This is a genomic window from Bradyrhizobium sp. MI1.11, assembly GCF_055811255.1.
The window spans coordinates 1-112,457 of record NZ_JBVVPM010000008.1 but is presented as its reverse complement, the minus strand read 5'-3'; the positions used below and the strand labels follow the sequence as shown (position 1 = coordinate 112,457).

The window sequence follows — 112,457 nt, the reverse complement described above, 5'->3', positions numbered from 1 at the left end:
TGGACTGCCCCTTGATCATGCGCGCGATGCGGCCGTCGATGCCGTCGAGCGCCGCCGCGAACACGATGGCGTAGACCGCGAGCGACATCCGCCCCTCGATCGAGAGCCGGATCGAGGTCAGGCCGGCGCAGATCGCCAGCAGCGTGATGACGTTGGGCACCAGCATGCGCACCGGGATCGGGCGGAACCGCCGGCGGCGCACATCAGGATCTCTAGAGTCGTAGGGCGTCATGGCTCGTCCTCACCTTGGGGCGAGATATAGCAAGCCGCGTTCCCCTCCGCCATTGCGGCGGAAGACCCTTCGGGCCGACTTATTGGTTAATTGGAGCGGTAGGCGCGGCTCGGGTCGTCTCCGGCGAGATCGGCCAGAATCGTCTCGCCGGCGATCGCGGTCTGGCCTTCCGAGACCAGCGCCCTGGTGCCCAGCGGCAGATAGACGTCGAGCCGCGAGCCGAAGCGGATCAGACCGAAGCGCTCACCGGCGCCGATTGCCTGCCCCTCTTTGACGAAGCAGACGATGCGCTTGGCGACGAGCCCTGCGATCTGGACCACGCCGATCCGCGCCGTCGGCGTCGTGATCGCCAGCGAGTTGCGCTCATTGTCCTCGCTCGCCTTGTCCAGCTCGGCATTGATGAACAGGCCGGGACGGTAGGCGATACGGTCCACCCGGCCCGTGATCGGGCTGCGGTTCACATGGCAGTTGAACACGCTCATGAACACCGAGATGCGCGGCAGTGGCCGGTCGCCGAGCCCGAGCTCGGCCGGCGGCAGCGCCATGGTGATCATCGAGACGCGGCCGTCGGCCGGCGACACCACGAGCCCCTCGCGCACAGGAGTCACACGCACGGGGTCGCGGAAGAACAGCGCGCACCACACGGTCAGGATGGTGCCGATCCACCCCAAAGGCGACCACAGCCAGAACAGGACGAGGCTTGCCAGCGCAAAGCCGCCGATGAAGGGATAACCCTCCTTGTGGATCGGCGGGATCTGACGCTGGATCGAATCGAGAATGGACATCGCTATCTGCCGCTCAGGGTTGATGGCGCAGGTCGTCCCGCGCGGTGGTGTTGTTTAGGCCAGAGTTGGGACCTGAGACAAGCTCACTCCGCCGCCGCAGGCGTCGTCAGGACATCGGCGACCGGCGGTGGCTCCCGGTTGGGCGCCTCGTCAGGGTCGGCCATCCTGGCCAGTTTCTCGCGCGCCGCCTCGGCCTCGCGCTGCCTGTTCCACATGCTGGCGTAAAGCCCCTCCTCCGCGAGCAGTTTCGCGTGGGTGCCGCGCTCGGCGATGCGGCCCTGGTCCAGCACGATGATCTCGTCGGCGCCGACGATGGTCGAGAGCCGATGGGCGATCACCAGCGAGGTGCGGTTCTTGGCCACGCGCTCGAGTGCGCCCTGGATCTCGTGCTCGGTGTGGGTGTCCAGTGCGGAGGTCGCCTCGTCCAGCACCAGGATCGGCGGCGCCTTCAACACGGTGCGCGCGATCGCGACCCGTTGTTTTTCACCACCTGACAGTTTCAGGCCGCGCTCGCCGACCTGGGTCTCGTAGCCTTTCGGCGCCATGCGGATGAAATGATCGATCTGCGCCAGCTGCGCTGCCTGCTCGACCTCGGCATCGCTGGCGTCCCAACGGCCGTAGCGGATGTTGTAGCGGATGGTGTCGTTGAACAGCACGGTGTCCTGCGGCACCATGCCGATGGACGCGCGCAAGCTCGCCTGCGTGACTTCGCGAATGTCCTGGCCGTCGATCAGGATCTTGCCGCCGGAAATGTCATAGAGGCGAAACAAAAGCCGCGAGATGGTTGACTTGCCCGCACCTGACGGGCCGACGATCGCGACCGTCTTGCCGGCCGGCACCTCGAAGCTGATGCCCTTGAGGATCGGACGGGACGGCTCATAGGCAAAGCGCACGTCCTCGAAACGCACATTGCCCGCGGAGACCACCAGCGGCTTCGCGCCCGGCGCGTCCTTGATCTCGGCCTCGCGTCCAAGCACGTTGAACATCTTCTCGATGTCGATGATCGCCTGCTTGATCTCGCGATAGACCATGCCCATGAAATTCAAGGGCTGGTAGAGCTGGATCATCATGGCGTTGACCAGCACGAAATCGCCGACCGTGTTGGTGCCGTTGCGCACGCCGATCGCGCACATCAGCATGGTCGCGGTCAGCCCCAGCGTGAAGATCACGGCTTGTCCGGTGTTGAGCACGGCAAGCGAAGTGTAAGCCTGGACGCTCGACTCCTCGTAACGCGCGACCGATCGGTCGTAGCGCTGCGCCTCACGGGTCTCGGCGCTGAAATATTTGACGGTCTCGTAGTTGAGCAGCGAGTCGATCGCCTTGGTGTTCGCCTCGGTGTCGGCATCGTTCATCTTGCGGCGGATGCCGATCCGCCACTCGGTCGCGATGTAGGTGTAGTACATGTAGACCGCGACAGTGACGAGGGTCGCGAGCACGTAGCGCCAATCGAACTGCCACAGCAGCACGGCCATCAGCAGCGAGACCTCGACGATGGTCGGGATCAGCTGCAGGATCACCATGCGCACGATGACCTCGATGCCCTCGCGGCCGCGCTCGAGCACGCGCGTCAAGCCGCCGGTCTTGCGCTCCAGGTGGAAGCGCAGCGACAGCTCGTGCATGTGGATGAAGGTGATGGTGGCGAGCTTGCGCACCGCATGCATGGCAACGCGCGCGAAAATACCGTCGCGCCATTGCGTGAGCACCGCCATCACGATGCGCATCACGCCATAGCTGGCGGTCAGCAGCAGCGGCGAGGCGATCACCCAGAGGTGCCAATTGTCGGCCTGAACCGGCGCGGTGTTGGCGCCGGTCAGCGCGTCGGTCGCCCATTTGAAGCTGAAAGGAACCGTCAGCGTGATCAGCTTGGCGGCGAGCAGCAGCACCATCGACCAGACCACGCGCATCTTCAGGTCGAAGCGGTCGCCCGGCCAGATATAGGGCCACAGATGCGCCAGCGTGCCCATCAGCGTGGCCCGCTCCAGCGGCCCCCCGGCGGGATCAGGAACGTTGGGGCCGGCGGGCAATTGAGCTTGGTCCATCAAGAAGCCTGAAAAAGCCCGTCGGATGCGGGCTGCGTTGCTATTAAGGATTTTCGATTGTCATATAGAGCCTTACCGATGCCCATGCACCCCGCCAGATGGCGAATCTTCGATTGTTCGCCGTCGTTTACCGGTAGATTTCCGGAAGTCCCGAATCACCGATTGGGCTTGACGCCTCTCCGCTGCAATGCATCATGGCACCAATGAGCACGATCAAAACCGTCTGTGTCTATTGCGGCTCCGGCCCAGGAACCAATCCCCGTTTCACCGAAGGCGCCAAGGCGTTCGGCAAGGCGCTCGCCGAGAACAACATCCGCCTCGTCTACGGCGGCGGCTCGCTCGGCCTGATGGGCTCGGTCGCGACCTCCGTGCTCGATCACGGCGGCACTGTCACCGGCATCATCCCCGATTTCCTGCGGATGCGCGAAAACGCGCTGACGCGCGTGCAGGAGATGATCGTCACCCCCGATATGCACGAGCGCAAGCGGCTGATGTTCGAACGCTCCGACGCCTTCGTGGCGCTGCCGGGCGGCGTCGGCACGCTGGAGGAACTGGTCGAGCAATTGACCTGGAAGCAGCTCGGACGTCACGCCAAGCCGGTGCTGCTGGCCAACATCGATAATTTCTGGGAGCCGCTGTTCTCGCTGCTGTCGCACATGCGCCAGACGGAATTCATCCGCGCCGGGCTTTCGGTCGACATCCTCAAGGCCGATCGGATCGAAGAGATTTTGCCGAAGCTGAAATCGGCGGCAGCGCAGATCGAAGATGCGGAAAAGCAGATCGCCCCGGAAATGGCGCGCAAGCTCTAGTCCGCAGGAAACGTCACCGCCTCGATCCGGTTACCATCGGGGTCGAGGACGAAGGCTGCGTAATAACGCACGCGATCGTGCGGGCGGATACCCGGCGAGCCGTCGGACACACCGGCGGACAGCGCCGCGGCGTGAAATGCATCGACCTCGGCGGTCGTCTTGGCCCGCAGGCAGATATGCACGCCGCTCTCCGGCGGCACGTGCGGCATGCCCTCGCGCAGATTGATCCAGAATTCGGGATAGGCCTTGCCAAAGCCGATCGTCCGCGGCCGCGTGACGATGCGCGTGAGCCCAAGGGCCCCGAGCGTTGCTTCGTAAAATGTCGCCGAACGTTCGAGATCGCTGACGCCGACGGAGATGTGATCAATCATGGGTCGCGCTCCCCTCTCTCCTCGTCATTGCGAGCGAAGCGAAGCAATCCAGACTGGCCCCGCGGACGCAGTCTGGATTGCTTCGTCGCTTCGCTCCTCGCAATGACGGCGTTTGTGGCGCCGCCATGGCTCACGGTCACTATCCCCTACGCTGGCGCGCCCGACTTCACCAGCTTGTAGATCACCGAATCCATCAGCGCCTGGAACGAGGCGTCGATAATGTTGGGGGACACGCCGACCGTGGTCCAGCTGTCGCCGTTCTCGTCCTCGCTCTCGATCAGGACGCGCGTGACCGCGCCGGTGCCGCCGTTGAGGATACGCACGCGATAGTCGATCAGCGTCAGGCCTTCGATATATTTCTGGTACTTGCCGAGATCCTTGCGCAGCGCGACGTCGAGCGCGTTGACGGGACCGTTGCCTTCGGCCGCCGAGATCAGATGCTCGCCGGCGACGTTGACCTTGACCACCGCCAGCGCCACGGTGACGCGCTCGCCATGCGAATTGTAACGCTGCTCGACATTGACGTCGAACTGCTCGACCTCGAAATAATGCGGCACCTTGCCGAGCGTGCGCCGCGCCAACAGCTCGAACGAGGCGTTGGCGGATTCATAGGCGTAGCCTTGCGCCTCCCGCTCCTTCAACTCCTCGACCAGCCGCGACAGTTTCGGATCGCTCTTCTCGTAGGCGATGCCGGCGCGGTCGAGCTCGGCGATGACATTGGAGCGTCCGGCCTGGTCGGACACCAGCACCTTGCGGTGATTGCCGACCAGTTCCGGCAGGACGTGTTCGTAGGTCTGCGGATCCTTCAGCACGGCGGAGGCATGGATGCCGGTCTTGGTGACGAACGCGCTCTCGCCGACATAGGCTGCATGCCGGTTCGGCACGCGGTTGAGCATGTCGTCAAGCGTGCGCGACACTTTGACCAGGGTCGCGAGCTTCTCCGCTGTCACGCCGATCTCGAAGGCGTCGGCAAACTCGGCCTTCAGCTTCAAGGTGGGGATCAGCGAGCAGAGATTGGCGTTGCCGCAGCGCTCGCCGAGGCCGTTCAGCGTGCCCTGGATCTGCCGCGCGCCGGCGCGCACCGCGGCGAGCGAATTCGCCACCGCCTGCTCGGTGTCGTTATGGGCGTGAATGCCGAGATGATCGCCGGGGATGTGCTTCGTCACCTCGGCAACGATCGCTTCGATCTCGTTGGGCATGGTGCCGCCGTTGGTGTCGCACAGCACCACCCAGCGCGCGCCGGCGTCATAGGCAGCTTTCGCGCAGGCGAGCGCGAAACCGGAATCCTCCTTGTAACCGTCGAAGAAATGCTCGCAGTCGAGCATCACCTCGCGGCCGGCGGCCTTCGCCGCCGCAACGCTGTCGCGGATCGACGCGAGGTTCTCCTCCTTCGTCGTCTCCAGCGCAACGCGCACCTGATAGGCCGACGACTTCGCCACGAAGCAGATCACGTCGGCTTTTGCCTCAAGCAGCCCGGCCACGCCGGGATCGTTGGAGACCGAGCGCCCCGCCCGACGTGTCATGCCGAACGCAGTGAAGCGCGCATGCGAAAACTTCGGCTTGGTGCCGAAGAACTCGGTGTCGGTCGGATTGGCGCCGGGATAGCCGCCCTCGACATAGTCGATGCCGAGTTCATCGAGCATCTGGGCAATGATTTGCTTGTCGGTCAATGTGAAATCGACCCCATTGGTCTGCGCACCGTCACGCAGCGTGGTGTCGAACAGATAGAGACGCTCCTTGCTCATTGCAGCGCTCCCGACGCGGGGCCGCTGCCGAGCGTCTTTTGCATAGTGGTGTTGGCCAGCCACTCGTCGTTGACGGTGATGCTGTTGCGCTGCATGGCGACATAGCCGCGCTTGGCGAAAAAGCCCTGCGCGTTATCGCTGGCGTCGACCGTCAGCTTGTCGGCGCCGCGGCCGCCCGCAAGCTTTTCCAGCGCATCGACGAGCATCGTCGCCAGGCCCTGCCCGGCCACGGCCGGATGCACATAGAGCATGCGGATATGGTCCTTGCCCCGCAGCGACGCAAAGCCCACCGGTGATCCCTCCAGCGTTGCGATCAGCGTCAGGTCGGAGGCGAGCCCCTTGCCGAACTCTTCGTCCTCCACCGACGCCATCCAGGCCTGCTGCTGCGCTTCGCTATAATCGTCGCCGGTCAGCTCTTCGATGCTGGCCGTGAAGATCGCGGCGAGAACCGGCACGTCCTCCGGCAGGAAGGGCCGCAAGCCGGGCTTTGGGAGTGCTTGTGCCATCGTCTTTACCACATCCCATAGAGTTTCAGTGCCAGCGCCACGGCGGCGCCGAGCAGCAGGATTTTCAGCGCGATGTAATAGAACCAGTGCCGCGGAAAAGGCGTGTCGGGCCGCTTCATCGTGCGACCTCCCACGTCGTGCCTTCCTTGGAGTCCTTGATCGCAACGCCCATCGCGGCAAGCAGATCGCGGATACGATCGGATTCCGCAAAGTCTTTGCGCGCACGCGCCGCCGTCCGCTCCGAGATCAGCCGCTCGACTTCCTTGGCATCGACGCCGCTCGCCTGCTGCTTGCGCCCTTCCCACTGTGCGGCGCTCTCGGAGAGAAAGCCGAGCAGCCGCAACGAACCCGCGAGGGCACCAACGTCGCTGCCGCGCAGGCCATGCAGCGCCGCGATGGCCAGCGGCGTGTTGAGGTCGTCGAGCAGCGGCTCGATCACCGACGGGGCGGGCTTGCCGGGTACGACGTCAGCCGCAACCCGATACCAGTCGTCGAGCGTCCTGGCGCTCTCCTCCAGCGACTTCGTCGTCCAGTCGATCGGCGAGCGGTAATGCGTCTTGAGCATATTCAGGCGCAGCACTTCGCCCGGCCATTCCGCGAGCAGCTCGTGAATCGTGACGAAGTTGCCGAGCGACTTCGACATCTTCTCGCTCTCGACCTGCAGGAAGCCGTTGTGCATCCAGTAGTTCGCCATGCGCTCCCGGTGGAAGGCGCAGCAGGTCTGCGCGACCTCGTTCTCGTGATGCGGAAATACGAGATCGATGCCGCCGCCATGGATGTCGAAGTGCTCGCCGAGATGCTTCCAGGCCATGGCCGAGCACTCGACGTGCCAGCCCGGCCGCCCCTGCGCGGCGATGCCGGCGGGTGACGGCCATGACGGCTCGCCGGGCTTGGAGGGCTTCCACAGCACGAAGTCGGTATTGCCCTTCTTGTAGGGCGCGACATCGACGCGCGCGCCGGCAACCATCTCGTCCAGTGAGCGATTGGACAGCGCGCCATAGCGCGGCAGCCCGGAATCGACCGCGTTCATCGCCTGCGGCGAGAACAGCGCGTGATCCTCGGCAACATAGGCAAAGCCGCCGGCGACCAGCCGTTCGATGATCTCGCGCATCTCGCCGATATGCTCGGTGGCGCGCGGCTCCACGCTCGGCCGCAGCGCACCGAGTGCGTCAACGTCGGCGTGAAACTGTTTGCCGGTCTGCTCCGTGACTTTCCGGATCGCCTCGTTCAGCGGCAGGCCGGGGAAATCCCGCGCCGCGCGGTCGTTGATCTTGTCGTCGACGTCGGTGATGTTGCGGACATATTTGACGTGCGCCTCACCGTAGAGATGGCGCAGCAGCCGGAACAGCACGTCGAACACGATCACCGGCCGGGCGTTGCCGATATGGGCGAAGTCATAGACGGTCGGTCCGCAGACATACATGCGGACGTCCTTGGCATCGAGCGGCACGAAGGTGCGCTTTTCCCGGCTCAGCGTATCGTAAAGGCGCAATTCCATAAGGATACCCGTCGGCTGTTGGCCGGGCGTCCACTGCTCTCAATGGTTTTGAGAAAAGACGGCTCCAGCCAGCGAATCGCTAGCTCGTAATCTCGCGGCAAATGGCGCAAATGACGAGGAGACCGTTCATGACGGAACATATGGGCTATGAGGCGGCCCCGCGTCAAGAGAGCCGCGAAAATGCCGCTTTATCTCCGCAATGCGCAGCCGCCGCGCATAGATGGTTCATATCCTTAACCATTTGAGCCCATTCTGGAACTGGCAGTTCCTATTTTTTGCCCTCCGGTGTTTTCATGCGATCATTGCTCGCGCTCATTTCTTGCGCCTCCATGCTTGTCGTTTCCAGCGCTCTCGCCGAGACCCGCGTCTTCATCATCCCCAACCAGGCGGACGGCTACGGCGTCGATCAGTGCCTGGCCAAGAGCGACAAATGCGGCGCGCAGGTCGCCAGCACCTACTGCCAGTCACGCGATTTTGCCCAGGCTTCGGCCTATCGCCGGGTCGATCCCGACGAAATTACCGGCTCTGTCCCCAAATCCGGCGCAAACTGCTCCCATGGCCATTGCGACGAATATGTCGCAATCACCTGCCAGCGCTGAATTCGCTCGGAACTGGCGTACCTTAGGCCCAATCGCTGGCCTCTGAAACGACGTGACGATGCCGCAGGAAGCGGCTATGGGAGGGCGCGCTTCGGCCCCCCACATCACGCGTGGCCGTGACCTCGCTAGAATGGCGGATATGCCTGAATTTTTGTCTCTCTCCCGTGCTCGCTCGATCCTTGCCTGCGCCGTGCTCTTGAGCACGGTCGTGCTCGCCAATGGTGCCTCCGCACAGGCCGGCCCGCCGGGACCGCCGCCTCAGCCCGGCCAGAACGGGCTCGGACCCAACCCGATGTGCGCGCGCCTGGAAGGCCAGCTCGCCGGTCTCGATCGTGGCAACGGCGGTGATCCCGCGCGCGAAGACCAGATCCGCCGCTATCAGGAATCGCAGAGCAAGCAGCAGGCCGAGCTCGACCGCGTCACCATGCAGGCCAAGCGCATGGGTTGCGATTCCTCCGGCTTCTTCTCGCTGTTCAGCGGCCAGTCCGCGCAATGCGGTCCGGTCAACACCCAGATCCAGCAGATGCGCGCCAATCTGGACCAGATCACCGGCAATCTCGAACGCCTGCGCGGCGGCGCCGGCGGCTTCAGCCCCGAGCGCGACAACCAGCGCCGCTCGGTGCTGGCAGCACTGGCGCAGAACAATTGCGGCCCGCAATATGCCAACGCCGCGCAGTCGCAAGGCGGCGGCAACTTCCTGAGCAATCTGTTCGGCGGCAACAACCCCAACAATCCGCAAAGTGTGCCGCCGTCCGATCTCGGCCCGCAATCAGGCACCTATCGCACCGTGTGCGTGCGCACCTGCGACGGCGCGTATTTCCCGGTCTCGTTTGCGACCGTGCCGGCGCGCTTCCCCGACGACGAGAAGACCTGCAAGGCGCTGTGCCCTGCCGCCGAAGCCGTGCTCTACACCCATCGCAATCCCGGCGAGGACATGAACTCCGCGGTCTCCACCAGCGGCCAGCCCTATACGGCGCTGCCGACCGCGTTCAAATTCCGCAGCGAGTTCAACCCGTCCTGCTCCTGCAAGGCCGCGGGCCAGACCTGGGCCGACGCGCTCAAATCGGCAGACGACAAAGCATCGGCCGAGCAGCAGGGTGACATCATCGTCACCGAGGAGAGCGCCAAGAAGATGCAGCAGCGGCAGCTCAACAAGGGCACGCCTGCGAATGCCAAGAAGGGCGCGGCGCCAGCGCCGACGACGGCTGGCGCGCCGGCAGCAACGCCGCCGGCGGAAACCGGCACCCCTGCGACCTCGTCCGAGAACAAGCCGATCCGTTCGGTCGGCCCGAGCTTCCTGCCGCAACAGCAGAAGTAGGCGGCCACAAATTCAACTGTCATGCCCGCGAAGGCGGGCATCCAGTCCTCCGAGGCGGCAGTTGGGTTTCGACAACGTCCGCCGCGGCGTACTGGATCATCCGCCTTCGCGGATGATGACAGCGTCGTACGTGACGACACCGTCCATCCCACGACCTTCGGCCAGCCTCACCCCTCGAACGCGTCGATCGAGGCTTTGCTCCCACGCGACACCAGCGTCTCGTCCGGGGCGGCGAGCTGCTCGCCTTTGTCGCGAAAGCGGTTGGTGATGGGATAACGGCGGTCGCGGCCAAAATTCCTGGCTGTGACCTTGACGCCGGGCGCGGCTTGGCGGCGCTTGTATTCGGCGACGTTGAGGAGATGATCGATGCGGGTGACCGTCTCGCGATCGAAGCCGGCGGCGATGATTGTGTCGAGCGGCTCTTCGCGCTCGATGAGACGCTCCAGGATTGCGTCGAGCACGTCGTAAGCCGGCAACGAATCCTGGTCGGTCTGGTTCTCGCGCAACTCCGCCGTCGGCGGCCGCGTGATGATGTCGGGCGGGATCACCTCGCCGTCCGGCCCCAGCGCCCCCTCGGGCTTCCACGAATTGCGCAAGCTTGCCAACCGAAACACCTGCGTCTTGTAGATGTCCTTGATCGGATTGAAGCCGCCATTCATGTCGCCGTAGAGCGTGGCGTAGCCGACCGACATCTCCGACTTGTTGCCGGTGGTCACCACCATCAGACCGGTCTTGTTGGAGATCGCCATCAGCAGCGTACCGCGGGTCCGGGCCTGGAGATTCTCCTCGGTGACATCGGGCGGCAGACTCTTGAAGATGCCGGACAGGATGGTCTCGAACCCATTCACCGCTTCCGCGATCGGCAGGACCTCGTAGCGGATACCGAGATGGCCGGCGAGCTCGCCGGCGTCCGCAATCGAGCTTGCCGCAGTGTAGCGATAAGGCAGCATCACGCCATGCACCTGATCCGCACCCAGCGCATCGACCGCAATCGCTGCGCACAGCGCGGAATCGATGCCGCCGGAAATGCCGAGCAGCACACCAGGGAAGCCATTCTTGGCGACGTAGTCGCGCAAGCCCAGCACGCAAGCCGCGTAGTCGGCGTGGTCGCCCTCGGGCTGCGCGGCGATCGGACCGGTGCAGCGCCAATCGTCGCCGCTTCTCGTGAAGTGCAGTGTGGTGATGCTCTCCGCGAACGCCGGCAATTGCGCCGCGAGCGAAAGGTCGCCGTTGAGCGCGAAGGAAGCACCGTCGAACACCAGCTCGTCCTGGCCGCAAACCTGGTTGAGATAGACCAGCGGCAGGCCGCTCTCGGTGACGCGCGCGACCGCGACCGACAAACGCACGTCAGCCTTGTTGCGGGCGTAAGGCGAGCCGTTCGGCACAAGGATGATCTCGGCGCCGGTCTCGGCCAGCGTCTCGACCACGTTCTCGTAGTCCTCGGACTCCTCCAGCCAGATGTCCTCGCAGATCGGCACACCGATGCGCACGCCGCGCACGGTGACGGGGCCGGCCGCAGGGCCGCGCGAAAACAGCCGTTTCTCGTCGAACACGCCGTAATTCGGCAGATTGCATTTGAAGCGCAGGCCAGCGATACGGCCGCCATCGAGCAGCGCACAGGCATTGTAGAGCCTGCCCTCCTCGACCCACGGCGTGCCGATCAGCATCGCCGGCCCGCCATCGGCGGTCTCGCGCGCCAGCGCTTCGATCGCAGCGCGGCAGGCGGCCTGAAACGAAGGCTTCTGCACCAGATCTTCCGGCGGGTAACCGGCGATGAACAATTCCGGAAACAGCAGGAGATCGGCGCCGTCGGCGGCTGCCTGCACGCGCGCCGCGCGCGCTTTGGCGGCATTTCCGTCGATGTCGCCCATGGTGGGATTGAGCTGGGCGAGCGTGACCGCGAATGCATTGAGACGTTCGGTCATGGCCACCGCGCTCCGATCAGAGCATGATCCGGAAAAGTGTGAAGCGGTTTTCCGAAAAGATCATGCTCAAAACAACAACCTAAAGCGCGATTAGCGCTTTAGAGGAATCCCAATCGCTCGATCGCGGCGATGATCCAGAACGCGCCGGCCATCAGCAGCGCGACGCCGACGGCGGCCGAGCCCATGTCCTTGACCCGCCCGATCTGCTTGTCGTGATCCATGGTCAGCCGATCGGCAAGCTTCTCGATCGCGGTATTGAGCAGCTCGACCGTCAGCACGAACGCAACCGAGCAGACCAGCTCGACCGCCCGCATCGCGGTCGCGCCGATGAACCAGGCCAGCGGCAGCGACAGCAGGAGCGCAAAGATCTCCTCGCGGACGGCCTGTTCCGAGCGGAACGCAAAGGCCAGACCGTTACGGGAATTGATCGTGGCCTTCCAGATCCGCAGCAAGATCCTAGAGCCCCGCTGCGGCCGGGATCGGCTTGACCTTGCCGGCGCGCTCCTGCTTGAGCAGCTCGGCGACCAGGAAGGCCATATCGATGGATTGCTCGGCGTTGAGCCTGGGATCGCAGACCGTGTGGTAGCGGTCGTTGAGGTCCTCATCGGTGATGGCGCGGGCGCCGCCGAGACACTCGGTGACGTCCTGACCGGTCATCTCCAGATGGACGCCGCCGGCATGGGTGCCCTCGGCGGCGTGGATCGCGAAGAACGACTTCACCTCGGACAGGATGCGGTCGAACGGCCGCGTCTTGTAACCTGACGTCGATGTGATGGTGTTGCCGTGCATGGGATCGCACGACCAGACCACCACTTTGCCCTCGCGCTTCACGGCGCGGATCATGTTCGGGAGGTGCTCGCCGATCTTGTCGGAGCCGAAGCGGCCGATCAGCGTCAGCCGGCCCGGTTCGTTGTCGGGATTGAGCACGTCGATCAGCTTCAGCAGTTCGTCGGGCTTGAGCGACGGGCCGCATTTGAGCCCGATCGGATTCTTGATGCCGCGGAAATATTCGATATGGCCGTGGTCGAGTTGGCGGGTGCGGTCGCCGATCCAGATCATGTGACCCGAGGTCGCGTACCAGTCGCCGGTAGTGGAATCGACGCGGGTCATGGCCTGCTCGTAGCCGAGCAGCAGGGCCTCGTGGCTGGTGTAGAAATCGGTGGCGCGCAGCTCGGGGTGGGCCTCGAGATCGAGGCCGCAGGCGCGCATGAAGTTGAGCGCATCGGAGATGCGGTCGGCCAATTCCTTGTAGCGGCGGGACTGCGGCGAGTCCTTGAGGAAGCCGAGCATCCACTGATGCACGCTGCCGAGATTGGCGTAGCCGCCGGTCGCGAACGCGCGCAACAGGTTCAGCGTCGCGGCCGACTGGCGATAGGCCATCAGCTGGCGCTGCGGATCAGGGATGCGCGCTTGCTTGGTGAAGGCGATGTCGTTGACGATGTCGCCGCGATAGCTCGGCAGCTCGACACCGTCGATCTTCTCCATCGGCGAGGAGCGCGGTTTTGCGAACTGGCCGGCGACGCGCCCGACCTTCACCACCGGGACGGCGCCGGCATAGGTCAGCACCACCGCCATCTGGAGCAGCACACGAAAGAAGTCGCGGATGTTGTTGGCACCGTGCTCGGCAAAGCTCTCGGCGCAGTCGCCGCCCTGCAGCAGGAAGGCCTCACCGGCCGCGACCCGCGCTAAGGCCTTCTTCAGATTGCGCGCCTCGCCCGCGAATACCAGCGGCGGAAAGGTCGCAAGCTGCGCCTCGACGTCGGCCAGGGCCTTGGCGTCGGGATAATCGGGCACCTGTAGCACCGGCTTGCTGCGCCAGGATTCGGGCGTCCACCGCTCGGACATCGCAATCTCTCCGTGAAGCAAAAAGCACAACCTGATCTGTGGGTTGCGAGGGTCGCCTTATACACAGGCTGGCCACCGGCCGCCAGTTGTAAATCCAATTGGCACTGCAAAGCCTTGCGGGGAAAGCCAAATTCGCATTTGCTGGGAAACGGCGAGGAAACCGGCAGGATACCTTCTGCCCATGGGCGTGGCACTGGACGACGTTTTCATCGACGAGATCAGCTTCCCGGCGACCGACGGGTATGCGCTGGCCGGCACGCTATTTCTGCCGCGCGGCACCAAACGCCATGCCGTGCTGGTGAATTCGGCGACTGCCGTCCCGCGAAAAATCTATCGCGGCTTTGCCTCCTATCTCGCCCATCGCGGCTGCGCGGTCCTGACCTACGACTATCGCGGCATCGGCGACTCCCGGCTGCCGGCGATGGTCGGCTACAACCAGCCGAAATCGCTGGTCGGCTTCAAGGCCTCGATGTCGGACTGGGCCGCGCTCGATGTCACCGCCGCAGTGCACTGGATGCGGGAGCGCTACAACACCCTGCCCTTAGCCTATGTCGGTCACTCCTTTGGCGGCCAGGCGCTCGGGCTGATCGCCAACAACGCGGACATCTCGCGCGCCGCGTTCGTGGCCTCGCAGGCGGCGACCTGGCGGCTGATGACATCGCCGGAAAAATACCGCGTCTTCGCTTTCATGAATCTTGTCGGTGTGCCGCTCGTCCACGCGCTCGGTTACGCGCCGGGCTGGGCCGGCATCGGTGAGGATTTACCCAAGGGCGTCTTCCTGCAATGGGCCGAGTGGGTTTCGAGCCCCCGTTATCTCTTCGATTCAAAGCTGCCGGCGCTGGAGAATTTCGCCAGATTCAAGGGCGAGCTGCGCACACTCTGCTTCTCCGACGATCCCTGGGCAACGCAGCCCGCGGTCGAGTTGCTTGCGAGCGGATTCACCGCGATCAAGCCGGAGGTGCTCAACGTGAAGCCGTCCGACGTCGGCGCCAAGGCGATCGGCCATTTCGGCTTCTTCCGCCCCGACCATCGCGACACGCTGTGGCGTGGCGTCGCGGAATGGATCCAGGGGGAATGAGAATACAGCATGAAAGGCGTGGACCGACACATGCTCCTTCCCTGAGTGAAGCAGACCTGAGCACGATGATCCGGCATTCCGTCTTGTGACCCCGGACGAACGTCGGTGCTAGCCGAAAGCAGCTCTGCGTGCTTTGATGCGCAGGGCCAAATATCTTATTTTAGAGGCCATTTTGTTAGAGGCAATTTTGACCGGCGAGCGCGTGGAACGACGACTTGTAGCGGTATTGGCTGCCGATGTCGCCGGTTACAGCCGTCTCATGGGCGCCGACGAGGAAGGCACGCTGGCCCGGCTGAAGGCGGCTCGAAGGATCGTTGTCGACCCCACGATCGCTGCGCATCGCGGCCGCATCGTCAAGACCACCGGCGACGGCATGCTGGTCGAGTTTGCGAGTGCGGTGGACGCCGCGCGCAGTGCGGTCGAAGTCCAGCGCAGAATGGCGGCGCAGAACGCCGACGTCTCCGCGGCAATGAGGATCGATTTCCGGATCGGCATCCACATCGGCGACATCATCATCGATGACAACGACATCTTCGGCGATGGCGTCAACATTGCCGCGCGCCTTGAAGGAATAGCCGACCCCGGCGGCATCTGTATCTCCGACGATGCTCGTCGGCAGATTCGCGGCAAGATAGACGTCGTCTATAACGATATGGGTCTGCAAGCACTCAAGAATATCGCCGAACCGATGCATGCATGGCGCCTCCTTGTCGATGCGAATTCCTCTGCAGCATCAAAGCCAGCACAAGCGCCTGAAATTGCGCGACCGCTGGCGCTCCCGGACAAGCCGTCCATCGCGGTGCTGCCGTTCCAGAACATGAGTCCCGATCCGGACCAGGAGTTCTTCGCGGACGGAATCGCGGAGGACGTCATCACGGCATTGTCGCGATATTCCTCACTGTTCGTCATCGCCCGCAATTCGTCATTTTCCTTCAAGGGACGCGCGGTAGACGTAAAACAAGTCGACCGCGAACTGGGCGTTCGCTATGTGCTTGAGGGCGGCCTGCGAAAATCCGGCAACCGCGTCCGAGTCACCGCACAGCTTGTCGAAGCAGAGACAGGCAATCATGTCTGGGCGGAACGCTACGACCGCGATATAGCCGACATCTTCTCCGTACAGGATGACATCGCGCAGTCCACGACCATCGCCATTGCGCCGGTCATTGCCGGCGCCGAGCAACAGCGGGCAATGCGCAAGCCACCCGCAAGTCTTGATGCCTGGGGTGCCTACCAGCGTGGGATGTGGCATCTCGGCAAAGCGAGTACCGAGGATGATGCGCTTGCCGGAGAATTCTTTCAGCGGGCCATCGATCTCGATCCGATGTTCGCGTCCGGATATATCGGGCTCTCCACCGTGCTCAGTCGGTCGAAAGGAACACAAGTCGAAGAAGAAGAATTGGCGCGACGCGCGGTCGCTCTGGATCGCGGCAACGCAGACGCCCACTCACGCCTGGGGCTGGCGCTCAACGCTCGGGGCGATCACGGCGGAGCACGTGCGCAGGCCGAGCGTGCGCTGGCACTCTGCCCGAATCTCGCACCGGCTCACGGAGCGCTGGGCGTCATTCTCGCGTATTCTGGCTGTCCCAAAGAGGGCCTCGTCGCCCTCGAGACGTGCATTCGGCTGGACCCTCGTGACCCATCGCTGGTGAATCGCTTGAACCAGGTCGCGTTGGCTCACTATTTTTGCCGGGACTACACGGCCACAGTCGAGGCGGCGGAGCGCGCGATCCGAACATTTCCCGATTTTCCCTCCCCCTACCGCTGGCTTACCGCAGCTCTCGGCCAACTCGGTCGAACCGCTGAAGCCGACGATGCGCTGCAGAAAGCAATCGCAATTTCATCAGCATCCTTCGAGTTTCAGGTCCGTCAACGGCCACCGTGGTTTCGGCCAGAAGATCACGCCCTCATGTTGGACGGTCTTCGTAAAGCCGGTTGGGAGGATTGAAGAGGCAGTTGACCGATTTCCATTCACGGCCCGTCGTGTCGGTGATGTAGCGCGGGGTCCGACGCAAGCGGCAAGCCGCCGGCCTGGGCGCGAACCGCCGCGGTTGCAGTCGGAACGACGAGTATGCGTCCTAGCGAATGATTGTCGTCAGCGACGAATAGCGCTTGTTCGGCTTGGCTTCGCCGGGCGCGAATTGCGCAAAGGCGTCGCTGACGCGGACGGCCGGCGGCGTATCGCCGGCGAAACGAAACTCCTTTGGCCGCGGCGCGTAGAAGCTGGCGCTGTAATAAGCATCGTCGAAGCGCGCCTCGCCGATCCCGAACATTGCGTCGCACGCGAACAGAAGTGCGTAGACTCCCGCGACCGCGACGACGACCTCCCTGAGAACTGACATTGCTGATGCCCCACCCTGTTGCAGGCAGGATGCACGCCGGTTCCAAAGCCGGGGTTTATGGCCGTATAGTTCTTTTCCGCAGGGTTTGCCGCCGCTGAGCGGAATGCAGACAATTTTACCGATCTCGAAAAAAGAGCCCGCCGGACCGGGTGATCAGGCGGGCTCAAGGCTTGGCCGCTCGGGAGGTTTCAAACGGCCAGACTCATCCAGACAGCCTTGGGCTCGGTGAAATTGTCGAGCGCGGCGGTGCCGTGCTCGCGGCCGAGGCCGGAGTCGCGCTCGCCGCCCCAGGGCAGGCGCACGTCGGTGTAGCCATAGGTGTTCATCCAGACCGTGCCCGCGCGCGCCCGCTTGGCGAAGCGCTGCAGCTTGCCGATGTCGCGGCTCCAGACGCCGGCGGCGAGGCTGTAAGCCGTGCCGTTGGCAATCCGCAAAGCGTCGGCCTCGTCCTTGAACTTGATGACGCTGACGACGGGGCCAAAGATCTCTTCCTGTGAGATCCGCATCTCATGCGCGACATTCGCGAACACCGCGGGGCTGATGAAGTAGCCGCGATCGCCTACCTTCTCGCCACCGGTGACGAGGGTCGCGCCCTCCTTCCGGCCGATATCAACATAATCGAGGACCGATTTCATCTGCTTCTCGGATATGACGGGGCCGAGCGTCGTCTTGCGGTCGAGCGGGTCGCCGATCCTGAGCGACTTTGCGCGCGCTGCCAGTCGCTCGACGACCTCGTCATGGGCCTTCTCCTGCACCAGCACGCGGGAGCCTGCCGAGCAGACCTGGCCTGCATTGAAGAAGATGCCGGAAGCCGCAGCTTTCGATGCGGATTCGAGATCCGCATCGTCGAAAATGACGTTGGCCGACTTGCCGCCCAGCTCGAGCGAGACGCGCTTGAAGTTGCTTGCGGCGCCCTTCATGATTCCCCGCCCGACACCGGGAGAGCCGGTGAAGGTGACCTTGTCGACGTCGGGGTGATTGACCAGCGCGTCGCCGACGACGCGGCCGGGGCCAGTGACGACGTTGAAGACGCCCGCCGGCAGGCCGGCTTCAAGCGCGAGCTCGGCGATGCGTAGCGCCGACAACGAGGTCAGCTCGGCCGGCTTCATCACGATGGTGCAGCCGCAGGCCAGCGCCGGCGCAAGCTTCCACATCCCGATCATCAGCGGGAAATTCCAGGGCACGATCGCCGCGACCACGCCGACCGGCTCGCGCACGGTGTAGGTCAGGGCATCATCGCGCACGGGCACGACGTCGCCGCTGATCTTGTCGGCCCAACCGGCGTAGTAGATCAGCGTGTCGACGGCGGCCGGAAAATCCTGCCGCGATGTCGCGGAGATCGGCTTGCCGGCGTCGATCGATTCGAGTTCGATGATCTCCTCGGCGTGGGCCTTGAGCAGGTCAGCCCAGCGCAGCAGTATCTGGCCGCGTTCGGACGCCCGCATCGTGCGCCAGGAGCCTTCGAAAGCCCGGCGCGCGGCGGCGACCGCATGCTCGACATCGGCCTCGTTGCCTTCGGCGACGACGGCGATGACCTGCCCGGTGGCCGGATTGAGCGACTTGAAGGTGCGACCGGAGCTTGCGGGGACGCGGCGGCCGTCGATCAGCAGATGCTGTGGCCGGGACATGAACTCGGTGGCCGGCGAATGTGCAAAGTCATATGCAACAGACATCATATTTCCTCCAGTTCTGGTATGCCAGACTAGATGTCTGTAGAGCGGAGTAAATATGATATGGTTTGCAAATGGACGCTCCTGATATGAAGTCCAGTTCATAAAGAGGACCAATGCTTCAGATCGAGATCGAGGCCGTATGGCGGTTTCGCCGCGAGGGCAATCCGCGCACAGCCATCATCATGCTCGGCGTCCTCAACGAAATCCGGAGGACCGGGAAGATCACCAGCGCGGCCAAGGACGCCCACCTCTCCTATCGCCATGTCTGGAATCTGATCGAGCAATGGTCGGAGTTCTTCGGCACGCCGCTGGTCGAGACCCAGCGCGGCAAGGGCTCAAAGCTCACACCGTTCGGCGAGCGGCTGGTGTGGGCGGGCGAGCGCATGCAGGCCCGGCTCGGACCTCAGCTTGAAAACCTCGCGCAGGAATTGGCGAGCGAGATCAAGCCGTTCCTCGAGCAGCGCCCGTCGGTGATCCGCGTGCATGCCAGCCACGGCTTTGCGGTGGCAAAACTGCGCGAATTCCTCGACCGCGAACCGGGCATCGGCGTCGATCTGCGCTATGTCAGCAACCAGCATTCGCTGGTCTCGCTGGCGCAGGGCGCCTGCGATCTCTCGGGCCTGCATCTGCCGCACGGCGCGCTGCGCGCCCAGGGCATCAAGGCTGCGCGCGAATGGCTCGATCCACGCGAGGATCGCATCGTCAGCTTCGTCACACGCGAAATGGGATTGATGGTCGCGCGCGGCAATCCGCTGCGCATCGCTTCGCTCGACGATCTCACCGGACCAAAAGTCCGCTTCGTCAATCGCGACCACGATTCCGGCACGCGGCTCCTGTTCGACCAACTGCTCGCGGCAAGCGGAATTGACGAGAGCCGTATCAACGGCGCGCAGCAGATCGAGTTCACCCACGCCGCGGTCGCAGCCTATGTCGCGAGCGGCATGGCCGATGCGAGTTTCGGCGTCGAGGCCGCCGCCCGGCATTTCGGCCTCGATTTCATCCGGCTCCTGACCGAGGATTATTTCTTCGTCTGCAAGCGCGCGTTCCTGGACACCGGGCCGATGCAGCGCATCCTGGAGATCATCCGCAGCGCCAATTTTCGCGCGGCTGTCGCTACGCTACCCGGCTATGTGCCGTCGGACACGGGCACCGTCACCGGTGTGAAGGCGTTTCTGGAGATGCACGCCGTGCGATAATGCCGAAGGATGCCGTCGCCTTGTCCGCGCCGGTCAGATCGCCGGCTCGTCCTTCAGCGCCGACAGGACCCGCTCGCCCTGCGCGGTCAGCCGGTACGTCACCAGCGGACGGCTCGACGGTGGTTTGCGCGCGAGCTCGACGATGTAGCCGCGCACCATCAGGGCTTCGAAGCTGCCGTAATAGCCGAACATGCTGATCTGGTTCTGCCTGAGCAGCTTGAACTCGCGCAAGAGACGGATCTCGTTGCCCGACAGCAGCGACCGGCGCACGCGCTGAACGAACCGCGCGCGCTGCTCGAACCAGTTTTGGTCCGGCAGTTCGTGCAAGGCCGGTGCCGGGGCCCGTTCGCAGGGACGCGCGTCCTGCGCAATCTCGACCGTCACCTGCGGCAGGCACGGCATGCTACTGCTGACAACCGCGTCCTTCGCGACGTCGAGCAACGCGAGCGGCCAGCGCCGCTTGTTGTCCACCATGACCGGCGCTGGCATGACGCTGTCGCGCACCAGCTGCTCGAAGCGTCCGGCGGTGACGCCGACATAGGCCGCCGCGCGACGGCGATCGACCAGACGCGTATCCGGCGCGACCTCGCAAACAATGTTCTCGTCCACCCCGGATCCCCTGGCGCCTCGTTGCGCATGGCATGACGGTCCGGCGGGACCGGCCAAGCCGGGCGCGAACCTAGGTGGGAGGAGCGTGCTCGAAAAGCACAGAATTTCGTACATATTGATGCCGTTTCGGCAACAGCTATAGTGGGCCGGGGATCCCATGCGCTTTCACTCACCGGCCATCCAGTACTTCCACGCCGTCCGCCGCACCGGTTCGATTCGGGCCGCGGCGCGCCTGCTGAACGTTGCCTCGTCGGCCGTAAGCCGCCAGATTCTCAAGCTCGAACAGGAGGTTGGGTCACCGTTGTTCGAGCGCAATGCGCGCGGCCTGACGCTGACGACGGTCGGCGAGATGTTGGCCCGGCACGTCATGAACGTGCTCCAGGACCTCGACCGCTTCCGCTCGGACGTCGCGTCCCTGTCGGGGACCTGGCACGGCACCGTCAGCATTGCCTGCATCGAGTCGCTCACGGAATCGGTGCTGCCGGACCTGATCGCCTCACATCGCGGCCGCGCCCGGCGCGTCAGCTTCACCACCGAGGTGAAGGGATCGTCGGATGTGCTGGAGGCCCTGAGCCGCGGCGAGGCCGACATCGGCATCGCCATGGCGCTGCGCCATCCGCCGGACCTGCGCCAGGTCGCCTTGAAACGGTTTCGCCTCGGCGCCGTCGTCGCGCGCGAGCATCCACTGGCGCGCCGCAAGACGGTCACCCTAACCCAATGTCTCGCCTTTCCCGTCATCCACGCGCTGCCGGAGCTGTCGATCTATCATCTGCTCCAGCCGCTGATCGCGCAGCTGTCCGAGACGCCGGAGCCTGCCATCCAGGCCAACTCGATCGACCTGATGCGCGAGCTCGCCGCGCGCGGCGTCGGCGTCGCCTTCCAGACCCAGCTCGGCATCGACAGGCTGTCGCGCGACAGCCGGCTCGTCTTCCTGCCACTCGACAATGCCGGCAGTCCGGTGTGGTCAGATCTCGGCATCTACGTTCGCGCCGAGCGCACCCTGCCCGCCCACACGGAATCCTTCCTCCAGGAGCTGGTGCGCGAGCTGGGCGAGCGCGAGCGGCGGGAAAACGCGGCCTATCCGCAGGTTGCGTGATGAAGCGTCGCAGTAGTTTCCCGGGATAGGGCCGACGGTCGACCATCTGATACCGTTTGTATTTTGCGGCTCATCCCTCGCGCCAGGATCCCGAAATGCCGCTAGCTCGGCTGAAGCCTTCGCGAATCCTCGGCATCGAGCGCTTCTCGGATTTCGCCGAGTTTCGCGCCAACGAGGTGCTCGGCCTCGGCATCAGCACGCCGCTCCGCCCGCGCGAATTCTCGCTGTCTCGCGCCATCCTGCCGCTCCAGGATGGGTTGTTCGTGCTCCAGCGCTCCTTTGCACGGCGATTTGAGGCCGAGATCGGCACGGACAATGGTGTCGGCCTCGTCGTCCCCCTCACGTTTCACTCCACCTCCAACGGCCGCGAGGTCGACAATTCAACGATTGCGATCATGCGCGGCAAAACCCCCGTCGACGCGATCGAGCATCATCCCAACACTTACCTGATGCTGCGCTTCAACTCGGACATGCGCCATCGCGGCTGGACGGATTTCGACACCGGCCTCGCATATGTTCGCGCGCAGGACCATCCGATGGCGCGCCTACGTGCCGCTATCCTGGAGATGTTCTCACTCGCCTCGGCGTGCAACGATCCCCGGCAATTCGAGGCGCTCAACCGACCCATCCAGGAGACGCTGCTCGCCTGTCTCGACGATGCCATGGCGCCGGCCGGCGGGCTGACCGCGCGACGCGGATCGTTCGCCAAGCACCGCAAGCTGATCGCGCGCCTCGACGAAATGGTCATGTGGTCCGGCAGCAAGGCACTCTACAGTGACGACCTCGCCTCTGCGCTCGGCGTATCGGTGCGTACGCTGCAGACCGCCGCACATGCGGTGCACGGCGTGAGCCTGCACCACTATCTGCGCCTCAAGCGGCTGTGGTCCGCCCGCATCCAGCTCATGGTCGGAGGCGGCGGCATGAGCGTCAAGGCCGCAGCGCTCGGCAACGGCTTCTGGCATCTTGGTGAGTTCTCGCGCGGCTACAGATTGGCGTTCGGCGAGGCACCCTCCGAGACGCTGGCGCGGAGCCGACGTTCCTGAGCGCAGCCTTCGGTCTTTGAGCGGCCGTCTGTCACACTCAGCCGTGACCAGCTCCCTTGCGCTGGCCGCTATCGCTGAGGCGGTCGACCCAGGCGATGCCGATCGCGGAGATGATGAAGGTCAGATGGATCAACACCTGCCACATCACGCCGCTCTCGGTGAAATTGCTCCGCGTCGTGCCGAGATTGCCGGCCTCGATGAAGGTCCTGAGCAGCGAGATCGAGGAGATGCCGATGATCGCCATCGCAAGCTTGATCTTGAGCACGCTGGCGTTGACGTGGCTCAGCCATTCCGGCTCGTCCGGATGACCGCTGAGGTTCAGGCGCGAGACGAAGGTCTCGTAACCGCCGACGATCACCATCACCAGCAGGTTCGAAATCATCACGACGTCGATCAGCCCGAGCACGACCAGCATGATCTGCTGCTCGCTGGCGTCGAACGAGTGGACGACCAGGTGCCAGAGCTCCTTCAGAAACAGCAGCACATAGACGGCCTGCGCGACGATCAGGCCGACATACAGCGGAACTTGCAGCCAGCGCGAGCCAAAGATGAGTTGGGCAAACGGGCCGATTTGCGGCGCCGACACGGTATCCACCGAAGGTGCTTTGGATTCGGACGTCATTGATCACTCCGGATGATGGACAGGCGCGCTGCCTCAGAGACTCGCGATCACAGGCGCGAGCTCGAGCGATCCGCGATAGATCATCTCGAAGGCGACGTAAACGATGATAGCGAGGCCGACATAACCGATCCAGCGCTGCTTCTGGAGTACGCGGCCGAGCAAATCGGCGGCGACGCCCATCAGCGCGACCGACAACAGCAGGCCGAAGGCGAGGATGTAGGGATGCTCACGGGCAGCACCCGCAACCGCGAGCACGTTATCGAGCGACATCGAGACGTCGGCGGCAACGATCTGCACGGCCGCCTGCCTGAAGGTCTTTCGGGAGGCAGGAGCAGCGCCGCTGCCACCATGGCTGAACGCGAGCTCGTTCGCATGCGCGGACTGCTCGCGCAGCTCCCGCCACATCTTCCAGCACACCCAGAGCAGCAGCACGCCGCCGGCGAGCAACAGCCCGATCACTTGCAGAAGCTGGGTCGCGACGCCGGCAAAGACGATGCGCAGGGCGGTCGCGGCGATGATGCCGACGACGATGGCGCGCCGGCGCTGCTCGGCCGGCAGGCCGGCTGCGGCAAGGCCGATGACGACGGCGTTGTCGCCGGCGAGCACGAGGTCGATCAAGACGACCTGAAGCAGCGCGGTCAACGCTTCGGTGGTGATGAATTCAGTCATGATTGGTCATTTTTCGGTGCGGCAGGATCGAGCCATTGCGGCTTCTTCCGCTCGACCCAATCCAAAACCTTGCTGCGCGAGGATCGCAGCGCGGGCACGTCTTCCGCGAGCAAAGCGAGGCCGAGCGGCAGCATCCAGACGCCGAGCACCGGCAGGAACGAGAGCACGCCGCCGACAATCAGCAGCGCGCCCGAAGGGATTCTCACCCAGCGGCTGGACGGCTTGAGCAGATAGGTGACGGTTTCGCCCATGCGCGGCGGCAGGCGATGGACAAGCTTGTCGAGGCGCGGGTCGCCGCCGGCCATCTGGCCGGTAGCGCCAGCAGTCCCTGTCTTATCCTCGTCCGAAACTGCGCTCATGCTTACTCCTCGGCGGCGATGCGCTGTTCGGCGCGCACTGCACGGGGCGCCACCTGCTTTGCACGAGGCAGCACCAGCGTCAGCAGGCGCAACAGCTTGATCGCCTGCACTTCGTGGGGATGCACGTCCTCGTCCGCGGCCGCGACGCGCTCCGACAGCTCCATCAAATGAGCCGACAGCGGCAGGTCCGAAACCGGACGCAAGTTCTCGATCACCACATTGGCGAAATCCGGTTCCTCGAGCCGTTCGGCAAGCTCGTCGAACATGGCGTAGAGCCGGTCCTCGGATATGTGCGGTGCCAGCTTGCGATCCCGGATGAAACGGACGACTTCGTCGCGTTCGACCGGCGAAACTTGGCGGTCGGCAACCGCAACCAGCGCGCCGACGATCACCAGCGCCACCGCAGCCTGCTCGTTCAGGCTGGACGGCTCCGTGATCTCGATTTCGATCGGATTTGAATGCTTGGCGTCAGACATCGTTGCTCCCGTATCTTGCGAAATATCCGCACGGAGCTGCGATGGGGACGATTGAGTCGGAGAGGCTCTCAAGAAGGCCCGACGATCGGCCGATCCATCGCATTCGCGCGGGACAGGTCATCCGACATCACGAGGTTTTGCCGACAGCGTCGGCGTCCTCGCCAGAGGGGCCCGGATTCTTGTTCCTTCCACACATAAAGATGGGCCTGTCGGAATCAAGGCGACGCGGCTGCGACCAGCCGCCGCATCGGGTTCCGTGTTGCGACCGAGCCCGTGTTACCCCACCCGCTCGACAAGATGCGCCCGCGAGGGCGACGGCTCGAACCCGTCGCCGAAATACTGCGTCTCGTGCGCCACGAGGCCGTCGCGGAATTCCATGATGCTCACGACGTAGGACGGCACGCCGTCATAGGTCAGCACGAATTCGCTTACCCAGAGATCGTTACCGCCGACGATGCGCCGAACCGTGAAGCGCTTCTTGTTCGGTTGTACGAACCGGCTCTGCTGGATGTTGCTGCGACCGCGGATCCGCTCGCCGGATTGCGGATAGTCGAGCACCGCGTCCTCGCGGTAGATGTCGTGCTCGGCCTCGAAATCGTTCGCGTCCGAAGCGTCCCAATGGCGCTGGAGCGCGGCCAGCTTACCCTGATCATCCATCGTGATCTCCCGTTTGACTGTGTTCTCGTTATGCCATCTGAGATTGGCCTCAAGGCCGCCGGTGGCAAGGCTTGCTCGCAACGTCTAACAACGACTAACGAGCCAAAAACCCCATCCGAATGCAAGGATGACGGCAGAACCGCGCAGTCAGATCGGGAACACGCAATGGCAAATCTGCTTTCGGTCAATGTCGGCCTGCCGCGCGACGTCGCCTGGCAGGGTCGGACCGTCCACACCGGCATCTGGAAGGCGCAGGTCGCAGGCCCGCGCAGGGTGCGCCGGCTCAACATCGATGGCGACGGCCAGGGCGATACGGCCGGTCATGGCGGCGAACATCGTGCCGTATTCGTCTATCAGGAGGAATCCTATCGGTACTGGCAGGAGCATCTGGGTCGATCGAACCTCGTTCATGGCCAGTTCGGCGAGAACTTTACGGTCGAGGGCCTCGCCGACACCAACGTGTGCATCGGAGACCGCTACAGGATCGGCTCCGCGGTGTTCGAAGTGACCCAGCCGCGCGTCACCTGCTACCGGCTCGGTATTCGCATGGAGGAGCCGGACATGGCCGCGCTGCTCGTCAGGCACGGGCGGCCGGGATTCTATTTTCGTGTGATCGAGGAAGGCGACGTCGAGGCCGGTGACGAGATCACGCAGATCGCCGTGGGACCCGAGCGCATGAGCGTGTCCGAGATCAATGCGTTGCTTTACCTGCCGCCGCATCCGCACGAACGCCTCGAGCGCGCGCTGCGGATTCCCGCGCTGAGCCGCGGCTGGCACCGTTCATTCGAGGCGCTGCTCGAGCAGCAGAAGGAAAACAAGACCGCGGGAAACGCCGGGCTTGGGCCGGCGGCGAGCGCTCCTCCGGCCTGGCGCGGATTCCGTTCCTTTCGCGTGGCGCGCAAGATCGCCGAAAGCGACAACGTGACGTCGCTGATCCTCGAACCCGTCGACGGACATCCCGTGGCGGCCGCCCTGCCCGGTCAGTTCGTCGTCATCAGGCTCGAGCCTTCCCGTGCGCAGCCGATGACGCGCAGCTATTCGCTGTCGAGCGGCTCCGATGCCGCGTCCTATCGCATCAGCATCAAGCGCGAAGTTCACGGCGCCGCCAGCCGTTACATCGCCGACGAGCTGGTGGACGGCGCTGCCGTGCAGCTCGGTGCGCCACGCGGCAGTTTCACGCTACGACCGGGCACCGGGCCCGTCGTCCTGCTGAGCGCCGGTATCGGCGTCACCCCGGTGCTCGCGATGCTCCACGCCCTCGCCGCTGAAGCGACGACGCGGGACGTGTGGTGGCTGCACGGCACCCGCAACGGCCGCGAACATGCGTTCGCCGCCGAGGCGCGCGAATTGCTAGGTGGGCTCTCTCGTCACCATAGCCACGTCTGCTACAGCGCGCCTGACCCGGGCGATCGTCTCAATGTCGCGTTCGATACAGCCGGACATCTCGACGCACGCCTGCTCCAGAGCCTGAGCGTGCCGCGTGACGGCGATTTCTATCTGTGCGGACCGACAGCTTTCATGAGCGATCTGAAAGCTGGCCTCACCACGTTGGGCATCGCACCGGATCGCATCCACACCGAATTGTTCGGCGCCGGACCATCCTTGACGCCCGGCATAGCATCCTCTCCGCAGAAGCGAGCGCACCCGCCGGTCGGCGCTCCTGGCCCCGGCCCGATGGTTTCGTTCGCCCGCAGCGGCCTCAATGTCCGCTGGGGACCGGCCTATGCCAGCCTGCTGGAATTGGCCGAAGCCTGCGACGTTCCCGTGCGCTGGTCGTGCCGGACCGGCGTGTGCCACAATTGCGAGAGCGGATTGATCGCAGGGACGGTCGACTATGCGCCGGATCCGCTCGATCCGCCGGCGGACGGCAATGTCCTGATCTGCTGCGCACGGCCCCGAAACGACGTCGTGATTGATCTGTAAAACTGGGAGAGCGTAATGCGACCTGACATCATGCCGGGAGTAACCTTCCCGGATTACGAGCTCAGCGACCACACCGGCAAGCACCGAAAGCTCTCCGAACTGCAGGCGGGCGCTCCCATGGTGCTCGTGCTAGGCCGCGGCGGATACTGTCCGAAGGATCGCCGCCAGGCCGAAGGCTTGCTCCAGCTCCATCGCGAGATGGAGGTGGGCTATTGCCGGATGGTCACGATCACGACCGACAACATCACCCAGACCAGCGAATATCGCAGCGGCGTCGGAGCGCACTGGCCCTTCCTCTCGGATTCGCGGCGCCTCGTTCAGAAGGATCTCGACATCGCCGAATACACCGACCCCGTCCACAATCCGATGATTCCGCACGTGATCGTGCTCGAGCCCGGCCTCGTCATTCACAAGATCTACAACGGCTATTGGTTCTTCGGCCGTCCAACCGTCGAAGAGCTCCGCCAGGACCTCAGGGCAGTCGGCATGAAGTGCCGGCCGGATTGGGACATCACGACGCCCGGCCTTAGGGCACTGTGGGACCAGGGCCGCAAGGAGCATTTTCATCCCTACGGCAAGGCTTACGTCGAAACTCTCGGCGAACGGGATTAGAACCACATTCCGACATCGTCCGCTCGGGCGAATGCCGGCTTGGAATGTGGATGACCCAGATGAAGACCAATCCCGCGCCCCGTGCCGACCGCATGGGCGCGCGCCAGATCTACGAGGCCTTGAGAGATCAGATCCTGGCGCGGGTGTACGGGATCGACGGTTTGCTGCCGTCCTCCCGCGCGCTGGCCGGCGAGATGGGCGTGGCACGCTCGACCGTGACGATCGCCTACGAACAGCTCGCCGCCGAAGGCTTCATCGAGACACGCCATGGCGCGCGGCCGCGTGTGGCTCGCGCCGTCGTGGAGCGAGGACACGCGCGCGTAGTGTCGCGACCGTCGGCGCGGAAGGTGCGGCTGTCGGCTTTCGGGGACCGGTTGCTTCAAGACCCGCCGCGCTGGACCGAGCCGCCGCGCGGGCTCGTCGCCAACTTCCGCTATGGCGAGCTCGCGCCGTCGGATTTCCCGGTAGTGGCATGGAAGAAGGCCGTGACTGCTGCGATGGCACGCAAGCCCGAGCGGCTGGCCTATGATGACCCCTGCGGCGCGCTGCGGCTGCGGACCGCGCTCCAAGGCTATCTGTGGCGGTCGCGCAGCGTCCGCTGCGAGGTCGATCAGATCGTCGTCGTCAACGGCTCGCAGCAAGGCCTCGACATCTGCGCGCGCCTGCTGCTCGATGCCGGCGACCGCTTCGTGATGGAGGATCCCGGCTACCAGATGGCGCGGCATACTTTTGCGGCGACGGGCGCCAAGACGATCCCGATTCCCGTCGACGCGAATGGATTGGAGACCACGCGGCTCGAGGGCGTCGAAGCCCGCCTCGCCTATGTCACGCCGTCGCATCAATATCCGCTCGGCGGCGTCATGCCGATCGGACGCCGGCACCAATTGCTCGCCTGGGCCAGGGCAAACGACGCCTACGTGATCGAGGACGATTACGACAGCGAGTATCGCTACGACACCAAGCCGATCCCGCCGCTGCATGCGCTGGAAGGCGGCGGCAACGTGATCTATCTCGGCACCGTCTCCAAGACGCTGTCGCCGACCTTGCGGATTGGATATCTGGTGGTGCCCAGCGCCCTGCGATCCCTGTTCGCCGCCGCCAAGCAGATCATGGACCGGCACACGCCGCTGATCGAACAGGACGCACTCGCGTCGATGCTGGAAAGCGGCGCCTATGACGGCCACATCAGACGCGTGCGCCGGCGCAACGCCGAACGCCAGCGCACGCTGCTCGACGCGCTTCGCCGCCGGTTCGGGGATCGCGTCCGGATCGAGGGCACGGCCGCCGGCCTGCACATCGTGGCGTGGTTCGACAACCTGCCACAGAAGCGAGAGGACGCGTTGATCAAGGCGGCCCATGCAAAGGGCGTCGGCATCTATCCCGTCTCGGCACTGTTCGTCGGACCTCGCCGACCGCGGAAGACAGTCGGCCTCGTCATGGGCTATTCGGCACTGGAGGTGTCACAGATCGAGCGCGGCTGCAGGCTTCTCGCACAGGCCGTCGCCGAACTGGACTGATTAAATAGGCGATAACTGGCAGTTTATTATAGGCCAGATTCCGGCTATCTCCAGACCAACACCGGAGATAGACCATGTACATCCCTCCCGCCTTCAAGGACGATATCGAGAGCATCCGGGCGACCATTCGCGGCGCCCGCCTCGCCAGTCTGGTCACGGCCACCACCGAAGGCCCGGTCGCCACACCGCTGCCGCTCTTTCTCGATGAGAGCGAAGGCGAGCATGGCGTGCTGTACGGACATGTGGCGAAAGCCAATCCGCAATGGAAACTGCCGCCGATCGGAGATGCGCTGGCGATCTTCAGCGGTCCCGACGCCTATGTGACGCCGTCCTGGTACGCGACCAAGCAGGAGACCGAAAAGGTCGTGCCGACCTGGAACTACGTCGCGGTGCATGCCTACGGCCCGGTCGAATTCTTCCAGGAGCCCGAGCGCCTGCTCGACGCCGTGACGCGGCTCACGAACAGGCACGAAGGATCGCGTGCAAAGCCGTGGGCCGTGACGGATGCCCCTGCGGATTTCATCGCCGCGCAATTGCGTGGAATTGTCGGCGTGCGCATTCCCGTCGTGCGGTTCGAAGGCAAGCGCAAGATGAGCCAGAACCGTCCCGAGGCCGACCGCGTCGGCGTCGCACAAGGTCTCGCAGCTAGCGAGAACGCGCTGGATCGCGAGGTTGCTCCATTGATTCCGGTGCCGGTGTAGTGACCACTTGGTTCCCGACACTCGCTGTCGGGAACCATCCTCCTGTCAGGTTCGTTGATACATTTCAGCAAGCATCTCCTGACAGGATTCCCATGTGTCGCTGGATCGCATACCGTGGCGAGACCACGTCTTTCGAGCCCTATGTCACCGAGCCCGAGCATTCGCTGATCGCGCAAAGCATCCGCTCGCTCCAGTCGACGGCCGGCTCGAATGGCGACGGTTTTGGTCTCGGCTGGTACGGCGAGCATCCGGAGCCTGGACTTTATCGTGAAACACGCCCGGCCTGGTCGGACGAAAATCTCCGCTATCTCTGCCGGCATCTGCGCTCGCATCTGTTCTTCGCCCATGTGCGCGCCGCCACCGGCACGGCGGTGACACGGCAGAACTGTCATCCCTTTGCCTGCGGCCACTGGATGTTCATGCATAACGGTTTCGTCGGCAGCTGGAATCGCCTGCGGCGCAAGGTCGAGGCGCTGATCCCCGACGCCTACTATCCTTCGCGGACAGGCACGACCGATTCGGAAGCCGTATTTCTCGCCATGATGGGCGCGGGTCTCGACGCCGATCCGCTCGGCGCAACGCATCGCGTGCTGCGATCCCTTGTCGGCCTCGTCAACGAAGGCGAGCTTCGGGAGCGGCTACGCTTCACCAGCGCCATCGCCAACGGCCGGGATCTCTATGCCTTCCGGGTTGCGGTCAACGATGCCGCCAACACACTGTATTTTCGTGAGGCTGGCGGCCAGGTCATCGTCGTGTCCGAGCCTTTCGACAAGGAAACGGACTGGACGGAAGTGCCCGCGAATCACGCGCTGGTCGCACGTGCGTCCGAAAGCGCGAAAATTGTTCCGTTCGACCTTGCAATTTCCGGTGGGCTCGACGCGGAACCCGCCCCCGTCAGAAGGATTAACGCCCGCAGGTAAATACCTTGGCCGGGTGGCACAATGACATTTGCATCAGACGTTTTAAAACTGCTGCGGCTCGATTCCTCGGAAGACAAGCAGCACCTCGTCATTCGCTCGGCCGGCGGACGCGGCAAGGCTGCGGAATATTCGTTCGGCATCGAGGAGGAATACTTCCTCGCCGATCGCCGCAGCCTGGAGGTCGCGATTCAGACCCCCAATGAGCTTTTCGAATCTGCAAACTGGTCGACAGGCGGCCAGGCGATGCGGGAGATGTTGCAGTCCCAGCTCGAGGTCGCCACCAACGTTCATGTCGACGTCGCCGACGCGCGCGAAGAGCTTCGCTTCCTGCGGCGCGAAGTCGCGAACGTCGCGGCACAATACGGCTTCGTGATCATGGCCTGCGGCACGCATCCGACCGCGGTCTGGCGCATGTCGCAGCCGAGCCCCAAGCCGCGCTACGAGGAGATGATCGAGGATCTGCGCAGCATCGGCCACCGCAACCTGATGTGCTGCATGCATGTGCACGTCCAGCTGCCCGATCCCGAAAAGCGCACGGCGGTGATGCGAGCGATGCTGCCGCATTTGCCGTTGTTCATCGCCCTGTCGGCCTCCTCTCCGTTCTGGAATTCACACAAGACCGGTCTGAAGGGCTACCGGCTCGCCGCTTATTCCGAGCTGCCGCGCACAGGCCTGCCCGAATTGTTCGAGAGCAGGCAAGATTACGACGAATATGTCGGCGCCTTGCAACGCTCCGGCGTGATCCCCGATGAAAGCCACATCTGGTGGGCCATGCGCCCATCCATGAAGCACCCGACCCTCGAGTTGCGTGCGCCCGATACCTGCACCTTCGTCGACGACGCCGTTGCCATTGCCTCGCTCTATCGCTGCCTGACGCGCTATCTCTACCTGCGACCTCATCTGTCGAAAGAGGTCACCGCGGTCGAACGCGCGATTGCGGTGGAGAACAAATGGCGTGCCCAGCGCTACGGCACCGATTGCATCTTTGCCTCCAGGGAGGGGCCGGTCGAGATCTCCGAACTGCTCTCCCGCGTGATCGAGGACGTCGCCGGGGACGCGGCCACGCTGAACTGCGCCACCGAGGTCGAACACTGCCGCACCATCGTCGAGCGTGGCAGCTCGGCTGAATTCCAGCTTCGTGCCTTCCGCGACAATGCGGAGGACATCGCCGCCGTGTCGCGCTGGATCGCAGACGCGACGATCTCGGGGACGAGCGCCGCGCCGGCAAGCGTCCCTACGCCCTCATAGCGCCCGCGCAAGCTTCGGGAGCAACAATGTCGCTCCTGAATTCGGAAGCTCGCGGGGAGAACCATGAATCGCGTCAAATGTTGTGCCGGCTGCGGCCATGGCCTCATTCCGATGCTCTCGGCCAAAGGTCGTGCGGAGCTCAGCTGCCTCTGGTGCGAGCTGATCGAGGCGCGTGCAGCAGACATGGCGAAGTGGGCTGACAGCCCGTACGGAAAGCGCGAGCGGACGGTGCGTCGATCTTTCGAATGAACGGCTTCAGACCCCCGGCCGCCAACTTCTCCTGATCGGCGCGGCTGCACGTCCGCGCCAGAATGCCGACAAATTAGACAAGACACGTCTCGTCGCCAGGCTTGCAGACTGGGCGAACATGGCCATGCAGGCTGGCGAAGCGTGTCATCTAACCTCAGGTGCAACCTTGATTTTTCTTCGAGTGGCGGCGGGTCGCAAAGCCTCCGTGCCGCGCGGCGCCGAGACTGGCCCAAAATTCGCAAGGCAGCATCAGGCCTGATCCCCTGCTCTCCTGATTGCAGCAGCAAGATGCGTGCGCCGAGAGAGACCGGGTGAGCGGCCTAGAATCGGAGACTGCCATGAACGTGCATGCCGCCGGCGATCTCAAAATCACCGGCCTGACCCGCCCGGACGGCGCCCCCCTTCGCCTCAACGACCGGGATTTCGTGGCGATCGACCGCGACCGGAATGCGAAGTTCGAGGCGACGTACCGGCCGCAGGCCCTCTACAATCGCGCCAACGAGGGCTTTCACGCCAACAACGAAACTTTCCTGCTGCACGAGGTCGCGACCAATCTGCCGATCTATCTGCCCGACACCGGACCGACAGATTTCCATCTTCATCTGCCACCGGGCGGCTTTCAGCTCGTGCTGGTCACCTCGGGCGCGTTCACCTTCGACTATGACGGGCGCTTCTACAATGTCGGCCCCGGCGCGGTGATGCTGCAAAGCGCGATCGTGCACCGCCAGCTGTTCTACACCTGGTCGGGACTGTCGACCGAAGAGAATTTGAAGACACCACAAACAGTGGCGCCGGACCCGATTTCCATGGGCTATTCCGGCAAATTCCTCGAAGCCTTCATCACCGATCCGACGACCTTTCCAAACCCGACCATTGTCGGCCCGGATCAGATCAACGAAGACGAGACGCCACGGGTGGCATGGAGCCACTCTCTGCATGATCGCCCGGCCGATGCAGGCTTCTGGCTTCAAGACCCTTTGGCGCTCGACGCGCTGTTCAAGCCGCTCACCGACAGCCCGGTCAAATCGGCCATGCCGGTTTACGTGCGCGACATCGGCATTGAAGTGCCGAGCGGCCGTCTCGTCACCGGCCACATCATCGCAACCGACCCACGCGGCCAATCGCTGCTGCCCAAGAGCACGTCGGCAGCAGCGGACACCACATGTTTCGCCAAGGGCGAGGTCGTGATCTACCGCGTCATCCGCGGCACGGCCGAATTCAAGAACAAGACTGGCGAGACCTTTGAGCTCACGGCCGGCGATGTGGTGACGGCAGGCAAGAACGCCACAAGCCTCATCGGTGTCGGTGAGAACACGCAGGTCCTTCGGCTCGGCCTTCTCAAAGGCATGAACGACCTCCGCAGCTGGACGCCGACGCAACGCGACGAAATCGACGGCCTCGCCGGTCAGATCATCACGCAGAGGGACATCCGTCCCCTGCGGACCGAGGGCAAGCCGGTCGGATATTTGTACGGCTGAGCGGAGTTTACTCCGCCGCCTGGCGCACGTGGCGTGCGGTCGGGGTGCGCATGGTGACGAGTTCTTCGGCCGCGGTCGGATGCAGCGCGATCGTCGCATCGAAATCGGCCTTGGTCGCCTTCATCTTCACGGCAATCGCGACTGCCTGCGTGATCTCGGCCGCGGCATCGCCGACGATGTGACAGCCGAGCACGCGGTCGGAGGCGCCGTCGACGACGAGCTTCATCAGCACGCGGGTATCGCGGCCCGACATTGTCGCCTTGATGGGGCGGAACGTGGTCTTGTAAATGTCGACATGGCCAAATTGCGCGCGCGCCTCGGTCTCAGTGAGGCCGACGGTGCCGACCTCCGGCTGCGAGAACACGGCGGTCGGGATGTTGGCGTGATCCACCTGCACCTCGCGCTTGCCGAATACGGTGTCGGCGAACGCATGGCCCTCGCGGATCGCGACCGGCGTCAGGTTGAAGCGATGGGTGACGTCGCCGATCGCATAGATGCTGTCGACCGAACTCTTCGAGAAATGGTCGACCGCAATGCCGCCGTTCCGCGGGTTGATGGCGACGCCGGCCTTCTCCAGGCCGAGATTGGCCACCGCCGGATGGCGGCCGATCGCGAACATCACCTGGTCGGAAGCGAGGCTCGATCCGTTCGACAGATGCGTGGTGAATTCCTCGCCGTGCCGATCGACCTTCGTCACAGTGCAGCCGGTGAGAATGGTGATCCCCTGCTTCTCCATCTCGGCGCGGACATGGGCGCGAACATCCTCGTCGAACCCGCGAAGAATGTTGTCGCCGCGATAGATGACTGTGACGTCGGAGCCGAAGCCGGCGAAGATGCCGGCGAATTCCAGCGCGATGTAGCCTCCACCCTGGATCACGATCCGCTTCGGCAGCCTGGTCAGGTGAAACGCTTCGTTGGAGGAGATCACGTGCTCGATGCCGGGAATCGGAGCACCGTGATTGGGCGCGCCGCCGGTGGCGATCAAAATGTATTTTGCGGTGATCTTCTTGTCGTTCTCGAGCAGGCGGACGGTGTGTTTGTCCTCGATCACCGCGCGGCTCTTGACGATCTGCGCGCCCGACTTCTCGACATTGGCGGTGTAAGCCGCCTCCAGACGCGCGATCTCCTTGTCCTTGTTGGCAATCAGCGTCGGCCAGTCGAAGGTCGCAGGCGGAACGGTCCAGCCAAAGCCGGCGGCGTCCTCGATCTCGTGACGGAAATGCGAGCCGATGACGAACAGCTTCTTCGGCACACAGCCGCGGATCACGCAGGTCCCGCCCATGCGGTACTCTTCCGCGATCATGACGCGGGCGCCGTAGCCGGCCGCGATGCGGGCGGCACGCACGCCGCCCGAACCGCCACCGATGACAAAGAGGTCGACGTCGAATTCAGCCATTGTCCACTCCGACCTCTTTCAGAACATGATCCGGATTCTGATCAGATAGGAACTGTCAGATCTCCTTGCCACGCTTGCGCATCTCGGCGCGGAAGTTGCCCATCACGGTCTCGGAGAAGTTCTGGGCCCAGGAGTTCATGAAGGCCATGCTCAGCCCGATCGCGCGCGGCTCGGCCTCGATCAGCTTCTTGCCCAGCGGCGACTTGTAGAAAGTCACGAGATCCTTCAGCTCCTGCTCGGTGAACTCGCTGGCATAGACCTGCGCCATGCCATCGCCGATTTCGCTCTCGCGGCCTTTGAGCTGCTGGGCGACGATCTGGGCGACTTCGGTGAGGTCCTTCTGGTAGTTCAGGTTCTGCTGGATCAGCGCGATCTTGGTCTTCTCGACCAGGCCGGGCACGGCATTGGCGTACATCGCACTGGCGTTCTTGATCGCCAGGATCTCCTTGGCCGCCGCGACGGCGGCCGGCGACGATTTCGGCGGGGCGGCCTGCTGGGCCCCGGCCGGGGCGACCGAGAAGGCCAGTCCCACAGCGAGGGTCGCGACCGGCAACAATTTCAAAACGCTCTTCATTCCTAGTCTCCTTTCGGCTTTCGCCGTTCAATCACGCGAATTCCTTCGCCACCCGCCAAAACAGCCGAGCTGGCCAAGCCGATGAACAAACCATGCTCGACAACGCCGGGGATCGCGCTCAACGCCGTGGCAAGGCGGGCGGGATCCTCAATCTTTTCGAGCTGGGCATCGACGATCCAGTGGCCGCCATCGGTGACGAAAACGTGGCCGTCCTTGCCGTTGCGGACCGCCATCTCCCCGGAAACGCCGCATTCCGCAAACGCCTTCTCGATCGCGCGTCGCGTTGCCCCAAGCCCGAACGGGATGACTTCGACCGGCAGCGGAAAGCGGCCAAGTGTCGGGACCCATTTGGTGTCGTCGGCAATCACGATCATGCGATCCGAGGCGGCCGCCACGATTTTCTCGCGCAACAGCGCGCCGCCGCCGCCCTTGATCAGATTGAGTTCGGGATCGATCTCGTCGGCGCCGTCGACGGTGATGTCGAGATGGTCGATCTCGTCCAGCGTGGTCAGCGGCACGCCGCAGCGGATTGCATCGAGGCGCGTCGCCTCGGAGGTCGGCACGCCGATCACTTTGAGTCCAGCGCGGACCCGCTCGCCGAGCAGCTCGACGAAATGTTTTGCGGTCGAGCCGGTGCCGAGCCCGAGCTGCATGCCGTCACGGACGTCCTCGAGGGCGCGCGCCGCAGCCTGCCGCTTCAACTGGTCCATATTCACGTTTGCGCCGTCCCTGAATTACGAGTGTCGTGCCTTATAGGCTCGCGGCGGCCTGTGTAGCCTCGTTTTCCCTCGGAGAACAGGGTCTGGGGAACAGGCCTCCCGCCCCACCTTATAAGGTGATCTTATGGCTTCCGCCCTTGCGCGGGCGGGGCCGGGCCGGTAGCGCTGGACCATGACCTCCCCCCACACCATCGTCTTCGATCTCGACGGCACGCTTGTGGATACGGCGCCCGACCTGATCACCGCGCTCAATTACGTGCTCGACCGCGAAGGGCTGCCGCCCGTGCCGATGGCCTCGGCCCGCAACATGATCGGCGCCGGCGCCCGCAAGCTGATCGAGCGGGGGCTGGAGGCCGAGGGCCGCAGCGTCACGGTTGCCGACATGGACCGGATGACGGCCGATTTCATCGCTTATTACGCTGACAATATCGCCGTCGAATCCCGGCCCTTCGAGGGACTGGAGGCCGCACTCGACCATTTTGCGGCCCAGGGCCATCGTCTCGCGGTCTGCACCAACAAGCTGGAATGGCTGTCGAAGCGCCTGCTGGACCAGCTCGACCTGAGCCGACGCTTCGCCGCGATCTGCGGCGCCGACACTTTTGGCGTCCAAAAGCCCGATCCGACCATTTTCCGCGAAACGGTGGCGCGGGCCGGCGGCGAGGTCAAAGCCAGCATCATGGTCGGCGACGCCGGACCCGATGTCGGCGTGGCCCGGCGCGCCGGAGTTCCCGTGATCGGGGTCAGCTTCGGCTATACGGACGTCCCGATCGCCGAGCTGAAGCCGGACCGGCTGATCCATCACATGCGCGACCTGCCGGCAGCCGCCAGCAGCCTGATGACTGCGCAGGCAGATCTCAAATAGCTGAGATAGCTTGATTATTCCGCAGAAATCCCGCGTTAACCATCTATTAACTATGCGAGGCCCGCCGGTTGCTCGCTCGGAACGACACTCCTAAGTTTGTCCGGGGTGTGGCGGTTCGCCGCACTAGGTGAATGTCATGCGTCGTGTCATCTCGTTTTCATTAGCTGGAGTGAGCGTCCTTCGGGGCAACGAGCCTTGCCGGCTGCTCCTCGATGTCTTCAACTTCCTGGAACATGTTCAAATCGGCCCCGCCGACCGTCCAGGTCCGGCTCGAATCCAATCCTGCGGGTGCTGACGCCACGACCTCGCTCGGACAGGGCTGCAAGACCCCCTGCTCCGTCTCGGTTCCCGCCCCGGACGTCCCCTTCACGGTCGCTTTCGCGCTGCCAAAATACCAGCCGGTAAGCGTGCCGGTGAACGTCATCAAGAATCCCGGCGACTTCACGACGCCCGCCTCGGTCACCACCGACCCCAACCCGGTTTTCGCGGAGCTCCAGCCGGCCATTCCACCGAAACCGGTCCGCAAGCCGCACCGGCCGAAGAAACCGAAACCGGCGGCGCCCGCGGCTGCCCCGGCGGCTGCTGCCGCGCCGGCCGCGGACTCGCCGTTCCCCGATCCGAACACGGGCAAGCGCTGACCTCCGCTAACGCCCCAATTGTCTCTGACGCGTTCGATGCTTAGATTGCTTCCAGGACACCGCTGAAGCAAAACTGCTCGCGTTGCCGCAAGTGACAAGGCATTTGGTATGAACGGACTTTCCGCGAGCCCCCGCGCCGCGCTGTCGAGCGCGATGACCGATCCGTTCGGACGGACCATTTCGTATTTGCGCGTCTCCGTCACCGACCGCTGCGACCTGCGCTGCTTCTACTGCATGTCGGAAGACATGACGTTCCTGCCCAAGGCGGACCTGCTGACGCTGGAGGAACTCGACCGGCTCTGCTCGGCCTTCATTGCCAAGGGCGTGAAGAAGCTGCGGCTCACCGGCGGCGAACCGCTGGTCCGCCGCAACGTGATGACATTGGTGCGCTCGCTGTCGCGGCATCTCAAGAGCGGCGCGTTGAGCGAGCTGACGCTGACCACCAACGGCACCCAGCTTGCGAAATACGCGAGCGAACTCGCCGATTGCGGCGTCCGCCGCATCAACGTCTCGCTCGACACGCTCGACCCACAAAAGTTTCGCGAGATCACCCGGTGGGGCGAGATCGACAAGGTGCTGGAAGGCATCGAGGCGGCACGCGCTGCGGGCCTCGCGGTCAAGATCAATGCCGTTGCGCTGAAGAACCTCAACGAGGACGAGCTTCCCGACCTGATGCGCTGGGCCCACGGCAAGGGCATGGGGCTGACGCTGATCGAGGTCATGCCAATGGGCGAGATCGGATCGGGACGTATTGACCAGTACCTGCCCCTGTCGCTGGTGCGCGCGCGCCTCGCCCAGCACTTCACGCTGACGGATCTGGCCGAGAGCACCGGCGGCCCGGCGCGCTATGTCAGCGTCGCCGAGACCGGCGGCAAGCTCGGCTTCATCACCCCGATGACCCATAATTTCTGCGAATCCTGCAATCGGGTGCGCGTCACCTGCACGGGAACGTTGCACACCTGCCTCGGCCACGAGGATGCCTCCGATTTGCGCAAACCTCTGCGTGCATCGGACGACGATTCGCTGCTTGCGGATGCAATCGACCGCGCCATTGGGCTGAAGCCCAAGGGCCACGACTTCATCATCGACCGCCGCCACGACCGCCCCAGCGTCAGCAGGCACATGAGCGTCACCGGCGGCTAGCATCGGCTGCCGGGCCGCGGCTTATTCCCCTTAACTATCAACAAACTTCCGATTGACTGGCGGCAAACTCGCTGGTTTGGTGCGGCTGCCTCATGCCTGCGCGGCGAGACAAGCCAACGCGCCACTCGGCGCAGTCAAGACGGCCGGGGCAAATCGGGGAGGACCAATCTTGCAAGCGCTCCTGAAGCTGAGCAATGGAATTGACGCGTTCACACGTTGGACCGGCAAGCGTCTGGCTTGGCTGATCCTGGTCGCCGTCGTCATCTCGGCGGTGAATGCGATCATTCGGAAGACGTTGGACACGTCCTCCAACTCGTGGCTCGAGCTGCAATGGGTGCTTTTCAGCATCGTGTTCCTGCTGTGCGCGTCATGGACGCTGCTCGACAACGAGCACATCCGGATCGACATCTTCAACAGCATGATGCCGAAGCGGACTCGCAACATCATCGACATCATCGGGCACATCTTCTTCCTGATCCCGCTCACCGTTGTCATGATCGTGACCGGGATACCGTTCTTCCTGCGCTCGCTTCAGATCAACGAGCAATCCGGTAATGCGGGCGGCCTGCCGCAATGGCCGGCCAAGTCGCTCATCATGATCGGCTTCGCGTTCCTGCTTGTTCAAGGCGTCTCCGAACTGATCAAACGGATCGCCGTCATGCGTGGCATGATTCCGGATCCCCACGAGTCGCAGATTTCGGCGCTGGAGGCCGAAGTCGAGCACCTCGTTGAAGCGATCGAACAGAAGTGATCGCCAAGCGGCATCGTAGGGGGATTCAATGACCGCGTTTATCGTCGCCAATATGGCGCCAATCATGTTCGCGACGCTGGTGATCGTGCTGCTGCTCGGCTATCCGGCGGCATTTTCGCTTGGCGCCGTCGGCCTGTTCTTCGCCATCATCGGCGTCGAGCTCGGACAATTCCACCCGGACTTTCTCCAGGCCCTGCCCGAGCGCGTTTACGGGGTCATGAACAACGACACGCTGCTCGCCATTCCCTTCTTCACCTTCATGGGGCTGGTGCTCGAGCGCTCCGGCATGGCCGAGGATCTGCTCGACACCATCGGCCAGTTGTTCGGCACCATTCGGGGCGGCCTCGCCTACGCGGTGGTGTTCGTCGGCGCCCTGCTCGCGGCGACGACCGGCGTCGTGGCGGCCTCGGTGATCTCGATGGGCCTGATCTCGCTGCCGATCATGCTGCGCTACGGCTACGATCGCCGCGTGGCGACCGGCATCATCGCGGCCTCCGGCACGCTGGCGCAGATCATTCCGCCGTCGCTCGTCCTGATCGTGATGGCCGACCAGCTCGGCAAGTCGGTCGGCGACATGTACGAGGGTGCGTTCATTCCGGGCCTGGTGCTCGCCGGCCTCTATGCGAGTTACGCGTTCCTCGTGACCATGATTTTCCCGAAGGCCGCCCCGGGCCTGCCGAAGGAAGCCATCGGTTTCCGCGAGGAGAGCGGCGACCGCGGCCTGAGGTCGCTCGGCGTGCTGTTCCTGGCGAGCTGCGTGTTCGGCTGGTTCATGATGCGGAATTCGGAGACACACGGCGCCGACTTCGTCGTGCTCAGCATGTTCTTCGGCATCCTCTTCGCGTTCTTCGTCGCCGTCGCGAACTGGGTCCTCGACAAGCTGACGGGCTTCCGTTTCCTCTCGAAGATGGCGCAACAGACCACCTTCGTCATGGTGCCGCCGCTGTTCCTGATCTTCCTGGTGCTGGGTACGATCTTCATCGGTGTCGCGACGCCCACCGAAGGCGGCGCCATGGGTGCAGCCGGCGCCCTCATTCTCGGAGCCGCGAAGCGGCGCCTGACCTGGGACCTCGTTCGTCAGGCCACCGAATCGACGGCGAAGTTGTCCGCCTTCGTCGTCTTCATCCTGGTCGGCGCGCGCGTGTTCTCGCTCACCTTCTACGGCGTCAGCGGCCACGTCTGGGTCGAGCACCTGCTGACCTCGCTGCCCGGTGGCCAGATCGGCTTCCTGATCTTCGTGAACGCCTTCGTGTTCGTGCTGGCGTTCTTCCTCGACTTCTTCGAACTCGCCTTCATCGTGATCCCGCTGCTCGGGCCGGCTGCCGAGCATCTCGGCATCGACCTGATCTGGTTCGGCGTCATCCTCGGCGTCAACATGCAGACGTCGTTCATGCATCCGCCGTTCGGATTTGCGCTGTTCTATTTGCGCTCGGTCGCGCCGAAGGAGCGCTATACCGACCGCGTCACCGGCAAACGCATGGAGCCGGTCACGACGGGACAGATCTATTGGGGTGCGGTGCCGTTCGTCGTGATTCAGATGATCATGGTGCTGCTCGTGATCATGTTCCCGTCGATGGTGATGCACTACAAGGGCGTGCAGTCCACCGTCGATCCCAACAGCATCAAGATCGACATTCCCCAGATCGATCTGCCGCCGCTCGACTTCGGCCAGCCGAAGCAATAGCGCCCGGCCCACCCGCAAAAAAAGAACCCGGAGCTTTTGCTCCGGGTTTTTTCGTTTGGGCCGATCGGGCGCCCTGCGATCAGCTCTGCGAGTTGCGCGCCATGAAGTTGTCATAGCCGACTTCGGCGACCTGGAACCACTGATATCCGTTGTTCGAGAACGCGGTCAGGGATTCATAGACTTTCTTGAAGTCCGGGTTGGTGGCCGAGACTTCGGTGTGCAGCTCCTTTGATGCCTTGAAGCAGGCTTGCATGATCTCGGGCGAGAACGGATGCAGCTTGGCGCCGGCCGCGAGCAGGCGCCGCAACGCCGGCGGATTGGACTGGTCGTACTTCGCCATCATCCAGTTGTTGGCGTAGTGCCCCGCCTGTTCGAGAATGCTCTGGTAGTGCTTCGGCAGCGCATTCCACTTGTCCTGGTTGACGAAGGCGAGAAGCATCGGCCCGCCTTCCCACCAGCCCGGGAAGTAATAATGCGGCGCGACTTTCACGAAGCCGAGCTTCTCGTCGTCATACGGTCCGACCCATTCGGCAGCGTCGATGGTGCCCTTCTCCAGCGCCGGATAAATGTCGCCTCCGGCGATCTGCTGCGGCACCGCGCCGAGTTTGGCCATCACTTTTCCGGCGAAGCCGCCGATGCGGAATTTCAACCCGCTGAAGTCCTGAGGCGTCTTGACCTCCTTGCGGAACCAGCCACCCATCTGACAGCCGGTGTTGCCGGCAAGCAGCGAGACGACGTTGTACTTCTTGTAGAACTCGTTGAGGATGTCCCTGCCGCCGCCGAGTGTGTACCATGCCTGATTGATGCGCATGTTCGGTCCGAACGGCACCGCCGAGCCGAAGGTGAAGGTCGGGTCCTTGCCAAAATAATAGTAGGACGCGGTATGGCCGATCTCGCAGGTGCCGTTCTGCACGGCATCGAGCACCTGGAGGCCCGGCACGATCTCGCCGCCGGCAAATGTCTGAATCTGGAATTTGTTGTCGGTCGCTTCCGCGACCATCTTGGCCATCATCTCGGCACCGCCATAGAGCGTGTCGAGTGATTTCGGCCAGCTCGTCGGCATGCGCCATTTGATCTCGGGCGTCGTCTGCGCGATCGCTGGAGCGGCGAGCGTGGCGACACCCGCCGCACCAAGCCCGGTGACCTTGATAAAATCTCGTCTTTTCATGATTTCCTACCCTGATGGATTGTGACGGTGGGCCTTCTTGCCGAGGCTTGGAGGCCAGCATGGAACAAGTGTCGTCCGATTTCCATCCCTCACGATGTGAGGGACAAAAATGCTCAGCTCCCACGCCATCCGATCCTACGACTTTAGGCTTAGGCGGCCGGCGCCCTGGCCCTTCCCATCACGTCCGCCTCGGCCGGGCATGCCGGGTGCCCCGGGCGCGTGACAAGCGCCGGAAACACGGGCATACCGCGCCATCCCCCAACCTAGGGCCGCCACGCATGTCTCGATCCCACCCTGCTCCATCGCTCGTTGCTCCGTTGATCGCGTCGCTCTGGCTGGCATGTGCGGCAATGCCGGCGCATGCGGAGCCCAGTGCGAATGTCGTGGCCGACGTCCATGCGCTGGCGCAAAAGGAGCAGCAGCCGCTGCTCGACACGCTGCGCGATCTCGTCAGCATCGAATCCGGCAGCAAGGATGTCGAAGGCTTGAATCAGATCGCCGAGCGCGTTGCCGGCCAGCTCAAGCAGCTCGGCGGCACGGTGGAGATCCTGCAGCCCACCGACGTCTATCGCCTCGACGACACACCCGAGAAGATCGGCCCGGCCGTACACGCCGTATTCAAGGGCACAGGCAGCAAGAAGATCATGCTGATCGCCCACATGGACACCGTGTACCTGAAGGGCATGCTGAAGGATCAACCGTTCCGCATCGACGGCGACAAGGCCTACGGCCTCGGCATTGCCGACGACAAGCAGGGCGTCGCGCTCATTCTTCACACCGTAGCGTTGCTGCAGAAGCTGAGCTTCCGGGATTACGGCACGCTCACGGTGCTTACCAATGGCGACGAGGAGATCTCGTCGCCCGGCTGGCGCAGCACCATCACCAGGTTCGCCGCGGATCAGGATGTGGTGTTCTCGTTTGAAGGCGGCGGCACCGACGGCACGCTGCGGCTGGCCACCAGCGGCATCGGCTCGGCGTATCTCACGGTACAGGGCAAGTCGTCGCATGCAGGCTCGCGGCCCGAGGGCGGCGTCAATGCACTGTACGAACTCTCCCATCAGCTGCTGCAGATGAAGGACCTGTCCAAGCCGGAGCAGGGCCTGAAACTGAACTGGACGGTCTCCAAGGCCGGCACCAACCGCAACGTCATCCCCGCGGAGGCCACGGCCCAGGCCGATGCGCGCGCGCTCAAGGTCGCCGATTTCGACGAGCTGGAGAAGGCGCTGCAGGACAAGATCAAGAATCACCTGCTGCCCGACTCCAAGGTCGCGCTCAAATTCGAGGTGCGCCGTCCGCCGCTGGAGGCCAACGACGCCTCGCGCCGCGTGGCGGCCTACGGCAAGACCATCTATGGGGAGATCGGACTGCCCCTCAAGGTCGACGAGAAGGCGACCGGCGGCGGCACCGACGCCGCGTTTGCCACGCTCAAGACCAGCGGAGCCGTGGTGGAAGGCATGGGCCTGTCGGGCTTCGGCGCGCATTCCAACGACGCCGAATATGTCAAACTCGACAGCATCGTGCCGCGCCTTTATCTGACCACGCGCATGATCATGGATCTGTCCACCGGCAAGCTGAAATAGCGCTCTCTTCCTTCTCCCCTTGTGGGAGAAGGTGGCGCGAAGCGCCCGATGAGGGGTTGCCTCCGCGCATTCAACTCGCAGTCGGACTCGCGGAGAGAGACCCCTCACCCGGCTCGCCGCTGTCGCGGCGAGCCACCCTCTCCCACAAGGGGCGAGGGTGCAGCGTCAGTGCCGCACTGCGTTCAAATCAACGTCGCCCCGCTTCTCCGCCAGCCTGAACCGCAGCGTGAACTGCGCGCCGCCGCCCGGAAGATTCTCCACCGCGACCGTCGCCGCGTGATCATCCGCCACCGCGCGCACGATCGAGAGCCCGAGGCCGGCGCCGTCGCTGCGCTGGCGGTCGGCGCGCCAGAAGCGGTGGAAGATCAATTCACGCTCGGCTTCCGCAATTCCCGGTCCGCAATCGCGCACGCGCACCGCACCGTTCTCGCTCACATCGACATCGACCGACGTATCCTTTGCCGTGAACTTGATGGCGTTTTCGGCAAGGTTGAAGATCGCGCGCTGGAGCATCACCGAATTGCCGTGGATCAGCACCGGCGCCTCGCTGCCCCTAAGCGCGATATCCTTGTGCTGCGCGATCGCGAGCGGCGCGATCGAACCGACCACCTCGGCGCAGACCGCGCGCAAATCCGCGGTCTCGCCGGGATCGAGCACCAGCGTGTCGAGCTCGGCGATCTCCAGCAGCTGCGCGACGATGCGGCTCATGCCCTCGATGTCGGCATGCAGCGCCTGCCTTGCGGCGCCGTCGCCGAGCGTCTCGATGCGCGTGCGCAATATCGCGAGCGGCGTACGCAATTGGTGCGCGGCGTCGGCGGTGAACTGCCGCTGCACCCGAAAGCCGTCCTCGAGGCGGTCGAGCGCCTGGTTGACGGCGGTGACGAGCGGCATGATCTCGCGCGGAATCTGCTCCGTCGGCAGGCGGATGTCGGTGCGCGCCGGGCCGATATTGCTTGCCTCCTCGGAGGCCTTCCACAGCGGCGCGACGGCGCGGCGAAAGATGATGATGTCGATGGCGAGCAGGACCAGCAGGATTGGAATCGTGATCCACCCGACCCGCCGGAAGAAGTTCGAGACAATGTCATCGATGATGACGTCGCGGTGCGCGAGGTCCTCCGCGACGCGAATGCGCATCACCTTGCCGTCGATGATGCGAGTGACGCCGGCGCCGGAAATCGTTTCGGAGAGCGGCGGAGGCGCGGCCGTGGCAGTGCCGGTCTTGCGCCGCGACGAGAACAGCAGATTCCCCTCGGCATCGCGAATGTCGTACTGGTAGCGGCCATAGGCTTCCGAATAAAGGCCCTTGAGACTGTCCGGCAGGTTGAACGTCAACAGCCCGTCGGGCTGGGCGACGATGCGCTCGGCCAACACCTCGGCCTGCGCGCGCATGGCATCGCGATGCAACTGGTCGATCTCGGAATTGAGCAGCCAGAACAGCACCAGCGGCAGGAAGATCGCGACCACCGCGACCGCCACGATGTGCAGGAACACGATGCGCCAGATTAGCGATTTGAACGTTGGCGACCTCGCATGGATTCCGGCGCGGAATCCGGCGTGAGATCCGATCCGGGCCACGCTATTTCTCCTCGGCCATAAGATAGCCGACGCCACGGATGGTGTGGATCACGACCTTGGCGCCGTGCTCGGCGAGCTGCTTGCGCAACCGCGAGACGTAGACCTCGACCGCATTGGAGGCGACTTCGCCGTCGAGACCGAAGATGTGGTCCTCGACGTTCTTCTTCGGCACCACCCTGCCCTGCCGGCGCAGCAGGATCTCAAGCACCGAGGTCTCGCGCGCGGAGATGATGCGCGGCTGGTCGTCCACGAAGATCTGGCGGCTTTCGGTGTCATAGACGAGGTTGGCGAGGCGCAGCGATCGGCCGAGCAACTGGCCCGGACGGCGCAGGATCGCCTCCAGCCGCGCCACCAGCTCCTCCATCGCGAACGGTTTGGCGAGATAGTCGTCGGCGCCGCTGCGCAGGCCGCTGACGCGGTCCTGCAAGCCGCCGCGCGCGGTCAGCACCAGCACCGGCAAGGGCTCCATCTGCCGGCGCAGCTCGCGCAGCACCGACAGGCCATCGCCGTCGGGCAGTCCGAGGTCGAGGATCATCGCGGCATAGCTGACGCTGCTGACCGCCTCGCGCGCTTCGGCCGCGCTGCCGACGATGTCGCTCTCATAGCCGGCCGCCGACAGCCCGCCGGCAACGAGCCGTGACAGCTCGGCATTGTCCTCGACGATTAGAAGGCGCATCGCATTTTCCCGCGGGATGTTCCGCTGTCACCGCACGGCTTCCGCCGCATCTTCGCTGTCATCCATCATCCGGGGCATCTCGGCCAGCGAAAAAGCAGCCGGCGGGCCGGCCGCTCCCTTCCGTCAGGTTCCTGTAAGCCAATCAGGGCACCTGCGGATGAGGTCGCGGATGGCGCGGACGTTTGCCCCCTTGGGCCCCGCCGCCGGCGCCGCATCGATCCTGCCAAGGAACGAACACCCCGGCGAACCGTTCAACTCAGCTGCAACATTTCTCATTTGATGGGGCGTCGTGCAGACCACCTAGGTAATGCACATGCGCCTTGCACGACGAACACGTTCCAGCTCCCTTCTATCCGATTGCCTGGCCGCCATCACGCGACATCCGGGCGCCGCCGCGTTTGCTGCCGCAGGTACCTTCATCGCGGCTAGCGCAATCATAAACCGGCGGCTCGCGAACAAAGCGCAACGCGATAATCCTCCGCAGGGTCGGTTCATCGATATCGATGGCGTTCGCCTGCACTATTTGGAACGCGGCAGGGGCAAGCCGCTGGTTTTGTTTCACGGCAATGGCAGCCTGGTCCAGGATTTCGACGCGAGTGGATTGATCGATCTCGCAGCCGAAAACTACAGGGTCATCGTGTTCGATCGTCCCGGATTTGGGCATAGCTCGCGGCCGAGGCACGTCGTCTGGACCCCGGATGCCCAGGCGGACCTGTTCAAGAAGGCGCTCGATCAGCTCGGCGTCTCTCAAGCGATTGTCCTTGGCCATTCCTGGGGCGCGTCGGTTGCGGTTGCGCTGGCGACAAGACATCCTTCGGTCGTGCAGGCTCTCGTGCTGGCCTCGGGCTATTATTTCCCGACGCCCCGCTCGGACAGCGCCGCGTCAGTGCTGTCCGCCCTACCGGTGCTCGGGGACCTCATCAGCTCCACGATTTCGCCGCTAGCCGGTCGGATGATGTGGCCCGCGACGTTGCGCAAGTTGTTTGGGCCCCGGCCGGTCCCGAACAAGTTCACGGGCTTTCCGAAAGAAATGGCGCTCCGCCCATCACAGATGCGGGCCACAGCCGCTGAAGCGACGATGTTGATCCCCGCCGCATTCTCAGGTTCGAAGACTTATGCAGAACTCAAGATGCCCACGATCATTATCGCGGGCCAGGGCGATCGTATGATCGATATCAAGCAGTCGGTCAGGCTGCATGGCGAGATCAAGCAGAGCAAATTGCGCCGGATCGACGGCGCGGGACACATGATTCATCATTCCGCAACCGCTCAGGTAATGGCGGCCATCGACGAAGCTGCTGCCGAGGCCGTATTGACCCATGGGAGTGAAGGTCCGGGCGTACAGCAGCCCCGGGAGAACTCCGGCGCCTGACGGGCAGAGACCGGCTCAAAATTGCTGAATGAAAGTTCGCGGAGCAATGCGTCGTCGCCGACGAACAACGCCGTTGATAGCAGCCGGCGAACCTCATGGCTGGTTTTCTGAGGGTCGCTTCTGAGCCAACTCGGGCGCGGGACCACACTTCAACCCGCCCTCTCAACCGAACCGAGACCTTTTCGACCGGGTATGGTATCTGTCGATCGCCCGTCGGCAGGGGCGCCGATTTGGTCGGACAAGCGGGAAAGCAAAGCGCAATGTTTCCTAGCCAGGTGACGATGCCCTTGTGGCACGAAAAGCACCTCCGGGCTGCCACTCGCGCCGCCGGTGTCGCTCTATGGTCCTGGAACGTTGATACCGACGCCATCACCATGGATGAACCCGCGTACGACCTTTGGGAGGTGCCCAAGGGCGAGCAGAATATTACGTTCGAGATACTGTCCAAAAACATCCACCCCGCAGATCTCGAGAGGGTGAGATCGGCATTTGCCGCTACTCGCGCCGTCGTCGGCTCTTACGAGATCGATTTTCGTATTCTCACCGGAAGCGATATCCGCTGGATTTCCGCTCGGGGCCAGGGCGACGATGCCGACATCGCAGATCGAACCATGTTCGGTATTTTCCTGGACGTAACCCAACGCAAGCAAGCCGAAGAAGCGAACGAGCTGCTGGCGGGCGAGATGAGCCACCGCCTGAAAAACCTTCTAACCATCGCAACGGCGCTGACTCAAATGAGCTCGCGCTCGGCAGCATCAAAAGAAGATATGGCCCAGGAGCTGACCAGTCGCCTGATCGCCCTTGGGCGTGCTCAGGACCTTGTTCGTCCGGTACCAGGACGAAATCGAGAGGGGACGCTTCTTGGAGACCTCATCTCTGTTCTGCTTGCTCCGTACGATGAAAAGGGAGCCAGCGTTCGTATTCGCGTCTCGGTCCCCAAGATGAACGTGGGAGAGACTTCCAGCACAGCGCTCGCCTTGGTAATGCATGAACTGGCAACCAACTCTGCGAAATACGGTGCGCTGTCGCTTTCAAGTGGTACCCTGGACGTGTCGTGCAACGCCCACGAGGACGAGGTCGTGGTCAAGTGGACGGAACGGGGCGGTCCTCCCGTTGTCGCTCCAACAAAGCTCGAAGGCTTTGGAAGCAAGTTGGTGCACCGAAGTATGGCCGCCCAGCTTGGCGGGGCTATAACTTTTGACTGGTCGGATGAGGGTGTGGTGGTCATCCTGCGCATGAGCAAAGACCGTCTTGCGAATTGATGTTCAGCTGATTTCCCGCGCACAGTCCTGTCATCCGTCTGCGATTGGCCCCATGTCCCGTTGACGAGGCTGCGACCCGGCAGCTAAATTGGGCGCGTCGGAAAAGGCAGACTTGGTCTGGTAAGCCCAAGTCCTTTCGGTGACGAAAGCTCTGGTCTTTGGCCTCATGGCTGAGATCCCCACGACGAACACGGTCGCTGTTCAGGCGATCACACGTTCGTCCGTGAGGTCCTCAGCTCTGGGAAACGCTCCGGTCGAACATCGACAGTCGATCATCGACAACGGAGCATTTTATGCAGTCCCCCGACACCATCCTCTATGACGTCATCATCGCCGGCGCCGGTCCCGTCGGCCTCTTTCTGGCTTGCGAGCTTCGGCTGGCCGACTGTTCGGTGCTGGTGCTGGAAAAGGCGCAAGACCAGCACTCGCCGCTGAAGAGCCTCCCGTTTGGCTTGCGCGGCCTGTCGGTGCCGACCATCGAGAGCCTTGACCGCCGCGGCCTTCTGGATAGCTTGAAAGCTCGCGCGACGAGCCGCGACACGCCGGCGGCTGCGCACTGGATGCAGCAGCAGCGTCGCCCTGGCGGTCATTTTGCCGGCATCCAGTTCTTCCACGACCAGATTGACGCTACGCAATGGCCATACCGCCTGCCCGGCCCGATCGGGAGCATGGCGGCCGACATCGCGAGCATCGAGGCCGTGCTTGCGATCCGAGCCGAGACGTTGGGTGCAGAGATCCGGCGCGGCTGCGGTGTCGAGGCTCTCCGGCAATCCGCGGACAGCGTTGCGGTGGACGTAGCTGGCGAAGCCGTCCATGGGCGCTGGCTCGTCGGCTGCGACGGCGGGCGCAGCAGCGTGCGAAAGGCGGCCGGTATCGGCTTCACCGGGACCGATCCGGAGTTCACCGGCTATTCTGTACAGGTCGAACTGGCCGATCCAATCTTGCTCAAGCCGGGTCGCCACTACACCCCTTCGGGCATGTACACATATGCGGCGCCGGGGACGATCGCGATGGTCGATTTCGACGGCGGCGCCGCCCACCGCAGCGAGCTGGAGCGTGACCATGTCGAGGCGGTGTTGCGCAGGGTCTCGGGCATCGACGTGACCGTGACGGCCCTGCTCCTCGCCACCACCTGGACCGACCGCGCCTATCAGGCAACCGACTATCGCATGGACCGCGTATTGCTGGCGGGTGACGCCGCACACGTCCATTCGCCGCTGGGCGGCCAGGGCCTGAATCTCGGCCTCGGCGATGCCATGAATCTCGGATGGAAGCTCGCGGCGACCATTCGTGGCGATGCGCCGTCCGGCCTGCTCGACAGCTATTCGACCGAACGACATCCCGTAGGAGCACAAATCCTCGACTGGTCGCGCGCACAGGTCGGGCTGATGCGCCCCAGCAAGAGTTCGCGCGCGCTCGAAGCCATCGTTCGCGATCTCATCGGCACGCGCGACGGCACCACCTACTTCGCCGAGCGCGTGTGGGGCGTTTCGCTCCGTTACGATCTCGGCGGTCGGCATCCTCTGGTGGGCCGAAGCGCGCCGGACTTCAAGTTCGCCGACGGGACAAGACTGAACGAGCACCTCCGAACGGGACAAGGGCTGCTGCTGGATTTTGGCGCACGGCCATCGCTCCAAGCGCTTGCGAGCCGCTGGCGCGGCCGGATCACCTATGTCGCAAACGACGCCGAGGATGGACTGGGCGTGGCTGCTTTGCTCGTGCGCCCCGACGGCGTGGTGAGCTGGGCCAGCGAAGAGGCTCCTGACAATGATGAAGTGTCTCAAGCTGCAGCGCGATGGTTTGGTGAGCCCGATACGGGCTAGACACGTTCGCGTTGTCGATGCCGGCGTTACTTCGTCTCAGGGCGTTTACTCAAGGCCCGATCAGCCTGCGCGGAGGAGAGTCATGTCCGTTCACCCTTTAAGACCGGACATGGCCAATTCGCCCCAGCTAGTCCGCTAGGGGCCAAGAGGCGACCTTTCTAGAACTGCCGGCGAGAGCTAAATCCTATTGTCTGTTTCCCTGCTCAACAAAATCGCCCCACTCCTCCCTGAGAACCGCACGATAGCTTCCGGGAGGAAGCACTTCCTCTATGACTTCCGCATTCCGGGAGGCGTTTGGATCTAAGAACAACCCGACCAAGGGCATGCACGCCTTCATGGCGTAGCGCGCGGCGTCGTCGGATGTCCGAACCCCCGCCGCTTGAGCATCAGGTGCGTGCGACCGAACACAAGCTCGGAAGCGAGAAACGGACGGCAGCTCTCCATGACGCGTCTGAGCGGATAGCTGAGGCGATAATGTCAGAAGCGAGATCAAAATAGCTGCTCTCAATGGACGCTCCAAGACATTGAAATGGACTAACGTTGAACTTCGCTATTGGGACCGAAATAAGGGCGGCCAAGTCTGCAATGGGTCACAATGCGAAGAACTCAACGTGAGCAAATCTGGTCCGCCATGCCTCGGTGAGCGGACCTCGTGGAACGCCGCCGCCACTTCGCTGATGGGCCAATTCCGGACGTCACGTCATCGTTGGTTTTCCTGCTCGGCGATTTCCCGCCCCATCGAGGAAAATTCCTCCTCATGCGCAGCAATGGCCTCGTCAACAGTTGCGAACCATCGACTGCGTTCTACCGGCTCGACTTCGATAAAAAGCTCGACAAATTGGCGATCGAACTCGAGGCGGGCGCGCCACTTCGCTTCCAGATAGAGAGCTCTCGATACATCCGCATCCACCGACTAGCCAACAATGATCGCGCAATAGGTTTTCCCATCGTGCTGCCCAGCTCTGGCGTATAGCACAAGGCGTCAAGTCGGCTCTGGGTCAATCGTGCCGGTTTGGCGCTCGGTTGCAAACTTCCGGTTCGCTCCTGTGAACCGACGTTTGGCTACGCCGCGCCAACGGAAGCGATGGGCCAAAGGCTGCCCTCGGCACCTAATATGACCTTGGTCAGCTCACCTCTCGGAAGCGGACCTGCCTGCGCGCGGGGCAGAGGTCAGCCACGAGCCGACATCATTTCGTACGAAAAGGCCGTCACCTGAGGCGGCCTCAGTCCTTCCAGATGCGTTCGCCGCATTCGCATTCGAACAGGTGGATGAGGTTCCCGGTTTCCACGTTCAGGATCGCGCGAACTAGCACCAGCTGCTTGTCGCAGACACGACATCTCCGGTCCGAACTACTTTCGATTACTGCGATCTTCTCTGCGCGGAGCAGATCCATATTAAAGTCCCCCCTCAAAGCAGGCGCGATACTACTCGATGGGCTCCGCAATTTGATCATACAGAGGTATACTTGCCGGTGCTTCGCCACCACCAAGGGGGGCCGATGTTCTCGGTCAAAAGCTGCCTTGGGTAGCTCGAATTCCGCGCATCAGCTTGCCTCCCAAAAAGCAGACCTCCCGGCACGCAGAGCTAAGGTCAGCTACGGGTCACAAGCGGTCCTGCACTGGCTGCTCGCGGCAGGTCAGCTATGGGGCCAAGAGGCGACATGGCGGACGGATCATCAGGTGCGCGGTCCGACTGCCCCGAACGCTACTCGCTCGAAATCGATGCCAAACGTGCTCTATCCATATGAGAAGCCCTCCAGCTTATGAATGTGGCCATCCCGAAGCCAGAGCAGAAATCCCATCCCATGCTCAAGCCCGACAATAGTCGCTCCGACATCGCCCAGTGGCGAGGCAACATCTTTGATTGGCGAACGATGTCAGACGTCGAGCGTGGTATAGAACCCGGTTCCCGTGTTCTCGCGGGCAGTGACGCGCACTTTCCCCTGCTGGGCAGCGAGCGCATCAGCGACTTCAGGTGCCTGAAGCGCAATAGCGTTGAGCACGGCCTGCTCTAGGCACGACAAAACTTCCATGGGTCGCAACTCGTGGAGGCGAGCACGCACTGTGGTGCCACTGCGATCAAAGTCGATTTCGGGGTGCTCGGCGAACGTTTCTTCCGCTCGGGAGATGGCTCCAGCCTCGTTCGCCGCGTGAAGGACCGCCACGAAGAGCTTTTCGCCGTCGCGCTCCCAGACGACTTCGTACATCTTCATGCCGGCCTGAAACTTGAAAATCATGAGGCCCTCACAGGCAGACTATATCAAGGCCAATAGTCAATCACACTAACGTCACGCAGTCTGCTCAGGGTCACAAGCGGCCTTTCGGCATTCCGGTTGTGAGGTCTGAGATGCGGCCAGAAGCGGTCGTAAGACTTCCGAAACCTGCAAGGCTCATTGCGCGAAAACGATCGAATCGACCAAGTAATGCGCGAGTACCACCGGCCATAGCGCACCTGACCGCCGCAGCATTAGCATGAGGAAAATGCCAATTGTTGTGGCGAGAAGAATATTGCCGAGCCCGGCCCACCAATGATACGCGCCGAACAGAACTGACGTGGTGAGCAGGACGAAGATGCCGTTACCAAGATAAGGCTGAATTGCTCGCCGGATGTATTGGCGAAATATGATTTCTTCGCTGGCGGCGACCAGCGCCAAGCCAAAAACAAGATCGAATGCGTTTAGCCATCCGGTCGGGTGTGGATATACGCCGAGAACCGTTGCCGGGAATGCTGCATTGATGAGATGTCGCGGCCACTGGCCAAAACTGCCCAACAAGCAAATTCCAACAATCCATAAGACAATCTCAAAAAGGGAGATTTGCCGTTTGCTTATTCGAAAGGCCGCGACACGAGCAGAAGGTAACGCCGCCAAAGCGGCGAGAGCAGCAATCCGACCCGCATAGTCCCAGAGAAGCCAGCTTGCGGCTTGCTGCTGATGCAATCGCATTACCTGAGACGCAACTAGCGCCATAAGAGTTAGGAGAAACGACCAAATTAACGGACGAGCAATGGAGCGATTGTTCTCGCACTTTTTAGAAACGCCGGAGGAGTGTTCTTCCATGCTCGCCCGTAAACTACCTGTCGCTTGAACCTAGGACAGTTGGAACGGAGCGTCCATGTCGGTCTCGTTGCTGTCCGCCTCTGATGACCGCTTAGGATCGCAATCGGTCTTCGACCGGCTGCGCGCCGCAGGTCAGCTAAGGGCCAGAACCCGACTCTCTCCCGCTATAGTAGGGGTTACCGACGGAGAGAGCACGAGCGTGCGCGAAATCATTCGACGAGCGATCGAAATTGGTGAACGAGACAGCACGATTGGATTCGATGAATTAAATCAATTGTGTGCTGGTGCAATACTGGAACCCGAAGACATCGAAAGCATTCTCAGCGCTCTGAGCGAAGCAGGAATCTGGATTGAAGAAGATCGAACGTAGCGCGGGCCTAGCGATATAGGTCTGCAATATGAGTCTAGGATCGGGCCCATGGCCATAGACAAACAATCTTCTCGCCTCTGGCGCGGTCAGATCAGGGATGTTCTGAACCAGCAATGGGATCCGATTGGCGAGTGCCCGGCCGACGAATACGATGCCTATGTTGGTGCTGTGGCTGCCATGCTGCGCGACCACGCGACCGATGAGGCGCTTATGAAGTATTTCGAATGGGCCGAGGCTGTGCACATGGGTCTCGATCGGTTTGAGCACGAGCGCGCCAGCAGGGTCGTAGCATCGTTAAGAGCACTTGGTGTGCCGTAGCTGGTCCCGCCGAATTTCCGCTGTGGGTCAGAGGCTGCCCTCGGATGCCAGCGTAACCGCAGTCAGCTCACCTCCCGGGAAGGGACGTCGTGTCGCTCTGAACTAAGGTCAGCGAAGGGCCAGAAGGCGAGGTTGGATCGGACCTTGAGTTCAGAAGACGCACCTAATTTGAAAAGTCGCCTCCCGCAGCGCGCTTTGAACCTCATCGGGATCGAAGCTCATCATCAACCCAGGCCAGCCGCCGAGGCGCTAATTTCGGATTTTGCGATAATACCTTTATGCCACTGTTTTGCCCGACGAGTCAAACGGTCTCGCTGAAGCACTCGCTTAGTGCGCCTCCCGCTTTCGCTCCCAAAATGCGAAGTTCCCATCGACCGCGTGATGCTCGGGCCTTCCTGCCAATTAGCTCCATCGCATCAAGCGCTTGGCTGCACGCGCAACGCCTTGTCCTCTCACCCCTCGTCTACTGTGCATGGGGTTGTTTTTCAGATTTTTTGTTGGAGGCCCCGCCCGTCCCCCGGCGACACCGCCGCTCGGCGGCTTCCGCCTCGCCTATTCCGATCGCGTCGTCCCAAAGAAAAAGCCCGGCCTCGCGAACGAGACCGGGCGTGTCGTCTTGCGGCTTATTCGAAGATCAGCCGCGGGTGCGCGAGCGGATCATGAAGCTGTCGTAGGTGTATTCGGCAACCTGCCACCACAGATATTCGTCGGAGCGGTAGGCCTGCATGGCGTCGATCGACTTCTTGAAGTCGGGATTCTTGGCCGAGATCTCGCCCCACAATTCGTTGGTCGCCTTGAGACAGGCTTCCAGAACTTCATTGGTGAACGGGCGAAGCTGCGTTCCGCCGGCGACCAGACGCTTCAGGGCGCCGGGGTTCACCATGTCGTAGCGCGCGGCCATCCAGGTGTTGGTGTTGACGGTCGCGTTGGTGAGGATCGCCTGATAGTTCTTCGGCAGCTCGTTCCACTTGTCGATATTGGCGAAGGCGTGAACGGTCGGACCGCCTTCCCAGAAGCCCGGGTAGTAGTAGTACTTGGCGACCTTGGCGAAGCCGAGCTTCTCGTCATCGTAGGGGCCGACCCATTCGGCCGCGTCGATGGTGCCCTTCTCGAGCGACGGATAGATGTCGCCGCCGGCGAGCTGCTGCGGCACCACACCGACCTTCTGGAGCACCTGGCCGGCAATGCCGCCGATGCGCATCTTGAGGCCCGAGAGGTCGGCAACGGTCTTGATCTCCTTGCGGAACCAGCCGCCCATCTGGGTGCCGGTGTTGCCGCAGGGGAAGCCCATCACGTTCGACTTCTTGAAGAACTCGTTGGCGAGTTCGTTGCCGCCGCCTTGGTACAGCCAGGAATTCTGCTGGCGTGCGTTCAGGCCGAAAGGCACCGATGCGAAGATCGCGAAGGTCGGGTCCTTGCCGACGTAATAATACGACACCGTGTGGCACATCTCGACGGTGCCCTTCTGCGTCGCATCGAGCGCCTGCAGGCCCGGAACGATTTCACCCGCCTGGAAGACCTGGATCTGAAACTTGTTGTCGGTCATCTCGGCGACGTACTTCGCCATCTGCTCGGCACCGCCATAGATGGTGTCGAGCGACTTCGGGAAGCTTGACGTCAGGCGCCACTTGATCTCGGGCGAGGACTGCGCGATCGCCGGCGAGGCCACCGCGGCGGTCGCCGCCGCGCCGGCTGCCGACACTTTCAGAAAATCACGACGCTTCATCTTCAGTCTCTCCTTGTTGGGGCGTTTCCCCTAACTTCCTCTTTGCTGCCGCTCATTCCGGCGACGCGTTCTTGGGCCGCGTCGAACCGAAGGGGCTTGACTGCCGTGGGCCTTTAACACGGAAGCCCCGCTTTCGAAACGCGACATTGGCATGACAGGGCTCTACGAAAGTCGCATGTCCCCAGAGTATTGGTTTGAAGGGGTTGGCTTGAAGGTATTGCCTTGGATCCGCTCAGGCCGCGGCGACGACGCCCTTGAGCTGGTCCCGCACCTGTCCCGCAATGGCGCGGTAGATCGCCGCATGGGGACCGTCCGGCTCGCTGTCGACCACGGGCGTGCCGGCATCGGAGGTGGCGCGAATCGCCATGTGCAGGGGGACCTCGCCCAGGAACGGTACCCCGAGCTTCTCGGCCTCGTGACGCGCGCCGCCATGGCCGAAAATGTCGGATTTGGTGCCGCATTGCGGGCACTGGAAATAGCTCATGTTCTCGACGATGCCGAGTACGGGCACGTTGACCTTCTTGAACATCGCAAGCCCCCGCCTTGCGTCGATCAGCGACAGGTCCTGCGGGGTCGAGACGATCACGGCGCCTTTCAAAGGGACGTTCTGCGCCAGCGTGAGCTGGGCATCGCCGGTCCCTGGCGGCATGTCGACGACGAGGACGTCGAGCTGCCCCCATGCGACGTCGCGCAGCATCTGCGTCACCGCCGACATCACCATCGGCCCGCGCCAGATCATCGCCGTCTCTTCCTCCACCAGGAAGCCGATCGACATGATGGCCAGGCCAAAGCGCCTGAGCGGAATCATCTTGCGGTCGCCATCCAGCTCCGGCTTCTCATGCAGGCCCGTCAGCCGCGGCACCGAGGGGCCGTAGATGTCGGCATCGAGCAGCCCGACCTTGAGGCCCAGATCGCGCAGGCCCAGCGCAAGATTGAGAGCAGTGGTGGACTTGCCGACGCCGCCCTTGCCCGAGGCAACCGCGATCACGGCCGCGACGCCCGGAATCTCGGACTGCCGCGCCATCGGCGATTGGGCGCCGCCCTGCGGCGGCGGCTTGTGGGCATGGACCGGCTGCACGCCTGGCGTACCGCGGCTGGGAGTTGGCGGCGGTGGCGGCGCCGTGCCGGCCTTGCGCTCGGCGGTCAGCGCCACCATGACGGTGGTGACGCCGGGAATGGCCCGCACCGCGGCCTCGGCCTCGGCCCGGACGGATTCCCAGGCGCGCGCCTCGGCGGCATCGACATTGATCGAGAAGAACACCTTGCCGTCGGCCGCGCTGATCGCGCTCAGCACATTGGCATTGGTGAGCGCGACCCCGCGCGGCGACTTGATCCTGGCGAGGCTGTCGAGAACCTGTTGCTGCGTCACGCTCAAAGCGCATCTCCTAGAATTCAAGATGCCCCATTAGAGCGGAAACGCCCAAAAGGCTACTGCCTGCCGATATCGTCAGCCATCTCGGCGGGCGCGGCGCCCTGCTCCAGGGCCGCTTCGTAGTTCAGCTCGATCATGACCCCGTTCGGGTCATGGACGAAGATCTGCCAGAGTTCGCCGCCGGGCACCTGGCGGGAGTCGAACTTCATCCCCTTTGAGGCCAGCCGCTGTTTCATGCCGTCAAAGCCGCGGCTGGCGAAGGCGACGTGGTGGACAACGCCGGAATCCGGCTTTTGTGGCTCGGCAGTCGGAGAAATATCGACCAGGTGCACCACCGGTTTACCCTCGCTGTACATCCAGGCGCCGGGGAAGGCGAAATTCGGCCGGGGGCCTTTTTCCAGGCCCAGCACGTCCTCGTAGAAGCGGGCGGTCTCGGCCAGATTCCGGGTCCGGATGTTGAAATGATCGAGCACGCCCACGCTTACGCCGCCCATGCCTTCGCTCCATTTTTTTGAAGTCCTTAAGTCCGCCATCCTAGCACAGGCAGGGGCCAAACGAAGCCGTTGCCCTCCGGCCTCAAGGGTTTATGGTGCGGCCGATCTGCCGCAATGGCGGAACCGGGCGCCCCTCGCCCGGCAAGAACCGTAAAACCCAAACTACGGACAAGGTACCACAGATGGCTAAAGTCGCTTTCCTCGGTCTCGGCGTGATGGGCTTCCCCATGGCCGGACACCTCGTGAAAAAAGGGGGCCATGAGGTCACCGTCTATAACCGCACCGCGGCCAAGGCGAAGGAGTGGGCGGACAAGTTCGGCGGCAAGACCGCGGCGACCCCGAAGGCCGCGGCCGAGGGCCAGGATTTCGTGATGTGCTGCGTCGGCAACGACAACGATCTGCGCGCGGTCACGATCGGTGCCGACGGCGCGTTTGCCGGCATGAAGAAGGGTGCGACCTTCGTCGACCACACCACCGCTTCCGCCGAGGTCGCGCGTGAGCTTGATGCTGCCGCGACCAAGGCCGGCTTCAAGTTCATCGACGCACCCGTGTCCGGCGGCCAGGCCGGCGCCGAGAACGGCGTGCTGACGGTGATGTGCGGCGGCACGCAGGACGCCTATGCGGGTGCCGAGCCGATCATCACGGGCGCCTATGCGCGGATGTGCAAATTGCTGGGGCCCGCCGGCTCCGGCCAGCTGACCAAAATGGTCAACCAGATCTGCATCGCCGGCCTCGTCCAGGGCCTCTCCGAGGGTATTCACTTCGCCAAGAAGAGTGGCCTCGACGTCGCCGCCGTGATCGAAACCATCTCAAAGGGCGCCGCGCAGTCCTGGCAGATGGAGAACCGCTACAAGACCATGAACGAGGACAAGTACGATTTCGGCTTCGCGGTCGAATGGATGCGCAAGGATCTCTCGATCTCACTGGCTGAAGCCCGCCGCAACGGCGCCAACCTGCCCGTGACCGCGCTGGTCGACCAGTTCTACGCCGAGGTCGAGAAGATGGGCGGCAAGCGCTGGGATACGTCGAGCCTGCTCGCGCGCCTTAATCGCTGACACCTGACGAAGTGATCCTGTCTTGCTGATCGCACTCGCCGCAATCTTCGTCCTCGCCTATGCGGCGATCGCGCTTGAGCATCCGATCGGGGTGAACAAGAGCGCGTCTGCTCTACTCGGCGCGGGCGTGCTCTGGACAATCTACGCGCTCGCGACCGGCGACCACACGCTGGTCGGCCGTCAGCTTGACGAGTCCGTCGCCGCCACCGCGCAGATCGTGTTCTTCCTGGTTGGCGCGATGACCATCGTCGAGGTCATCGACGCCCATGACGGTTTCGAGGTCATCACCTCCCGCATCAGCACGACCAGCCAGGTCCGTCTGATATGGCTGATTGGCTTCGTGACCTTCTTCCTCAGCGCAATCCTCGACAATCTGACCACCACCATCGTCATGGTCTCGCTGATCCAGCGGTTGATCGCCAAGCGCGACGACCGCTTGCTGTTCGCCTCACTCATCGTCATCGCCGCAAATGCCGGTGGTGCATGGACCGTGATCGGCGACGTCACCACGACCATGCTGTGGATCGGCGGACAGATTTCGCCCCTAAAAATCATGGGCGGGGTGTTCCTGCCCTCGCTGCTGAACCTGCTGGTGCCGCTCGCATTCATCAGCTTTTCGCTCAAGGGCAAGACCATCGCACCGCCGCCGAAAGAGGACGGATTGCAGGGCGTCGATCCGTTCGAGCGGAACGTGATGTTCTATCTCGGACTCGGCGTGCTGATTGCGGTGCCCGCCTTCAAGACGGTCACGCACCTGCCGCCGTTCATGGGCGTCCTGCTCGGGCTTGGCATCGTGTGGTTGGTCGGCGAGATCGTTCATCGCAATAAGGATGAGCACGTCCGCGGTCCGCTCACGCTTGCGAATGCGCTGACGCGGATCGACATGGGCTCGATCGTGTTCTTCCTCGGAATCTTGCTCGCGGTTGCCTGCCTCGAACATGCCGGCCTGCTCTCCATGCTGGCCAAATGGCTGGACACCGCGATCGGCCGACAGGACATCATCGTGATCGTGCTCGGGCTGCTCAGCGCCGTCATCGACAACGTGCCGCTGGTCGCCGCGACGATGGGTATGTACGACCTCGCGCATTATCCACCCGACAGCTTCATCTGGGAATTCATCGCCTATTGCGCCGGCACCGGCGGCTCGATTCTGATCATCGGCTCGGCCGCAGGCGTCGCCGCCATGGGGCTCGAGCGCATCGAGTTCCTCTGGTACGCCCGTCGCATCGCCCTCCCGGCGCTCGCCGGCTATCTGGCGGGAGCAGTGGTGTACATCGCACAGCACGCGGCGCTGCATTGAGCGGCTCACACCGGATCCAAAATTAACGCCGGGTTAACGTAATTCTTTAGCTCCTTAAGTCACCTCTTAAGGATTTCTTGCCAGAGATAGACAATGCAGAAGGCCCGTCCCGCGCGGGCAGGAATTGTTGTTGTGCGATGAGTAAACCCGCTGAAAAGCCCGAGGTTGTGCAGCTTCCGGCCGAGCCGGTGAGCGTGCCGTCGACGAGCCATCGCCGGGCTGCGGCACAGCGGGTGCGCGAGGCGCGCGACAAGTTAACGTCTACCAGTGGAACCCGGCCGGCTTTCGACGCCGAGATGCTGCGCCATTACGCCCAGACCCGGCTGTCGGCCTCCTATGTCGTGATGCTGCTTGTGGTCGCGACGGGCGTGCTGTTTGGGCTGTGGATGCAGCCGATCCCGGCCGCGGCCTGGACCGCCGGCATGCTTTGCATCCATGCCGCGATGATCCGCAGCTGCCACCGCTTCCTGGCCGAGCCCGCCTCGCCCGCGGGAACGCGCGCATGGCAGACACGCTTCGTCGTCCTCGACCTGCTCTATGGCCTTTGCTGGATGGCGATCCTGATCCATCCCGTGCTCGACATGATCACGGAATCGCTGATGATGTTCCTGATGCTGCTGGTGATCGCAGTATCGAGCATGCTGGCCGCCAATCTGCCGATCGCCGCCCTCGCCGCCACCGCACCGGTCGCGGTCGCGATGGCGCTGAGCTTCGTGATGACCGGCTCGCTGGACAATTACATCCTGGCCGCGCTCGCCCTCGCCGCTGAAGGCTATTTCGTGCTGCTGGCCCACCGTCTGCACTCTTCGACCTTCGCCACGCTCGAGGCGCGCGCCGAGAAGGACGCGCTGATCGGCGAGCTCGAACAGGCCAAGGCGATCTCGGACGAGGCGCGCCACCGCGCCGAATCCGCCAATGTCGCCAAGTCGCGCTTTCTGGCGCAGATGAGCCATGAACTCCGGACGCCGCTCAATGCGATCCTCGGCTTCTCGGAGGTGATGAAGAGCGAGATTTTCGGCGCGCATGCCGTGCCGGTCTACAAGGAGTACTCGGCCGACATCCACAATTCCGGCGTCCACCTGCTCAACCTCATCAACGAGATCCTCGATCTGTCGCGGATCGAGGCTGGCCGCTACGAGCTCAACGAGGAAGCGGTCTCGCTGGTCGGCATCGTCGCCGACTGCCATCATCTGATGAAGCTGCGCGCCTCGAGCCGTGGCATTACCATCCACGAAGTGTTCGAGCAGGCAATGCCGCGGCTCTGGGCCGACGAGCGGGCGATCCGCCAGGTCGTGCTCAATCTGCTCTCCAACTCGATCAAGTTCACTCCGCAGGGCGGCGAGATCTGGCTCAAGGCCGGCTGGACGGCTTCAGGCGGACAATATCTCTCGGTGAAGGATACCGGCTCCGGAATCCCCGAGGACGAGATCCCGGTCGTGCTGGCATCGTTCGGCCAAGGCTCCAACTCGATCAAGTCGGCCGAACAGGGCGCCGGTCTCGGCCTGCCGATCGCCAAGAATCTGGTCGACCTGCACGGCGGTACGTTCACGCTGAAATCGAAGCTGCGCATCGGCACCGAAGTGATCGTCACCTTCCCGCCCGAGCGCGTGATGAGCGCGCTGGCGCCGATATCGGATGATTCTCCGCCGCTCCAACCCGAGAGTTCCGCGGTCGCGGACGAGAAGCGCCGGCCCCGCCGCAAGCCGATCATGAGCGCAGGTACGGGCTCGTAACGAGATGCTTGCAGTCATGCCCGACCATCCGCCACTATGTCCGAATGAGCAAAGAAACGCCGTGCGTGGCCGTCTGCATGATCGATCCCAAGACCAGGCTGTGCTTCGGCTGCGGACGCACATTGCCGGAGATCGCGCGCTGGCACGCCATGGAGAGCGCGGAACGGCTCGCGCTCATGGCGCTGTTGCCGGCGCGCATGAATCAGGCTGGACTTGCGCCCATCGCGGGATCGCCGAAACGCAGCTGACCGGCCTGAGCGCATCGGGAGATGCGCAATGATCCGGTTCCTGCTCGTTCTCATCATGCTCGCCTGCACGGCCGGTGCCGTCGTCGCCTATGGCGATTCCGACCAGATCGCGCGCGCGAGCAGCAAGGTCTCGCATATCTTTCGCACGCAGACCGCAGCGCCCGCCCCCGCCGTGCAGATTCAGCGCGGCCAGGGCGGCGAATTCGCGCTGCGCGCCAAGATCAACGGCGTGGCCGCACCGATGGTCATCGACACCGGCGCGACCTCGGTGGTGCTGACCTGGGAAACCGCGAAAGCGATCGGGCTGCCGCTCGAGATGCTCGAATACGACGTCGATCTCGAAACCGCGGGCGGTCACACCAAGGCGGCCCGCCTCACGATCGACCGTCTCTCCGTCGGCCACCTCGTCGAGAAATCGGTGCCGGCCCTCGTCGTGCAGCGCGGACAGATGAAGACCAACCTGCTCGGCATGAGCTTCCTCGATCGCCTGGAGAGCTGGGGCGTGCGCGCCGACAAGCTGATGCTCACCGGTTATCCGGAGCTCCAGACCAGTCACCGCCGCTCGCGCCTGGCAGTCGACTAGACTTTTGCAATCCGGCTCGTCATGCGACTACGGCTAGGCCGCCGCCTCTGCCGGCGCGCGGGCACCGACACGTGCAATCGCATCGCGCAGCACCTCGAGGCCGGCGCCCGGCTTCACCCCCTGCTCGGCAAGATGGCGGCGGAAGGCGCGCGCGCCGGGCACGGCATGGAATGCGCCGACGAAATGCCTCGTCATGGAGTGCAGCCGCGTGCCGCGCGCGAGCTGTTGTTCGATGTAGGGCATCATCGCTTCGAGCGCATCCTGCATCGAGGCATGCGGCGCCTCCTCGCCGAAAATGTCGGTATCGACGGAGAGCAGCCGCCATGGCTCCTGATAGGCGGCCCGTCCGAGCATCGCGCCGTCAACGTGATCGAGATGTGCTTTGGCCTCGTCGACACCGGGGATGCCGCCGTTGATGATGACAGGCACATTGGGCATCGCGCGCTTGAGGCGATAGACGCGATCATAGTCGAGCGGCGGGATGTCGCGATTCTCCTTCGGTGACAAACCGTTGAGCCATGCTTTCCGGGCATGCACGATAAGCGCATCGCAGCCGGAGGCGACGACCGCGCGCGCAAGCTTGTCGAGCGCGACCTCCGGATCTTGGTCGTCGATACCGATGCGGCACTTCACGGTCACGGGCACGGCCACCGCACCCTTCATCGCCTCGACACACCTCGCCACGAGATCAGGCTCTGCCATCAGGCAAGCGCCGAAACGGCCGTCCTTCACGCGGTCGGAGGGGCAGCCGACGTTGAGGTTGATCTCGTCATAACCGAACTCCTCGCCGATCCGCGCCGCCAGCGCCAGCTTGCGCGGATCCGACCCGCCAAGCTGAAGCGCGACCGGGTGCTCGACCATGTCGAACCCAAGCAGCCGCTCCCGGTCACCATGAATGATGGCACCAGTGGTCAGCATCTCCGTATAGAGCAGCGCCCGCCGCGTCAGGTGACGGTGGAACACCCGGCAATGCCGGTCGGTCCAATCCATCATGGGGGCCGTGGCGAATTTGCGATCTAAGCCATTCATTTTGCTAATATATTCCGACTCAGATCAATCCTCTACGTAATTGGAGCGGTCGAGAAATCTGGTTTGACGAGGCTTCCGCCGCTTGGCTCTTCTAGGGCCATATATGCACGAATTGGAAGCGGAAATCGCGTCTTCGGATTCTCAGTGCGCACGTCACGCACACGAGAGCGAGAGCGCGCACACAACCCGTCAGCAACGAGGACTAGGATGTCGTAGTCCGAACGGACGGCGAGGCTCCTGTGATTTTTGACCGATCTTGAGGCAATGCCCGGGTTGCCGCATCTGAAGGTGCGCTGAGATCCAGCGCTTCGGCGGGCCTCGGCCTGCGGCGTGGGCATTCCATGAGCAGCACTTGGACGCCTCACCCCGCGGCGCGGAGACATGCCATCGCATCGCGATAGTGCTCCGGGGCAATTTCCGTTATCCCCCCACCTCACCTCCCGCAACGAAAGACCGGGTGGTGAACGCAAGCTCTCGCAGCACCTGCGCAAGGACGCACGCGCCGGCGGCGACATCGGCCGGCTCAGTCCACTCGTGCTCCACATGGCTCGCACCGTCCCGGCACGGGATGAAGATCATCGCCGCCGGACAGATCTTTGCCAGATGGCGCGCGTCGTGACCGGCAGCCGACAGAATGTCCATGGCCGGAAACTCCTGGTCACCTGCCGCTTGCGCAATCAGCTCGCGCAAGCGCGGATCGAACGCGTTCGAGGGTGCGTCGACCAGCGTCGTCACCGTAACCAGGCACGGCGGAGCGTGCTGACCGCAGAGCGCCGTGATGCGCGCGCCCGCCGCGTCAAGCACGGAATTGTCCGGATGGCGCAGATCGATGCTGAAGCTGACGCGCGACGGCACCACCGAAGGCGCGTTGGGCTCGACGAAGAGGCGTCCAATCGTGAACTTGATGTCGCCATCGAGGGTGCCGATCTCGGCATGCAGCCCGGTCGCCATTCGGGCAAAGGCCGCGAGCGCATCCCGCCTCTCCGACTGCGCCAGTGTGCCGGCGTGTCCCTCAACGCCCTCGACAACCACCTGAAAGGTCTTCTTGCCTTGGATGCCGGTGACGACACCGATGGTGCACGCAGCTGCTTCCAGCAATGGCCCCTGCTCGATATGCAATTCGAGATAGGCTCCAGCGGAAGAGCCGAGCGGCCTGTGCGGCATGTCAGGGAAGGCCTGGTGGAGGCGATCGAGCGCTTCGCCGACGCTGATGCCGTCGGCATCGCGCGCGGCGCGGATCGCATCCATGTCACGCTCACCGGTGAACGCCTCCGAGCCCATCATGCCCGGGGCGAAGCGCGAGCCCTCCTCGTTCATCCAGGCAACGACGATGACGTCACGCGCGGGCTTCTCATCTTGCTCCGCGACTGAAACGACCGCTTCGAGTGCAGCCATGACACCGGCCGCACCATCGAATTTGCCACCGGTCGGCTGGCTATCGAGATGGCTCCCAAGCAGAAGCGGTGCCATGGCGCGATCGCGGCCGGCTAGCGTCAAGAAAAGATTTCCTGCGGCATCGGTCGACGGTGTCAATCCCGCCTCGCGCGCCCAGCCGATGACGCGGCGCCATGCGGCGATCTCGCCGTCGCTCAATGCCTGCCGGTTGACCCCGCCGGCGGGCGTCACGCCGATCTCGGCGAGCGACATCAGCCGCACCCAAAGCCGATCGGCGTTGATCAGGGGCTTGCTCGTCATCGACTACTTCGTACGCATGATCTGGCCCGGCAGCGCGCGCGGATCGCGTGGCAGCCAGTGTCCGGCCTCGACCTGAGCGATGAATTCGGCGAGCAGCGCGTTAAACGCCGCCGGCTCTTCGAGGTTGAGGGTGTGGCCGGTCTTGGGGAAGACCGAGAGCCCGCAGGCCGGAATGGTCTTCTTCAGGAAGATGCCTGGCTGGAGACAGTGATCATCTTCGTCACCGACAACCACCAGCGTCGGCACCATCATTGTCTTCAGGCCGTCTTCGAGGTCATAGAACGACGGTCGCCGCGCCTGGACGCCGCGCATGGTGTTGGCGGCGCCGCGATCGGAATGGACGGCGAGGCGATCGGCGAATTCTCGCCACCCGCGCGGATCCTTGTTCTGGAACTGTACCCGGCTCGCGCCGAGCGCGTAGACCCTGGAAAACTCCTTGGCACCCTGCTTCTCGAAATTATCCGCGACTTCGAGCGAGACGCCGCGAAAATATTCCTCGAACTCCTTCTCGCAGCCATAGCCGGCGCCGGCCACGGTGAGCGACAAAGCCCGTTCCGGCGTGCGCAGGCCGAAATGCACGGTGCAGAAGCCACCCATGGAGAGACCGACGATGTGCGCCTTGTCGATTCCCAGTGCGTCGAGTACGGCGACCGCATCATCCGCGGCGATCGCCTGCGAATAGGCTTCCATGCTGTCAGGCACATCCGAGGGCGGATAGCCACGCGCGGCGTAGCTGATGCAGCGATGGCGGCGGCTGAAATAGCGCAACTGCGGCTCCCAGCTTTCGTGATTGCCGCCGAACTCATGGATGAAGAGGATCGGCGTGCCGTCACCCGTTTCTTCCACGTAGAGTTTCACGCCGTCCTTCGCTGTGATCATCGTCATCGGCGTCGTCCCTAGAATTGCGGCGGCAGGTCGTTGAGCGTGCGCGCCTGCGCGACCATCTCCGGCAACAACGTGCAAAACTTCTCGGCCCAGGGCTGCGGCACCGAAGTGCTGATCTTGACGAAGCGGTCGCCGAAGCGCTGGGTGTGATAGGTGCCCTGGCGGATCATGATGCCCTGCCGGCGATAACATTCGACCAGCGCCTCGGGGCGGATGCCCGCCGCGATGGTCTCCAGCACCAGAAAGTTGCCGTGCGAGGGCATGATCGGCAGCGCCAGCCCTTCGATCGCGGCCGCCGCCTCCTGGATCATTGCCTTGTTGGCCCGGTCGGTGCTGCGGACCTTCTTCATCCATTCGGTCTTGACCGACAGCCCCGCCTGCGCCGCGCGCTGGGCGATGACGCTCGCGCCGAGCACGCTCGTGGAGGTCTGCGCGAACTCCTCGAACAGATCAGGTGCGGCAACGAGAGCGCCGATCCGCAGACCTGCGAGGCCAAGCCATTTCGAAAAGCTGGTCGAGACCACCGAGCCCTTGGGGGCCACGTGAAGCGCCGGCGTGTGACCATCGGCGAAATCGCGGTAGGTGCAGTCGTGCACCAGTAGCGCGCCGCAATCGCGCGCGATCGCGGCAAAGCTCTCGATCTCTTCGCGGGTGTAGCGAATGCCGAGCGGATTGTTGGGATCGACGAGATAGATGATCGCGGTGCGTTCGTCGACATTCGCCTTCAGCGCCTCCGGCGTCAGGCGATAATTGCAGGCCGGATCGTAGATCGGAATCTCGATCACCTCGGCGCCCTGCTGGCGCGCGAACAGGCACGGCCATTTCCAGGTCGGATCGGTCGTCACCAACGTTGTGCCCGGCTTGCAGCGCGCGCGGCAAATCATCGCCAGCGCGTTGACGCCGCCCTCGGTCACCAGCGCTTCTGCGCCGGGCACACCGAGATCGGCGACGATCGCGGCGCGCAGCGCCTCGAAGCCGAGCGGCGGGGCATAGGCGTTGAACTCGCCCGCCTCGATCGAGCGCAGCATCGCCTCGCGCACGGCGGGATGGCTCTCGATATGGTTGGTGTTCTGACCGAGCCAGAAGAGTCCCGGCGTCGCCGAGAGCTCGTCGAAATAGCGGTTGCGGACCAGCGCCGCGGATTGAGGCTTCGACATCAATGCCTCAGATCACCGAGCCGCGCGCGGCAATGCCGCCATCGATCGTCACCACCGTGCCGGTGATGTAGCCGGACCGCGGCGAAGACAGGAAGGCGACGAGATCGGCGACCTCCTCCGACGTCGCCGGCCGCTTGCCCGGGTATTTGTCGAACAGCTCCTCCCAGCGGCTTTCGTCGCCGAGCATGTCGATCGCCTTGCGCTTCATAATCTTGAGCATTCGATCGGTGGCAACCGGGCCCGGATTGACCGCGACTACGCGTACACCGTGATCGAGGCTGCGGCCGCCGAGCGCCTTGGTGAAGGACATCAGCGCCGCGTTGCCGGTCGAACCCGCGATGTAGCTCGCGTCCCAGTTCTCACCGGAATTGCCGATGATGTTGATGATGACGCCGTCCTTGCCCTTCATGCGAGGATAATAGAGACGCGACAGCGTGATGTAGCCGAACACCTTGAGATCGAAGCCGCGCCGCCAGGCGGCGTCGTCGAGGATTTCCAGCGAACCCGCCGGGATGTCGCCGGCATTGTTGATGAGGATGTCGATATCGCCGACTTCGGCAGCGAGCTTTTCCATCGCAGCCGTGCTCGACAGATCAAGCGCGTGGATCGTGATCTTCACGCCATGGCGCGCTTCGAGCTGCTTCTTGGCCTCGAGCATCGCCTCGCCATTGCGGGCGGCCAGATGCAGATGGCACCCCTCCCCGGCGAAGAGCTCGGCCACCGCAAGTCCAATTCCTTTCGACGCACCGGTGATCAGGGCGGTCTTGTTCGTCAGCTTCAGGTCCACTCCGGGTCTCCAGGATGCAAGCTAGATATACAAGGTCTAGCAATTTGCATACCAAGCGGCATCGGGCGTCATTCGAAGGCGGCGAGGAAGTCCAGGAGGTTGTCACCGAGCAGGTTGACGTGGTCCCGCATGGTGCTGTGGGCCCGCTCCGGATCGTGGGCCAGGATCGCCTGCATGATCGCTTCATGCTCGCGGACAGTATCTGCGATCCGGTTCGGCATGCGCGTCACCCGGCGGCGATAGGCGGCCACCTGGTTGCGCAGCTTGCGGGTCTGGTCGGCGAGGAAAGTGTTGCGCGAGGCCTCGTAGATCGCTTCGTGGAATTCCTGGTTGATGTCGTAGAAAACGTCGATGTCCCCGGTTTCGCCTGCCGCCACAAGCCGCTGGTGAATCTCGCCAATTTCAGCCCCCCAGGTCTGGGAGACACGTCTTGCGGCGAGCCTTGCACAAAGCCCCTCCAGCTCCGCCATGACCTGGAACATCTCGATCAGCGCCTGGGCCTTGATGCTGCGGACGGTCGCGCCCTGCCGACCGCGCAGCTCGACCAGATTGTTGGCGGCCATCAGGCGGAACGCCTCCCGCACCGGCGTACGCGAGACGCCGAAGCGCTGGGCGATCTCCTGCTCGTCGAGCCGGCTGCCCGGCTCCAGATGGCCGGCCGCGATCGCCCCTTCGAGCTTCTGGCGCAGGCTCTCCGCGAGCGTCATGCCGGGACTTGGCGCCAGGGAATCTTGCCCGTTTTTCACGCGCCTGCCTCCGACATGTGCACCAATATCCGCCATCATGTTTCTCCGACACCAAAACAAGTATACAAAATGGCACCCGTCTTCCAGCGAAACGGCTGATTTTCTTGCGGAGGCGCACGCGACTCCGACCTATTCGCTGTCGGCCTCGCAAGTCTTATGCCTGATTTGCCCGGAAATCGCACTGGCACACGAGTTGCTAAGAGATTTCGACGCGGCCCGCTTTCGTATGCGAATGGCCGCCGCCATTATACAAGGACATCCCGGTGCAGGCTGCCCGCCTCCCCAATCCCGGACCGGCCACCGGAGCTCCGCAGGCCCACCTTAAGCCTGAGTCGCTGCTCGAACTGCGCGCGATCAACAAGACCTTCGGCTCCGTCGCGGCGCTGTCGGGACTTGAGGCGAGCGTCGCCCCCGGCGAGTTCGTCACCGTCGTCGGGCCCAGCGGCTGCGGCAAGAGCACCCTCTTCAATATCGTCGCTGGCCTCGAAGAGCCTGATGCCGAGGGCATCCTGCGCTTCGAAGGGAAGAGCTGCCATGCCGCCGACCTGCTCGGCCGCGTCTCCTTCATGCCGCAGCGCGATTTGCTGTTTCCCTGGCGCAATGTGGTCGACAACGCCATCCTCGCGCTCGAGGTCGAGGGCATGCCGCGCGAACAGGCGCGCGCCAAGGCGCTGAAGATGCTGCCCGAGTTCGGGCTCGCCGGCTTCGAGAAGCAATATCCCAATCAATTGTCGGGCGGTATGCGCCAGCGCGTCGCCCTGATGCGCACCTTCCTGTTCGAGCGCGACCTGATGCTGCTGGACGAGCCATTCGGCGCGCTCGACGCGCTGACGCGGGCGATGATGCAGCGCTGGCTGCTCGATGTCTGGCAGAAATACCGTCGCACCATCCTCTTCATCACCCATGACGTCGACGAGGCGATCTTCCTCGGCGACCGCGTGCTGGTGATGACCGCGCGACCCGGCTCCGTGAAGCTCGAGCAGGTCGTCGATCTCCCGCGCCCGCGCAAGCCCGAGATCGTCACCTCCTCCGAATTCGTGCGCCTCAAGCGCACGCTGCTCGACGCGATCGAGGAGGAGAGCATGAAGTCGTTCCAATCCTCCATCGCGCAGGAGAAGCCGCAATGAATGCGATGTCAGCGAGAGAGCCCGCGCCGCGCGGGATCGATCCGGCCGAGTGGGACGCCCGCATCAAGCTTGCAGCCTGCTATCGCATGGTCGCCAAGCTCGGCATGGACGATCTGATCTACAACCACATCTCCGCGCGCGTGCCCGGCCATGACGATCAGTTCCTGATCAATCCGTATGGCCTGCTGTTCGACGAGATCACGGCGTCGAGCCTGGTGAAGATCGACACCAATGGCAACAAGCTCGATGACACGCCGCAAGCCGTGAATGTCGCGGCCTTCGTCATCCATGCGGCGATCCACACCTCGAACCACGACGCGGCCTGTGTGCTGCATACCCATTCCGATGCCAGCGTCGCGGTGTCCGGACAGGAGAAGGGCCTGCTGCCGCTCAGCCAGTTCGCGATGCGCTTCTACGACCGTCAAGTGTTCCACGATTACGAAGGCGTTGCCATCGACCTCGACGAGCAGGTCCGCCTGGTGCGTGATCTCGGCCCGCACAAGGTGATGCTGATGCGCAACCACGGCATCCTCACCGTCGGGAGGACGCCGGGCGAAGCCTTCATGCTGCTCTATTATTTCGAGCGCGCCGCACGGATCCAGCTCCAGATGCAGGCGGCGGCCGCAGCCGGCGCCAAGCTGGTGATGCCGCCGCATGAGGTCTGCGAAAAGGCCGCCCGTCAGTTCTGGGAATTGCAGGGCGACATCCTCGTGCCCGGCGAACGCGAATGGCCGGCACTGATGCGCCAGCTCGACCGCACCGATCCATCCTATCGCAATTGATTTTCACCGTCTGGAGTATGACCATGTTGAGCCGTCGCCATGCCTTCTCCGTCCTCTCCGCCATCGCACTGGCGACCGGCTCGCTCGTCACGGCCGCACCCGCCGCCGAGTTGCAGAAGGCGAGCCTGCGTCTGAAATGGCTGCCGCAGGCCCAGTTCGCCGGCTTCTACGTCGCGGCCGCCAAGGGCTACTACAAGGCCGAGGGCATCGACCTCACCATCAATCCCGGCGGGCCCAACCTGCTGACCGAAAACCTGGTTGCGACCGGCGCCGACACGTTCGGCTTGTCCGGCGGCACCGACAGCGTGTTCGCGGCGCGCGACAAGGGACTGCCGATCGTCTGCATCGGCGTGTCGCACCAGATCACCCCCTTCATCTTCGTCACCCGCAAGGACGGGCCGGTGAAGACGATCCAGGATTTCAAAGGCAAGACCGTCACCACCTGGTTCACCGGCGCCAACCATGTGCTGAACGGCATGCTGGCCAAGGAAGGCATCAAGCCGGATGAACTCAAGATCCAGCCGCAGCAGGTCTCGGTGACACCCTTCGTCGACGGCAACGTCGACGTGATCACGGCGACCTATTACAACGAGTTCTACACCATCCAGTCGCGCATGCCGAAGGACAGTCTGAAGACCTTCGTCGCCGAGGATTACGGCATCACCTTCCCGCGCGACACGCTGATCGTGGCCGAAACGACCGCCAAGGAGAAACTGGAGCTCGTCAAGGCGTTCCTGCGCGCGTCGCTGAAGGGCTGGAAGGATGCGTTCTCCGATCCTAAGGGCGCCGTCGACACCGTGATGGCCGCAGCCCCGACACTCGACCGCGCCCAGCAGGAATTCATGCTCACCGAGGTCAAGCGTCTGATGACCGCCGGCGCGGCGGCGAAGAACGGCGTGTTCTGGATCGACGCAGACGCGGTGAAGACCGCCCACGACTTCTTCCTGAAGTACGGCGTGATCTCCAAGCCCGTCGATCTCGCTGCGGCCTATGACGTGAGCTTCATCCAGAGCATCCCGGCGGCGGACCGGCTGCCGTGAGCAGCCCTGCGACGACATCGCTTGGTAGCGGCCGCGCGACTGCGCGGTCGATGGCAACGCCGGACTGGCTGCGCAAACTAATCCGGCTCCTGCTCGGCCTCGCCATTGCGGCAGTCGTCTGGGAAGGCGCGGTGCTGCTGTTCGGCATCCGGCCCTATTATCTGCCGCGCCTCAGCACCATCCTGATGGCGATGGCGGCGACGCCCCGCGCCTATATCGACGGCTTCCTGCGCACGCTGGCCGAGACGCTGATCGGCTTCGCCTCCGGCGGCGCGTTCGGCGTGCTCATGGGCGTCGTGTTCTTCCGCGTCCGCGCGCTGCGCGAGATGATCTTTCCGATCTTCGTGGTGTCGCAGACCATTCCAGTCATCGCTTTCGGCGCGCTGGTGGTGCTGTGGTTCGGCAACACGCTGCTCGCCAAGGCGATCATCGCGTTCTATCTGACCTTCTTCCCGGTGACGGTGAACACACTGCTCGGCCTGGAAACCGTCGATCCCAAGCAGGTCGACCTGATGCGCAGCTTCGGCGCCTCCAACCGCCAGCTCCTGCTCCGCTTGCAGCTTCCGACCGCACTGCCGCAGATCTTCGTGGCGCTGCGACTTGCCGCATCGCTGAGCCTCGTTGGTGCCATCGTCGGCGAATGGTTCGGCGACACCACCGGTCTCGGGGTGCTGCTGCTCCAGGCCATGTTCACCGAGAACGTCGTTGCGATCTGGGCCGCCCTGCTCGCTGCGGCCCTGCTCGGCACCGGCTTCTATGCGGTGGTCGCCGCGGTCGAGCGCCGGCTCGTGTTCTGGAACGCCGAGCAATGAGCCGCGCGCTAGCCTCCCCCTCGCTCGCCGTCCAGCGCGGCATTCTGGGCGCCGTCCTCCTGATCGGGTGCTGGGAAGGTGCGGCGCGCGGACTGCATCTGCCCGCTTATGTTCTTCCCGCGGTCAGTGACATCCTCGTCGGCCTATGGTCGAAACGTGCAACACTCATTGACGCCGCCGGCTACACCCTGCTTGAAGCACTGGTGGGCTACGGACTCGGCTGCCTGATCGGTATCGGGCTCGCCGTCGCCATCGCACTGGTGCCGGCGTTGCGGAGCGCGATCCTGCCGTTCGCCACCGCGATCAATTCGGTGCCCGTGGTCGGCTATTCGCCGCTGATCCTGCTCTGGTTCGGCATCGGTGTCAGCTCGAAGATCGTGATGGTGGCAATGGCGGTGAGCTTCACCGTCCTGCTCTCGATGCTGGCAGGACTCGACCGTGTCGATCGCCGCGCCGTCGATCTCATGAAGAGTTTTGGCGCCAGCCGCTTCGGCGTGCTGTGGCGCCTGCGGCTGCCGACCGCGCTGCCGCTACTGCTCGCCGGCATGCGCGTCTCCACTGTGCGCAGCGTGATCGTGGCGATCGTCACCGAAATGCTCGGCGCCCAGGGCGGTCTCGGCTGGGTGATCTACCAGGCCGTGCTTCAGATCGACTTCGTCCAGGTGTGGTCGGCGATCTTCGTCGCCTCCGCGGCGAGCCTCGCCTTCTTCGGCCTGATCGGTTTCATCGAACGCAAGATCCTGTTCTGGACGTGACGCCAGGAAACACACCATGAAACGACAGATGCATCTCGGCCTGTTCATCCTGGGCACCGGCAGCCATGTCGCAGGCTGGCGCTATCCCGGCGCGGTCGACAGCTTTCAGGACTTTGCCGCGATCCAGGAGATCGGCCGCACCGCCGAGCGCGGCAAGTTCGACCTAATCTTCATGGGCGACAATCTCTATGCCGATGCGGCCGCCCATCCCTCCTACACGCTGCGGCTGGAGCCGCTGACCATGCTGGCCGCGCTCGCAACCTCGACCAGCCATATCGGCCTCGGCGCCACTGTCTCCACCACTTACAGCGATCCGTTCTCGGTCGCGCGCGTCTTTGCCTCGCTCGATCACATCTCCAAGGGGCGCGCGGCGTGGAATGCGGTCACGACCGCCAATCCGGCCACGGCTGCGAATTTCGGCACCACCCATCCCGACCACGCCCGTCGCTACGAGATGGCCGGCGAATTCCTCGACGTGGTCAAAGGCCTGTGGGACGGCTGGGCGGATGATGCCATCGTCGCCGACCGTAGCACCGGCCTCTACATCGATCCGGCGAAGCTGCGCGCGATCGAACATGACGGCGCGTTCTTCAAGGTGAAGGGCCCACTCAATATCGGCCGCAGCCCGCAAGGCCGCCCCGTCGTGCTGCAAGCCGGCGGCTCCGAAGCCGGGCAAGCGCTCGCCGCGCGCACGTCCGATATTGTGTTCTCCGTGGTGCAGGACATCGACGAGGCCAAGGCCGGTTACACCTCGCTGAAGACGCGACTGCCGTCATTCGGCCGCAGACCTGAGCACGTCACGGTGCTGCCGGGCGTGATGCCCGTCGTCGGTCGCACCGACAAGGAGGCGTACGAGAAGCTCAACGTACTCCAGGGCTTTGTCAGCGGCAGCAACGCGCTCGCCATCCTGTCCGATCGCTTCGGCCGCGACATGTCGGCCTACGATCTCGACGGACCGATCCCGGACATCGCGCCATCGGATAGCTATCACAGCTTCGCCAGCGTCATGCTCGCCAAGGGCCGCCGCGAGAACATGACTCTGCGCGATCTCTATAATCTGACCGCCGCCGCCCGCGGCCATTGGGTGCTGTGCGGCTCGGCCGAGCGCATCGCCGACACACTTCAGCTCTGGTTCGAGGAGCACGCCGCCGACGGCTTCAACGTCATGCCGCCGTATTTCCACGAAGGCTTTGAGGATTTCGTCGAGCTCGTCGTGCCGATCTTGCAGGAGCGCGGCCTGTTCCGCACGGATTATGAGGGAACGACGTTGCGCGATCATCTCGGCCTCGCGCGACCGGCCAATCCGTTCTTCGCGGCCTAGAGCGCGCCGGCGATCCGAAGTGCCTGTTCGAGAACCCGTAACTCGTTTGGCGTTGCCGGCACCTGCGGAGGCCGTACCGCGTCGCATGAGAGACGCCCGAGCAATTTCAGGCAGGCCTTGAGCCGCACTGTCGCGCGCCCTCCCGGCGCATCGCGGTAGATCGCGACCGCAAGCGGATACAGCTTCTCGTGCGCGCCGCGCGCCCGCTCCCAATTGCCGGCCTCCGCCGCGTTCCAGAGGCTGACGACAAGCTCGGGCACGACGCAGGCAAGGCTGACCTGGCTGCCGGCCGAGCCGACGATATAGCTCGTCAGCAGATGCTCATCGCCGGAGCCGAGCACGACGAACTCCGGCCGCAGCTTGTGGATCAGCCTCAGATTCTGTTCGTAAGTCGCAACCTCCCAGCTGCCCTCCTTGATCGCAACGAAGCGAGGGTCGGCCACCAGCCGTTCCAGCAGCGGCGGCGCATAGGCCATGGCGCCCGCGCCGACGGGCGCCGCGTAGAGCATCAGCGGCACGGTGGTCGCATCTCGAATGCGCCGGTGATGCTCGATGACACAGTCGTCGGCGTGGCCAAGCGCCCAGCTATTGGGAGGAAAGACCAGGAGCGCGTCGGCACCGGCCTGCTCCAGTGTGGCCGCCTCCCGCGCGGCCTCCAGGCTCGACTCGTGATTGACCCCGGAGACGATTAAGCAATCCTTCGGAGCGTGCTCGCGTGCCAGCTCCACCACGCGCCGCTTTTCGGCCAGCGACAGCACGAAGTTTTCGCCGGCATGGCCGTTGACCAATAGCCCGTTGATGCCGGGCGCGGACGTGACCGAAGCGAGATGCGCCGCGAGCTTCACCTCGTCGATCGCAAAGTCAGGCGTCATCGGCACGATCGTGGCGGCATTAATGCCGCGCAGGCGGTCGCTGAATGTCCGCATCCCGGCTGACATCAGCTAGTGAATGATCTGGTCGAGGAACGTCATGGCCCGCTCCGACTTCGGATGCTTGAAGAACTCCTCCGGAGCAGCCTGCTCGACCACCTTCCCCTCGTTCATGAACACGATCCGGTCGGCGACCTCGCGGGCAAAGCCCATCTCATGGGTCACGCACAGCATGGTCATGCCCTCTTCCGCGAGCTTCTTCATGGTCTCCAGCACCTCCTTGACCATTTCGGGGTCGAGCGCCGAGGTCGGCTCGTCGAACAGCATGATCTTCGGCCGCATGCAAAGCGCGCGGGCGATGGCCACACGCTGCTGCTGGCCGCCCGAGAGCTGCCCGGGGAATTTTTCGGCCTGGTCCGGAATCCGGACCTTGGTGAGGAAATGCATGGCGAGGTCCTTCGCTTCCGCCTGCGACATGCTGCTCACGGTCATTGGCGCCAGGATACAGTTCTCCAGCACCGTCATGTGCGGAAACAAGTTGAAGCTCTGGAACACCATGCCGGTGTCGCGCCTGACCGCATCGATGTTCTTGCGCTGGTGGTCGAGCTCGATGCCGTTGACGTAGATCAGGCCTTCATCGTGCTTCTCGATATGGTTGATGCAGCGGATGAGCGTCGACTTTCCCGAGCCGGAGGGACCGCAGACCACGATCTTCTCGCCCTTGGCAACCTTGAGATCGACCTCGTTCAACGCGGTGAAGTCGCCATAGTGCTTATAGACGGCTTCCATGCGAACCGCAGGCACCTCGCGCAAATGTGGCTGCGCCATTGTGCCTTCGGCACCACTAGCCGTATTCATCGATATCTCGCTCATGCGCGAGCCTCCACGCTCGCTTGCGCAACCGGCGCCCTCGCCGCGACCCGCCTGGATTTCGCCGCGCTCGACCGACCAAAATGCTTCTCCAGCCGGCGCTGAACCGCATCCCAGACCGAGGTGAGGATCAGGTAATATGCCGTTGCGGCCGCATAGACTTCGAGAATCTGGAAGTGTTCCTGCATCAGCATGTCGCTGCGCCGCATCAGCTCCTCGACCGAGATCACCGACGCGAGCGAGGTTGCCTTCAGCAGTGAATTGATGGAGTTGCCGAGCGGCGGAATCATCAGCCGGAACGCCTGCGGCAAGGTCACACGGCGGAACGTGACCCAGGGCGACAGGCTGAGCGCCCAGGCGGCTTCGCGCTGCCCCGCCGATACGGCCATGAAGCCGCTGCGCACGATCTCGGCGAGATAGGCCGCCTCGTTGAGGATCAGGCCGACCAGCGCGCAGGTGATCACCGAGAACTTGATTCCCAACTGCGGCAAGCCGCTATAGATCACCACGAGCTGGATGAGCAGCGGCGTGCCACGGAAGAACCAGACGTAGAGCCGCGAGAAGCCCGACAGCACCGGGTTGGACGACATGCGCATCAACGCGATGCCCATGCCGAGAATTAATCCGCCTACGACGGCCGCCACTGTCAGTCCGATGGTGACGAGCACACCCTTCATCAGGAAGTAATTGAAGAAGTAGTTGACGGCGGCCGTCGGACTGAAATGGCTCATCGGCTCGTCTCCGTATCTCAGGCCGGACCGGGGCCGGCGATCGCAAGCGGCTGATCGGCCGGCATGCTGGTCAGGCCGAACTTGTCGAACAGCGCCTGGTAGCTGCCATCGGCACGCATCGCGTTCAGCGCCTTGACGATGGCATCCGCCACCGTCTTGTTGCGGAGGCCGAGCGTGGTACGCGCCGTGCCAAGACCGCTCAGCACTTCCTTGACGCGACCGCGGCCGACAAGATCGCGCGCCACGCTGTCGACGAGGAGTGCATTGTCGACTTGCCCCGCGAGCAGCGCGCTCACGACGTTGGTCGCTGTCGGGAACGTGCGCATCTCGATGGCAGGACCGCCCTTCGCTACGTTCGCATCGCTGAGCTTCTTGAGCCAATTCATCTGGTAGGTGCTGACCTCGACAGCCGACGTTTTTCCGATCAGGTCATTTTCGGTAGCAATTTTTATGCCGCTATCGGGCGCAACCACGACCGAAATGGCCTGAATGGCATACGGCACCATGTACATCAGCTTCGAGCGTTCCTCGGTCCAGAACATGCCGGTGTCGATGCCGTCGATGCGGCCCGCGTTCATGGCCGGGATCATCGCCGGAAAATCCATCCGGACGAGTTCGACCGGAAGACACAGCCGTTTGCCGAGCTCGGCGGCGAGTTCCACGTTGAGGCCCTGCAACTGGCCGTCCTTGTCGACGAACTGCTGCGGCGGATTGGTCGGGTTGATGGAGAGCTGCAACTTGCCGGGCGCAATCAGATTGTCGTCGGTGATCGCGGGCGTGCACGCGGCATGCGCCGCATGGGATGCAAGGACGAGTGCGGCAGCGGCACTCAAGCGAAGCAGTGTCGAGACCATGTATTACCTCCAGTAAGACGCCAATGATCGATGCAGTCCATTGCCCGGGAGTCTCCCTCGATGTTTCTTGGATGCGGCCGGCCGGATCTTGCGACACGACTGGCAGCATCGTCCTTGATCCACTCAGGCCGGTCCCGACATCGGCCTGAGCTGGATGCGCATGAAATTCATCACCAGCGATTCGAACGGACCGAATCCCTTCACCTCCAGAAACTCCGGCGTCTCGAACGCCCAGCGCCCTGCGACCTCGTACATGGCCGCGTATTTCGGCCCGTCGCCGATCGAGACGAAGCGCTTTGCGGAGAGCCAGCCGGGACAGGCGAGCAGATCGGGAAAATGCCTCTGCTCGTACCAGGCGTTGAACGCGGCTTCATGCTCGGGATCGATGTCGACCCGCACGATGTGGATGAAGGCTTCGTCGGCCATGGGTACGCCCCTCACGCCAGACGAATATCGCCGGTCGCGCGCGCCGCACCGACCGTCGTTGCAATTGCGTCGCACAGCGCAGGCAGGACCGGCAGCAGCGGCGGCCGCGGATCCGCGTTACGGATCAGGCCGAGAGCCTTGAGCCCGACCTTCATGCGCGTATGCATGTCCATGATCGGCGCGGGTCCATAGACCGCCCGGACGACCGGATAGAGCCGTTCGTTGACGGCGCGCATCGCCTTGAGATCGTCGGCGAGCGAGGCCTGCCACAGCGCGACGAACAGATCCGGCGCGAGACTGACGAGACCCGAGAGAATGCCGTCGCCGCCAACGGCCAGCTGCGGCAGGAACCAGTTGAAGTTCGACGGCAGGATCGCGACGGAAGGATCGGCCTGCTTCACCGCCCGACGGTTCTCGTCATAGGCCAGCATGGTGTCGCTACCTTCCTTGATCGCGATGACGCGATCGAGGGCCGCAATCTTCGCCAGCGTCTCCGGTGAAAAGCCAAATCCGGACGCCAGCGGATACTGGAAGATCGACACGGGAATCCCGATGGCAGAGCTGACCGCCTGCACGAAGGCCACTGGCGCGCGCGAGGTCACCGATGCGCCGCCGCCGAGCGGCGCGGGCGGGAACAACACCGCGCAATCGGCGCCGGCTGCTTCCGCGAGCTGCGCCTGATGAATCGCTTCCGCGGTGGAATGCGCGATGATGCCTGAAAGCAACGGTTTGCCGCCGATTTGCCGCCGCGTCCGTTCGATCACGGCCTGACGTTCGTCATCCGAGAGCGACCCACCCTCGCCGGCATGTCCGTTGACGAACACCGCGGCGATCCCGTCCGGGCGCGCGCAATAATCGAGCACGCGGGCATAGCCGTCCCAGTCGATCGAACTGTCGTCCTTGAAGGGCAGCACGGTCGCGACCGTGACGCCGCGCAAGTCAGGTTTTTTCATCGGCTTGCTCATGACGGTTTGCGCCGAGGAAATTTGAGGCTCGCCCGCGCCTTCAGCACTTCGAGGCCGCCCTCGTTGCGGGCGCTTCCCTCCCAGATGATGGTGCGGGTCTCGTCGTGCTGTTCGGCGATCCAGACGTCGAAGGTCAGCGTGTCGCCATAGAACACTGGCCCGGTGAACCAGAAGCGGTCCTCCACTGAGACGCCGATCGTGCCGACCAACTCGCTGGTGAGGATGCTGGTGCAGAGGCCCGCGACCATGATCCCCGGCGCCAGCCTGCGGCCGAAGCGCGTCGCGCCGGCATAGACCTCGTCGACGTGGACGGGGCCGAAATCGCCGGTCGCGGCAATGTAGAGCGCGCCATCCGCCTCGGTGATGGTCTTGCTCAGGCTGACCCTGTCATTCACCCTCAGATCGTCGAAGGACTTTGGCTCGTACATGGCTCAGCCCTTCGCGAAGGGAACCAGCGTCGCGGTGCCGTCCACCGCGGTGACGCCTGATGGTGACAGTGTGCAGGTGACCCGGCAGACCGCGTCATCGCCGGCAACCGAGACGATTTCGGCCCTCGCCTCGACGGAATCGCCGACGATGACAGGCGCGGCAAAATTCAGCGCGATGCTGCCGATCCGTCGCGTCGGTCCGCCGAGCTGGCTGAGGCAGGTGGTGGCAAGGCCGCCGACCGCGAGTTCGAAGGCGACCATGTTGGAGGCGCCGGCCTTTTTGGCACGGACGGCATCGACATAGAGACCGCCGAGATTGCCGCTGATGCCGGTGAACATCGCCTGCTCGGCGACCGTCATGGTCTTGCGGAAGGAAAAGACGGCGCCGGGATTGAGAGGAGTATGAGACATCGGTCGTTCCCTAGAGCCGCAAGCCGTTCTTGATGGTGCTGCGCGCAACCAGCATGCGGTGGATTTCGGAGGTGCCGTCATAGATGCGGGTGACGCGGGCGTCGCGATACATGCGCTCCAGCGGCAGGTCCTTACTGAAACCCATGCCGCCGAACACCTGGATGGCGCGGTCGACGACGCGGCCCTGCATTTCGGAGGCCGCGACCTTGATCATCGAGACCTTGTCGCGCGCATCCCGCCCCTGATCGATGTCCCAGGCGGCGTTCGTCACCATCATCTTGACGCCGAAGATCTCGGTGGCGGAATCGGCAATCAGCTTCTGCACCATCTGGAAGTCGCCGATCAGCTGACCGAACTGGCGCCGCTCTCCGGCGTGCTTGCGCATCATCTCGAGCGCACGCTGCGCCATGCCGACGGCGCGGGCGCCGATATGGGCGAGGCGGATCTGGAGCACGCTCTGCATGATCAGCTTGAAGCCGCCGCCGACCTCACCGAGCACGGCCGCCTTCGGAATGCGGCAATCCTCGAAGCTCAGCTCGGCATGGCCGTAGCCACGATGGCCCATCATCGGCTGGGTGCGCGCGACCTTGAAGCCGGGCGTGCCGCGATCGACCAGGAACAGCGTGATGCCGCCGCGCGCGCGCTTCTCCTTGTCGGTCAGCGCCATCAGGATCACGTAGTCGGCGATGTCGCCGTCGCTGATGAAATGCTTGGTGCCGTTGAGCACCCAATTGTCGCCATCGAGATGAGCCGTCGTGCTGATCGACGCCGCGTCGGAACCGGCGTCCGGCTCGGTGATCGCCATGGCGCAGATCTTGTCGCCTTTCACCGTCGGCAGCAGATAGCGCTCGACCTGATCGCCCTTGCAAGCCATCAGCATCGGATAGACCTGGCCGAACACGCGGCGGATCAGCGCATCGGAGGTCTTGCCGAATTCTTCCTCGACGAGGCAATGCTCGGTGCACGACAGCCCGCCGCCGCCGACGTCGGCCGGCATGTTCATCGCGTAGAGGCCGAGCTTCTGTGCCTTGGCCTTGGTCACTGCCAGGGCATCGGCCGGCACCGTGGCCGTCCGCTCCACCTCGTCTTCGAGCGGCTGCACCTCTGTCTCAACGAAGCGGCGGACAGTGTCGACCAGGAGATGCGTCTCCTCAGGGATTGAGAAGTCGATCATTGCGCAACTCCCACCGCCTTGCCGGCAACCATGGCGTCAATGTCGGCAGCGCCGTAGCCTATCTCGCCGAGCACCTCGCGGGTCTGCGCACCCAACCGCTGCGGCACCAGCCGCACTTCCGGTGTCTGGCCGTCATAGCGGGCGGGATGCGCGACCATCCGGATTTGCGCGCCCCCGGCACTCTCGGCGCTCTTGAACACGCCGAGATGCTTCAACTGGGGTCGGCTTCGAGGTCGCGATAGTCCTGCACTGGCGCGTGCCAGATCCGCGCCGCTTCGAGCGAGGGCAACCATTCCGCCGTCGACTTCTGCTTCAGACGCGATGTGACGATCCGCGTGATTTCCTCACGCTTCGAAAAACTGTCGGCCTCGTCAAATTCCTTCAACTCTTCACAGTCGAGCCCTGCCGCGAGCGCTTTGGGCGCTGCCATGGAGATCGCGAGATGGCCATCGGCCGTCGCGTGAATGCCGTAGGGCCCGGGACTGAACCAGGCGGCGATGCCAGCCGGACCGCGCGGCGTCGGCGACGGAGCGCCGTTCAGCCATGCCGTCAGCGGCTCAACTTGGAGATCGAGGGCGGCCTGATAGAGGTTGACCTCGACGAGTTGTCCTTTGCCAGTCTTCGTTCTTGCGAACAGCGCCGCGAGAATGCTCATGGCATAGAGCGAAGCCGCATGCTGATCGACGATCACTGCGCCGACAGCGGTCGGCTCGCCATCGGCGCGCCCGGTCCGCATCGCAAGGCCCGACAGCGCCTGGAGCAGGAGATCCTGTCCCGGACGATCCCTGTACGGCCCATCCGATCCAAAGCCGCTCGCGACCGCATAGATCAGACCTGGATTGATCGCCTTGAGCACGTCGTAGCCGAGACCGAGCTTGGCCATGGTGCCCGGACGGAAATTCTCCATCACCACATCCGCGTTCGCGACCAGCTTCTTCACCGCCGCGATGCCGTCGGGATGCTTGAGATCGACGGCGAGACTGCGCTTGTTGCGCCCGGTCGCCAGATGATTGACGCTGTCGCCGGCGACGAAATGATTGGCCACCGCCCAGTTGCGCTGAAACGCGCCCTCGATCGGCTCGACTGCGATGACGTCGGCGCCGAGATCGGCGAGCGTCTGCGCAGCCAGCGGGCCCGCGAGGTAGTGATTGAAGCTGAGGATCTTGACGCCGTCGAGCAGGTTCATTCGGTCACACCCAATTCAAGCAGCCGCAACTGGCGCACCGCGCCACGCCAGATCGAACGTCTTGACCAGGACGTGCGCGGCCGCATCCTGCGCAGCCGGCAGCGGCAGCCGCGGCGGACGCGGACCGCCGACCGAAAAACCCATATGGCCGAGCATTGCCTTGCTGCCGGCGACATAGGCCTGGCCGCCGACGAATTCGATCACCGGCAGATATCTGAGATAGAGCTCGCGCGCCTCCTTGATCGCCCCCTCATCGGCGACGAGAGTGAAGATGCGCGCCATCTCCGACGGCACGACGTTGGAGGCGACAGCGACCCAGCCCTGCGCTCCTTCGACAAAGGATTCGAAGCCGAGGATGCCGCCGAACACGGTCATCCTGTCGCCGCAGAGCCGGATGATGTCGCGCACCCGCGTCACCTCCAGCGTCGACTCCTTGATATAGAGACAGTTGTCGATGTCGGCGATGCGCGCCACCAGCGGTGGTTTGAGATCGACGTTCGCGGTCGCCGGATTGTTGTAGACCATGATCGGCAGCGAGATCGCGTCGGCCACCTTCCTGTAGTGATGCACGAGCTCATCGTCGGTCGGGGTCGAATAGAAGGGCGGAATGATCATCACGCCGTCAGCGCCCAGTTTTTCGGCACGGCGACTGAGACGCACCACCTCGCGCGTGTCCTCCGCGCCGGTCCCGATCAGCACGGGCACCCGTCCCGCGGCCTGTGTGATGACGACCTCCGCCACCAACGCCTTCTCGTCATCATCGAGCGACAGGAATTCGCCGGTCGAGCCGAGCGGGATCAATCCATGAATACCTTCCGCGATCTGCCAGTCCACGAACGCGCGCAGCGCCGCGACATCGACATCACCGGACAGCGTGAACGGGGTGACCATGACGGTGTAGGTGCCGCGAAACGACTTCATTAGAGAACTGCCGGGTGATCGGGTGAATTCAGGGACGGGCGGCAAATTGCTGAATCTCCGAAGTATTCATGCAAACGATTGCGTAACTGGCTCTGCATTGGGCAACACCATCCATTTTTTGAGCTTGATCCGCGTAGAATTAGCTCATAGCGTTTTGCAATCGTTTGCAGTCTATCGGCAGGTTGGATGAGCGTCACGCTCAAAGATGTGGCACAGGCGGCCCGCGTTTCGATCAGCACCGCTTCCCGTGCGCTGACCGGAACGGGCCTGACCAGCGAGCGCACGCAGCAGCGCCTGACGCGCATCGCGCGTGAGCTCGGCTACCGGCCGAACCCAATCGCGCGCGGACTGAAGACCGGACAATCGCGGCTTGTCGCGCTTCTCGTGCACAACCTCACCAACGCCTCGTTCCAGGTGATGGCCGAAGTGGTGCAGGCGCGGCTGAAGGCACTGGGTTATCAGATGCTTCTATGCATCGGCGGCGACGATCCCAAGCAGGAGAGCGACACCCTCACCACGCTGGTTGATCATCGCATCGACGGGTTGATCGTAGTGCCCACCGGCAAGAACGGCCCGCAGCTCAAGGCGCTGGCGAAGGACGTCCCGATCGTCTGCCTGGTGCGTCGCGATGACGCAACCGACCTCGAGACCGTGCTCGCCGACGACCCCCAAGGTGCCTATCTCGGCACACGCCACCTGATCGAGCTCGGGCACAGGCGCATCGGGCTGATCGTCGGCCGCCAGGACACCACCTCCGGCCGAGAGCGCCTGTCCGGTTATGTCCGCGCGTTGCGCGAGGCAGATATCGCCAAGGATGACACATTGATTCATGCCGGCCATTTCGAACCCGAGACCGGCGCAACCGGCGCGCGCAAGCTGCTCGACCTCTCCCGCCCGCCCAGCGCGATCTTCGTCGCCAACCACGAGGCAACGCTCGGCGTGCTGCGCGTCACCGCGGAGCGGAACATCGCTATTCCCGACGATCTCTCGCTGCTCTGCTACGAGGACATGCCCTGGTTCGAATGGCATCGACCGGCCATCAGCATCGTCGACAACGGCGCGCGCGATCTCGCCAATCTCGCCGTCGACCGGCTGCTGCAGCGCATGGATGCCAAGGGGAATGGCAATGACGGCGTTCGCGAATATCGCGTCGGCGCCCGGCTGATCAAGCGCGACTCCTGCCGCCAGATCGACTCTGCGAGCAAGCCCAAGCCGTCCATCCCCAAATCCAAATCGTCTGCGGCCAAATTGCCCGCCGCGAAGCCCGCGAAGGTCTGATCGATGCCCTATGTCGAAGTGCTCGCCCCGCCAGTTCCGTCCCAGCGCAAGGCCGCGCTGGCGAGGTCCGTGACCGACGGCCTGATGTCGGCGTTCGGCGTGACGGCTGACACGGTCACGCTCTATTTCCTTCCCATTGCGCCCGACAACTACGCGCATGCCGGCACATTCGGCGCGCAGCACACCGGCCAGCGCATCCTGCTCAAGGTGCACGCGTTCCGGCGCAGCGAGGCCGAGCGCCGCGCCGCCGCCATCGCCCTGACCCGCGGCGTGTGCAACGCCTATGGCGTGCCGGGCGACGATGTCGCGGTCTATTTCCTCGATCGCGACAAGAGCGAGGTCTCCCACGATTCCAAGCTCGCCAGCGACTGACCGGAGCTCGCCATGAACCGCTTTTACACAGAGGATCAGAAGGCTCTCCGTGACACCGCGCGCCGCTTCGCGGAAGCCGAGATTTTGCCGCGCGCCGCCGCGATCGACCGCGAAGATCGCTTTGACCGCACGCTCTACAAGGGCATGGCAGATCTCGGCCTGTTCGGCATCTGCCTGCGCGAAGGCGCTGGCGGCGCCGGCCTCGATGCGGTCGCCGCCTGCATCGCGATGGAGGAGCTGGCGCGCTGCTCCGGCGCGGTCGCCAATGCCTTCGCCATTCCCGTCGAAGCCGTGCTGTTCTTCGACCATCATGGCACCGATGCGCACAAGGCGCTGATCCCCAAAATTCTCAGCGGTGACATCATTCCCGCCACCGCCGTCTCCGAGCCCGACCACGGCTCCGATGTCGCGGGCATCCGCACCAACGCGGTGCGCGAGGGCAACGGCTGGCGGCTCAACGGCACCAAGGCCTGGGTCACGCTCGGCGGCGTCGCCGATCGGATCATGGTGTTCGCGCGCACCGGCGCAGATGCAGGCCACCGTTCCATCTCGTGCCTGCTGGTCGATGGCGCCCTGCCCGGCATCGCCCGCGGCAAGAACGAAGAGCTGCTCGGCATGCACGGCCTCGACGACTGCCAGATCACCTTCTCGGACGTGCAGCTGCCGGCCGACAGCGTGATGGGACCGGAGAACCAGGCCTTCAAGATGGCCATGAGCAATTTCAACTTCAGCCGGCTGATGATGGCCTCGATGGCGCTCGGCATGGCGCAGGCAGCCTTCGAGGACGCCACCGCCTATGCAAAGGACCGCAAGCAGTTCGGCCAGGCCATCATCGGCTTCCAGGCCGTGCAGTTCATGCTCGCGGACATGTCCACCGACATCGCGGCTGCGCGCCTGCTGATCCACCACGCCGCGCGCCTGCATGATGCCGGCGAGCCGATCGCCAAGGAGGCGGCACAGGCAAAACTGTTCACGACCGACATGGCGATGAAACACGTCTCCAACGCGCTCCAGATCCATGGCGGCAACGGCTATTCGCGCGAGTATCGCATCGAGCGGCTGTTCCGCGACGTGCGCCTCGCCCAGATCTACGAAGGCACCAACCAGATCCAGCGGCTCATCATTGCCCGCCAGGTCGAGAAGGAGGCTGCGTGATGCGGAGCGCGCGCGCATGCTGAGCATCATCACCGCGGCAGAGGCCGCAGGCCTGATCCGCGATACTGATACGCTGATCGTCGGTGGCAATGGCGGCACCGGCGCTGCCGAGGCCATCCTCGACGCGCTGGAGCAGCGCTTCATCAGTGGCCAGGGCCCGCACAATCTGACGCTGATCAACATCACCGGCGTCGGTGCCGTGACCGAGAAGGGCCTCTGTCATCTCGCCCATGAGGGCCTGATCGCGCGCGTGATCGGCGGCAATTTCGGCCTTCAAGTGCCGTTCATGCGGCTCGTCCGCGACGAGCTGATTGACGCCTACAACTTCCCGCAGGGGGTGATGAGCCAGCTCTGCCGCGCCATGGCGGCGAAGCATCCCGGCGTGCTCACCCATGTCGGCCTCAACACCTACATGGACCCGCGCCAGGACGGCGGCCGCATGAACAAGCGCACCACCGCGCCGCTGGTCGATTTGCTCGAGCTGCACGGCCAGTCGTGGCTGCTCTACCGCGTCCCCGCCCCGCCCGATGTCGCCATCATCCGCGGCACCTCCGCCGATGAAGACGGCTACATCAGCATGGAGCACGAAGGCACCACGCGCGAAGACCTGTCGATCGCGCAAGCCGTGCACAATGCCGGCGGCACCGTGATCTGCCAGGTGAAGCGGATCGTGAAGCGCGGCTCGATCCATCCGCAGATGGTGAAGATCCCCGGCTTCCTGATCGACCACGTCGTGCTCGAGCCCGATCAGATGCAAACCTACGGCACCGTCTATGATCCGGCGCGCTGCGGCGAGACGCGTGTGCCCGAGGCGATGATCACGCCAGATCCGCTGACCGAGCGGCGCGTGATCGCCCGCCGCGCCGCCTTCGAGCTGCGCCCGCGCGACGTCGTCAATCTCGGCGTCGGCATCTCCGCGATGATCCCGAATGTCGCGGCCGAGGAAGGCATCTCCGACCTGATCACGCTGACGGTGGAATCCGGCGTGGTCGGCGGCGTGCCCGGCCATGCCCGCGAGTTCGGCACCGCGATCAATCCGCGCGTCATTCTCGACCAGGCCTATCAGTTCGACTTCTATGACGGCGGCGGGCTATCCTGCGCCTTCCTCTCCTTCGCGGAGGTGGACGAAGCCGGCAACGTCAACGTCACCCGCTTCGGCGATCGCCGCGACGGTTCCGGCGGCTTCATCGACATCACGCAGAACGCCAAGCGGTTGATTTTCAGCGGCACCATGACGGGCGGCAAGTTCGACATCGGCGTCGAGAACGGCCGCCTCGCGATCCGGCGCGACGGCGCATTTCGGAAGTTCGTAGACCAGGTTGGCCAGATCAGCTTCAGCGCCTCGCTCGCCGCACAACGCGGCCAGCATGTCAGCTACATCACCGAGCGCGCCGTGTTCGAGCTGGAGAACGGCAGCGTGACGCTGACCGAAATCGCGCCGGGTGTTCGGCTCGAGGAGGACATTCTCGCCCATATGGGCTTCAGGCCTAGCATCAGCCCGCAACTGAAGGACATGGATGCGCGCATCTTCCGGTCCGGCCCGATGGGGATCGCGCAGAGCTTCAAGGCGTTGCCGGCGCGGCCGCGCAGGGTCGCCTGAGGGATCCAGATGGACACAAGCGCTCCCATCAATCTCCGTTACGAGGACATCGCGCTCGGCGCGGAGTTCGAGACCGCCGTGCACTCGGTGACGGAGGCCGATATCGCAACCTTTGCCGACGTCACGCGGGACCATCATCCGCTTCATCTCGATGGTGCCTACGCGCGCTCCCGCGGCTTTCCCGCCGTGATCGGCCACGGCCTGTTCGGCCTGTCGCTGATGGAAGGGCTGAAGTCGGAGCTGAAGTTGTATGAGGAGACTTCAGTGGCGTCACTCGGCTGGGACGAGGTGAAGTTCAAAGGCCCCATCGTCGCCGGCGACACCTTGCGCGTGCGCTTCCGCTTCGTCGAGAAGCGACCAACCAGGAATCCGGAGCGCGGCATCGTCGTCGAGACGCTCGACCTCCTCAACCAGCGCGACGAGGTGGTGACGGCCGCACGTCACATCTCGCTGATCCTGACCCGGCAAGCCGACGCGACGGCGGCCAGGTGACAACGAAGAAGACGTCGGACCGGAGAACGGCTCCTCTGCCACCCACGATTTGATTGGAGTATTCAGATGCGATTTCCCAAGACCTTCTCCGCCCTCGCTTTGCTGGTCGGCCTTGCGCAGGCGGCCAGCGCCCAGACCTGTACGCCAAAGGTGCCAGCATCGAGCCTGATCGAGGCGCAGAAATGGCAGATGTCGATCAACCCGACGCTGCCGCCGCAGCAATTCGTTGACGACAAGGGTGAGTTGCAAGGCCTCAATGTCGAGCTCGCCCGCGAGATCGCCAAGCGCATCTGCGTCGAGGCGGTGTTCCTGCGCATGGACTTCCCACCGATGATCCCGGCGCTGCGCTCCGGTCGCTTCGATGCCATCAACACCGGCCTGTTCTGGACCGAGGAGCGCTCGAAGATGCTCTACCTCGTGCCTTACGCGCAGCAGGCGATCAGCATCTACACCGACCCCTCCTCCAGCCTGAAGCTGGAGAAATTCGAGGATCTCGCCGGCCGCGTGGTGGGCGTGGAATCGGCGACCTACACCGAGCGCAAGGCGCGCGAGTTCAACACCGAGATGGTCGCCAAGGGTCTCAAGCCGATCGAGCTGCGCACCTTCACCACCGTCACCGCGACCTCGGCGGCGCTGCGCGCCGGCCAGCTCGAGGCCGCGCTCAACATCAACGAGACCGCCAACGCGCTGGAGCAGAAGGGCATCGCCAAGATTTGGGTCCGCGACATCGCCGGCACCGACATCACCTTCGCCTTCCGCGACAAGCTGCTCGCACAAGCCTTCGCCGACGCGCTGACCGCAGCCCGCGCCGACGGTACCTATGACAAGCTGTTCGACAAGTTCGGCATGACCAAGCTGAAGGCCACGACGTTCGCCATTCGCGGCGACGGGCCGACGAACTGAGGAACGGGCGCGCCTGCCACATTCACCGCCGTCATCCCCGCGCAACCGCGAAGCGGTTGTCGCTGGAGGTGCGAGCCTTGCAATGCAACAGCATCGCAAGGTGAAGCCTCGAAGGATGAGCTACGGGCGCTCGCAGCTCATCCTTCAAGGCGCGCAAGAGCGCGCACCTCAGGATGACGATTTAGCTTGTGGCATCACACACCAGGCTCGACTTGCCGCGGCTCAGTACCTCGCCCGCGCCCTTGTCGCCGACGATCTTGCCTTGCTCGTACACCACCCGGCCCCGCGCGATGGTGGTGACGGGCCAGCCGGTGACGTCAAAGCCCTCCCACGGCGTATAGTCGGCGCCGTGATGCAGGTCGGCCTGTTGAATTGGCTTCTTCAGCTTCGGGTCCCACAGCACGATGTCGGCATCGAAGCCGACGCCGATCGAGCCCTTACGCGGATAAAGGCCATAAATCCGTGCATGATTGGTCGCGGTCAGCTCGACGAATTTTTGCAAGCTGATCCGCCCCTTCGACACGCCCTCCGAGAACAGAATCGGCAGCCGCGTCTCGACACCCGGAATGCCGTTCGGCACCCATCGGAACGAGGTGCGGGAATTCGGCGTGAGTTTGCCCTTGGGATCGTCGTAACGGAACGGACAATGGTCGGACGAAAAGGTTTGGAACACGCCCGTCGTAATGCCTTCCCAGATTGCCTGTTGGCTCTCGGCATCCCGCGGCGGCGGCGAGCAGACATACTTTGCGCCTGTGATGTCCATGTTCAGGCCCTTCATGTCGTCGGCCGTCAGCGTGATGTATTGCGGGCAGGTCTCGGCATGAACAGGCAATCCGCGCTGCTGGGCCCAGCGCACCTGCTCCATCGCCTCGCGCCCGGAGACATGCACGATCATGATAGGAACGCCGATCACCTCGGCATGACTGATGGCGCGATGCGTGGCTTCGCGCTCGACCGCCTGTGGCCGCGACACGCCGTGATAATAGGGCGCGATATGGCCCTCCCGTTCCAGCCTGTTGGTCAGGAAGCGGATGGCGTCGTAGCCTTCGCAATGGACCATCACCAGCGCTTCCTCGCGGCGCGCGACCTCGAAGACCTCGAGCAGCTGCTGGTCGCTGAGCACGAGGTCATCATAGGTCATGAACACCTTGAACGAGGTGTAGCCGTCCTTGACCAGGGCCGGCAGCTCCTGCCCGAGCACGACCGAGGTCGGATCTGAGATGATGAGGTGGAACGCGGTGTCGATATAGCATTCGCCCTCGGCAAGCTTGCGGTAGTTCTCGACGCAGGTCCGCAACGAGGTGCCCTTCTCCTGCAGCGCGAAGGGCAGCACCATGGTGTTGCCGCCGGCGGCTGCCGAACGCGTGGCCGAGGCGAAGTCGTCGGCCATCACCACGTCGGGACCGGAGGCCTGCGCGATGTGGACATGGCTATCGATCCCGCCCGGCAGCGCCAGCAGCCCGGTCGCGTCGATCTCGCGGGCAGCACCCTCGATATGATCAGCAATGCTGACGATGCGGCCGTCGCGAATGCCGATATCGGCGCGAAACTCGTCGCTAGCCGTCACGATGGTGCCGCCGCGAATGGCGAGGTCGAGCTGCGTCACAGGAGTCTCCGTCACTTGATGACCGCCGATGTCTGGAAGATCCGGCCCCAATCGGCAAGAGCTCCGATGTCGCCGCCCGCGAGCTCCAGGGTTCGCCACAGCGTGACCGCGACCGAATCGAGCACCGCGACATTCAATTCCCGTTCGACCGAGGCCGCCAGCGCGGCGCCGCCGAGGTTGGTGCAGAGGATGACGATCGCATCGGCGCCTTCCGCCGCCACGGCACGGATCATGTCCGCAATCGTCGCAGGCGCCACCTCGCCGAAAGAGAAATTGTCGCGCAGTCCGAGGTGCCGCTCCGCGTGCGGGGCGATCCCCTCCTCGGCCCAGACGTCACCGATCCGCCGCTGCACGTCGTCGGTATAGGGCGATACGAGACCAACGCGCTTGGCGCCGAGCGCACGGGCGGCATCGATGCAGGCAAGCGTCGACGTTGTCGCGGGCACGCCGGTGCGCGCCGTGATTGCCTCGCAAAGGCTCCGGTCTCGGCTGATGCCGAGCCAGCTTGCGGACGTGCCGTTCCAGGCGATGGCATCGACCTTCGCATCGGCCAGCAGATCCGCCGCCGGCAGCATCACCGAGGCGTCGAACTGGTTCAGCGCGGCGGCGTCCAGCGCAATCTCGGTGACGCGGAAGCGTGAGAAATGCGCGCTGACACCATCAATCCCATGCAGCATGGCGCTGGTGACGGGCTCGAGGACCGAATTGGAGGATGGCGTGATCATGCCGAGACGCTTGCGCATGATCCTACTCTACGACGCCTGCGCAAGGCGCGTCGACTCCTCGCGGATCAGGGAGAGTATGCGGCGCTTGGCGTCGTTGAATTCGGGGCCGGTGATGTCGCGCGGGCGCGGCAGGTCGAAATTAACGGCCTCGCGGATCCGGCCAGGCCGCTTGGTCATCACCACGATCTTGTTGCCGAGCACCAGCGCCTCGTCGACGCTGTGGGTCACGAACACGATTGTGCAGCGGCGCTGCTGCCAGATCGAGACCAGTTCCTCCTGCATTTCGAGCTTGGACTGGGCGTCCAACGCGGCGAACGGCTCGTCCATCAGGATGACGCCGGGATTCATCAGCAGCGCCCGCGCGATGCCGACCCGCTGGTTCATGCCGCCGGACAACTCGGAGGGATGGTGGTGCTCGAAGCCGCGCAGGCCGACGAGATCGATGAACTCCATGGCGCGATGATGCCGCTCGGCCTTGCCGACACCCTTGAGCTTGAGGTGAAAGGCGATGTTGTCGATCGCCGTCAGCCATGGCATTAGGGTCGGCTGCTGAAAAACCACGCCGCGGTCCGAGCCGGGCTGTTCCACCTGCTTGCCGCCAACCAGCGTGCGCCCGGAAGTCGCCTGCTCGAAGCCGGCGATGATGTTGAGCAAGGTCGACTTGCCGCAGCCGGACGGGCCGAGCAGGCAGACGAAATCATTGGCCTCGATGTCGAGATTGATGTTGTCGAGCGTCAAGAGGTCGCGGCCGCGCCGCTTGTCGGAAAACACCTTGACGATGTTGCGAAGCTCGATCGCCGCCATCAGCCCGCCCTGCCCTGCACGGTGGTTGTCGCCTGCCAGCGCAGCGTGTGCGCCATGATCGCCTTGAGGCCAAGATCGGAGAGATAGCCGAGCAGCCCGATCGAGATCATCGCGGCGAGCACGATGTCGTAGCGCAGGAAATAATAGGAATCCCACAAGACGTAGCCGAGGCCACTCTTCACCGCGACCATCTCGGCCGTGACCGTCAGCATCCAGGCCGATCCGACCGCGATGCGCAGGCCGGCGAAGATCGAGGGCAACACCGCCGGCAGCACGATGTCGGTCAGCATCTGCCGCTGGCTCGCCCCATCATGGCGCCGGCTCGCACCAGATTGTGGTCCACCGTCTTCACGCCATGGATGCTGTTCATCAGCACGGGAAAGAAGGCGCCGAGAAAGACCAGGAAGATCGCCGGCTTGTCGGCAATTCCGAACCAGATGATCGCGAGCGGAATCCAGGACACCGGCGGAATCGGCCGCAGCATCTGGAGCGTGGGCTCCAGCGTCTTCTCGAACAGGCGCGACCAGCCGATGGCGACGCCGCCGAGGATTCCCAACATGCTTGCCAACGCAAAGCCAGCGAAGACGCGCAAGGCACTGGCGAGCGCATCGCGCAGCCAGTGCCCGGAATAGGTCTGAGTGGTCTCGTCGAAGCCGAACACCCAGTCGCCGAGCGCATGCAGCACCGCGCTCGGCGCCGGCAGCAGCGCCGGCGGCAGAACACCGCTGCGGGCAAACACTTCCCAACCTGCGATCAGCAACGCGGGGACGACGACGCGTTCGAGCCCCTGCAACGCCCGCGTCAGCCGGAACGCCGGCTTGGCAGGAGCAGCATCAATAACCGAGGTCATTCTTGGGTTTTCCCGTGGCCTGCTCCAGGAACGAATAGTCCATGTTCCTCTCCGCTTCCGCGGTGACGTCCTTCGAAATGTATTTGAGGTCGCGCATCATCGCGGCGATCGCGAGCGTCTGCGAGCGATGGATGGCGGGATCTGGCGAGGCATTCTTCAGCGCCTCGGTCGCCACATTCTTGTCGAGGCCGGTGAGCTTGTTGATGACGTCGATCCACAGCGCCTTGTCGGCGATCAGCTTGTTGTCGAGCTCGACCACCGCGGTGACGACGCCCTGCACGCCGGCGCGCTGGCTCGCGATCACGTCCGAACGGGTGACGATGAGGTTGGTCAGATTTCCTGCGGCCTGGTCGTAGGGCAGCACGAAGTGCGTGCCAGCTCCGGCCAGCCTGATCTGCGAGGCGAACGGCTCGACCGAGCAGATCATGTCGACCTCGCCGCGCTGGAGCGCCGCGAGATGATCGGACGGATTGGGAATGTTGATGAACTGGATATCCTTGTTGGGATCGACGCCCTGCTTGAGGAACGCGCCGCGCATATGAATGTCCTGCGCGTTGCCACGGGAGGCCGCGACCTTCAGCGGCTGCCCATCGCTCTTCCCCTTGGCGACGATCGCCTTGAACGCAGTCCAGTCATCAGGTGGAAGCTCCAGCTTCACGGAGGAGAGGCATTCCGAGCCGCCATTGATCTGGCCGGAGACGGCGACGAGATCGAAGCCCTTGTCGAGCGCCGTGATGTAATGGAGGTAGGTGACCTGTGCGACGTCGATGCTCTTCGAGATCAGCGCGGTCAGCACGTCATTGCCGGAGTTGAAGCCGGTGGCCTCGACCTCGGCGCCCTTCACCATGCCTGAAATCAGCGACATCGGCAGGCAGTGCGCGCATTTGGCGTAACCGAGCTTGATTTTGGGGACCTGCGCGGAGGCGAGATCGCTTCCGCCGAACATCGCCACCATCACCACCATCACCACGAGGCCCCATCGCAAACTCGTCCGCATCACTTGCTCGGTTTGGAAGGCGCGAGATCTCGCGCGTCGCAAGCGATCATCGGCTGGCCTTTACGGCAGCGCAACGGCGTTTTTGCATTCTGCATACAATTTGCGCTCTATGCCATTGTTTTCAGCTACATGCGTCGGTATTTTGGGCAAGCTAAGGAGCCGGAAACGGCTAGGATGAACTGAAGCGAAGAGGCACGCGTGCAGCAGAAGTCGGAAACCTCGAAGGGCCGAAAGTCGCCCAAACTCAAGCGGATGGGCCTGCACGAGCGCGCCGCCGCGCGGATGCGGACGATGATCATTCGCGGCGAGCTGCCGCCGGGATCGCAGACCCAGGAAACCAGGCTGTCGAAGGAGCTCGGCGTGTCGCGCACGCCGCTGCGCGAGGCGATGAAGGTGCTGGCGGCCGAAGGACTGATCGAGCTTCGCCCCAATCGAAGCCCGCGCATCGCCGATATCGCGATCGACGGCATCTCTGAGTTGTTCGAGGCGCTGGCCGGCATCGAACGGCTGGCTGCCGAGCTCGCCGCGCAGCGCGCCACCGAGCGCGATCTCGCCCGCCTGCGCACGCTTCAGACCCGCATGGAAGGTCATCATCGCAACGGCAAGCTCGACGATTACTTCGCCATCAACGGTGAGATCCACAACACCATCGTCCGCATGGCGCGTAACACGCCGCTGCGCGAGGCGCACGAGACACTGATCTCCCGCGCCGAGCGCGCGCGCTATCTCGCGCTCGGCGCTGACCGGCGCTGGAGCAATTCGGTGGACGAGCACGCCGATATTCTGGCGGCCCTCGAGGCGCGCGACAGCGAAACGGCCGGCCGCCTGCTCGGCGCCCATGTCCGCCGCACCGGTACGGCGCTGCTCGAAGTCATCGCGGCCTCTCAAGCCAAGCGGACAGCGGCGTAATCATGAAGCTGCTGCTGCTCAACCCGAACACCAGCACCGCAGTCACGCAACTGATGACGGGAGTCGGACAGCGCGCGGCCTCGCCCGGAACCGAGCTGATCCCCTGCACCGCGACCCGCGGCGTGCCCTACATCTCGACGCGCACCGAGGCCCAGATCGGCGGCGCCATTGCGCTGGAGATGCTGGCCGAGCAGCATCGCGACGTCGACGCCGCGATCATCGCCGCCTTCGGCGATCCCGGCCTGTTCGCCGCGCGCGAAACCTTCGACATTCCCGTGGTCGGCATGGCGGAAGCGGCAATGCTGACCGCCTGCATGGCCGGGCGGCGCTTCGCCATCGTCACCTTCGCCCAGGCGCTCGGCCCCTGGTACGAGGAATGCGTCCGCGCCCACGGGCTGTGGGAGCGCTGCGCCGGTATCCGCATGCTCGATACGCCGTTCAAGGCGATCTCGGAGGTCGGCACCGAGAAGGAAGATGTGCTTGTCGGACTTGCTCATCGTGCGATCGTCGAGAACGACGCCGATGTTTTGATTTTCGCGGGCGCGCCACTTTCGGGCCTTGCCGAGCGCGTCGCCGAACGGATCCCCGTTCCTGTCGTCGATCAGGTCGTCGCCGCAGTGAAGCAAGCGGAGGCGCTGGTGGCGCTACGCCTGCGCAAGGCAACTGCAGGCACATACCGCCGCCCCGCGGCCAAACCCACCCTTGGCCTTGCCGATGCGCTCGCCGCCCGGCTCGAGCATCGCGACAGCTAGGGGAGCTTCGGCCAGCGATGAGAAAAACCGAGTTCGTTCTCGATGGCACGGCCGAAGGCAAACAGGCGGGATTCGCATCCCGGTGGGGCAATGATCTGGATGCCGAACGGCAGCTCGCTCTCCCCTCGCGGCGCCGGCAGGGTCAGCACCGGGAAACCGACCAGCGACACGATGAAGGTGACGGCGAGATAATCGATCGGCGTCTCCAACGCCGCGCCATCGATCGCGGTGACGGCGCTGATTTCATTCGGCCAGGGCAAGACGGACGCCGCCGGCGCCACCAGGAAATCGGCGTGGCTGAACAGCTCGCGAAAGCTGCGGTAGATGCCGGTGCGGCGCCGCTCGGCGTTGAGATAGTCCTCCGCGGAGAGCTTTGCGCCCGCGTCGATGTTCCAGATCACGGTGGGCGTGAGCTCGGCGCGGCGCGTCCTCAGCAGCTCGCCATAACTGTTGGCGATATGCGCGGCGCGCAGCGTCCGAAATGTCTCGATCGCATCGCCGCAATCGGGCGCGGACGGCACCACATCGGCAACGCCCGCGAGCGCCTCGCAGGCCGCGGCGAACCGCGCACGGACTTCGCGCGCCACGGGCGCGACACCGAAATCGGGCGTCACTGCGATCAGGGGACGCCCTGCAACCGGCCGATCGTCATTGACGACGCCGATCGAGAGCGGGTCGCGCACATCGCCTCCCCCACAGACCGACAGCGCCAGTGCGAGATCGTCGACGCCGCGGGCCAGAAAACCGTGGGTGGCGAGCATGTCCCAGCCGAGCGGGCGGCGCGGCGACGGGATGCGGCCGGGCGTCGGCCGGATCGAGGCGACGTCGCAGAAACTTGCAGGCGTGCGCACGGAGCCGCCGAAATCGGTGCCATGGACCAGCGGCACCATGCCAGCCGAGACCGCAACCGCGGAGCCACCGGACGATCCGCCCGAGGTCAGCGCAGGATCGAATGGATTGCGGCTAGGCCCACGCAGTTTGTTGGTGCAGACCGCGCCGAATCCGAATTCCGGCGTGTTTGTCTTTCCCAGAATGATCGCGCCGGCGCGCCGCAATCGCGCGACCACGAGATCGTCTTCGGCCGGAACGTGATCACGAAACAGAACCGACCCATAGGTGGTCGCGAGCCCCGCCGTGTCCGTGAGGTCCTTGATCCCTACGGGCACACCGTGCAGCGGACCGAACGGCGCGGGCGCGGCATCGCAGATTTGCGCGGCACGGCGGGCCCCCTCCGCATCGACAGTCACGAATGCCGCCAATTGCACGTCTTGGTGCGCAATCCGTTCGAGATGCGCCTCGACAACCTCGCGCGACGACAGCTCGCCCTTCGCAATGGCGCATGCAAGGGTCGTGGCAGTGAGGTCGCAAACCGATCGATCCGATGTCATTGCGCCACAATGCCAAACCTCGCAGCGAAAAGCGACCAGTGCGGGCACGAGACTTGCTTTCTCCTCTGGGGCAATGGGAGGCAACATCATGGCTGAAGCGCAAGGCGGCCGATCGCTCGTCGTCGACGCCGTCACCCACCGCTATCCGAGCGGCGCGCTCGCGGTCGAGAACATCAATCTCGACATCAAAGGGGGCGAGATCATCGCCCTGCTCGGCCCCTCCGGCTGCGGCAAGACTACCCTGCTGCGGATCATCGCCGGCTTCATCGCGCAGACGCAAGGGCGGATCATCATCGGCGACGACATCGTCGACGCGCTGCCGCCGAACCGTCGCGCGGTCGGCATCGTGTTCCAGAACTACGCACTATTCCCCCATCTCAGCATCAGCGAGAACGTCGCTTATGGGCTTGCCGCGCGCGGCATCGACAAGGCGACCCGCCAACGCGAAGCGCAGCGCCTGCTGGATTTGGTGCAGCTGCCGACCATGTCGGAACGGTTGCCACGGCAGCTCTCCGGCGGCCAGCAGCAGCGTGTGGCGCTCGCTCGCGCGCTGGCGATCAAGCCGTCGATCCTGCTGCTCGACGAGCCCTTTGCCGCGCTCGACAAGAATTTGCGGCTGGACATGCAGATCGAGGTCAAGCGGCTGCAACGCGTCTCCGGCATCACCACGCTGATCGTGACCCATGACCAGGAAGAGGCGCTGTCGATGGCCGATCGCGTCGCCGTGCTGAGCCACGGCAAGCTCGAGCAGTTCGGATCGCCATCGGACGTCTATGACCGGCCGCAGACGCTGTTCGTGAACACGTTTGTCGGAGCCAGCAACCGCATGACTGGCGTCGTCGTCTCGGCGGATCGGACGGCAGCAAAAGTCCGTCTCGATGCCGGCGCGGAAATTATCGCGCGCCCCGCCGGCGGCGCTCTCACCGAAGGCGGCCGCGTCACCGTGTGCATCCGCCCCGAGCATCTGCAATTCGTCGGTGACGAGACCGGCTTTGCCGGCGTAGTCGGCATGTCGCTGCCGCTCGGGGCCACGGTCGTGCACGAGGTCACCACCGCCGACGGCTCCGGCGTCAAGATCTCACAGGCGCGCATCGGCGAGACGCGCACGCTGGAGAGCGGCGCCGCGGTGCGCCTCGCACCGCTCGCCCCGTCGCTCGCCAACGCTTTTCCTGCAACGCTTTAAATTCAGCATTTGTCCAGAGGGAGTTCGACCATGATCATGAACCGCCGAAGCCTGATGACGACCGCACTCACACTCGGTGCCATGAAGGCGTTTCCCGGATTGAGCTATGCCCAGGCCCGTCCGCTGGTGTTTGCGACCTTCACCGGAAGCTGGGAGGAGGCGCACAAGGCAGTGCTGGTGCCGGCCTTCCGCAAGGCGAACGCCGACGCCGCGATGGTGCTCGACCCCATGCTCTCCGTCGACCAGATCGCCAAGGTGAACGCCGCCAAGGCCAATCCACCGATCGACGTCATGCTGCACGATCCCGGCCCGGCCCTAGTCGCGATCGGCCAGGACCTTGTCGAGCCATACCCCGTCGAGAAGAGCGCCTATTACAAGGACCTGATCGCCGAGGCCCAGGAGCCGATGGGCCCTGCCCCGTTCTTCCAGGTCGTCGGCCTCACCTACAATCCGGAAGCCGTCAAGACGCCGCCGACCTCCTGGGCCGATCTGTGGAAGCCCGAGTTCAAGGGCCGCGTCGGCATCACCAACCTCAACTCGACGCTCGGCACCGGATGGCTGGTCGAGATCGCAAAGATGCGCGGCGGCTCTGAAGCCAATGTCGATCCTGCCTTCAAGGCGATCGAGGAGCTGAAGCCCAACCTCGCCGCGGTTGCCGCTAATCCCGGCGCACTCGCCACCCTGTTCCAGCAGGGCCAGATCGACATCTCGCCCGGCAATTTCAACGCCATCCAGATCCTGAAGGCGCGCGGCGTGCCCGTCGAGTTCGTGGCCCCGAAGGAAGGCGCGATCGCCTTCAAGACCACGATCCACATCGTCAAAAACTCGCCCAACCGCGAGCTCGCTTTCAAGCTGATCGAGGCGTCGCTGACGCCCGAGGTGCAGACCACGCTGATGAACCCGCCCTATCTGATCGTGCCGACCAATTCCAAGGTGACGATGGGCGGCGAGATCGCGCGCGTGCTCGCCAAGGACACCGCGGAGCTGAAGCAGAAATTCGTATTCCAGGACTGGAAGAAGATCAACGAGCAGCGCTCGGCCTGGATCGAGCGCTTCAACCGCGAGATCAAGATCTAAAAGCTTCAGGGACCAATGATGGGCGCAGCACCGGCATCACGGGACGTCACCTCCTACGGGATGGGATTGGCAGCGCCGCTGGCGCTGTTCTTCCTGGTGTTCTTCGTGGCGCCGCTGCTGCAACTGCTGTGGCTCTCGCTGCACAACGACACTGCCGCGCTCCATTGGGGGCTCGGCCAGTATCTGCACTTCCTCACCGATCCCTTCAGCCTCAGCGTGCTCGGCTCGACGCTGCTGCTTGGGGCCGAGGTGACGGCCGTCTGCCTCGTGCTCGGCTTTCCCATCGCCTGGCTCTACCAGCGGGTCGGGCGGCGGCTTCAGACCATCATCATCCTGATCGTGCTGCTGCCGCTTTTGACCAGCGTCGTGGTCCGCACCTTCGCGTGGATCGTCATTCTCGGCCGCCAGGGCATCATCAACGCGACGCTGCAATCGCTCGGGATCATCGATACACCGTTGAAGCTGCTCTACACCCAGTTCGGCGTCGTGCTCGCGCTGGCGCAGGTGCAGATGCCGTTGATGACGCTACCGCTGATCACCGCGCTCGGGCGCATCGATCCCAATCTCGACGACGCCTCCTGCTCGCTCGGGGCCGGGAGCTGGCGCACGTTCTTCCGGGTCGTGCTACCGCTGTCGCTGCCCGGCGTGATCGCCGGCTGCACGCTGACCTATGCCGCCGCGATCACGGCCTTCATCACCCAGTCGCTGATCGGCGGTGGGCAGATGCTGTTCATGCCGATGTATCTCTACCAGCAGGCTTCGACGCTGCAAAACTGGCCGTTCGCCTCCGCAATCTCCATCATTTTCCTGCTCGCCGTGCTCGCGGTCGTCTCGCTCTTCACCACGCTCGGCCGCCTGTCGCGCGGCTACGGAGGCGCATGATGAGCGGGCGCAAACGTACTCTGGAGGCGTTCAGCTTCGAGCTGGTCATGACCGCGGTCGCCGTGATCGCGCTGATCATCATCATCGCGCCGTCGCTGGTGGTGCTGATCGTCTCCTTCACCAGCGGCTTCTCGCTGCGCTTCCCGCCGCCGGGCTATTCGCTGCGCTGGTACGCCGAATTGTGGAACGCCTGGCAGCTGCACTTCGCAGCCAAGAACAGCCTCATCGTGGCGCTGTGGGCGACGGGCCTGTCCGTCGTGCTCGGCGTTGCCGCCGCACTCGCGATCTCGCGCTCGCCGAGGCTGTCGGCGCGGCTGCTCGATTCCCTGTTCATGTCCCCCCTGGTGCTGCCGGCGCTGGCCTTCGGCCTTGCCGCGTTGATGCTGTTCTCGCTGGTCGGATTGCCGGTCTCGCCGCTGACCTTGGTGATCGGGCACACCGTGGTTTGCGTTCCCTACGTCGTGCGCAACACGATTGCGGCGCTGGCCCAGCTCGAGCCGACCCTGCTGGAAAGTTCGGCCGTGCTGGGCGCCAGCCGCATCTACACGTTCCGGCGCATCGTACTGCCGCTGATCCGGCCGGGCATCATCGCAGGCGCCTTCATCGCCTTCATGTCGTCCTTCGACAACGTGCCGGTGTCGCTGTTCCTGCGCGATGCCGCAACCGACATGCTGCCGATCCGGATGTGGCAGGACCTCGAGGGCAAGCTCGACGTTACCATCGCCGCGCTCTCGGGCGTGCTAATCATTGCGACCGTCGCGCTGGTCGCGATCATGGAGCGCGTCACCGGATTGTCGCGGCGGCTGACCAACTGATCAGGCGCCGCGGAACAGCGAATAGCCCCAGCGCGTGAATTTCAGCGGCAGATGAAAATGCTCGTCGACAGCCTTGATGCGGAAGCGGAACGGCGTCACCGTGAGAAAACCGTCCTCGTCCGCAAAGAACTCACCGAGATGAAACAGGACCTCATACTCGCCTGCCGTCACACCAGCGCCTTGGGCAAGGGGATGATCGAGCACGCCGTTGGCACCGAGCCGCCCGTCGGCGATACGCGACGAGTCCGGATCGATCCGCCAGATCTCGACGCGCAGCCCCTGCGCAGGGCGTCCGCTCGCCACGTCGACTGCGTGAATGGAAATGCCGCCTGCCACCGTGATCCTCCATGAGCGCAACGCCATGGTAGACACAAACACAGCCGTTCCGCCAGCACCTGCGCTGCTGCCGGCCCTCGGGGCGATGACCTCGCTTCAGGCGCTGGTGGCGCTCGCCCTGTTCGCCCCGGGCGTAGTCGCGCCCCGCGCCAACATCGAGGTCTGGCAGCTCTCCATGTTCTCCTGTGCGGTATTCGCGATTGGTATCCCGGCCTCATTCTGGGGCGGCGGCTTTATCACGCGGCTCGGGTCGATGCGGATCGCAAGCCTGTGCGCGGTGGCTATCGTCGTCAGCATGGCGCTGGCGTCGCTCGGCTCGACCGTCACCCTGCTGGCCGCCGGCCTCTGCCTCGGCCTCGCCTTCGGCCCGGAGACGCCGGCAAGTGCGGCGCTGCTGGCGCGCCTAGTGACCTCCGAGCAGCGCGCTTTCGTGTTCTCGGTGCGCCAGACCGGTAACCAGATCGGCGCCGTATGTGGCTCGCTGATCCTGCCCGCGATCGCGATCTCTCTCGGACCAGCCTGGTGCTACGCAGCGGTCGGCGCCTGCGCGCTGCTCGCGATCCTGATGTTCGAGCAATTGAGGCCAGCTTATGCGGGCAAGGCCGTTCCCCCGCCAGAACTCGATCTCCGCGCGCGACTGGCGCTGGTCACTGCGGACCGGCGGATCACGATGCTGGCACTGGCCTCAATGCCGTTCAGCGCCATGCAAGTGTCGCTCAACACCGTCTTCGTCACACTCGGCACCCGCGAGCTTGGGCTCAGCCACATCGAAGCCGGCATAGCGCTCGCCTGCGCGCAAGGCGGCGGCCTGGCCGGCCGGCTCGCCTGGGGTCTTGTCGCAACGCGCCTGAACGCCTCGCGCGGGGTTCTCATCGTCATCGGCCTCGGCATGACCTTCTGCGCCGCACTGCTTGGCCTCGATGGCGCATCGCTCGGTCGCACCGGACAATTCGCGGTCGCCACGCTGTTCGGCCTGACAGCCTCGGGTTGGAATGGTGTCTTCGTCGCAGAAATCGCGCGCCTTGCCCCCCAAGATAGGATTGGCGAGACCACAGGCGCGGTGCTGACGGCGTCCTATGCCGGCCTGCTGGCGGCACCGGCGCTTGTTTCCATATTGGATACTACCGCGAGCCTCGGCGCAGCCTTCGTTGCGTTGGCGTGCCTCGCTCTGTGCGGCACAGTGGCGTTGATGTGGGGAGGCCATGACAAAGCCGGCACATAGCGCGTGCGACATCGCAGCCGAAGTCGCTGCCGGGCGGATGACCGCCGTCGAGACCGCCAAGGCTGCCCTCGGTCGCATCGAAGCCGCCCAAAGCTTGAACGCGGTGGTTACGATCGATCCTGCGCGCACGCTGGCCGACGCGGCGGCGGTCGATGATCGCCTGCGCGCAGGCGAGCGAATGCCGCTGGCTGGTGTCCCCGTCGTCGTCAAGGACAACATCTGGGTCGGCGGCTGGCGTATCACGCAAGGCTCGCGCCTGTTCGCCGATTTCATCGCGCCACGGGATGCCGTTGCGATCGAGCGACTGCGTAGCGCGGGCGCCCTGGTCGTCGGTATCGGCGCGACGTCCGAGTTCGCTTGCAAGGGCCTCACCACCTCGCCGCTGTTCGGGCCGACAAGGCATCCGCTCGATCTCGCGCTGACACCCGGCGGCTCATCGGGCGGGCCGGCAGCGGCGGTAGCGGCCGGACTTGTGCCGCTCGCAATCGGCACCGATGCGGGCGGCTCCAGCCGCAGGCCGCCGGCCCACGTCGGTGTCACCGGCTTCAAGCCGTCCTACGGCGCGATCCCCTATGGACCCGGTTTCGCCGAGCCGTTTTTCGAACTGTCCGTCATTGCACCGATCGCCGCCACCGTCGCCGATGTCACGCTGGCGTTCGAAGCCATGACCGGTGTCGATCCGCGCGACCCGGATTCCGCTTGTATCGCACAAGAGGCGGATGACCCGGCCAGCCTGCGCATCGCGTTCTCGCCGCGCCTGGGACTGGACGTCGCGGTCGACATCGTCGTCGCCGACGGACTTGCTGCTGCCGCAGAGCGCCTTTCCACCGCCGGCCTGCGCATCGCCCGGCGGGATCCCGTCTGGCCGGCGGGCGCGACGGAAGAGGCCATCATGCCGCTTCAGCACGCGGGCCTCGCCGCGCTCCATGGCGACGCCTTCCGCAGGGATCCGAGCGTGTTCGATCCCGATATCGCGAAGCAGATCGAACGCGGGCTGTCCTGGTCGGGCCCGGACGTTGCCAGCGCGCTGGTTGCGAGCACCGCGATCGCCAACGCGTTCGCGGCCTTCTTCACCGACATCGACCTGTTGCTGGCGCCGACCGTCCCCTGCGTCGCCTGGCCGTTGACCCAGCTTGGACCTGACACGATCGGCGGCCGCCCGGCGAGCCCGCGCGCGCACGCCGTATTCACGCCCTTCGTCAATCACGCCCGGATTCCCGCTATCTCCATTCCCTGCGGGACTGACGCAGCCGGACTTCCCTACGGCCTGCAGCTGATCGCCCGGCGCGGCCAGGATCGAGCTCTGCTGCGGGCCGCGCGGTACGTCGAGACGCTTCTTCGGGACGACACCTAAAACTGCACACCACGTGTCAGGGCGCCGTCGACGACGAGATTTGTCCCCGTGATGAAACTTGCCGCGCGACTGGCGAGAAACACGGCGGCGTTGGCCATCTCCTGCGGCGTCCCCATCCGCCCCGTCGGATTGAGGGCTAGCGCGGTCTTGTAGAGCTCGGGGTTGTTGTCCTTGATCATGTTCCAGACCCCGCCCTCGAAATAGGTGTTGCCCGGCGAAACGGAGTTGGCGCGGATGCCTTTCCCCGCGAGCTGATTGGCCAACCCCTGAGTGTAGTGGATGATCGCCGCCTTGAAGGTACCGTAGGGACCTGCCGCGAAATCGACCTCTCGCCCGGACACGCTGGAGATCGTGACGATCGCGCCGGCCATGCTCTTCTCCAAATACGGCATGGCCGCATTCACCAGCCGGACCGTGCCCATCATGTCGGTCGAAAACTCCTTTTCCCAGCTTTCGTCGTCCTGCCCGATCGCGAGCGCGCTGACGTTGGCGACGACAACGTCGATGCCGCCGAGCTTGGCCGCCATATCGCCGACCCAGGCTTTTAGCGCGGCACCGTCGGAGACGTCGACCGCGCCACCAAAAGCCGCGACGCCCTTTGCCTTCAGCGCGGCGACCGTGCTCTCAACCTCGGCCCGATTGCGGGAACAGACACCAACGTCGGCGCCTTCTGCTGCAAACGTTTCAGCGATCGCCCGGCCGATGCCCTTGGTGCTGCCGGTGATGAGAACTTTGGCGCCCTTGAGTCCGAGATCCATGGTCGGTTTCCTCTTCCTTGTTTAGGCTCTGTAGATCGCATTCGCCGCCAGGTCAGTAGTTGCTCGCAGCCGCCTTGACCAGGCCGCGATAGCTGTGCGGCATGCGCATCGAGACCAGGTCCTTGCGCCGCACCACGTTGGTCGGATAGACGCTGTCGAGATTGCCGGTGTCGACCAGCGCCGTGGCGAGGCCAGTGCCGTTGGCAACGATCGCTTCCCGGCGCGGAAATTCGAATGTATCCGGCCCGAACACGCCGCTCAGTCCGGGATAGCCGCGCTCGGGATCGAGAACATTGGCGAAGGCAAGGAAGACGTTGTTCTCGCCGGCGCGCACCCGGAAGTGATGCCAGTGGTGCGGATCGCCTCCCGTCGGAATGAAGCCTGGCTGGATTACCTCCGTGCCCGCGTGCGACGAGCTGAAGCGCCCCTTGATCGCCGCTGGGCAGACGATGAGATCGCAGCCGCGAAGTGCGAGCACTCGCCCCGCTTCCGGGAACGATGCGTCGTGGCCGATCAACATCCCGATGCGACCGATCGGCGTGTCGACAACGCTCCATCCGGTACCGGCGGTTGCCCAACTTCTCTCGTCAGCCGCCAGGTGCGTCTTGCGATAAATCGATATCTTTCCGTCAGGCGCGACGAGGCATGCGCTGTTGTGGAGCACATCTCCGTCACGCTCGGCTAGGCCGCAGACAAGGTAGATACCGAATTCGCCTGCGATGCGGCGCAGGCGGTCTGTCGCGGATCCCGGTATCGGCTGCGCCGATTTCGCGGGATCCGCAAGGCCCGTCACCGCCAACTCCGGGAAGACGACAAGTTCGGCGCCTTTCTCCTTGGCCGCCCGCGCCAGCGCTTCGATCTGTCGTAGATTTTGGACGACGTCGTCGACAGGCGCGAATTGCGCGACGCTGACCCGCGACGTTTTGCCGGTCGGCCAGGGCTCGTGGCCATAGAGACCGAAAAAATCGCGTGGGTTCCAGCTGAAGGTATCGGTGAGCAATTCCGGATAGAGCTCCGGCCGCCGCTGCGCGAACACGGTCTCGCCGAGGACGCGGCGCGCGCGCGCGGCATCGAGATCGATCTCCGACAGCAGGACTCCGTCACCCTTGTCGAGCACGGCGCTCACCTGCCCGTCTGGCGCTATCACGCAGCTGCCGCCGCTGAACTGCACGGTGCGCTCCAGCCCCCATCGATTGCTTTCAATGACGTAGCAGCCGTTCTCAAAGGCGCGGCTGATCCAGTACGGTGCCGGCGTGCGCTCGGCCAGCCAGTTCGAGATGTGACAGATGACGTCGGCGCCCCCGAGCGCCATCAGCCGCGCGGTTTCCACGAAGTGGATGTCCATGCAGATCAGCAGCCCAATGCGCCCAATCGGCGTTTCGAACACCTGATTGTGCAGATCGCCCGCCGCCGCCCATTTCGGTTCGGAAATATACGGATGCGTCTTGCGATGGCGGCCGACCACGCCATTAGGCCCGATCAGCACGGCCGTGTTGAAGTAGATGCCGTCCTCGTCGACCTCGGGCATGCCGACGACGATATGGCAATCATGCTTGCGCGCCAGCGCTGCAAAGCGGCTGGTGGTCGGCCCCGGGATCTTCTCGACGAACGGCGCGACCTCGGCACGGTCGAACCAGCAATAGCCCGTGGTTCCCATTTCCGGCGTGACGATGAGCTTGGCGCCGGCCGCCGCTGCCTGCTCGCAGAGATCGAGCAGGCCTGCAATGTTTTGCTCCTTCTCGAACATGGTCGGCTCGAACTGAACGGCGGCGACTTTGTGGATGGTGGACATGATCCGGCCGGTTTCAAACGAGAAAGGATTTCTTGATGGAAGCGCCGAGCGTGTATTTCGGATCGACCATGTTGCCGAGCCGGACACGACCTGCCTGGGTCAGGAGCATGTAGGCGTCGATCTCGTCGAAACCGTAGTCGGTCGCCATCCAGCGGCAGAGCTCGCGATAAGCAATGCGGGCCGCATCCTCCATTGGCCGCGCGGAGCCGATGGTCATGATGAAATCCCTGGTCTCGAGCCGCGGCCAGGCGATGGTCCAGTTCTTGATCAGGTCGATCTGCACCGTGGTCACGGTCGGATGCTCGATAGCGACGCCGCAGAGCTCGCCATCGCCCTGCGCGGCGTGACAATCGCCGAGATAGAGCAACGCGCCCTTGGTGTTGACCGGCAGATAGATGACGGCGCCGACGCCGACATCCGGCAGGTCCATATTGCCGCCGTAATAGTCCGGAACCAGCGACGAGATCGCCTCGATTTCGGGGGACGTGCCGATGGTGCCGATAAACGGCTCATAAGGCAGCGTAATCTTGTCGTTCCACTTGGTTCCGGTCTTCGCGTCGATCACGAGCTTCTTCACTCGCTCCGGCAGCGCCGGGTTGAGCAGCGCGGTCTGCCCGGTCGAGACCAGCCCGCCGAAGTCCGGCATGACTACGGTGGTGCCGCACGGCTGCGGCCCGCGCGGCACGATATTTTCAATATAGACGGCGAGCACGTCGCCTTTCTCGGCGCCGTTGACGTGGATCGGTCCGTTCTGCGGATTGAGGAATGGAAAATTGAGGATCTTCGACGGGCTGTCGGTCTCGTGCTTGATCGCCCCCTCGAAAGCGTCATGGGTCTCGGCGGCGACCACGGCACCGGGATCGACCGTCAGCACCGGCTTCACATAGGGGCCGTAGACATAATGATACTTGCCCTGCTCGCTCTCCGTGATGGTGTAATGCTTGCCCCGTTCGCCCTTGGCGACGCCTCTGCGTGCCATGATGGAAGTTTCTTGCCAGGCCATTGCTGTTCTCCTTGGTTGGGCGTCGTTTTTTTTAAACTGCCAGATGGCGGCGCATCTCCGCCTCATCGTCGAGCGCACAGCGGTCAAGGCTTGCGACGATACGTCCCTTGTCCATGACGTAGCAGCGCTGCGCCATGGCGCGGATCATGTCGAGATTCTGCTCGACCAGGATAATGGTCACGCCGGTCACGCGATTGAGCTCGACCATGTTGCGTGCGATGTCCTGGACGATGTTAGGCTGGATGCCTTCGGACGGTTCGTCCAGCAAGATGAGATTTGGATCTGCAATCAGGACCCGTCCGATCGCGAGCTGTTGTTGCTGGCCGCCGGACAGGGTGCCGGCGCGCTGGGTCCAGCGCTCGCCGAGGATCGGAAACGCCTCGAGGATCTTGCGGCGGCCTGCTTCGGGAATGCCGCCGCCCCTGATCGCGGCACCGACGGCGACGTTCTCGCCAACGGTCAACCGGGGGAACACATCGCGCCCCTGCGGCACGTAGCCCATGCCGAGGCGTGCCCGCTTGTGCGCGGGCAAGGACTCCACCGCCTCGCCGCGATAGACGATCGAGCCGCTCATCGCCGGCACCAGCCCGATCAGGCTCTTCATCAGCGTTGATTTGCCGACGCCGTTGCGTCCGATGATGGCAACGATCTCACCCTCCCGTACCTCGATCTCGAGGCCCTGGAGCACCGGCTTGCCGCCATAACCGGCGCGCAGGCCCAGCGTCGAGAGGATCACTTCCTTGCGCGGCATATCAAGCATGGGCCTGCCCCAGATAGATCGCCGCCACGCGCTCGTCAGCCACGATCTCGGAGATCGTGCCCTGCGCAAAGACCTGGCCGAGATGCAGCACGGTGACGCGCTGGGCGACCTGGCGCACGAATGCCATATCGTGCTCGATCGCCAGCACCGTCATGCCGTCGGCATTGAGCCGCTGCACCATCGCGCCGGTCGCACGCGTCTCCTCCGGCGACATGCCGGCGGTCGGCTCGTCCAGCAATAGAAGACGCGGCTTCAGGCTGATCGCCATGCCGATCTCCAGCCATTGCTTCTGACCGTGGCTGAGATTGCCGGCGGTCTGGACCTGCTCGCTCTCCAGTCCGAGGAAGGCAAGCAGCCGGTCGATCTCCGCAGCGAGCTCGGCGCCGCGATGACGGCTCTGCAAGGCGATCTCGAGGTTCTGACGGACCGACAGGCCCTTGAAGACGCCGGGCACCTGGAACTTGACGGAAAGGCCGCGGTGAATACGTGCAAACGACTTCAGCGCCGTGATGTTTTCTCCTGCAAAGAGAATCTCGCCGCTGCCGGGATGATGCTCGCCGAGGATCAGGCGGAACAACGTGCTCTTGCCGGCACCGTTCGGGCCGATCAGGCAGTGAATCTCGCCGGCTTCGAGCGTGAGGTCCACGGCGTTCGTGACGTGGAGGCCGCCAAAATGCTTGTTCAGATTGCGAAGCTCGAGCAGCGACATCAGCCTGCCCTCTGCGTCAGGCGGGCTGAAAGCCGTCCGAGCCAGTTCATCAGGCCGAGCACGAGGCCGTTCGGGGCGATGAGGACGGTGAGCACCAGCAGCACGCCCATGAAGATGAGGGCATACTGGCTGCCATAGATCGTGAGCGCCTGGAACGCAGCAAGCACCACCAGCGTGCCGATCACGGTCGAGGTCAAGTCGCTGCGACCGCCGACCGCGACCCAGATCAGCGGCAGCGCCGCCGCCGTCATGCCCATGCTCGATGGCGTGATGTACTGTCCCCACACCGTGTAGAGCACGCCGGATATCCCTGCGAGCGCGGCGCCGATCACGAAGGTGATGAGTTGGTACTTGCGCACGTCGTAACCCAGCATCTCCGCCCGCTCGGGATTCTCGCGGATCGCAACGATGACGTTTCCGAATGATGAGTTCATCAGGATGCGCAGGCCGAGATAGACGAAGACGAGGAGACCGAGCACAAAGTAGTAAAGCCCGACGTCGGCAAACAGCACGATCGGTTCGCGCGGCCAGGGAATGGTCAGGGGCGGCATCGCGCTCATGCCGTTGAAGCCGTTCAGCCGCGCGCTGCCGATATGCCATTCCGGTCCCGCGGTCTGGGCCATGAAGCGCTCCAGCATCAAGGTCACGGCGAGCGTGACGATGCCGAGGAAGACGCCGGCGATGCGGCCGAAGAACATGAAATAGCCGAGCAGGACGGCGAACAGCGCGGCGATTGCGACCGCCGCCACCATCGCGACTAGCGTAAAGCCATAGGCCGGGCCGAAATTGATGGTCAGGACGCCGTAGCCGTAGCCGGCGATCCCGAAGAACGCCGTCTGGCCGAACGAGAGCGAACCGCCATAACCCCAGATCAGGCACAGGCTGAGCGCGATGAACACCCAGACGAAGAAGTAGACGGTGTTGCCGACGGTGTAACCGTCGCTGAACAGCGGATAGGCCAGCGCGACCACCAGCATGATGGCAAACACAGCCCAGAAGGCCCGGCCGCGACCGACGGTCTGCGGGCCTTCGAGACGTTGAAACAAGGACAGTAAACCGCTCACGACGCCATCACTCCGTCAGGTGCGCTCACGCAGTACGAAGCCGGAGATGCCTTTCGGCAGGACCCGGACGACAATGATCACGGCGACCAACAGACCGATCTGGCCGAACAACTGCCCCTGCCACGACGTCATCACCGATTTCACCACCGCAAGCACGCCGCCCGCCGGCGCCGTGCCGAGGAAAACGTCCGCCCCGCCGATTACCACGGTGACGAACGCTTCCATGATGAAGGTCGCGCCCATGGTGGGAACCAGCGTCATGGTCGGCGCGTACAGCCCCCCGGCAAGGCCGGCGAGCCCTGCCCCGCAGGCGAAGGTAAGGCTGTAGATCAGCCGCGTGTCCACGCCGAGGGCCGCCGCCATATGCGGCACCTGAATGGTGGCGCGCGCCAGCACCCCGAAGCGCGTCCAGTTGAACAGAGCGTAGAGACCCGCCAGCACGCCGAGTGCTGAGCAGAACAGCACGATGCGATAGATCGAATAGGAATAGTCACCGACTTGAAAACTGCCGAACGGCGTGCCGACGCCCGCCATCGTGGAGCCGACCATGATCAACGTGCCTTGAGTGGCGATCAGGCTCAGACCCCAAGTCGCGACAATGGTATCAAGAGGCCGATCGTACAGATGGCGGATCACGGCGAGCTCCACCAGCACGCCGACCAGCGCAGACACGATCGTGCCCGCCAGTATCCCCAGCGGCAATGGCAGGCCGGCATGCACGGCAGCCGCCGTCACGTAGGCACCGCACATGATGAACTCACCATGGGCGAGATTGATCACGCCCATCATGCCGAAGATCACCGCGAGCCCGCAGGCTGACAGCACCAGGAACGCGAAGGCGTCGCCGAATTGATAGAGAGCCGAGAATGCAAGGGTCGCGATGTCCATGGACCTGCCAGACTGGTGTGAGAAGCGGAGTCGCTACCGCGGATGTCCGTGGTGGCCCCCCCCGGGCCAAAAAACCCGGGGGGCCCCAGCCCCCCGGGGGGGGGGGGGGGGGGGGGAGGCGGGGGGGGGGGGGGGGGGGGGGGGGGGGGGGGGGGGGGGGGGGGGGGGGGGGGGGGGGGGGGGGGGGGGGGGGG

At 64.0% G+C, this 112,457-nt stretch carries 112 protein-coding genes and 1 pseudogene (1 of these 113 running past the window's edge); 52 read left to right on the top strand and 61 right to left on the bottom strand.

Annotated features, from left to right (window positions below):
• From AC0L30_RS10880 to AC0L30_RS10870, 3 genes are all read right to left on the bottom strand, one after another.
• Positions 1-232, bottom strand: the beginning of a protein-coding gene (locus AC0L30_RS10880; RefSeq protein ID WP_473404301.1) for a CDP-alcohol phosphatidyltransferase family protein. It extends 650 nt beyond the left edge of the window; the window shows 232 of its 882 coding nt (coding positions 1-232); its start codon is at positions 230-232; its stop codon lies off the left edge, out of view.
• 86 nt (positions 233-318) lie between these two features.
• Positions 319-1,023: a phosphatidylserine decarboxylase gene (locus tag AC0L30_RS10875; RefSeq protein WP_256375820.1), complete on the bottom strand. Its 705-nt coding sequence runs from the start codon at positions 1,021-1,023 to the stop codon at positions 319-321.
• Positions 1,024-1,100: 77 nt separating this feature from the next.
• Positions 1,101-3,056 carry an ABCB family ABC transporter ATP-binding protein/permease gene (locus AC0L30_RS10870; RefSeq protein WP_354127855.1) on the bottom strand — a complete coding sequence of 652 codons (1,956 nt, stop codon included), beginning with the start codon at positions 3,054-3,056 and terminating at the stop codon, positions 1,101-1,103.
• A gap of 203 nt (positions 3,057-3,259) precedes the next feature.
• On the opposite strand from AC0L30_RS10870, the gene AC0L30_RS10865 reads away from it, so the two are divergent.
• Positions 3,260-3,865: an LOG family protein gene (locus AC0L30_RS10865; RefSeq protein WP_007592508.1), complete on the top strand. Its 606-nt coding sequence runs from the start codon at positions 3,260-3,262 to the stop codon at positions 3,863-3,865.
• On the opposite strand, the gene AC0L30_RS10860 is transcribed toward AC0L30_RS10865, so the two are convergent.
• The 4 genes from AC0L30_RS10860 to cysS form a co-directional block, all read right to left on the bottom strand.
• On the bottom strand, positions 3,862-4,236 hold the full coding sequence (locus AC0L30_RS10860) for a VOC family protein (RefSeq protein ID WP_007592511.1): 375 nt from the start codon (positions 4,234-4,236) through the stop codon (positions 3,862-3,864). The genes AC0L30_RS10865 and AC0L30_RS10860 overlap by 4 nt on opposite strands.
• 146 nt (positions 4,237-4,382) lie before the next feature.
• Entirely contained in the window at positions 4,383-5,981 is a 1,599-nt protein-coding gene (gene cimA, locus AC0L30_RS10855) for a citramalate synthase (protein WP_007592513.1), read from the bottom strand.
• Positions 5,978-6,487, bottom strand: coding sequence for a GNAT family N-acetyltransferase (locus AC0L30_RS10850; RefSeq protein ID WP_007592515.1), 510 nt, complete (start codon positions 6,485-6,487; stop codon positions 5,978-5,980). The genes cimA and AC0L30_RS10850 overlap by 4 nt, the downstream gene beginning before the upstream one ends.
• A gap of 115 nt (positions 6,488-6,602) precedes the next feature.
• Positions 6,603-7,985, bottom strand: a complete 1,383-nt coding sequence (gene cysS, locus AC0L30_RS10845) for a cysteine--tRNA ligase (protein ID WP_473404300.1) — start codon at positions 7,983-7,985, stop codon at positions 6,603-6,605.
• A gap of 293 nt (positions 7,986-8,278) precedes the next feature.
• Here cysS and AC0L30_RS10840 point away from each other — a divergent pair, with 293 nt between their 5' ends.
• The gene (locus AC0L30_RS10840; protein ID WP_354161184.1) at positions 8,279-8,584 is read left to right on the top strand and encodes a hypothetical protein; all 306 of its coding nucleotides are present in this window, start codon (positions 8,279-8,281) and stop codon (positions 8,582-8,584) included.
• A gap of 130 nt (positions 8,585-8,714) precedes the next feature.
• Positions 8,715-9,902, top strand: a complete 1,188-nt coding sequence (locus AC0L30_RS10835; RefSeq protein WP_219682554.1) for a DUF2865 domain-containing protein — start codon at positions 8,715-8,717, stop codon at positions 9,900-9,902.
• A gap of 167 nt (positions 9,903-10,069) precedes the next feature.
• Here AC0L30_RS10835 and AC0L30_RS10830 read toward each other — a convergent pair whose 3' ends face one another.
• The 3 genes from AC0L30_RS10830 to AC0L30_RS10820 all read right to left on the bottom strand — a co-directional run bounded on the left by AC0L30_RS10830 (position 10,070) and on the right by AC0L30_RS10820 (position 13,672).
• Complete coding sequence (locus AC0L30_RS10830; protein WP_473404299.1) at positions 10,070-11,827, bottom strand: NAD+ synthase; 1,758 nt, start codon at positions 11,825-11,827, stop codon at positions 10,070-10,072.
• 98 nt (positions 11,828-11,925) lie between these two features.
• A complete protein-coding gene (locus tag AC0L30_RS10825; RefSeq protein WP_473404298.1) occupies positions 11,926-12,279 on the bottom strand; it encodes a diacylglycerol kinase in 354 nt (117 codons plus the stop codon).
• A 4-nt stretch (positions 12,280-12,283) separates the two neighbouring features.
• Positions 12,284-13,672, bottom strand: a complete 1,389-nt coding sequence (locus AC0L30_RS10820) for a class II 3-deoxy-7-phosphoheptulonate synthase (RefSeq protein WP_473404297.1) — start codon at positions 13,670-13,672, stop codon at positions 12,284-12,286.
• Between the two features lie 181 nt (positions 13,673-13,853).
• Between AC0L30_RS10820 and AC0L30_RS10815 the strand changes: the two genes are divergently transcribed.
• Entirely contained in the window at positions 13,854-14,750 is an 897-nt protein-coding gene (locus tag AC0L30_RS10815) for an alpha/beta hydrolase family protein (RefSeq protein WP_354161177.1), read from the top strand.
• A gap of 136 nt (positions 14,751-14,886) precedes the next feature.
• A complete protein-coding gene (locus AC0L30_RS10810; RefSeq protein WP_473404296.1) occupies positions 14,887-16,695 on the top strand; it encodes an adenylate/guanylate cyclase domain-containing protein in 1,809 nt (602 codons plus the stop codon).
• Between the two features lie 130 nt (positions 16,696-16,825).
• On the opposite strand, the gene AC0L30_RS10805 is transcribed toward AC0L30_RS10810, so the two are convergent.
• Both AC0L30_RS10805 and AC0L30_RS10800 read right to left on the bottom strand, forming a co-directional pair.
• Entirely contained in the window at positions 16,826-17,089 is a 264-nt protein-coding gene (locus tag AC0L30_RS10805; protein ID WP_007592535.1) for a hypothetical protein, read from the bottom strand.
• A gap of 188 nt (positions 17,090-17,277) precedes the next feature.
• Entirely contained in the window at positions 17,278-18,762 is a 1,485-nt protein-coding gene (locus AC0L30_RS10800; RefSeq protein ID WP_473404320.1) for an aldehyde dehydrogenase family protein, read from the bottom strand.
• A 113-nt stretch (positions 18,763-18,875) separates the two neighbouring features.
• Between AC0L30_RS10800 and AC0L30_RS10795 the strand changes: the two genes are divergently transcribed.
• Positions 18,876-19,958 carry a substrate-binding domain-containing protein gene (locus AC0L30_RS10795; protein WP_007592538.1) on the top strand — a complete coding sequence of 361 codons (1,083 nt, stop codon included), beginning with the start codon at positions 18,876-18,878 and terminating at the stop codon, positions 19,956-19,958.
• Positions 19,959-19,991: 33 nt separating this feature from the next.
• On the opposite strand, the gene AC0L30_RS10790 is transcribed toward AC0L30_RS10795, so the two are convergent.
• Positions 19,992-20,567, bottom strand: a complete 576-nt coding sequence (locus AC0L30_RS10790) for a hypothetical protein (RefSeq protein ID WP_473404295.1) — start codon at positions 20,565-20,567, stop codon at positions 19,992-19,994.
• 157 nt (positions 20,568-20,724) lie between these two features.
• Between AC0L30_RS10790 and AC0L30_RS10785 the strand changes: the two genes are divergently transcribed.
• Together AC0L30_RS10785 and AC0L30_RS10780 are read left to right on the top strand one after the other, a co-directional pair.
• Entirely contained in the window at positions 20,725-21,663 is a 939-nt protein-coding gene (locus AC0L30_RS10785; protein ID WP_007592541.1) for a LysR family transcriptional regulator, read from the top strand.
• A gap of 95 nt (positions 21,664-21,758) precedes the next feature.
• A complete protein-coding gene (locus AC0L30_RS10780) occupies positions 21,759-22,706 on the top strand; it encodes a helix-turn-helix domain-containing protein (RefSeq protein ID WP_007592542.1) in 948 nt (315 codons plus the stop codon).
• A gap of 37 nt (positions 22,707-22,743) precedes the next feature.
• Here AC0L30_RS10780 and AC0L30_RS10775 read toward each other — a convergent pair whose 3' ends face one another.
• From AC0L30_RS10775 to AC0L30_RS10755, 5 genes are all read right to left on the bottom strand, one after another.
• Positions 22,744-23,328, bottom strand: a complete 585-nt coding sequence (locus AC0L30_RS10775; RefSeq protein ID WP_473404294.1) for a TIGR00645 family protein — start codon at positions 23,326-23,328, stop codon at positions 22,744-22,746.
• 33 nt (positions 23,329-23,361) lie between these two features.
• Complete coding sequence (locus AC0L30_RS10770) at positions 23,362-23,997, bottom strand: TerC family protein (RefSeq protein WP_007592545.1); 636 nt, start codon at positions 23,995-23,997, stop codon at positions 23,362-23,364.
• Entirely contained in the window at positions 23,994-24,356 is a 363-nt protein-coding gene (locus tag AC0L30_RS10765) for a hypothetical protein (RefSeq protein WP_354127844.1), read from the bottom strand. Before AC0L30_RS10765 ends, AC0L30_RS10770 begins: the two co-directional genes overlap by 4 nt.
• Positions 24,357-24,358: 2 nt before the next feature.
• Positions 24,359-24,832, bottom strand: coding sequence for a tellurite resistance TerB family protein (locus tag AC0L30_RS10760; protein WP_219682546.1), 474 nt, complete (start codon positions 24,830-24,832; stop codon positions 24,359-24,361).
• A gap of 276 nt (positions 24,833-25,108) precedes the next feature.
• Positions 25,109-25,489, bottom strand: a complete 381-nt coding sequence (locus AC0L30_RS10755; RefSeq protein WP_007592548.1) for a nuclear transport factor 2 family protein — start codon at positions 25,487-25,489, stop codon at positions 25,109-25,111.
• Between the two features lie 165 nt (positions 25,490-25,654).
• Between AC0L30_RS10755 and AC0L30_RS10750 the strand changes: the two genes are divergently transcribed.
• The 7 genes from AC0L30_RS10750 (at position 25,655) to AC0L30_RS10720 (ending at position 34,137) form a co-directional block, all read left to right on the top strand.
• Entirely contained in the window at positions 25,655-27,412 is a 1,758-nt protein-coding gene (locus AC0L30_RS10750; RefSeq protein WP_007592549.1) for an MOSC and FAD-binding oxidoreductase domain-containing protein, read from the top strand.
• Between the two features lie 15 nt (positions 27,413-27,427).
• Entirely contained in the window at positions 27,428-28,024 is a 597-nt protein-coding gene (locus AC0L30_RS10745; RefSeq protein WP_007592552.1) for a redoxin domain-containing protein, read from the top strand.
• Positions 28,025-28,074: 50 nt separating this feature from the next.
• Positions 28,075-29,541 (top strand): MocR-like pyridoxine biosynthesis transcription factor PdxR, encoded by a 1,467-nt coding sequence (pdxR, locus tag AC0L30_RS10740; RefSeq protein WP_473404293.1) that lies wholly within the window; start codon positions 28,075-28,077, stop codon positions 29,539-29,541.
• A 74-nt stretch (positions 29,542-29,615) separates the two neighbouring features.
• Positions 29,616-30,242 (top strand): FMN-binding negative transcriptional regulator, encoded by a 627-nt coding sequence (locus AC0L30_RS10735; protein WP_473254230.1) that lies wholly within the window; start codon positions 29,616-29,618, stop codon positions 30,240-30,242.
• A gap of 92 nt (positions 30,243-30,334) precedes the next feature.
• A complete protein-coding gene (locus AC0L30_RS10730; RefSeq protein ID WP_473404292.1) occupies positions 30,335-31,162 on the top strand; it encodes a class II glutamine amidotransferase in 828 nt (275 codons plus the stop codon).
• Positions 31,163-31,183: 21 nt separating this feature from the next.
• Positions 31,184-32,410: a carboxylate-amine ligase gene (locus AC0L30_RS10725; protein ID WP_473404291.1), complete on the top strand. Its 1,227-nt coding sequence runs from the start codon at positions 31,184-31,186 to the stop codon at positions 32,408-32,410.
• Between the two features lie 587 nt (positions 32,411-32,997).
• On the top strand, positions 32,998-34,137 hold the full coding sequence (locus tag AC0L30_RS10720; RefSeq protein ID WP_354127840.1) for a hypothetical protein: 1,140 nt from the start codon (positions 32,998-33,000) through the stop codon (positions 34,135-34,137).
• A gap of 7 nt (positions 34,138-34,144) precedes the next feature.
• Here the strand turns inward: AC0L30_RS10720 and gor are convergent, their stop codons facing one another.
• From gor to rpiA, 3 genes are read right to left on the bottom strand one after another with little or no spacing between them, the layout of a single operon-like run.
• The gene (gene gor / locus AC0L30_RS10715; RefSeq protein WP_007592564.1) at positions 34,145-35,533 is read right to left on the bottom strand and encodes a glutathione-disulfide reductase; all 1,389 of its coding nucleotides are present in this window, start codon (positions 35,531-35,533) and stop codon (positions 34,145-34,147) included.
• 55 nt (positions 35,534-35,588) lie between these two features.
• Positions 35,589-36,107: a DUF2059 domain-containing protein gene (locus tag AC0L30_RS10710; RefSeq protein ID WP_007592566.1), complete on the bottom strand. Its 519-nt coding sequence runs from the start codon at positions 36,105-36,107 to the stop codon at positions 35,589-35,591.
• Positions 36,108-36,109: 2 nt separating this feature from the next.
• On the bottom strand, positions 36,110-36,823 hold the full coding sequence (rpiA, locus tag AC0L30_RS10705) for a ribose-5-phosphate isomerase RpiA (RefSeq protein ID WP_473404290.1): 714 nt from the start codon (positions 36,821-36,823) through the stop codon (positions 36,110-36,112).
• Positions 36,824-36,998: 175 nt separating this feature from the next.
• Here rpiA and AC0L30_RS10700 point away from each other — a divergent pair, with 175 nt between their 5' ends.
• From AC0L30_RS10700 to AC0L30_RS10680, 5 genes are all read left to right on the top strand, one after another.
• Positions 36,999-37,688, top strand: coding sequence for an HAD-IA family hydrolase (locus tag AC0L30_RS10700; protein ID WP_354127838.1), 690 nt, complete (start codon positions 36,999-37,001; stop codon positions 37,686-37,688).
• Positions 37,689-37,900: 212 nt separating this feature from the next.
• On the top strand, positions 37,901-38,326 hold the full coding sequence (locus AC0L30_RS10695) for a hypothetical protein (protein WP_245285865.1): 426 nt from the start codon (positions 37,901-37,903) through the stop codon (positions 38,324-38,326).
• A 108-nt stretch (positions 38,327-38,434) separates the two neighbouring features.
• The gene (moaA, locus tag AC0L30_RS10690; protein WP_473404289.1) at positions 38,435-39,469 is read left to right on the top strand and encodes a GTP 3',8-cyclase MoaA; all 1,035 of its coding nucleotides are present in this window, start codon (positions 38,435-38,437) and stop codon (positions 39,467-39,469) included.
• 169 nt (positions 39,470-39,638) lie between these two features.
• Positions 39,639-40,220 carry a TRAP transporter small permease subunit gene (locus AC0L30_RS10685; RefSeq protein WP_007592574.1) on the top strand — a complete coding sequence of 194 codons (582 nt, stop codon included), beginning with the start codon at positions 39,639-39,641 and terminating at the stop codon, positions 40,218-40,220.
• 28 nt (positions 40,221-40,248) lie between these two features.
• A complete protein-coding gene (locus tag AC0L30_RS10680; protein WP_473404288.1) occupies positions 40,249-41,904 on the top strand; it encodes a TRAP transporter large permease in 1,656 nt (551 codons plus the stop codon).
• Between the two features lie 79 nt (positions 41,905-41,983).
• Here AC0L30_RS10680 and AC0L30_RS10675 read toward each other — a convergent pair whose 3' ends face one another.
• Entirely contained in the window at positions 41,984-43,072 is a 1,089-nt protein-coding gene (locus AC0L30_RS10675) for a TRAP transporter substrate-binding protein (RefSeq protein ID WP_473404287.1), read from the bottom strand.
• A gap of 278 nt (positions 43,073-43,350) precedes the next feature.
• Here AC0L30_RS10675 and AC0L30_RS10670 point away from each other — a divergent pair, with 278 nt between their 5' ends.
• Complete coding sequence (locus AC0L30_RS10670) at positions 43,351-44,652, top strand: M20/M25/M40 family metallo-hydrolase (protein WP_473404286.1); 1,302 nt, start codon at positions 43,351-43,353, stop codon at positions 44,650-44,652.
• Between the two features lie 165 nt (positions 44,653-44,817).
• On the opposite strand, the gene AC0L30_RS10665 is transcribed toward AC0L30_RS10670, so the two are convergent.
• Together AC0L30_RS10665 and AC0L30_RS10660 are read right to left on the bottom strand one after the other, a co-directional pair.
• A complete protein-coding gene (locus AC0L30_RS10665) occupies positions 44,818-46,227 on the bottom strand; it encodes a sensor histidine kinase (protein WP_007592580.1) in 1,410 nt (469 codons plus the stop codon).
• Position 46,228: 1 nt separating this feature from the next.
• Positions 46,229-46,903, bottom strand: a complete 675-nt coding sequence (locus AC0L30_RS10660; protein WP_007592584.1) for a response regulator transcription factor — start codon at positions 46,901-46,903, stop codon at positions 46,229-46,231.
• Between the two features lie 313 nt (positions 46,904-47,216).
• On the opposite strand from AC0L30_RS10660, the gene AC0L30_RS10655 reads away from it, so the two are divergent.
• The 4 genes from AC0L30_RS10655 to AC0L30_RS10640 all read left to right on the top strand — a co-directional run bounded on the left by AC0L30_RS10655 (position 47,217) and on the right by AC0L30_RS10640 (position 52,333).
• A complete protein-coding gene (locus AC0L30_RS10655) occupies positions 47,217-48,275 on the top strand; it encodes an alpha/beta fold hydrolase (RefSeq protein ID WP_473404285.1) in 1,059 nt (352 codons plus the stop codon).
• A gap of 260 nt (positions 48,276-48,535) precedes the next feature.
• Positions 48,536-49,537 carry a sensor histidine kinase gene (locus AC0L30_RS10650; RefSeq protein WP_473404284.1) on the top strand — a complete coding sequence of 334 codons (1,002 nt, stop codon included), beginning with the start codon at positions 48,536-48,538 and terminating at the stop codon, positions 49,535-49,537.
• Between the two features lie 293 nt (positions 49,538-49,830).
• Positions 49,831-51,360, top strand: coding sequence for an FAD-dependent monooxygenase (locus tag AC0L30_RS10645; protein WP_473404283.1), 1,530 nt, complete (start codon positions 49,831-49,833; stop codon positions 51,358-51,360).
• Positions 51,361-52,012: 652 nt separating this feature from the next.
• The gene (locus tag AC0L30_RS10640) at positions 52,013-52,333 is read left to right on the top strand and encodes a hypothetical protein (RefSeq protein ID WP_473404282.1); all 321 of its coding nucleotides are present in this window, start codon (positions 52,013-52,015) and stop codon (positions 52,331-52,333) included.
• Positions 52,334-53,237: 904 nt separating this feature from the next.
• Here AC0L30_RS10640 and AC0L30_RS10635 read toward each other — a convergent pair.
• Positions 53,238-53,597 carry a hypothetical protein gene (locus tag AC0L30_RS10635; RefSeq protein ID WP_473404281.1) on the bottom strand — a complete coding sequence of 120 codons (360 nt, stop codon included), beginning with the start codon at positions 53,595-53,597 and terminating at the stop codon, positions 53,238-53,240.
• A 153-nt stretch (positions 53,598-53,750) separates the two neighbouring features.
• The gene (locus AC0L30_RS10630) at positions 53,751-54,419 is read right to left on the bottom strand and encodes a CPBP family intramembrane glutamic endopeptidase (protein WP_473404280.1); all 669 of its coding nucleotides are present in this window, start codon (positions 54,417-54,419) and stop codon (positions 53,751-53,753) included.
• A gap of 55 nt (positions 54,420-54,474) precedes the next feature.
• Here AC0L30_RS10630 and AC0L30_RS10625 point away from each other — a divergent pair, with 55 nt between their 5' ends.
• Complete coding sequence (locus AC0L30_RS10625; RefSeq protein WP_473253930.1) at positions 54,475-54,789, top strand: RNA polymerase sigma factor region1.1 domain-containing protein; 315 nt, start codon at positions 54,475-54,477, stop codon at positions 54,787-54,789.
• A gap of 48 nt (positions 54,790-54,837) precedes the next feature.
• A complete protein-coding gene (locus AC0L30_RS10620) occupies positions 54,838-55,107 on the top strand; it encodes a hypothetical protein (RefSeq protein ID WP_473404279.1) in 270 nt (89 codons plus the stop codon).
• Positions 55,108-55,741: 634 nt separating this feature from the next.
• On the opposite strand, the gene AC0L30_RS10615 is transcribed toward AC0L30_RS10620, so the two are convergent.
• The 3 genes from AC0L30_RS10615 to AC0L30_RS10605 form a co-directional block, all read right to left on the bottom strand.
• Positions 55,742-56,833 (bottom strand): TRAP transporter substrate-binding protein, encoded by a 1,092-nt coding sequence (locus AC0L30_RS10615; protein WP_007592593.1) that lies wholly within the window; start codon positions 56,831-56,833, stop codon positions 55,742-55,744.
• 232 nt (positions 56,834-57,065) lie between these two features.
• Complete coding sequence (locus AC0L30_RS10610) at positions 57,066-58,208, bottom strand: Mrp/NBP35 family ATP-binding protein (protein WP_473404278.1); 1,143 nt, start codon at positions 58,206-58,208, stop codon at positions 57,066-57,068.
• A gap of 53 nt (positions 58,209-58,261) precedes the next feature.
• Positions 58,262-58,699, bottom strand: a complete 438-nt coding sequence (locus AC0L30_RS10605; protein WP_007592597.1) for a VOC family protein — start codon at positions 58,697-58,699, stop codon at positions 58,262-58,264.
• Positions 58,700-58,881: 182 nt separating this feature from the next.
• Between AC0L30_RS10605 and AC0L30_RS10600 the strand changes: the two genes are divergently transcribed.
• The 5 genes from AC0L30_RS10600 to AC0L30_RS10580 all read left to right on the top strand — a co-directional run bounded on the left by AC0L30_RS10600 (position 58,882) and on the right by AC0L30_RS10580 (position 63,618).
• On the top strand, positions 58,882-59,754 hold the full coding sequence (locus AC0L30_RS10600; RefSeq protein WP_354127830.1) for an NAD(P)-dependent oxidoreductase: 873 nt from the start codon (positions 58,882-58,884) through the stop codon (positions 59,752-59,754).
• Positions 59,755-59,776: 22 nt separating this feature from the next.
• Positions 59,777-61,054 (top strand): sodium:proton antiporter NhaD, encoded by a 1,278-nt coding sequence (nhaD, locus tag AC0L30_RS10595; RefSeq protein ID WP_007592600.1) that lies wholly within the window; start codon positions 59,777-59,779, stop codon positions 61,052-61,054.
• A 137-nt stretch (positions 61,055-61,191) separates the two neighbouring features.
• Complete coding sequence (locus tag AC0L30_RS10590) at positions 61,192-62,787, top strand: sensor histidine kinase (protein ID WP_473404277.1); 1,596 nt, start codon at positions 61,192-61,194, stop codon at positions 62,785-62,787.
• 44 nt (positions 62,788-62,831) lie between these two features.
• Entirely contained in the window at positions 62,832-63,035 is a 204-nt protein-coding gene (locus tag AC0L30_RS10585) for a DUF1289 domain-containing protein (RefSeq protein WP_007592603.1), read from the top strand.
• Between the two features lie 28 nt (positions 63,036-63,063).
• Complete coding sequence (locus AC0L30_RS10580; RefSeq protein WP_007592605.1) at positions 63,064-63,618, top strand: TIGR02281 family clan AA aspartic protease; 555 nt, start codon at positions 63,064-63,066, stop codon at positions 63,616-63,618.
• A 33-nt stretch (positions 63,619-63,651) separates the two neighbouring features.
• Here the strand turns inward: AC0L30_RS10580 and dusA are convergent, their stop codons facing one another.
• The 6 genes from dusA to AC0L30_RS10550 all read right to left on the bottom strand — a co-directional run bounded on the left by dusA (position 63,652) and on the right by AC0L30_RS10550 (position 69,917).
• The gene (gene dusA, locus AC0L30_RS10575; protein WP_473404276.1) at positions 63,652-64,647 is read right to left on the bottom strand and encodes a tRNA dihydrouridine(20/20a) synthase DusA; all 996 of its coding nucleotides are present in this window, start codon (positions 64,645-64,647) and stop codon (positions 63,652-63,654) included.
• Positions 64,648-65,067: 420 nt separating this feature from the next.
• Positions 65,068-66,342: a Zn-dependent hydrolase gene (locus AC0L30_RS10570; RefSeq protein WP_473253935.1), complete on the bottom strand. Its 1,275-nt coding sequence runs from the start codon at positions 66,340-66,342 to the stop codon at positions 65,068-65,070.
• A 3-nt stretch (positions 66,343-66,345) separates the two neighbouring features.
• A complete protein-coding gene (locus tag AC0L30_RS10565; RefSeq protein WP_473404275.1) occupies positions 66,346-67,227 on the bottom strand; it encodes an alpha/beta fold hydrolase in 882 nt (293 codons plus the stop codon).
• 11 nt (positions 67,228-67,238) lie between these two features.
• The gene (locus AC0L30_RS10560; RefSeq protein WP_473404274.1) at positions 67,239-68,384 is read right to left on the bottom strand and encodes a pyridoxal phosphate-dependent aminotransferase; all 1,146 of its coding nucleotides are present in this window, start codon (positions 68,382-68,384) and stop codon (positions 67,239-67,241) included.
• Between the two features lie 7 nt (positions 68,385-68,391).
• Positions 68,392-69,171: an SDR family oxidoreductase gene (locus tag AC0L30_RS10555; protein ID WP_473253938.1), complete on the bottom strand. Its 780-nt coding sequence runs from the start codon at positions 69,169-69,171 to the stop codon at positions 68,392-68,394.
• Between the two features lie 68 nt (positions 69,172-69,239).
• Positions 69,240-69,917, bottom strand: a complete 678-nt coding sequence (locus AC0L30_RS10550; RefSeq protein ID WP_473404273.1) for a GntR family transcriptional regulator — start codon at positions 69,915-69,917, stop codon at positions 69,240-69,242.
• Between the two features lie 263 nt (positions 69,918-70,180).
• Here AC0L30_RS10550 and AC0L30_RS10545 point away from each other — a divergent pair, with 263 nt between their 5' ends.
• From AC0L30_RS10545 to AC0L30_RS10520, 6 genes are read left to right on the top strand one after another with little or no spacing between them, the layout of a single operon-like run.
• On the top strand, positions 70,181-71,044 hold the full coding sequence (locus AC0L30_RS10545) for an ABC transporter ATP-binding protein (RefSeq protein WP_473404272.1): 864 nt from the start codon (positions 70,181-70,183) through the stop codon (positions 71,042-71,044).
• The gene (locus tag AC0L30_RS10540) at positions 71,041-71,826 is read left to right on the top strand and encodes a class II aldolase/adducin family protein (RefSeq protein ID WP_473404271.1); all 786 of its coding nucleotides are present in this window, start codon (positions 71,041-71,043) and stop codon (positions 71,824-71,826) included. The genes AC0L30_RS10545 and AC0L30_RS10540 overlap by 4 nt, the downstream gene beginning before the upstream one ends.
• A 23-nt stretch (positions 71,827-71,849) precedes the next feature.
• Positions 71,850-72,866, top strand: coding sequence for an ABC transporter substrate-binding protein (locus AC0L30_RS10535; RefSeq protein WP_473404270.1), 1,017 nt, complete (start codon positions 71,850-71,852; stop codon positions 72,864-72,866).
• Positions 72,863-73,678, top strand: coding sequence for an ABC transporter permease (locus tag AC0L30_RS10530; RefSeq protein WP_473404269.1), 816 nt, complete (start codon positions 72,863-72,865; stop codon positions 73,676-73,678). The genes AC0L30_RS10535 and AC0L30_RS10530 overlap by 4 nt, the downstream gene beginning before the upstream one ends.
• Positions 73,675-74,433 (top strand): ABC transporter permease, encoded by a 759-nt coding sequence (locus AC0L30_RS10525; RefSeq protein ID WP_473404268.1) that lies wholly within the window; start codon positions 73,675-73,677, stop codon positions 74,431-74,433. The genes AC0L30_RS10530 and AC0L30_RS10525 overlap by 4 nt, the downstream gene beginning before the upstream one ends.
• A 16-nt stretch (positions 74,434-74,449) precedes the next feature.
• Positions 74,450-75,754, top strand: a complete 1,305-nt coding sequence (locus AC0L30_RS10520) for an LLM class flavin-dependent oxidoreductase (RefSeq protein WP_473404267.1) — start codon at positions 74,450-74,452, stop codon at positions 75,752-75,754.
• On the opposite strand, the gene AC0L30_RS10515 is transcribed toward AC0L30_RS10520, so the two are convergent.
• From AC0L30_RS10515 to AC0L30_RS10460, 12 genes are all read right to left on the bottom strand, one after another.
• Positions 75,751-76,680: a dihydrodipicolinate synthase family protein gene (locus AC0L30_RS10515; protein ID WP_473404266.1), complete on the bottom strand. Its 930-nt coding sequence runs from the start codon at positions 76,678-76,680 to the stop codon at positions 75,751-75,753. The two genes, AC0L30_RS10520 and AC0L30_RS10515, sit on opposite strands and share 4 nt — an antisense overlap.
• Before the next feature lie 15 nt (positions 76,681-76,695).
• Entirely contained in the window at positions 76,696-77,496 is an 801-nt protein-coding gene (locus AC0L30_RS10510) for an amino acid ABC transporter ATP-binding protein (protein WP_473404265.1), read from the bottom strand.
• Entirely contained in the window at positions 77,493-78,224 is a 732-nt protein-coding gene (locus AC0L30_RS10505; protein ID WP_473253948.1) for an amino acid ABC transporter permease, read from the bottom strand. Before AC0L30_RS10505 ends, AC0L30_RS10510 begins: the two co-directional genes overlap by 4 nt.
• 17 nt (positions 78,225-78,241) lie before the next feature.
• Positions 78,242-79,078, bottom strand: coding sequence for an ABC transporter substrate-binding protein (locus tag AC0L30_RS10500; protein WP_473404264.1), 837 nt, complete (start codon positions 79,076-79,078; stop codon positions 78,242-78,244).
• Between the two features lie 123 nt (positions 79,079-79,201).
• Positions 79,202-79,504 (bottom strand): hypothetical protein, encoded by a 303-nt coding sequence (locus AC0L30_RS10495; protein WP_473404263.1) that lies wholly within the window; start codon positions 79,502-79,504, stop codon positions 79,202-79,204.
• 11 nt (positions 79,505-79,515) lie between these two features.
• Complete coding sequence (locus AC0L30_RS10490; RefSeq protein ID WP_473404262.1) at positions 79,516-80,457, bottom strand: dihydrodipicolinate synthase family protein; 942 nt, start codon at positions 80,455-80,457, stop codon at positions 79,516-79,518.
• Between the two features lie 8 nt (positions 80,458-80,465).
• Positions 80,466-80,897, bottom strand: a complete 432-nt coding sequence (locus AC0L30_RS10485) for a MaoC family dehydratase (protein ID WP_473404261.1) — start codon at positions 80,895-80,897, stop codon at positions 80,466-80,468.
• A 3-nt stretch (positions 80,898-80,900) separates the two neighbouring features.
• Complete coding sequence (locus AC0L30_RS10480) at positions 80,901-81,308, bottom strand: MaoC/PaaZ C-terminal domain-containing protein (RefSeq protein ID WP_473404260.1); 408 nt, start codon at positions 81,306-81,308, stop codon at positions 80,901-80,903.
• A gap of 10 nt (positions 81,309-81,318) precedes the next feature.
• Entirely contained in the window at positions 81,319-82,482 is a 1,164-nt protein-coding gene (locus tag AC0L30_RS10475; protein ID WP_473404259.1) for an acyl-CoA dehydrogenase family protein, read from the bottom strand.
• Positions 82,479-82,697 (bottom strand): hypothetical protein, encoded by a 219-nt coding sequence (locus AC0L30_RS10470; RefSeq protein ID WP_473404257.1) that lies wholly within the window; start codon positions 82,695-82,697, stop codon positions 82,479-82,481. The genes AC0L30_RS10475 and AC0L30_RS10470 overlap by 4 nt, the downstream gene beginning before the upstream one ends.
• Positions 82,694-83,668, bottom strand: a complete 975-nt coding sequence (locus tag AC0L30_RS10465; RefSeq protein ID WP_473404256.1) for a CaiB/BaiF CoA transferase family protein — start codon at positions 83,666-83,668, stop codon at positions 82,694-82,696. Before AC0L30_RS10465 ends, AC0L30_RS10470 begins: the two co-directional genes overlap by 4 nt.
• Positions 83,669-83,683: 15 nt before the next feature.
• Positions 83,684-84,589, bottom strand: a complete 906-nt coding sequence (locus tag AC0L30_RS10460) for a dihydrodipicolinate synthase family protein (protein ID WP_473404255.1) — start codon at positions 84,587-84,589, stop codon at positions 83,684-83,686.
• Between the two features lie 186 nt (positions 84,590-84,775).
• Here AC0L30_RS10460 and AC0L30_RS10455 point away from each other — a divergent pair, with 186 nt between their 5' ends.
• The 6 genes from AC0L30_RS10455 (at position 84,776) to AC0L30_RS10430 (ending at position 90,389) form a co-directional block, all read left to right on the top strand.
• Positions 84,776-85,867: a LacI family DNA-binding transcriptional regulator gene (locus AC0L30_RS10455; RefSeq protein WP_473404254.1), complete on the top strand. Its 1,092-nt coding sequence runs from the start codon at positions 84,776-84,778 to the stop codon at positions 85,865-85,867.
• A 3-nt stretch (positions 85,868-85,870) separates the two neighbouring features.
• Positions 85,871-86,239, top strand: a complete 369-nt coding sequence (locus tag AC0L30_RS10450) for a tautomerase family protein (protein WP_473404253.1) — start codon at positions 85,871-85,873, stop codon at positions 86,237-86,239.
• A 12-nt stretch (positions 86,240-86,251) separates the two neighbouring features.
• Complete coding sequence (locus tag AC0L30_RS10445; protein ID WP_473404252.1) at positions 86,252-87,394, top strand: acyl-CoA dehydrogenase family protein; 1,143 nt, start codon at positions 86,252-86,254, stop codon at positions 87,392-87,394.
• Positions 87,395-87,410: 16 nt separating this feature from the next.
• Entirely contained in the window at positions 87,411-88,994 is a 1,584-nt protein-coding gene (locus AC0L30_RS10440; protein ID WP_473404251.1) for an acyl CoA:acetate/3-ketoacid CoA transferase, read from the top strand.
• Between the two features lie 9 nt (positions 88,995-89,003).
• Positions 89,004-89,486: a MaoC family dehydratase gene (locus AC0L30_RS10435; protein WP_473404250.1), complete on the top strand. Its 483-nt coding sequence runs from the start codon at positions 89,004-89,006 to the stop codon at positions 89,484-89,486.
• A 66-nt stretch (positions 89,487-89,552) separates the two neighbouring features.
• Positions 89,553-90,389 carry an ABC transporter substrate-binding protein gene (locus tag AC0L30_RS10430; protein WP_473253963.1) on the top strand — a complete coding sequence of 279 codons (837 nt, stop codon included), beginning with the start codon at positions 89,553-89,555 and terminating at the stop codon, positions 90,387-90,389.
• Between the two features lie 181 nt (positions 90,390-90,570).
• On the opposite strand, the gene hydA is transcribed toward AC0L30_RS10430, so the two are convergent.
• The 5 genes and pseudogenes from hydA to AC0L30_RS10405 form a co-directional block, all read right to left on the bottom strand.
• Positions 90,571-91,995 (bottom strand): dihydropyrimidinase, encoded by a 1,425-nt coding sequence (hydA, locus tag AC0L30_RS10425; RefSeq protein ID WP_473404249.1) that lies wholly within the window; start codon positions 91,993-91,995, stop codon positions 90,571-90,573.
• 11 nt (positions 91,996-92,006) lie between these two features.
• The gene (locus AC0L30_RS10420) at positions 92,007-92,738 is read right to left on the bottom strand and encodes a maleate cis-trans isomerase family protein (protein ID WP_473404248.1); all 732 of its coding nucleotides are present in this window, start codon (positions 92,736-92,738) and stop codon (positions 92,007-92,009) included.
• A 9-nt stretch (positions 92,739-92,747) separates the two neighbouring features.
• Positions 92,748-93,524, bottom strand: coding sequence for an ABC transporter ATP-binding protein (locus AC0L30_RS10415; RefSeq protein ID WP_473404247.1), 777 nt, complete (start codon positions 93,522-93,524; stop codon positions 92,748-92,750).
• Positions 93,524-94,374, bottom strand: a pseudogene (locus AC0L30_RS10410) (ABC transporter permease). Before AC0L30_RS10410 ends, AC0L30_RS10415 begins: the two are co-directional and overlap by 1 nt.
• Positions 94,358-95,371 carry an ABC transporter substrate-binding protein gene (locus tag AC0L30_RS10405; RefSeq protein ID WP_473404246.1) on the bottom strand — a complete coding sequence of 338 codons (1,014 nt, stop codon included), beginning with the start codon at positions 95,369-95,371 and terminating at the stop codon, positions 94,358-94,360. The pseudogene AC0L30_RS10410 and the gene AC0L30_RS10405 overlap by 17 nt, the downstream one beginning before the upstream one ends.
• Positions 95,372-95,569: 198 nt before the next feature.
• Here AC0L30_RS10405 and AC0L30_RS10400 point away from each other — a divergent pair, with 198 nt between their 5' ends.
• Together AC0L30_RS10400 and AC0L30_RS10395 are read left to right on the top strand one after the other, a co-directional pair.
• Entirely contained in the window at positions 95,570-96,280 is a 711-nt protein-coding gene (locus AC0L30_RS10400; RefSeq protein WP_473404245.1) for a GntR family transcriptional regulator, read from the top strand.
• Between the two features lie 2 nt (positions 96,281-96,282).
• The gene (locus AC0L30_RS10395) at positions 96,283-97,032 is read left to right on the top strand and encodes an aspartate/glutamate racemase family protein (RefSeq protein ID WP_473404244.1); all 750 of its coding nucleotides are present in this window, start codon (positions 96,283-96,285) and stop codon (positions 97,030-97,032) included.
• Here the strand turns inward: AC0L30_RS10395 and AC0L30_RS10390 are convergent.
• Positions 97,029-98,420 (bottom strand): amidase, encoded by a 1,392-nt coding sequence (locus tag AC0L30_RS10390; RefSeq protein WP_473404243.1) that lies wholly within the window; start codon positions 98,418-98,420, stop codon positions 97,029-97,031. The genes AC0L30_RS10395 and AC0L30_RS10390 overlap by 4 nt on opposite strands.
• Before the next feature lie 88 nt (positions 98,421-98,508).
• Between AC0L30_RS10390 and AC0L30_RS10385 the strand changes: the two genes are divergently transcribed.
• From AC0L30_RS10385 to AC0L30_RS10370, 4 genes are read left to right on the top strand one after another with little or no spacing between them, the layout of a single operon-like run.
• Entirely contained in the window at positions 98,509-99,603 is a 1,095-nt protein-coding gene (locus AC0L30_RS10385) for an ABC transporter ATP-binding protein (RefSeq protein ID WP_473404242.1), read from the top strand.
• Positions 99,604-99,633: 30 nt separating this feature from the next.
• Positions 99,634-100,680: an ABC transporter substrate-binding protein gene (locus AC0L30_RS10380; protein WP_473404241.1), complete on the top strand. Its 1,047-nt coding sequence runs from the start codon at positions 99,634-99,636 to the stop codon at positions 100,678-100,680.
• Positions 100,681-100,698: 18 nt separating this feature from the next.
• Entirely contained in the window at positions 100,699-101,562 is an 864-nt protein-coding gene (locus AC0L30_RS10375) for an ABC transporter permease (protein ID WP_473404240.1), read from the top strand.
• The gene (locus tag AC0L30_RS10370; protein WP_473404239.1) at positions 101,562-102,377 is read left to right on the top strand and encodes an ABC transporter permease; all 816 of its coding nucleotides are present in this window, start codon (positions 101,562-101,564) and stop codon (positions 102,375-102,377) included. The genes AC0L30_RS10375 and AC0L30_RS10370 overlap by 1 nt, the downstream gene beginning before the upstream one ends.
• Here the strand turns inward: AC0L30_RS10370 and AC0L30_RS10365 are convergent, their stop codons facing one another.
• Positions 102,378-102,713, bottom strand: a complete 336-nt coding sequence (locus AC0L30_RS10365) for a hydroxyisourate hydrolase (protein WP_473404238.1) — start codon at positions 102,711-102,713, stop codon at positions 102,378-102,380. It lies immediately after the preceding gene.
• Positions 102,714-102,738: 25 nt separating this feature from the next.
• Here AC0L30_RS10365 and AC0L30_RS10360 point away from each other — a divergent pair, with 25 nt between their 5' ends.
• Both AC0L30_RS10360 and AC0L30_RS10355 read left to right on the top strand, forming a co-directional pair.
• Positions 102,739-103,935 carry an MFS transporter gene (locus AC0L30_RS10360; RefSeq protein WP_473404237.1) on the top strand — a complete coding sequence of 399 codons (1,197 nt, stop codon included), beginning with the start codon at positions 102,739-102,741 and terminating at the stop codon, positions 103,933-103,935.
• Positions 103,916-105,289 (top strand): amidase, encoded by a 1,374-nt coding sequence (locus AC0L30_RS10355; RefSeq protein ID WP_473404236.1) that lies wholly within the window; start codon positions 103,916-103,918, stop codon positions 105,287-105,289. The genes AC0L30_RS10360 and AC0L30_RS10355 overlap by 20 nt, the downstream gene beginning before the upstream one ends.
• Here AC0L30_RS10355 and AC0L30_RS10350 read toward each other — a convergent pair.
• The 7 genes from AC0L30_RS10350 to AC0L30_RS10320 are packed head-to-tail and all read right to left on the bottom strand — an operon-like array spanning position 105,286 to position 112,263.
• Positions 105,286-106,047: an SDR family NAD(P)-dependent oxidoreductase gene (locus tag AC0L30_RS10350; protein WP_473253981.1), complete on the bottom strand. Its 762-nt coding sequence runs from the start codon at positions 106,045-106,047 to the stop codon at positions 105,286-105,288. The two genes, AC0L30_RS10355 and AC0L30_RS10350, sit on opposite strands and share 4 nt — an antisense overlap.
• A 52-nt stretch (positions 106,048-106,099) precedes the next feature.
• Positions 106,100-107,839, bottom strand: a complete 1,740-nt coding sequence (locus tag AC0L30_RS10345) for a nitrilase-related carbon-nitrogen hydrolase (RefSeq protein WP_473404235.1) — start codon at positions 107,837-107,839, stop codon at positions 106,100-106,102.
• A gap of 13 nt (positions 107,840-107,852) precedes the next feature.
• The gene (locus AC0L30_RS10340) at positions 107,853-108,842 is read right to left on the bottom strand and encodes an acetamidase/formamidase family protein (RefSeq protein WP_473404234.1); all 990 of its coding nucleotides are present in this window, start codon (positions 108,840-108,842) and stop codon (positions 107,853-107,855) included.
• 31 nt (positions 108,843-108,873) lie between these two features.
• Positions 108,874-109,593, bottom strand: coding sequence for an ABC transporter ATP-binding protein (locus AC0L30_RS10335; RefSeq protein WP_473404319.1), 720 nt, complete (start codon positions 109,591-109,593; stop codon positions 108,874-108,876).
• 1 nt (position 109,594) lies between these two features.
• The gene (locus tag AC0L30_RS10330) at positions 109,595-110,311 is read right to left on the bottom strand and encodes an ABC transporter ATP-binding protein (protein ID WP_473253985.1); all 717 of its coding nucleotides are present in this window, start codon (positions 110,309-110,311) and stop codon (positions 109,595-109,597) included.
• Entirely contained in the window at positions 110,311-111,375 is a 1,065-nt protein-coding gene (locus AC0L30_RS10325; RefSeq protein ID WP_473404233.1) for a branched-chain amino acid ABC transporter permease, read from the bottom strand. The genes AC0L30_RS10330 and AC0L30_RS10325 overlap by 1 nt, the downstream gene beginning before the upstream one ends.
• Before the next feature lie 15 nt (positions 111,376-111,390).
• Positions 111,391-112,263 carry an ABC transporter permease subunit gene (locus AC0L30_RS10320; protein WP_211398635.1) on the bottom strand — a complete coding sequence of 291 codons (873 nt, stop codon included), beginning with the start codon at positions 112,261-112,263 and terminating at the stop codon, positions 111,391-111,393.
• Between the last annotated feature and the right edge of the window lie 194 nt (positions 112,264-112,457).

Coding starts and splice junctions, on each gene's coding strand:
- AC0L30_RS10775 (WP_473404294.1), bottom strand. CDS start 23,328: ATGACGTCCGAATCCAAAGCACCTTCGGTGGATACCGTGTCGGCGCCG.
- AC0L30_RS10385 (WP_473404242.1), top strand. CDS start 98,509: ATGGCTGAAGCGCAAGGCGGCCGATCGCTCGTCGTCGACGCCGTCACC.
- AC0L30_RS10795 (WP_007592538.1), top strand. CDS start 18,876: ATGCTTCAGATCGAGATCGAGGCCGTATGGCGGTTTCGCCGCGAGGGC.
- AC0L30_RS10525 (WP_473404268.1), top strand. CDS start 73,675: ATGAGCCGCGCGCTAGCCTCCCCCTCGCTCGCCGTCCAGCGCGGCATT.
- AC0L30_RS10345 (WP_473404235.1), bottom strand. CDS start 107,839: ATGTCCACCATCCACAAAGTCGCCGCCGTTCAGTTCGAGCCGACCATG.
- AC0L30_RS10520 (WP_473404267.1), top strand. CDS start 74,450: ATGAAACGACAGATGCATCTCGGCCTGTTCATCCTGGGCACCGGCAGC.
- AC0L30_RS10820 (WP_473404297.1), bottom strand. CDS start 13,672: ATGTCCGAGCGGTGGACGCCCGAATCCTGGCGCAGCAAGCCGGTGCTA.
- AC0L30_RS10340 (WP_473404234.1), bottom strand. CDS start 108,842: ATGGCCTGGCAAGAAACTTCCATCATGGCACGCAGAGGCGTCGCCAAG.
- AC0L30_RS10450 (WP_473404253.1), top strand. CDS start 85,871: ATGCCCTATGTCGAAGTGCTCGCCCCGCCAGTTCCGTCCCAGCGCAAG.
- AC0L30_RS10580 (WP_007592605.1), top strand. CDS start 63,064: ATGATCCGGTTCCTGCTCGTTCTCATCATGCTCGCCTGCACGGCCGGT.
- AC0L30_RS10760 (WP_219682546.1), bottom strand. CDS start 24,832: ATGTCTGACGCCAAGCATTCAAATCCGATCGAAATCGAGATCACGGAG.
- AC0L30_RS10465 (WP_473404256.1), bottom strand. CDS start 83,668: ATGAACCTGCTCGACGGCGTCAAGATCCTCAGCTTCAATCACTACCTC.
- AC0L30_RS10380 (WP_473404241.1), top strand. CDS start 99,634: ATGATCATGAACCGCCGAAGCCTGATGACGACCGCACTCACACTCGGT.
- AC0L30_RS10485 (WP_473404261.1), bottom strand. CDS start 80,897: ATGTACGAGCCAAAGTCCTTCGACGATCTGAGGGTGAATGACAGGGTC.
- AC0L30_RS10780 (WP_007592542.1), top strand. CDS start 21,759: ATGCCGCTAGCTCGGCTGAAGCCTTCGCGAATCCTCGGCATCGAGCGC.
- AC0L30_RS10800 (WP_473404320.1), bottom strand. CDS start 18,762: ATGTCTGTTGCATATGACTTTGCACATTCGCCGGCCACCGAGTTCATG.
- AC0L30_RS10415 (WP_473404247.1), bottom strand. CDS start 93,524: ATGGCGGCGATCGAGCTTCGCAACATCGTCAAGGTGTTTTCCGACAAG.
- AC0L30_RS10840 (WP_354161184.1), top strand. CDS start 8,279: ATGCGATCATTGCTCGCGCTCATTTCTTGCGCCTCCATGCTTGTCGTT.
- AC0L30_RS10320 (WP_211398635.1), bottom strand. CDS start 112,263: ATGGACATCGCGACCCTTGCATTCTCGGCTCTCTATCAATTCGGCGAC.
- gor (WP_007592564.1), bottom strand. CDS start 35,533: ATGGCTGAATTCGACGTCGACCTCTTTGTCATCGGTGGCGGTTCGGGC.
- AC0L30_RS10375 (WP_473404240.1), top strand. CDS start 100,699: ATGGGCGCAGCACCGGCATCACGGGACGTCACCTCCTACGGGATGGGA.
- AC0L30_RS10725 (WP_473404291.1), top strand. CDS start 31,184: ATGACATTTGCATCAGACGTTTTAAAACTGCTGCGGCTCGATTCCTCG.
- pdxR (WP_473404293.1), top strand. CDS start 28,075: ATGACCCAGATGAAGACCAATCCCGCGCCCCGTGCCGACCGCATGGGC.
- AC0L30_RS10785 (WP_007592541.1), top strand. CDS start 20,725: ATGCGCTTTCACTCACCGGCCATCCAGTACTTCCACGCCGTCCGCCGC.
- AC0L30_RS10750 (WP_007592549.1), top strand. CDS start 25,655: ATGGCAAATCTGCTTTCGGTCAATGTCGGCCTGCCGCGCGACGTCGCC.
- AC0L30_RS10500 (WP_473404264.1), bottom strand. CDS start 79,078: ATGGTCTCGACACTGCTTCGCTTGAGTGCCGCTGCCGCACTCGTCCTT.
- AC0L30_RS10620 (WP_473404279.1), top strand. CDS start 54,838: ATGGCCATAGACAAACAATCTTCTCGCCTCTGGCGCGGTCAGATCAGG.
- AC0L30_RS10460 (WP_473404255.1), bottom strand. CDS start 84,589: ATGAAGTCGTTTCGCGGCACCTACACCGTCATGGTCACCCCGTTCACG.
- moaA (WP_473404289.1), top strand. CDS start 38,435: ATGAACGGACTTTCCGCGAGCCCCCGCGCCGCGCTGTCGAGCGCGATG.
- AC0L30_RS10565 (WP_473404275.1), bottom strand. CDS start 67,227: ATGACGATGATCACAGCGAAGGACGGCGTGAAACTCTACGTGGAAGAA.
- AC0L30_RS10585 (WP_007592603.1), top strand. CDS start 62,832: ATGAGCAAAGAAACGCCGTGCGTGGCCGTCTGCATGATCGATCCCAAG.
- AC0L30_RS10805 (WP_007592535.1), bottom strand. CDS start 17,089: ATGTCAGTTCTCAGGGAGGTCGTCGTCGCGGTCGCGGGAGTCTACGCA.
- AC0L30_RS10360 (WP_473404237.1), top strand. CDS start 102,739: ATGGTAGACACAAACACAGCCGTTCCGCCAGCACCTGCGCTGCTGCCG.
- dusA (WP_473404276.1), bottom strand. CDS start 64,647: ATGAATGGCTTAGATCGCAAATTCGCCACGGCCCCCATGATGGATTGG.
- AC0L30_RS10730 (WP_473404292.1), top strand. CDS start 30,335: ATGTGTCGCTGGATCGCATACCGTGGCGAGACCACGTCTTTCGAGCCC.
- AC0L30_RS10695 (WP_245285865.1), top strand. CDS start 37,901: ATGTCTTCAACTTCCTGGAACATGTTCAAATCGGCCCCGCCGACCGTC.
- AC0L30_RS10435 (WP_473404250.1), top strand. CDS start 89,004: ATGGACACAAGCGCTCCCATCAATCTCCGTTACGAGGACATCGCGCTC.
- AC0L30_RS10770 (WP_007592545.1), bottom strand. CDS start 23,997: ATGACTGAATTCATCACCACCGAAGCGTTGACCGCGCTGCTTCAGGTC.
- AC0L30_RS10720 (WP_354127840.1), top strand. CDS start 32,998: ATGAACGTGCATGCCGCCGGCGATCTCAAAATCACCGGCCTGACCCGC.
- AC0L30_RS10605 (WP_007592597.1), bottom strand. CDS start 58,699: ATGGGCGGCGTAAGCGTGGGCGTGCTCGATCATTTCAACATCCGGACC.
- AC0L30_RS10355 (WP_473404236.1), top strand. CDS start 103,916: ATGACAAAGCCGGCACATAGCGCGTGCGACATCGCAGCCGAAGTCGCT.
- AC0L30_RS10835 (WP_219682554.1), top strand. CDS start 8,715: ATGGCGGATATGCCTGAATTTTTGTCTCTCTCCCGTGCTCGCTCGATC.
- AC0L30_RS10615 (WP_007592593.1), bottom strand. CDS start 56,833: ATGAAGCGTCGTGATTTTCTGAAAGTGTCGGCAGCCGGCGCGGCGGCG.
- AC0L30_RS10405 (WP_473404246.1), bottom strand. CDS start 95,371: ATGCGGACGAGTTTGCGATGGGGCCTCGTGGTGATGGTGGTGATGGTG.
- AC0L30_RS10480 (WP_473404260.1), bottom strand. CDS start 81,308: ATGTCTCATACTCCTCTCAATCCCGGCGCCGTCTTTTCCTTCCGCAAG.
- AC0L30_RS10680 (WP_473404288.1), top strand. CDS start 40,249: ATGACCGCGTTTATCGTCGCCAATATGGCGCCAATCATGTTCGCGACG.
- AC0L30_RS10395 (WP_473404244.1), top strand. CDS start 96,283: ATGAAGCTGCTGCTGCTCAACCCGAACACCAGCACCGCAGTCACGCAA.
- AC0L30_RS10810 (WP_473404296.1), top strand. CDS start 14,887: ATGCGCAGGGCCAAATATCTTATTTTAGAGGCCATTTTGTTAGAGGCA.
- AC0L30_RS10600 (WP_354127830.1), top strand. CDS start 58,882: ATGGCTAAAGTCGCTTTCCTCGGTCTCGGCGTGATGGGCTTCCCCATG.
- AC0L30_RS10850 (WP_007592515.1), bottom strand. CDS start 6,487: ATGGCACAAGCACTCCCAAAGCCCGGCTTGCGGCCCTTCCTGCCGGAG.
- AC0L30_RS10865 (WP_007592508.1), top strand. CDS start 3,260: ATGAGCACGATCAAAACCGTCTGTGTCTATTGCGGCTCCGGCCCAGGA.
- AC0L30_RS10700 (WP_354127838.1), top strand. CDS start 36,999: ATGACCTCCCCCCACACCATCGTCTTCGATCTCGACGGCACGCTTGTG.
- AC0L30_RS10475 (WP_473404259.1), bottom strand. CDS start 82,482: ATGATCGACTTCTCAATCCCTGAGGAGACGCATCTCCTGGTCGACACT.
- AC0L30_RS10570 (WP_473253935.1), bottom strand. CDS start 66,342: ATGACGAGCAAGCCCCTGATCAACGCCGATCGGCTTTGGGTGCGGCTG.
- AC0L30_RS10390 (WP_473404243.1), bottom strand. CDS start 98,420: ATGACATCGGATCGATCGGTTTGCGACCTCACTGCCACGACCCTTGCA.
- AC0L30_RS10655 (WP_473404285.1), top strand. CDS start 47,217: ATGCGCCTTGCACGACGAACACGTTCCAGCTCCCTTCTATCCGATTGC.
- AC0L30_RS10370 (WP_473404239.1), top strand. CDS start 101,562: ATGAGCGGGCGCAAACGTACTCTGGAGGCGTTCAGCTTCGAGCTGGTC.
- AC0L30_RS10350 (WP_473253981.1), bottom strand. CDS start 106,047: ATGGATCTCGGACTCAAGGGCGCCAAAGTTCTCATCACCGGCAGCACC.
- AC0L30_RS10590 (WP_473404277.1), top strand. CDS start 61,192: ATGAGTAAACCCGCTGAAAAGCCCGAGGTTGTGCAGCTTCCGGCCGAG.
- AC0L30_RS10430 (WP_473253963.1), top strand. CDS start 89,553: ATGCGATTTCCCAAGACCTTCTCCGCCCTCGCTTTGCTGGTCGGCCTT.
- AC0L30_RS10765 (WP_354127844.1), bottom strand. CDS start 24,356: ATGAGCGCAGTTTCGGACGAGGATAAGACAGGGACTGCTGGCGCTACC.
- AC0L30_RS10445 (WP_473404252.1), top strand. CDS start 86,252: ATGAACCGCTTTTACACAGAGGATCAGAAGGCTCTCCGTGACACCGCG.
- AC0L30_RS10540 (WP_473404271.1), top strand. CDS start 71,041: ATGAATGCGATGTCAGCGAGAGAGCCCGCGCCGCGCGGGATCGATCCG.
- AC0L30_RS10710 (WP_007592566.1), bottom strand. CDS start 36,107: ATGAAGAGCGTTTTGAAATTGTTGCCGGTCGCGACCCTCGCTGTGGGA.
- AC0L30_RS10495 (WP_473404263.1), bottom strand. CDS start 79,504: ATGGCCGACGAAGCCTTCATCCACATCGTGCGGGTCGACATCGATCCC.
- AC0L30_RS10830 (WP_473404299.1), bottom strand. CDS start 11,827: ATGACCGAACGTCTCAATGCATTCGCGGTCACGCTCGCCCAGCTCAAT.
- AC0L30_RS10755 (WP_007592548.1), bottom strand. CDS start 25,489: ATGGATGATCAGGGTAAGCTGGCCGCGCTCCAGCGCCATTGGGACGCT.
- cysS (WP_473404300.1), bottom strand. CDS start 7,985: ATGGAATTGCGCCTTTACGATACGCTGAGCCGGGAAAAGCGCACCTTC.
- AC0L30_RS10505 (WP_473253948.1), bottom strand. CDS start 78,224: ATGAGCCATTTCAGTCCGACGGCCGCCGTCAACTACTTCTTCAATTAC.
- AC0L30_RS10635 (WP_473404281.1), bottom strand. CDS start 53,597: ATGATTTTCAAGTTTCAGGCCGGCATGAAGATGTACGAAGTCGTCTGG.
- AC0L30_RS10535 (WP_473404270.1), top strand. CDS start 71,850: ATGTTGAGCCGTCGCCATGCCTTCTCCGTCCTCTCCGCCATCGCACTG.
- AC0L30_RS10330 (WP_473253985.1), bottom strand. CDS start 110,311: ATGTCGCTGCTCGAGCTTCGCAATCTGAACAAGCATTTTGGCGGCCTC.
- AC0L30_RS10625 (WP_473253930.1), top strand. CDS start 54,475: ATGTCGGTCTCGTTGCTGTCCGCCTCTGATGACCGCTTAGGATCGCAA.
- AC0L30_RS10455 (WP_473404254.1), top strand. CDS start 84,776: ATGAGCGTCACGCTCAAAGATGTGGCACAGGCGGCCCGCGTTTCGATC.
- AC0L30_RS10645 (WP_473404283.1), top strand. CDS start 49,831: ATGCAGTCCCCCGACACCATCCTCTATGACGTCATCATCGCCGGCGCC.
- AC0L30_RS10335 (WP_473404319.1), bottom strand. CDS start 109,593: ATGCCGCGCAAGGAAGTGATCCTCTCGACGCTGGGCCTGCGCGCCGGT.
- AC0L30_RS10515 (WP_473404266.1), bottom strand. CDS start 76,680: ATGCGGACATTCAGCGACCGCCTGCGCGGCATTAATGCCGCCACGATC.
- AC0L30_RS10735 (WP_473254230.1), top strand. CDS start 29,616: ATGTACATCCCTCCCGCCTTCAAGGACGATATCGAGAGCATCCGGGCG.
- AC0L30_RS10650 (WP_473404284.1), top strand. CDS start 48,536: ATGTTTCCTAGCCAGGTGACGATGCCCTTGTGGCACGAAAAGCACCTC.
- AC0L30_RS10815 (WP_354161177.1), top strand. CDS start 13,854: ATGGGCGTGGCACTGGACGACGTTTTCATCGACGAGATCAGCTTCCCG.
- AC0L30_RS10560 (WP_473404274.1), bottom strand. CDS start 68,384: ATGTCGAAGCCTCAATCCGCGGCGCTGGTCCGCAACCGCTATTTCGAC.
- AC0L30_RS10670 (WP_473404286.1), top strand. CDS start 43,351: ATGTCTCGATCCCACCCTGCTCCATCGCTCGTTGCTCCGTTGATCGCG.
- AC0L30_RS10510 (WP_473404265.1), bottom strand. CDS start 77,496: ATGAGCGAGATATCGATGAATACGGCTAGTGGTGCCGAAGGCACAATG.
- AC0L30_RS10745 (WP_007592552.1), top strand. CDS start 27,428: ATGCGACCTGACATCATGCCGGGAGTAACCTTCCCGGATTACGAGCTC.
- cimA (WP_007592513.1), bottom strand. CDS start 5,981: ATGAGCAAGGAGCGTCTCTATCTGTTCGACACCACGCTGCGTGACGGT.
- AC0L30_RS10660 (WP_007592584.1), bottom strand. CDS start 46,903: ATGCGCCTTCTAATCGTCGAGGACAATGCCGAGCTGTCACGGCTCGTT.
- AC0L30_RS10420 (WP_473404248.1), bottom strand. CDS start 92,738: ATGCGCAAGCGTCTCGGCATGATCACGCCATCCTCCAATTCGGTCCTC.
- AC0L30_RS10675 (WP_473404287.1), bottom strand. CDS start 43,072: ATGAAAAGACGAGATTTTATCAAGGTCACCGGGCTTGGTGCGGCGGGT.
- AC0L30_RS10860 (WP_007592511.1), bottom strand. CDS start 4,236: ATGATTGATCACATCTCCGTCGGCGTCAGCGATCTCGAACGTTCGGCG.
- AC0L30_RS10490 (WP_473404262.1), bottom strand. CDS start 80,457: ATGAAAAAACCTGACTTGCGCGGCGTCACGGTCGCGACCGTGCTGCCC.
- AC0L30_RS10440 (WP_473404251.1), top strand. CDS start 87,411: ATGCTGAGCATCATCACCGCGGCAGAGGCCGCAGGCCTGATCCGCGAT.
- AC0L30_RS10630 (WP_473404280.1), bottom strand. CDS start 54,419: ATGGAAGAACACTCCTCCGGCGTTTCTAAAAAGTGCGAGAACAATCGC.
- AC0L30_RS10870 (WP_354127855.1), bottom strand. CDS start 3,056: ATGGACCAAGCTCAATTGCCCGCCGGCCCCAACGTTCCTGATCCCGCC.